We start from the raw sequence: 114,029 nt of genomic DNA, 5'->3' as shown, positions 1-114,029 counted from the left end.
AGATGGAAATATGTATTATCTTTCAAAGTTCGGTAAGCAGGATCATGCTAAGTTTGATTACAGCGATATAGAACAGGATCATTACTTTATGTTTGGCAAGGAAACAACGGGTCTTCCAAAAGATTTGATCGCGGCCAATATGGACCGCTGTCTGCGCATTCCAATGAATGAGCATGTCCGCTCGCTTAACTTGTCCAACACGGCAGCCATCCTTATATACGAGGCACTTCGCCAGCAAGGCTTCCCGGACCTGTATTAATACAAAAAAGCGCAGGTCGGCCATTCAGGACTGGCAGCTTATGACCGAGGAGCAGGCCGGCTGGAGCAAAAAGTGCAAGACGCTTTAAGTTAAATGATGGTTATAACCGCATATCTTTTTAAAAAAAGCTGTACCGAGAAAATCGGTACAGCTTTTTTTATTTCGCGCCCGGCTTGTCGTTGTAGCCCGCTGTGAAAATCGCTGATAAAAAAGCAATACATACGAAAAGAACACCTAATAATCTCATGGAAAGAAGCCCCTTTCTGCAGCGCAAACGCATACATTTTTCCCTATTATACCGGATGCAATATTGAATGTGAATGTTTCTTTTTCTCATAAATGGTTTCGCCGGCGCATAAAATCCGATAAATACGCCCATTAGAGTGCGGAGCGGAGGGAGCTAATTATGACGATACTCGATAAAATTCAATCAAGCCGTGCCGAAGAAGAAAAGCTGCGCTGGGAAGGAACATTCCGGGAGTATTTGGAGCTGCTTAGAGAAAAGCCGCATATTGCAATGCCTGCGCATGCACGTATATACAATATGATTCGCTCATTCGGTATGACAGATGGTAATTATGACTTTTTCAGCCGCGAGCTTTTTGGTCTTGAAGAACCGATCCAGCGTCTTGTAGAAGAGTATTTTCATCCGGCGGCAAAAAAGCTGGATGTACGCAAACGGATTTTGCTGCTGATGGGGCCAGTTGGCGGAGGGAAGTCCACAATTGTATCAATGCTTAAGCGGGGACTGGAGCAATACACCCGCACAGATGCCGGCGCCGTATATGCCATTAAAGGCTGCCAGATGGCAGAAGACCCGCTTCATCTAATTCCACGGGATCTTCGGGATGACTTTTATGAAGAGTATGGTATCCGCATCGAAGGATCACTGTCACCGCTAAATGCCTACCGGCTTGAGCATGAATTTGGAGGCCGCATTGAAGAAGTGCCGGTTGAGCGTATTTTCTTCTCAGAAGACCGACGCCGCGGCATTGGAACGTTCAGTCCATCCGATCCGAAATCACAGGACATTGCGGATTTAACCGGCAGCATCGATTTTTCAACGATCGCCGAGTTTGGATCGGAGTCTGATCCGCGTGCCTACCGGTTTGACGGAGAATTAAACATTGCAAACCGGGGATTAATGGAATTCCAGGAAATGCTGAAGTGCGATGAGAAGTTTCTATGGCACCTGCTCTCACTAACCCAAGAAGGTAATTTCAAAGCCGGCCGGTTTGCTTTAATCTCGGCAGATGAAATGATTATTGCCCATACCAATGAAACAGAGTACCGTTCTTTTATTGCAGATAAAAAGAATGAAGCCCTTCATTCCCGTATGATTGTTATGCCGGTGCCATACAATCTCAAGGTGACCGAAGAAGAAAAAATTTATGAAAAAATGATACACGAAAGTGAAGCGGCTTCCATTCACTTTGCACCGCATACGTTCCGTACTGCAGCCATGTTTACCATCTTAACGCGCTTAAAAGAATCGAGCCGGGCAAACGTTGATCTTGTGATGAAGATGAAGCTTTATGACGGAGCAGTGGTAGAAGGATTAACGCCGCTTGATGCTATAGAACTCCGAAAAGAACATTCAGATGAAGGAATGGATGGAATCGATCCGCGGTATGTGATGAACCGCATTTCTGCAGCTATTATTAAAAAAGGAACCAATTCGATCAATGCACTGGATGTGCTGCGTTCATTAAAAGACGGTCTGGATTCACATCCATCCATTACCAAGGAAATGCGCACGAAATACTTGCAGTTTATTTCCGAAGCGAGAAAGCAGTACGATGAAACGGCGAAAAAAGAAGTTCAAAAAGCTTTTGTTTACTCGTACGAAGAATCGGCCCGGGCATTAATGGACAACTATTTGGATAATGTGGAAGCATACTGCAACAAGGTGAAATTAAGCGATCCGCTCACAGGTGAGGAAGTCAGTCCGGACGAGCGTTTAATGCGGTCGATCGAAGAACAGATTGGCGTGTCGGAAAACGCTAAAAAAGCATTCCGCGAAGAAATGCTGATTCGAATTTCCGCTTATGCACGCAAAGGCAAAAAATTTGATTACCGGGAGCATGATCGGCTTCGAGAAGCGATTCAGAAAAAGCTGTTTTCCGATTTAAAAGACATTGTTAAAATTACCACTTCGTCTGTTACGCCGGATGAACAGCAGCTGAAAAAGATGAATGAAGTCACAGCACGCTTAATTGACGAATGCGGCTACAATTCTGTTTCAGCCAATGAATTGCTTCGCTACGTTGGAGGACTTTTAAACCGATAACCAAAAGAAAAACCCGGTTGCAGGCAGCCGGGTTATTGTTTTCCATCGGTTGATTCGTCAAATTGAATCGGATCAGGCTGTCGCTCATGCTGCTTCAGTTCTTCATTTGTCCGCTGGCGCTCCATTTGACGGCCAAGGATTTCCATGTCTTCAAAGCTTGTGACCATTGAATTCATAGGCTGTTCTTCACGCTTCTTTAAATTCATCATGAGTCACCTCGTTATTCTTTTATACTAGTTTACCCTTTTTGATTGGAATAAAACCTGGGGAGGAAATGAAATGGACACATCCTATCATTTATCGGAAGAAGACTGGTCACTCCACCGAAAAGGTTATGATGACCAGGAACGCCATCGCCAAAAAGTAAAAGAAGCGATCAAAAAAAATTTAGCCGATATGGTGACTGAAGAGCAAATTATTATGTCGGACGGCAAGCGGACAGTGAAATTGCCGATCCGTTCGCTTCAGGAGTATAAAATCCGTTATTCCGATGAAAAATCCAAGCATACCGGACAGGGAAAAGGAGAAGTTGGAGACGCCATCGCCCGGGCAGGCGGTGATGAAAAAAGTGCGGCCGGCCAGGGCAAAAAAGCAGGAAACCAGCGCGGGGAGGATTTTTATGAAGCAGAAGTCAGCATGGCTGAAATTGAAGATGCCCTGTTTTCTGAGCTGGCCTTGCCAAATCTCGCTGAAAAAGAAAAAGCGGAATCGGTTATTACGGACTGGACCATTAATGACATCCGTAAAACAGGTGTAACCGCACGAATTGATAAAAAGAAAACATTAATGGCAGCTTTTAAGCGGAACGCACTGGCGGGAGAGATGTCTTTTTTCCCTGTCCGCCCAGAAGACCGTCGTTTTCGTTCTTTTACCGAAGAGAAAAAGCCTCAGTCTAAAGCCGTAATTTTCGCGATGATGGATACGAGCGGAAGCATGGGGCCGTTTGAGAAATATATCGCCCGAAGCTTTTTTTTCTGGATGACCCGTTTTTTAAGAAAAAAATATACAACGGTTGATATTGTATTTATTGCACATCATACAGAAGCGCTCCAGATGGAAGAAAATGATTTCTTCACTAAAGGAGAAAGCGGCGGAACCATTTGTTCATCTGCGTACCGGCTGGTACTGGAGCTCATGGAAAAAAAATATTCGCCGGAACGGTATAACATTTATCCATTTCATTTTTCTGATGGCGATAACCTTGCTTCAGACAATCCCCAGTGTGTGGCATTACTCGAAAAAATACTGCCGCACTGCCGCCTGTTCGGCTATGGGGAAGTAAATCAGTACAACCGGACCACACCACTAATGTCTGCTTTTCGAAAAGTCGAAAACCCGCTATTTAAATCCTACGTCATTCGTAAAAGAGAAGACGTCTATCCGGCACTTTCCTACTTTTTTCAGCCGGATAAATAAAAAGGTTTTGTTTTTTTCTTCAGCGGGCAAACTCAGTAGGAGGACACCACGCATGAGGGGGAGAGCAAGAGATGACAAATTTAGCGGTAATTTATTACAGCATGACCGGTACAAATTTTCAATTGGCGAACTGGGCGAAAGAAGCGGGAGAAGAAGCAGGAGCGAATGTAAAAGTTCTTAAAATTCCAGAAACGGCACCCGCGTCGGCCATTGAAAAAAATGATGCCTGGAAGGCGCATGTAGAAGAAGCAAAGGATATTCCAGAGGTGACGCTGGATGATTTAGAATGGGCAGATGCCATTGTATTCAGCGTTCCAACAAGATACGGCAATGTACCGGGTCAATTCAAGCAATTTATCGATTCAACCGGCGGCCTGTGGGCAACCGGAAAACTGGCTAACAAAGTTGTCAGCGCTATGACCTCTGCTCAAAACGCACATGGCGGACAGGAACAGACGATTCTTCAGCTATACACGACTATGTACCATTGGGGCGCTATTATCGCTGCTCCCGGATACACGGATCCCGTCCTGTTTGAAGCAGGGGGAAATCCATATGGTACAAGTGTGTCAGTAGGGAGAGATGGCATGAAAGAAAACGTGGAAGCAGCGGTAAAGCATCAGGCGAAGCGGACAGTCTCGATTGCGAATGCTTTGTCTTCTTTATAAAAAATCCGCCCCGGTAACCGGGGCGGATTTTTTTAGTGCGGTAAAAATAAAAGCTGGTAGAGAAACAGTACGGCAAAAATATACACAAGAGGATGAATCTCTTTGTAGCGTCCACGGGCTATTTTCACAAGCGGATACGATACAAACCCGAGCGCAATGCCAGTCGCAATACTCGATGTCAGCGGCATCGTTAAAATAATAAGAAACGCAGGAAATGCTTCGTCAAGCTCATTCCAGTTGATTTTCGCTGCGTTCTGCATCATCAAACAGCCTACAATAATAAGCGACGGAGCTGTAATAGCAGATATGCCCGATACAGCAGAAACAAGCGGTCCAAAAAAAGCAGCTATAATAAACAGCACAGCTACTGTAACAGATGTTAGTCCTGTTCTCCCGCCAGCTGCAACACCAGTAGACGATTCAATATAAGCACTCGTCGGGCTTGTACCGGCCATCGCACCGATTGATGTAGCTACAGAATCGGCCAAAAGCGCTTGACGCGCCCGAGGCATTTTGTTTCCTTTCATCAAGCCGGCCTGCTGGGCAACGCCAACCATTGTGCCTGTTGTATCAAAAAGAGTCACAAGTAAAAACGAAAACACAACTGCATATAAGCCATGACTCACTACATCCCCAAGCGCTGTAATAGGATTGAGCGCTATAAGCCCGTCTGGCATAGATGGCATGCCGACAAAGCCATCTTTAAAAGAAAGCTGACCGGTAAAAAGGGCCACAAGTCCGGTAATAACCATACCGATAAACAGTGCACCATTAATGCCCCGTACCATTAAAATAATAGTGACTGCAAGACCGAACAGAGCCAAAAGAGCGGAGGGGCTTGTTAAGTCACCGAGTTTAACGAGGTTGCTGGGGTCTGCCGCGATAATACCGGTTAGACGAAGCCCAATAAAAGCAATAAACAAGCCAATGCCTGCAGAAATACCGTGCTTTAAATTTTCGGGTATCGCTTCGATCAACTTTTCGCGAAGTGGCGTTAAAGACAAAATCACAAAAAGAAGACCTGAAATAAAAACAGCTGCAAATGCTGTTTCATACGTAATGCCGCCATGCGACCCGACAACTGAGTAAGCGAAATACGCATTCATTCCCATACCAGGTGCGATCGCAATTGGGTAGTTGGCGAACAAGCCCATCCAAAGTGTTCCGACAACCGCTGCAATGATTGTCGCCGTAAACACCTGCTCAAATGGGACACCGGCATCTGACAAAATAATCGGGTTAACTACCACGATATAGACCATTGTCAGGAAGGTTGTTAAGCCGGCAAGCAGTTCCGTTTTAACGGTCGTGCCATGTTCATTCAATTTAAACATTTCTTCATTCCTCCACAAACAAGCATTAAAATCCATTGTTAATACTAGACGTTTTCTGCAGGAGGTGCAAGAGGCAATTCAAAAAGCCGCTTCTCGCAGAGAGCGGCTTTTTGAATTATTCTGCGTAGGTAATCAGCTGGCTGATCGGAAGACGGTCAGTAGGGCGGCCTTCCTGAAGGGCTTTACCAACTGTAATTAGCATCGTTGGCAGGTAACGTGCAGGCACGTTAAACGCTTCTGCCAGCCCGGAAGCATTGAAGCCGCCAATCGGGCATGTGTCATATCCTTTTGCCCGTGCAGCCAGCATAAACTGCATTGCAGCCAGCGATGAATTCAAAATGGCCCCGTCACGCGGGTACTCGGCGCGGTTGTAAGCTCCGTTAATTTGGCCGGCTAAAATTTCTTTTAGCTCAGGTGTCATTTCGCCGCTTTCAACCTGTGGATCAAAAACCGGATCCACGTTTAAATTGCCTTGCAAATCACCCATAATGCAAATAACAGCAGAGGCATCCACAATCTGCTGCTGATTGTAGGCGATTGGCAATAATTTTTTCTGCACGTCTTTTCCGTGAAAAACAAGGAAGTGCCATTGCTGTAAATTCCACGCAGATGGTGCCCGTCCTGCTACTTGAAGCAATTCTGTTAACTCTTCCTCTGATATACGTGCATTCGGATCGTATACCTTTACCGAACGGCGGCCAAGGGCTACTTCAAAAAAATCTGACATAAACAAAAATCCCCCTATATCGTCATTTTTCGCCATAAAAGCGAAAAAATGGTTCGTCTATTACTTTTCGTAAGTGATATTCGCTTTTCACTTTAATCAATATATGTTCATTCGTCAAGAAATCGGATTTTGTATAAAAAAAGCTGAACCAAAAATTGGTTCAGCTTAGAGAAAGATATTCAGTATATAGTAGCTGATGGCTGCGATAGTAGCAGTTATCGGCAGTGTGATGACCCAGGTGATTAGCATGCGCTGAGCAGTATCCCATTTAACTCCTTTGACACGGTGGGCAGTACCAACACCAAGAATAGAAGAAGAGATCACATGGGTTGTGCTGACCGGCAAATGAATCATTGTGGCGCCAAAAATGATCATTGCAGATGAGAGGTCGGCCGCTACACCGTTGACTGGACGGATTTTCATAATCTTTCCGCCAACGGTTTTAATAATTTTCCATCCGCCGACTGACGTGCCAAGCCCCATTGCCAGCGCACAGGAAACCTGTACCCATGTTTGAATGTCTGTTGACTGCTGGTAGTTACCAGCAATTAATGCCATTGTAATAATCCCCATCGCTTTCTGTGCATCATTCGTCCCGTGTGTATAAGCCTGCAGAGCAGCGGTCGCAATTTGAAACAGCCGGAAATTCCGGTTTGTTTTCGCCAAATTATTGTTTTTAAACACGACTTTAAAAATACTATACACGATAAAGCCGATCGCAAAAGCAAGCAGCGGTGAGATAATAAGCGCTTGAAGAATTTTGAAAAAGCCGCCGTAATTTAACGCCTGGAACCCGGCTGCTGCAATAGCCGCTCCAGCAATAGAGCCGATTAGGGCATGAGATGAGCTGCTCGGAATACCGTAGTACCAGGTAAGCAGGTTCCAAAAAATAGCGGCAATCAACGCGGCCATAATGACAACGAGCCCGTTTTCAAGCATAAATGGATCAACAATATCTTTTGTAATTGTTTTTGCTACGCCGGTGAATGTCATGGCGCCCAAAAAGTTCATAAAAGCGGCTAGTATAATAGCGCGCCGCGGCGTAAGGGCTTTTGTTGATACAGCTGTTGCAATCGAGTTAGCTGTATCATGGAATCCGTTAATAAAATCAAACCCAAGCGCTAAAATAACAATCAAAATAGTAATAAGAAATAATGTATCCAACGGTCAAGACCCCTTATGCGTTTTTCATAATAATGGTTTCAAGTGTATTCGCGACGTCTTGGCAATAGTCCGCAACTTCTTCAAGGTTTTCGTAAATTTCTTTCATCTTAATCAAGCGGATCGGATCTTTCTCGATTGTAAAAATATGTTTGATCGATTGGCGAAGAATTCCGTCACAAACCGTTTCGTATTCCTTGATTTTAATAGCATGGGTGCGGATCACCTGCAGTTTTTTAACAGTAAGCAGTTCAACAGCCGAGACAATTTCCTCTGCGCAAGAACGAAGCGCATCGACGAATTTCAGCATGTATTCGTCTGCATTAATGACAGAGTACATTTCAAACATAGCGGCAGTTGCTTCAAGCCCGTCCATCACATCATCCATGCTCATTGCCAACGCTAGAATGTCCTCACGTTCAATTGGTGTGATGAAAGTGTGGTTCAATTCTTTAATCACTTCATGCATAAGGTCATCGCCTTTTGTTTCGAAGCGTTTCATTTCATCTGAAAAGATTTTTAAATCTCCAGCATTTTTCAGCTTATATTCAGCGAAATAGTCTGCACCTTCTTTTAAATTTAACGCAATAGATTCAAGCAGCATTGAAAATTTATCTTTTTTCTGTTTAAACACGTTCACAACCTCCTGAAATAGTTAAAAATAATCTCAACTTTCCCATTTTACTCGAAATATGTCGTTAAAAAAAGCTTTTTTATTGAATCCGGCACAGGAGCCGATACGGTTACGCAATCATTTACAAATGGGTGAGGAATTGTTAATTTTGCCGCATGCAGCAGTGGATGGGGAGAAATCCCGCTTCCGCCGTACAATGCATCTCCAGAAATCGGATGGCCGATCGAGGACAAATGGACACGAATTTGGTGAGTGCGGCCTGTTTCGAGCCGGCACTTTAACAAGGAGCGGCCATCCTGCACGGCCACCCGTTCAAAATGAGTAACCGCTACCTGGCCGTTCGGAGAAATCCGCCGTCTTGTCGGATGATGGCGATCTTTTCCAATTGCTTTTTTTATCGTGCCGCTTTTTTTTGCCACAGGCCCGTCCACTACTGCATAGTATGTGCGAAAAATTTCTTTTTGCTCGAGCAGGCGGGAGAGCACAGCATAAGCCGCTTCATGTTTTGAAAACAAAACAGCTCCGCTTGTTCCTTCATCGAGGCGGTGGACATGCCGTACAGGAAGAGAGTCTCCTTTCACTGACATATGATAGCTTACACCGTTGAGCAGCGTATGGCGTTCACCGGGGTCATTTGGATGGGTCTTTATTCCGGCCGGTTTATCCGCAACCACCAAATGATCATCCTCGTATAAAATGGAAGGCGAGGGAGGCACAGGTTCAGCGCCGAATGAACCGGGTTTGAAAAAAGGAAAGGCTACCGAGCTGCCCTGCTCAAGTGGCTGCCGCCAATTTCCAGGCTGTCCATTCAAAAGAATAGAACGGTCCATTCGCCATAAATGAATCATTTTTTTCGGAAGCTGCCATTTTTCTGAAAGAATCGCTTCAATGGTTGAACCATCCAGCTCTGCATTTATATACATTACCCAGTGCTGATTTTGTCGAATTGTATGCATGAAGTTCATCCTTTTCTAATAAATAGTTATTTTCTCTCTGAGAATTGTATGGTATCCTGGTAGGAGACTGCAACTAAAGGTGGCTGCAAACCATGTCCATACTTATGTCTTCAACCATTGAACAAGAAGAGAAAATTAAAACATTGTGCTCTTATTTGTCGAAACAGGTATTTCCACGTTACATTCAGTCTGATCTTATTGAAAAGATCGAAGAAGAAAAACTTTTTTCACTGGATGATAAACAACTTGAACAAGTAGAATCGCTGCACGATGCTTCATGTGTAATCACAGCACTCAATACGATTATTTCCATCCTAGAAACCTCATCTCTTTCTACTCAATATGAAGCATTATTTACGGAAAGTATTCATACATTACAAAGTTATCAGATTTCTTTTCCATTTCCGCTGTCCTTTTTTATTGAACAGAAGCGGACGACTTTTCCAAAATAAAAAACGGCTTTCCCATTTAGGGAAGGCCGCTTTTTTTATTGGTTATTTTCTTTTGTCTGGTTTAAAAACGCAGTCCATTCCGCTTCCGGCTGGCTGCCGACAAGGCGGTCTTTTTCTACCCCGTTTTCAAAATAAACAAGTGTCGGTGTATATTCAATCCCATAGTCTGTCCAGCCTTGTTCAAATTCAAGCAGATTATACTGAAGTACTTCAACATTTTCATCATCCGCAATGGGCATTAAAACAGGCGTGGTTTCCTGGCAGTGTGGGCAGGTCGGGCTGTAAAAATAAACAACCGCATCTTCGCCGTCCTCTAATTTTTGTTCAAGGTCATCAGGCAGGATAATATTTTGGTAGTTCGGATCATCCAGCTGCTTGACCGTTTCAGTCTGAAGGTCATCCTTTCCATATGGATTTCCTTTCGATGCTTCTTCTTTTTGATATTGCGTTACAAAGGCAATCGCGCCAAAAACAGCAACGAGAACTACCGCAAAAATAATCACTTTCTTCAATGATTTACGCCCCTTTTCTTTTTATAATCATCAAGCTCGCCACGAAAATAATCGTAAATGCAGTCAGCGCGAGAAACGGGATGGTAACGAACCCTAACCAGTTGATATACATCCCTGTGCACGGCACCCGGCCGCAGGCAGGAGCAGCATCCGATAAAAAATCGATTTTTTGAATGCCATAATGGTAAAGGGAAATAAGACCGCCAATACCAGACATCGCGAGCGAATAAACAGCGGCTTTCGTGTCCCTTTTGGCGATTGCAATCCCAAGAATTAATACGAGAGGGTACATCAAAATACGCTGATACCAGCAAAGTTCACAAGGTTCATAGCCGGCAATTTCCGAGAAATAAAGACTGCCTAGCATGGCTGTAAATGAAGCAGCCCATGCGGTGAAAAGCAGGTTTTCTTTTTTTTGCATGAGATCCCCGCCCATCATGAAAATAATTGCTGAACATTAGCATTATAGTCTGAATAAAGAAGAAAAGTAAAATATTCTGAGTGTCTCGTCTCCTATATCCTGGTTGTTTTTGCTTGGAAATGAATGAGGTTTACCGTTAATAATTCTGTGAAATAAGAACAACAGATGGTATGATATAGGAAATCATAGTTTTGGAGGGAATGCCTGTGGCCTGGAAAGAAGAATATACAAGATGGAAAAACTATTCGGAACTTGATGCAGAAATGAGTGAACTGCTTCTTTCGATCGAAGAAGATGAAAAAAGTCTAGAAGATGCTTTTTATAAAAATCTTGAATTTGGTACGGGCGGCATGCGCGGCGAAATTGGCGCTGGCACGAACCGGATGAATGTATATACGATTCGAAAAGCGTCTGCAGGTTTGGCAGCTTACATAACAGAACAAGGAGAAGAAGCAAAAAAACGCGGTGTAGCGATTGCCTATGACTCTCGTCATAAATCACCGGAGTTTGCGCTTGAAAGTGCGAAAACACTTGCTTCAGCAGGTATTAAAACGTATCTTTTTGACGAGCTTCGCCCAACACCGGAATTGTCTTTTGCCGTACGTGAGCTGAATGCTTTTGCTGGTATCGTGATTACAGCAAGCCATAACCCGCCTGAGTACAACGGCTATAAAGTGTACGGGCCGGATGGTGCCCAGCTTGCTCCGGAAGCAGCTGATCGTGTCATCGATAAAGTGAATGCAGCAGGTAATGAACTCCAGATCGAGGTGAAAGGTGAGGAACTGTTAAAAGAACAGGGACTAATTCAGATGATCGGGAAAGAAATCGATCAGGCATATGTGGACAATCTTGTGACTATTTCAGAGTGGCCGGAAGCAGCACAAGAATCCGACGTCAATATTGTGTTTTCTCCTCTTCACGGTACTGGTAATAAGCCTGTACGCCAGGCACTTGAGGCGCTTGGCTATCAAAATGTGACTGTTGTAGCTGAACAGGAGCAGCCAGATGCCAATTTTTCAACCGTAAAATCTCCAAATCCCGAGGAAAAAGCAGCGTTTGAACTGGCTATCCGTGATGGACAAAAAGTGGATGCGGACATTTTGATTGCGACAGATCCGGATGCAGACCGTCTTGGTGTCGCTGTAAAAGACGGAAACGGCGGATATGTTTTGCTGACAGGAAATGAAACAGGCGCTGTGCTGGTGGATTATATTTTGGCTCGCAAAAAAGAAAAAGGCACACTGCCTGAAAACGGCCGCATTTTCAAAACCATTGTAACGTCTGAGCTGGGACGTGCAGCAGCAGCTCAATACGGTGTTTCATGCGAAGACGTGTTAACCGGCTTTAAATTTATCGGCGAAAAAATTGAGCAGTATAACGAATCAGGCGAATTTACATTCTTATTTGGTTATGAAGAAAGCTATGGATATTTAATTGGCGATTTTGCCCGTGATAAAGATGCCGTGCAGGCAGCGCTTCTGGCTGTTGAAGCATGCGCGTACTTCAAAAAGCAGGGGAAAACGCTGCATGAAGCATTGATGGATTTATATGAGCGTGTTGGCTACTTCAAGGAAGGCCTTCAGTCTTTGACGTTAAAAGGAAAAGACGGGGCAGAGCAAATTGCGGGGCTGCTGTCTTCTTTCCGCGCGCAGGCGCCTGAATCAATTGCAGGCATCCGGGTCGAAGCCGTAGAAGATTATCAGACAGGGGAACGTACGGCGATTGCTACGAATGAAAAACAGCCGATCGAGCTGCCATCTTCAAATGTATTAAAATATTTCCTTGAAGATGGAACGTGGGTGTGCGCTCGTCCATCGGGAACAGAACCAAAAGTGAAATTTTACTTTGGGGTAAAAGCCGATTCGTTCAAAGAAGTGACGGAAAAGCTTGCACTCGTTCAAGAAGATTTCATGGCGCGTGTAAATGAAATGTTAAAATAATGATCAAGAGCTGGCGGCTTCTTTAAGCTGCAGCATATAAAAAAGAGGCGGATGAAATCCGCCTCTTTTTTCATGTTTAATGGGCGTACGCATACACATAGATTCAGGGGGGATTCGGATGAAGCATGCTGATCTTCAATATGCAATCGAAGAAATTACAGATATTGCTGCTGGATTCGGGCTTGATTTCTATTCAATGCGTTATGAAATTTGCCCGGCAGATATTATTTACACTTTTGGTGCTTATGGAATGCCTGCCCGTTTTTCGCATTGGCGGTTTGGGAAGCGATTTTACAAAATGAAGCTCCACTATGAGATGGGGCTCAGCAAAATATACGAGCTGGTAATGAATACAGATCCGTGCCAGGCTTTTTTGCTCAATACAAACTCACTCGTTCAAAACAAGCTTATTGTTGCCCATGTTTTAGCCCACTCGGACTTTTTTAAAAACAATATTCACTTTGAAAAAACAAACAACCAAATGGAAAAATCAATGGCTTCTGCAGCAGAGCGGATCAGCCAGTTAACCGATGAACATGGAATTGAGCAGGTGGAAGCTTTTCTTGACGCCGTTTTATCCATTGAGGAGCATGTAGATCCCCTGGCACACATCGGCTCTCATCAAATCGACGAGCCACTCACTCACCGTTACGAATACGACGATCTTTGGGAAAAAGAATCGGCTCCCAAGCAAGTAGAGGAAACATTTTTTGAAAAAGACCTTCTTGCTTTTATCGCTGCGAACAGTTCGATTTTAACAGACTGGCAGCGTGAAATTGTCATGTTAATCCGGCAGGAGATGCTTTATTTCTGGCCGCAGATGGAAACAAAAATTATGAATGAAGGCTGGGCCTCTTACTGGCATATGAAGATTATGAGAGAGCTGTCCTTAACAGAATCTGAAGCCATTGAATATGCGCGTTTGAATGCGGATGTTGTGCAGCCGTCTAAAATGGGCATCAACCCTTATTATCTTGGGGTTAAATTGTATGAGTATATTGAAAAACAATATGGAAGCCGCGATATTTTATTTGATATCCGTGCCAGAGAATCCGATATTTCTTTTCTGCGTAACTACTTGACGAAAGAATTTGTGGAGCAGGAGGATCTGTATTTGTTTGAGAAAAAGGGAGCCCACTGGACGATCACTGATAAGGAGTGGACGTCGGTGCAGGATCAGCTCGTTTCCTCAAAAGTAAACGGAGGATTCCCTTCTCTTTACGTTACAGACGGAAAAGAAGACCTGCATATTTTACATGCGTATGAAGGAAAAGAGCTGGACGTTGGATATTTGGAGCAAACCATTCCAAATCTCTATACGTTATGGGGAAAACCCGTTCATTTAACAACCGTTGTTGATGGACGTACAACTATTTTTACTTACGGAAAAGACGGGTTAAAAAGGAAGTATGGCGGCATGTTTACCGGTTAATGCCTTCGGGAACACTGAAAAAAAAGCCGTTTCGGAAAGAAGGCAGCAAGATATGGGATTTATTTTTATTTTACTTTATTTGGTAATCGTGGTACTTGTCATCGAAATATCTGTAATCGCGTTTCACTTAACAGGACTTGAAAAAGAGGTGGCCCGGTATCAGGCGATTTCCATGCTGACAGGCACCGGATTTACAACAGATGAATCACAGCTTATTATTGACCATCCTATACGACGCCGAATCAGTATGTTTCTCATTCTGTTCGGTGCTTTTTCATTGGCCGTTATTATCTCAGCGATTACCAATATTTTAGCTAATGACCTGCGCTTAAAGGAATTGATGATCATTAGTTCCGTACTGCTGGCCATTTACATTCTCGGCAAAACACCACTGACTAAAAAGCTTCTTCAGCATCGATTTAAACATGAGATGAAAAAAAATTTGGATATTTCCGAACTCCCGGTGAAAGAAGCGCTTTTTCTTCAAGAAGATGACATTGTAGCAGATGTAGTGGTAGAAGAAGGCACCAAGCTTGATGGAAAAAAGGTGGAGGATGTCTTTGAGCATGGGCATGATGCCAATTTGTTATTCATTAAAAGAGGAGAAGTAAATGTACGCGAGGATTTAACGGAGGAAACGATTCAGGCAGGTGACAAGCTGTACTTATACGGAAATAAAAAGGTGATTGAGAAGCTTACAAAAGAAACCGAATCAGACAATCCGCATTAAGGGCGGATGTCTGATTCGGTTTCTGCTAGTTTCTCTAAAATACGCCGTTTTTTATAAAGCATGATGGCGGTATCGGACAATTCTTCAATCATCGAGCGGTTTGACAGCGCTCCGAAAACAATGCCGACTACGGGTACAAGGCGAAACACTTTCTTTAAGCTGTATTGCTCTCTGTAGGAAAGCACCACTTCCCGCCAGCCCTGCATTTGCGAAATCATTTCTTTGCTGCTCCCTCGATCGGCATAGTTTGCAATTTCTTTTAAAATAGCTCGTTTCCCGACGATATCGGAGGAAGAAAACTGCAGGCATTTAATAATGAAAATCCGTTCTTCCCGCTCATTAGGATCGTATCCATAAGCCACAGCGATTTCTTGAAGCATCTTTAGAGAGATCGCCAGCGTGGCAGGGATATCAACCGCCAGCGTAAAAACGCCTCCAATGCCTGTTGCAGCACCTTGAACGGTAGCGGCGCCCGCATGCGATTTTTGAATCGAAAAAGCAGTTTCGTCCATAACGGAAATCGGCAATTTTTTCACGTCTTCTATCGAATGAACAGGTATTTCGGCATTACGCTCCAGCTTTTTTAAGATGCTGTCCTGCCTCGTTAAATACTTGCCGCCGCTTTGAACATAATAGCCGAGTTCATCCAGCAGCGAGCCGATTTTTCGCTGAATAAAAGAAGGCGTCAGTTTATCAAGAATGGCAAAAGGAAGACGGGCGGCACGATCCCAAATCCATAATCCTTTTTGATCCTTTTCCCATTGCCCAATCTGCTGCAGCTGTTCGATCAGTGTTTGTTTTGTTTCCATATTCATAATCCCTGCCTCTCTAAATGAGTTATACGGACGTTAAATAAATTAGTTTCAAAAAAAAATGCCCTCGCTGGCCCAACCGCAAAGGCGTAAAGATTTAAATGAGTTGTTTTTTAAGCTCCTGTATTTTTACAGCAAGCTCATCGCATACTTCCTGATAAGCGGCCCATCGATCTGTTAAATGATCACAATGTATTGGATTGAATATATTCCACCGTAACACTTTCTGCTCGGATTCATTTAAAAGAGCAGGGAGGCTATCACGTTGAAAATCATAAATAGCAACCACGATGTCTGCCTCATTCACGAGCTGAGGCTTCAGCGAATGCGGTGTTTTACTCTCGATGTCAATGTTAACTTCTTTCATCGCCTTAACAGGAAGGGCGTCATAGTCTGCACGTGAGCAAGCAGCGCTGATTACATTCCAGGAGGGCTCATTTAATCTTGCCGCCCACCCTTCGGCCATCATGCTCAAATGATTAAACGGTGACAGAAATAAAATAGTTTTATTTTTCATACCGGTTGACCCCTTTGACGTGGTGGTTATATTCTTTTATACCCCGATTTTTATAATGATAAGCGCTCTTGTAAAATTTGTTGTACAAAGGGATTCTTAGGACTTGATTCTAAAGTTGTATAGAGTGAAGTAAAACAAAAATGACAAGGCATTAAAAGGTAAAAGGGTTTAGAATTTTGAAGGTAAAAGGGTTTAGAATTTTGTAGGAAGTGGTAAGTTATCTGTTAGAAAGAACATTATTTTTTTACATACTTACAGTGAAGAAAAAGCAAGAGTTTGTACAGCTGAAAAGGGGTGGATGCATGAAAAAAATGAATTTAACCACTAAGATTGTGGCAGCGCTTGTTCTCGGAGCGATTGTCGGTCTCCTGTTAAACTTGACTGCACCAAATGTATTTGAAGTACTAAATACGTATTTATTCGTACCGGTGGGGCAGATTTTCCTGAGCTTGATCAGCATGCTTGTTGTACCGCTTGTGTTCTTTTCCATTGTGCTTGGATCCGCCGGTCTTGGCGATCCTCAAAAGCTGGGACGCATCGGTGCAAAGACGATAGGTTATTTTTTAGTTACAACGTGTATCGCTATTATTATCGGTTTAATCCTTGCTGCTGTGATTCAGCCGGGCTCAGCCGGAGATTTTGATACAGCAGGCGCTGAGTTTTCAGCGGAAGAAGCACCGCCTGTCAGTGAAACGCTTATGAATATTATTCCGAAAAATCCTATCAATGCGATGGCGGAAGGAAATATGCTTCAACTAATTGTATTTGCTGTTTTTATCGGTTTTGCCCTGACTGCGCTTGGCGAAAAAACAAAAGGAATCCTCAATTTAGTGAACCAGGGAAATGAAATTATGATGTATTTGGTAGGACTCGTTATGCGCTTTGCACCATATGGAACCTTTGCTTTAATTGCCACAGCCATTGGTACACAAGGCTGGGATGCCATTCTGGCAATGGGCTCATACATGCTTGTTGTATTAGCGGCATTGTTTATCCACAGCGCCGTCACATACGGGGGCACCGTTGCTTTCCTGGCGAAGAAAAATCCTCTTTGGTTTTTTAAAAAGTTTGCTCCGGCAATGGGAGTCGCGTTCAGTACATCAAGCAGTAATGCAACGCTGCCTGTTTCCATGGAAGTAGCCCAAAGGGATTTAAAAGTGCCTGAGCCGATCAGTTCATTTGTACAGCCGCTCGGCGCCACCATTAATATGGACGGAACTGCTATTATGCAGGGCGTAGCAACGATATTTATTGCCCAGGCGTATGGAATTGATCTTACAATGGGAGAACTGGCGACTGTTGTCCTAACAGCTGTTTTGGCCAGTATTGGAACAGCCGGTGTACCCGGTGTCGGGCTTATTATGCTGGCGATGGTGCTTGGCAGTGTCGGACTGCCGGTTGAGGGAATTGGTTTAATTATCGGAATTGACCGCCTGCTTGATATGACACGGACGGCTGTTAATATCACAGGTGATGCAGCATGCGCTCTGTACGTCGGCGAAACAGAAAAAAACAGAAACCTTCAAGCGGGTGGACGCGCCTAGGAACGAGTAAAGAGGGAAATAGATACAAATCTGTTTCTCTTTTTTCGTTCAAAAGGCCGTTTATCCTTTATAATAAGCATATCAACAAAGAAAAGGGGCTAAACACATGAACCTTGGATTTGGCGAAGTTGCCATTATTTTGATTGTCGCCTTGTTGTTATTTGGACCGAAGAAATTGCCACAGCTTGGACGCGCCGCCGGCCAGACGCTTCATGAATTTAAGCGCGGTATGAAAAACGTTATGGACGACGACGATACAGATAAGCAAAAGAAAATAGAGTCAAAATAAGCAAGCAGTGCCGTGCGCACTGCTTGTTTTTTTATGGAGGCAGCCAGATAGCTGTTTTATGTACCAAAAAAAGGCATGGAACTTTTAAGCCTCTCATCCGTACTAGAAAGCAGGGCCTGTTTTATCATATTCGTTGCAATTTAGCGAAATGTGCTTAAAATGAGAAAAGGCTGCATGTATCACAAAGAAGGGAACCAAACAAAATGAAAGTAGTTATGAGAATGATCCAAACTCTCTGGCGAAAGTTTCACCTGACCCAAATTGCTATTTTGCTTGCTGCAATCTTTGTTTTGGCAGGCCTTGGCGCAGGTTTTTATTTTATGAAATCCGCCGACGTGGAAACATTAAAGCAGGGACTTTCACAGTCAACCATTATTTATGATAGAGACGGAGACAAAGCAAGTAAGCTCTCTGCAAACCGAACGAACAGTGTATCGATCGAAAAAATGCCGGAGCATCTTCAGGAAGCGATTGTGGCAGTGGAAGACAATCGTTTTTACGAACATGGCGGGTTTGACGTAAAAGGCATTTTCCGTGCTGCCTTTACCAACCTTATGGCAGGTTCAAGGGTACAGGGAGCCAGCACGCTGACGCAGCAGCTGACGAAAAATGCGCTTCTGTCGCCGGAAAAAACATACCGGCGGAAAATAGAAGAATTGTTTCTCGCCATTGAGATTGAAAAAGTATACAAAAAAGAAGAGATTTTAGAAATGTACTTGAATACAAGCTATTTCGGAAATGGAGCTTGGGGAGTGCAAAACGCAGCTAAAAGATATTTTGGAAAAGACGTTTCCGAGCTGACTCTTGCGGAGTCGTCTATGCTTGCCGGAATGGTAAAGGCGCCATCACGTTACAATCCGATCGACAGCATGGATAATGCAGTCGACCGCCGCCAGGTTGTTTTAAGTCAGATGGTGAAATACGGTTATCTTACCGAGAATGAAGCAGACGAAGCTGCCAATACGGAAGTAACGCTCAAGGATGCAAGCGGTGATCCGCTGAAAGGAAAGTACGCTCATTATGCCGATGCTGTCATCAATGAAGCGATCTCACGCTACGGTTTAACGCAGGACGATCTCCTGTCGCAAGGTTACGATATTTATACAGCGATGGACCAAAACGTACAGGCCGGGCTGGAAGACGTATATGAAAACAGTACAGTTTTCCCTCAAACAGTCAACGGAGAAGATACACAAAGCGCGGCTGTGTTAATGGATCCGAAAAGCGGCGGCGTTTTAGGTGTTGTCGGCCGGCGGGGCGAACACGTTTTCCGTGGCTTCAGCTTTGCTACTCAGATGAAAAAGTCACCAGGCTCCACCATCAAGCCGCTGGCTGTATATACGCCTGCTCTTGAAGAAGGCTATAAACCGACCGATATGCTGGTGGATGAAAAAATGTCTTTTGGAAAAGGTGAAGGTGCGTATTCTCCGTCTAACTACAGTGATACGTATGAAGGAGAAATGCCAATGTACCGGGCGATTGAAAAGTCAGCGAACGTGCCGGCCGTCTGGCTCTTAGACCAAATTGGCTTGTCAAAAGGCGTTAATTCCTTAGAGCGTTTTGGCCTTGAGGCAAAAGATCCAAAGCTGGGGTTAGCCCTTGGCGACATTACGCCTGGTGTGTCCCCCCTTCAAATGGCTGAAGCCTATTCAGCGTTTTCAAATGACGGTGTTCGAAAAGAAACATTTTTCATTCAAAAAATTATTGGCCCCGAAGGAGAAATCAAGCCAAAATGGGAGCCGAAGGAAGTGAAAGTAACGTCAAAAGAAGTAACAGACGAAATGACATCCATGCTTCTCGGGGTAGTAGAGAGGGGATCCGGCAAACGCGCCCAGGTAGATGGGGTAGATATTGCCGGGAAAACCGGTTCTACACAAGTGCCGATCGAAGGCATTGACGGAACTGAAGACCAATGGTTTGTCGGATACACACCAAATCTGGTAGGGGCTGTCTGGGTTGGCGTAGAAGAAGTAAGTAAAACAAATTACATGACAACCAACAGTTCGGACGGGGCTGTACCGCTATTTGGTGAAGTTGTGTCTAAGATTATTCCTTACATCGGGGAAACTTCGTTTGATGTAGACGCTATTGATGACAATGCAGAGGCCGAAGAGGAACATTGGTATGATGGAATCGTAGAAAAATGGAACGAATGGTTTTAAACGAAAGCCGGATGTTTATTCATCCCGCCTAAGACTGACGACTTTGTCGTCAGTCTTTTTTTATGAGCGTTTCTATTATTGAAAAGGGGCAGCCGCCTATGGGACCAGCAAGCCAGTTCAAGCCGATTTAGCCGCATAACGACGGATGCGAATCCAATACCTGCCTCGTGCAAAAGCGAGCACGTGCGCCCAAAACATTTCGCGCTTCTAGCATGCAAAGGCAAAAAGGTACTTTAACAAATCATTTTATTTTCTCCCGTTCTGATCTGAATGATTATTCGCCCGGATTTTTACATATACATAGCGGAAAGCGTTCACAAAAAAGAAACTTTAAAAATAATTTAGTCTTGTCAGAAAATTTGACAGAAAAGGTGTTGACCAAAGTCGAAAAGAGCGGTATTATTGTGACCACAATATAAACTTAATTTTCAGATTAAATAAATGATTTTTACAGATTTATTGGGCAATTTGAAAGGCAAGTCATCATGGGGGAGATACAATGCGCAGTGATATGATTAAAAAAGGGGTTGAACGTGCCCCGCACCGTAGCTTGTTGTATGCTGCTGGTGTAAAAACGGCGGATTTGCATAAGCCATTTATCGGCGTATGTAATTCCTATATAGATATTATTCCAGGACACGTTCACTTAAACAAATTTGCTGAAGTCGTAAAAAAGGAGATTCGTGAAGCTGGCGGCGTTCCTTTCGAGTTTAATACAATCGGCGTAGATGACGGCATCGCAATGGGCCATATTGGCATGCGTTATTCTCTTCCAAGCCGCGAACTGATTGCCGATTCAGCTGAAACAGTCATTAATGCACATTGGTTTGACGGAGTATTTTACATTCCAAACTGTGACAAAATTACACCAGGTATGCTTATGGCCGCTGTGCGGACAAACGTACCAGCTGTGTTTGTGTCAGGAGGACCGATGGAAGGCGGCGTTTCTTCCACAGGGAAACCATTAACGCTGACGTCTGTATTTGAAGGAGTCGGAGCTCACCTTTCCGGCAAAATGTCAGCGGAAGAGCTGCTCGATATCGAGTCGAATGCTTGTCCGACTTGCGGGTCTTGTTCAGGGATGTTTACCGCTAATTCCATGAACTCGTTGATGGAAATGCTCGGGCTTACACCGCCCGGAAACGCAACGATTGTGGCAACTAGTCCTGAACGCCACCGTTTAATTAAAGAAGCAGTCGGATACTTGATGAACGCAATTGAAAATGATTTAAAACCGCGTGACATCGTAACAGAACGGGCGATTGATGATGCTTTTGCTCTTGATATGGCGATGGGCGGTTCAACAAATACAGTTCTTCACACATTAGCCATTGCAAATGAAGCAGAAATTGAGTATGATTTAAATCGTATAAATGAAGTAGCCAATAGAATTCCATATTTGGCAAAAATAAGTCCAGCGTCAGATTACACAATGGATGATGTTAATAAAGCAGGCGGCATCAGCGCGATTATCCGTGAACTGTGCGAGCTTGAAAATGGCATTGACGGTGATCGCTTGACGATTACGGGCAAAACCGTTTATGAAAATGTTAAAGATGCCCATATTACGAATACAAACGTAATTCGGACGAAAGAAGATCCATACAGCCCAGTTGGCGGCCTTTCCATTCTATACGGAAATATTGCCCCGCTTGGCGGAGTTATTAAAGTAGGAGCCGTTGATCCATCTATTAAAACATTTGATGGAGAAGCGATCGTATTTGACTCGCAGGAAGAAGCTATTGAGAACATCAATAATGGAACCGTTAGAGAAGGCCACGTCGTCGTAATCCGGTATGAAGGGCCTAAAGGCGGACCGGGTATGCCGGAGATGCTGACTCCAACATCAGCGATCGCTGGCCGCGGACTTTCGACAAAAGTCGCGCTTATGACAGACGGCCGTTTCTCTGGTGCATCACGTGGTATTTCAATCGGACACGTCTCACCAGAAGCAGCTGAAGGCGGACCAATTGCTTTTATCCATAATGGCGACAAAATCAAAATTGACCTGACAAATCGTACGCTGAACGTTGACTTGTCAGAAGAAGAGCTGGCAGCACGCCGTGCGGATTTTGTACAGCCGGAGCCGAAAATTAAAAAAGGCTGGCTTGCTCGTTATTCTAAGCTTGTTACTTCTGCCAATACCGGCGGAATTATGAAAATTTAACATATGTATTGCATATAAATCGTTGACGAGGAAAAAGTGTTAGGAACTGCATTTCACAGAGAACCGGTTATAGCTGAGAGCCGGGAGTGCATCCTAATCGCGACATCCCCTCTGAGTGCTTTTCTGAACGTCATCCAGTAGGAAAAGCCGGGTGCTGAGCTACCCGTTACCAAAACGAGCCGATTATCGGTTCATAAGGCGGATTTTTGTAAGAAAATTCGTGAATCAGGGTGGTACCGTGAAAAGGAGAAGTCTTTTCACCCCTGCGTTGCTGTTTCGGCAGTCGCAGGCGTGAAAGGACTTTTCTTTTTGCTTTAAAACGGGTATTTGTACCTCTGTAAAGAAGAACCCTCTTGCCAATACGGACAATAAACCATTATTTGGAGGAGATCAAAATGAGTCAAAATGCAAAAGCACCGGAATTGAAATTTGAAAATGAACCAGTTAAAAGAACAGAGCCAATGAATGGTGCCGACCTATTTGTCGAAACATTGAAAAATGAAAACGTAGAAGTGATGTTTGGTTATCCAGGCGGTGCGGTTCTTCCATTATATGATGCACTTTATAAAAATCCAATCCGTCACATTCTTGCCCGGCATGAGCAGGCGGCTATCCATGCAGCAGAAGGATATGCCCGTGTTTCTGGCAAACCAGGTGTTGTGCTGGCCACATCTGGTCCTGGAGCAACAAACCTTGTAACGGGTATTGCGGATGCCATGATGGATTCTCTGCCGCTTGTGATCTTTACAGGACAGGTAGCCACTGGTGTCATCGGATCAGATGCATTCCAGGAAGCCGATGTAATCGGGATTACAATGCCAATTACAAAACACAACTATCAGGTTCGCTCAATGGAAGATCTTCCAAGAATCGTCCATGAAGCTTTCCATATTGCTACAACCGGCCGCCCGGGTCCTGTTTTAATCGATATTCCAAAGGACATTGCAACGACAATCGGGAATGCGGAATTTGTAGATGAATTGAATCTGCCGGGATACCAGCCGAACTTTAAACCGAACAGCTTGCAGGTGAAAAAGCTTCGTGGCGCGCTCGCTAAAGCGAAAAAGCCGGTTATTTTAGCAGGTGCAGGTGTTCTTTTTGCAAAAGCATCTGGAGAATTGCTTGAATTTGTCGAAAAAATGCAAATTCCGGTTGTAAACACACTGCTTGGCCTTGGCGGATTTCCAGCTGATCATCCACTGTTCCTTGGAATGGGTGGAATGCATGGAACATACGCGGCCAACACAGCTCTTTATGAAGCAGACCTGCTGATCAATATCGGCGCTCGCTTCGATGACCGCTTAACTGGAAATTTGGCTCATTTTGCTCCGAATGCAACGGTCGCGCATATTGATATCGACCCGGCAGAGATTGGTAAAAACGTGCCGACCCATATCCCAATCGTAGCGGATGCAAGAGAAGCATTGAAAAAAATTCTCAGCCTTGATCTAGAAGTGCCTCAGGCAGAAGAATGGCGCCAAAAGCTTCAAAAAGACAAGGAAGAAAATCCGCTTTGGAATACAGAAGGCGGGGAAGGCATCTCTCCTCAATCGTTAATGCGCATTATTCATAATGTAACGAATGGAGACGCAGTAGTCACAACAGATGTTGGTCAGCACCAGATGTGGACAGCGCAATACTACGGATTCAAAAAACCAGACCAATGGGTAACATCAGGCGGGCTTGGGACAATGGGCTTTGGTTTCCCATCTGCGATCGGCGCGCAAATTGCAAAGCCGGATAAAACAGTCGTGGCGGTAGCCGGTGACGCAGGCTTCCAAATGACTTTGCAGGAGCTTGGACTTGTTGCAGAATTGAAGCTGCCGGTTAAAATTGTCATTTATAATAACCAGGCGCTTGGTATGGTACGCCAGTGGCAGGAAACATTCTACGAAGAGCGGTATTCCCAATCATTGATTCCGGTTCAGCCGGACTTTGTTAAACTGGCCGATGCTTATGGCATTCGCGGCTATGTCGTTACAACAGAGGAAGAAGCAGAAAAAGTTATGCGTGAAACGCTGACAGATAACGAACCTGTATTGATCGATTGCCGTATTAAACCGAAAGAAATGGTTTATCCGATGATCGCACCAGGCAAAGGACTTCATGAAATGATCGGGGTGAAACCGCAATGAGAAGAATTGTAACTGCAACTGTGTTGAACCAAAGCGGTGTTTTAAACCGCATCGCCGGACTATTTACACGCCGCCAATTTAATATTGAAAGCATTACAGTAGGTGCGACTGAAACAGAAGGCGTCTCAAAAATGACGTTCGTTGTCCAAGTGGAAGACGACCGCATGGTAGAGCAAGTTGTCAAACAGCTGCATAAGCAAATTGACGTGTTAAAAGTCAGTGACATTACTGAACAGGCAATTGTTACACGCGAACTTGCTCTTATAAAAGTGATGACCACTCCGCAAACGCGGGCAGAAATCAACGTAATCATTGAGCCATTCCGGGCGACCATTATTGATGTTGCACGAGACAGTGTGACCATTCAAGTTGTCGGAAACTTCGAGAAAATCGAAGCGATGATTGAACTTCTTCGCCCTTACGGCATCAAAGAAGTGGCACGTACGGGACAGACAGCGATTAAACGCGGGTCCCAGCGGTTTGTGTCAGACTCAAAACAGGTTTCTATTTTAAATTAAAATAAAAAACAAAAAAACAATCTTGGAGGATGAAAAAAATGACAAAAGTTTATTACAATGGTGACATCAACGAAGCGGTACTTGCAAACAAAACAGTAGCTATCATCGGTTACGGTTCACAAGGGCATGCACACGCATTGAACCTTCGTGAAAGCGGCGTAAATGTTGTAGTAGGTCTTCGTCCAGGGAAATCATTTGATCAAGCAACAGCTGACGGCTTTGATGTAAAAACAGTTCGCGAAGCAAGTGCTGCAGCGGATATCATTATGATCCTTCTTCCAGATGAATATCAAACAGCAGTATACAAAGAAGAAATCGAACCAGTATTAGAAGAAGGCAACGCGCTTGCATTCGCTCACGGCTTCAACGTTCATTTTAACCAAATCACACCGCCTGCAAACGTAGACGTATTCCTTGCTGCACCAAAAGGTCCTGGCCATTTAGTTCGCCGTACGTATGAGCAAGGTGCTGGTGTACCGGCATTGTTCGCGATCTACCAAGACTACACAGGCCAAGCAAAAGACATTGCTCTTGCTTACGCTAAAGGTGTTGGGGCAGGCCGTGCAGGTATTTTGGAAACAACATTCCGTGAAGAAACAGAAACAGATTTGTTCGGTGAGCAAGCCGTTCTTTGCGGCGGTACAGCTGAGCTTGTAAAAGCGGGTTTTGAAACGCTTGTAGAAGCTGGATATCAGCCGGAAATTGCTTACTTCGAGTGCCTGCATGAATTGAAGTTGATCGTAGACCTTATGTACGAAGGCGGTCTTGAAGGCATGCGCTACTCAATCTCTGATACAGCTCAATGGGGTGACTACGTATCAGGACCACGCGTTATCACAGCCGAAACAAAAGCACGCATGAAAGACGTATTAACAGATATTCAAACAGGTAAGTTCGCTAAAGGCTGGCTGCAAGAAAACCAATTGAACCGTCCTGAGTTTACAGCCATTACTCGTCGTGAAAGCGAGCACCAGCTTGAAGTAGTCGGAAAAGAGCTTCGTGCCCTAATGCCATTCATCAAACAAAACCAAAAAGCGGAAAGCGTGAAAAACTAATCGCTTTTCAACTAATTTAAAGAAGTTATTTCAAGCAACGGAGGGATTTACGTGAAGAAGAAAATTGCCATTTTGCCGGGCGATGGAATCGGCCGGGAAATCGCATCAGGTGCCGCGTCTGCTCTTGAAGCAGTCGGTAAACGCTTTGGCCACGAATTTGAGATAGAATACGCTGATATTGGGGGTGCTGCAATTGATTCGCACGGGACGCCGCTGCCAGAATCAACGCTGGCACTTGCCAAAGAAAGTGACGCGATTTTGCTCGGTGCGGTAGGAGGTCCCAAATGGGACAGCCTGCCGTCGGCCCAACGCCCGGAGCGCGGCCTGCTTGCTATTCGGAAGGAGCTTGGCTTATTTGCCAACCTGCGTCCGATTCCGTCATTCCAAACGCTTGTGCAATCTTCTCCGCTAAAGCCTGAAATTGCCGGAAAGGTCAATATGCTCATCGTGCGTGAATTGACGGGCGGCCTGTACTTCGGGAAACCGAGCGAACGCCGCGGTGAAAACAATGAAGTCGTAGTGGATACTCTTCAATATACACGGGCGGAAATCGAGCGCATCGTTATTAAAGCATTTGAATTCGCAAAAGCACGTGATGGGCGGCTTACATCCGTTGATAAAGCCAACGTGCTGGAGTCGAGCCGGATGTGGCGTGAAATTGTCAACGAAAAAGCAGCAGACTATCCAGAGGTTACAGTTGACCATATGTACGTTGATGCGGCAGCTATGAAGCTGATTTCTAGCCCAGGCCAGTTTGACGTGATCGTAACTGAAAACTTATTCGGCGATATCTTAAGCGATGAAGCGTCTATGATTACAGGTTCACTTGGCATGCTGCCGTCGGCAAGTTTATCGGAAAGCGGCCTTGGGCTGTATGAGCCGGTTCACGGTTCAGCACCAGATATTGCCGGCCAGAACAAAGCCAATCCGCTGGCTATGATCCTGTCCACTGCTCTTATGCTGAAATATTCACTGGATATGCGCACTGAAGGTGAAGCCATTGAGCGGGCTGTACAATCTGTTTTAAATGACGGATACTGCACACCAGACTTGCAATTGGAAGGCAGCACAGTGGTAGGAACAGATAAAATGATTGAGCTTGTTACAAGCCGCATCGCTGAAGAAACGACAGCATCGGCCGGTGAAGTTGTATACATGTAAAGGAAACGCCACGTGGATTCAACCTTCTTCTGTAACATTTGCAGAAGAAGGCGGGGTCCTCGTTTTTTATCAAAATGCACATAAGAGGGGGGCTGTACAATGACGAAAAAAACGGTTATCGAAAAAATTTGGGAAAATCACGTTGTAAGCAGAGAAGAAGGGAAGCCGGATCTGCTCTACATCGATTTGCATCTTGTCCACGAAGTGACATCACCACAGGCATTTGAAGGATTACGTATGAACGGACGCCGTGTCAGACGGCCCGATTTAACATACGCCACAATGGATCACAACGTTCCAACAATCAATCGCCACATTGTCAATGACCCAATTTCCAAAACACAGATGGAAACATTAAAACAAAACTGCCGTGAGTTCGGCATTGAATTAGCCGATATTGATCACCCAGACCAGGGGATTGTGCACGTTATCGGACCACAGCTTGGTCTTACACAGCCGGGCAAAACAATCGTCTGCGGCGACAGCCACACATCAACGCATGGTGCGTTTGGTGCGCTTGCTTTCGGTATCGGAACAAGTGAAGTAGAACACGTACTTGCTACCCAGACGATTTGGCAAAAAAAGCCAAAAACATTGCAAATTAAAGTAAATGGGAAGCTTGGTTTTGGTGTTCAAGCGAAAGACATTATATTAGCGATTATTGCGAAATTTGGTGTAAATGCCGGTACAGGCTATGTAATGGAATTCACAGGAGAAGCTATCCGCTCTCTTTCTATGGAAGAGCGTATGACAATCTGCAACATGTCCATCGAAGCCGGAGCACGTGCAGGTCTTGTCAGCCCGGATGTGACGACCGTTGAATATTTACGCGGCCGCCGTTATGCACCGCAGGGTGAAGAGTTTGAAAAAGCCGCGAAAACTTGGCTTGCTCTTGCGTCTGATGAAGGTGCAGAATATGACAAAACGCTGGAAATCGACACTGCAGAAATTGAGCCGCAAATGACATGGGGAACGAATCCGTCAATGGGCAGCGGTATTTCAGGTGTTGTTCCGTCACCGGATAACTTTGAACGAGAAGCGGACAAAGAATCTGTACGACATGCGCTTGAGTATATGGGACTTGAATCGGGTACGAAATTAACTGAAATTCCGGTTGATTATGTATTTATTGGTTCCTGCACAAACTCTCGTTTAAGCGATTTGCGTGCTGCTGCAGAAGTGGCAAAAGGCCGCAAGGTACAGGATCATGTAACAGCTATTGTTGTTCCTGGTTCTCAAACGGTTAAACAGCAGGCGGAAGCAGAAGGACTGGATCAAATTTTTATCAATGCCGGATTTGAGTGGCGTGAGTCAGGCTGCTCAATGTGCCTTGCTATGAATGATGATATTGTGCCTCCGGGCAAACGCTGTGCTTCTACATCTAACCGTAATTTTGAAGGCCGTCAAGGCAGCGGCGCCCGCACGCATCTTGTCAGCCCTTCAATGGCGGCAGCTGCGGCGGTTATGGGCCGTTTTACAGATGTACGTGAACTAGCAGGCGTAAACCAATAAGAAGGAGGAGCCGTTATGGAACCGATCAATCAATTTACAGGAACAGTGTGCCCGATTAACCGGGCAAATATCGATACGGATCAAATTATTCCGAAACAGTTTTTAAAGCGCATCGAACGTCAAGGTTTTGGCCAATTTGTTTTTTACAACTGGCGTTTTGATGATGATGGCAACAAACGAGAGGATTTTATTTTAAATGACCCGCAATTTGCGGATTCCGAAATTCTAGTGGCCGGTGAAAACTTTGGATGCGGCTCTTCACGTGAGCATGCTCCGTGGGCTTTGCTTGATTATGGCTTCCGCGTTATTATTGCACCGAGCTACGCGGACATCTTCTACAACAATAGTGTTAAAAACGGAATTCTTGCCGTAAAGCTGACGGATGAGGAAGTAGAAACCCTGCTTCAAAAATCTTCTACACCGGGCTTTAAGCTTCATATTAACCTTGAAGAGCAATCAGTGAGTGATGACAGCGGCTTTAAAGCTCACTTTGACATCGATCCGTACTGGAAGAAAATGTTGTTGAATGGCTGGGATGAGATCTCGGTTACGTTAACAGCTGAAGACCGCATTCGCCAGTTTGAAGAAAGAGTATACGGTAAACAATACAGCTAAATAAAAAAAGACCTTTCTGCCAGAAAGGTCTTTTTTGGTTTATTAGAGCATAGATACAATCCATGATATGACAACGATAGCCCCAATGATCATTAAAATTGTTCTTAACATTCCGTTCACCCCACGCTTTATTTTGTTATACATAAGATTCCCTAAGGAGTGACAGCTTAAACGCAGAGAAGTAAAATGTTCAAGAATAAGAAGCGTTTGTTCGAATATTGGTTTAGGAAAATAAACTTCTTTTTTAAGATTTTGGGAATGATGGAGGAAAAAGCGGGAAAAGTGTAACGAGATACTACTTAAAGGAGGATACATAATGAACACTCGAATCGAACGGGATACGATTGGGGAAATTCAGGTACCCGCGGATAAATACTGGGGTGCACAAACACAGCGGAGCTTAGAAAACTTTCCAATTGGCACGGAAAAAATGCCAATAGAAATGATTTACGCCTTTGCTCACTTAAAAAAAGCGGCTGCCATCGTCAACGAAAGTCTTGGAAAGCTGTCCGAAGAAAAAATGAGTGCGATTTCGGCAGCTTGTGATGATATTCTGAACGGTGATATTGGTCCCGAGCATTTCCCGCTGGTCGTCTGGCAGACCGGAAGCGGCACGCAGTCGAATATGAACGTAAATGAGGTTGTAGCACGGCGCGCCTCTGAAATCGCAGGGAAAGAAGGATTTATTCACCCAAATGATGATGTAAACATGTCACAGAGTTCGAATGACACGTTTCCGACCGCCATGCATATTGCTTTGTATGATGAAACAGAAAAACGTTTAAAACCGGCTTTAAAGCAATTTAAAAAAACATTAAAGAAAAAAGAAAAAGCATTTATGGATATTATCAAAATCGGCCGTACCCATTTGCAGGATGCAACACCTTTATCCCTTGGCCAGGAAATATCCGGCTGGCGGCACATGATCGTCCGCAGTATCGATATGATTAAACTGGCCCAGCGGGAGCTGCTTCACCTGGCAATTGGCGGTACAGCGGTTGGTACCGGTATTAATGCCCATCCATCATTTGGTGAAAAAACAGCCGAACAGCTGGAAAAACAAACGGGCTATCCTTTTATTTCATCTCCTAATAAATTTCATGCACTGACAAGCCACGATGAAATTGTTTTTTTTCACGGTGCATTAAAAGCACTGGCAGCAGATGCAATGAAAATTGCCAATGATGTAAGATGGCTTGCCAGCGGGCCGAGAAGCGGTATTGGGGAGCTGACGATTCCAGCGAATGAGCCGGGAAGCTCGATCATGCCTGGAAAGGTAAACCCGACCCAGAGTGAAGCGCTGACGATGGCTGCTGTTCAGGTATTTGGCAATGATGCTGCGGTTGGATTTGCAGCGAGCCAGGGAAACTTTGAATTAAATGTGTTTAAGCCAGTTATTGTGTATAATACGCTGCAGTCGATTCGCCTTTTAGCTGACGGTATTGTCTCATTTGATGAACGGTGTGCAGTCGGTATTGAAGCAAATATGGAACGTATCCAATCTTTAATGGAGCAGTCGCTGATGCTTGTAACGGCTTTAAACCCGCATATCGGTTATGAAAAAGCGGCAAGTATTGCGAAAGCTGCTCATCAAAGGGGAACCACTTTAAAAGAAGCCGCTCTTGCATCCGGTTATGTAACCGAGGAGCAATATGAGCAGTGGATTGACCCGGCGAAAATGGTAAATCTGCCGAAAAAGAAATAAAAAACAATCCGCCTCAATATTTGAGGCGGATTGCTGGGTCATTACCCTATTACTTTTGGAAGCCGTTTAGTTGCTGTTCAGCCATGCGCACCAAACGTTTTGTGATTTCGCCACCAACTGAACCGTTAGCGCGTGATGTAGCGTCAGCACCTAGCTGTACACCAAATTCAGAAGCGATTTCGTACTTCATTTGGTCGATAGCTTGTTGTGCTCCTGGTGCAAGTAATTGGTTAGAACTGTTGTTGTTTGCCATAACTGTTCATCTCCCTTTTTTTAATTGGCCGGGTACTAACGGAGTTGCACCGCTACGATAAATCGTCCGGACTGCCGGATAAGACCCGCTGTTGATTGTAATCCTAGTATGGATTGAACTCTTTTCTTTATCCGGAATATTTGTAGGTAGTTGTTTCCACTAAAGGAAAATGCCTGTGGCAAGCGTTTTGGAAAGGGCTGTGCTATACTATGGATACAAAAAAACTGGCTTATAAAGTAAAAAGGGAGAGCAGAACGGGGAGATGGACGATGAAAACATACAATCGTGATGTGAAAAATCGGCTGAGCCGTATTGAAGGCCAAGTGCGCGGAGTTATGAAAATGGTGGAGGAAGACAAAGACTGCCGTGAAGTTGTCACGCAGCTTTCCGCCATTCGTTCCGCAGTCGACCGTTCAATCGGCTTAATTGTCGCGCAAAACCTGGAAGCATGTATTCGTAGTGCCCATGAAAACGGAGAAAAAGCCGATGATGCCATTCAAGCAGCAGTGAATATGATTGTAAAAAGCAGATGAAAAAACGATGCCGGCTCCCATTGGAACGGCATCGTTTTTTATAAAGAAAGGCGGGAAGGCGTTGGGCATATTGTGGCTGGTATTGTTTATGTGTGTGATTGGAGCGCTGATCGGCGGTATAACAAATGCTATAGCGATCCGTATGTTATTCCGGCCATATAAGGAATACTACATTGGCAAATGGCGCGTTCCCTTTACACCAGGGTTGATTCCAAAAAGAAAAGCAGAGCTTGCCAGGCAGATTGGAAAAGTGGTAGATGAATATCTGCTTACTCCAAGCAGTATTGAACAAAAGATGATAGGGCCTGAATTTCGGGAAGAGATAAGAGCGGTTGTACAGACAAAGGTGAAAAAGTGGCTTCGGTCGGAGACAACAATTGCTGAGATTTTTCAAAAAGCACACATTTCACAGCCAGAGAAAAAAATAGAAGCGCATCTTCAAAAACGGGTGGATGAAAAGTACGCAAATATAAAAGATTTTTACACAGATCAGCCTGTTAAAGAATCACTGCCGGCTGAGTGGCTGGGCCGGGCAGAAGCAAAAATACCCGACATTTCATCATACCTTTTAACAAAAGGAGCTGATTATTTTTCCAGTGATGAAGGGCGGCACCGGGTAAAACGGATGACAAACGATCTTTTGTCAGAATGGGGACGAATCGGCAGCATGATTCGGATGGTGGTAGGCAATACATCCCTTGAGGAAAAAATTCGTCTGGAGATTGTAAAGTTTTTTACAAGTCCGGGAGCAAAAGATTTGGTCGATACGATGCTGAAAAACGAATGGGAACGAATAATTGACTGGAAATGGTCACACGTACTTGAACATTTTTCAGATGAAAAAGCCCTTCAAAAAGCAAAAGTGTTTATCTTAAATCAGCTTAATATAGCAGAATTATTCGACCGGCCGGTATCTCTTTATTTGGCGCCATATGAAGACAAGCTCATATATGACTTTGTCCCAAAGCTTACGGAGGAAGGACTGGCAAAAGCAGCAAAGCGCGTTCCTTCTGTTATGCAAAAGTTGAAAATTGACGGCATTGTCCGCAGCCAGATTGAAGCATTTTCAACCGAACGGCTAGAAAGAATTGTTCTTGAAATTGCTCATCGTGAATTAAAAATGATTACATGGCTCGGAGCTCTGCTTGGCGGCTTAATCGGCATTTTGCAGGCTTTGATTATGTCAGTACTCCCTTTATAAAGAAAGCGTCTATTTATTCAAAATACTTCAAATTTTGGCTCCTTTTCGGTATGATAAAAGTGAAAAAGGGGAGGCGGCAAAATGAGATATGTACTTTGTTCCATTGAACACGAAACAGCTTATATTGATTTGAATCGTCCAAATGTGCTGAATGCCCTCAACGTGGATATGCTGAAAGAGCTGTGCAGCTGTTTAAAAGAAATCAGCCGGAATGATGAAGTGGATATAGTCATTTTATCGGGGACAGGCCCTGTATTTTCAGCAGGCGGAGACATAAAAGAAATGCTGTCGGCAGCGAATGAAATGCCATTTGAGACCGTTATGGAACTTATCTCAGACATCGCCCTTTATTTTTACACCATGCCGAAGCTGACGATCGCAGCGATTCACGGAGCAGCTGCCGGGCTTGCATTAAGCATTGCCTTGGCAGCGGATTTTGTTTTATGCGAAACGGATTCCAGGCTTGCTGTGAATTTTATTGAAATGGGCCTTATACCAGACGGAGGCGGACATTTTATGCTTGAGAACCGGCTCGGTGCTGCAAAAGCCAAGAAAATCATTTGGGATGGAAAAGTGATCAGCGGAGCGGAAGCAGTGGAGATCGGACTGGCAGACCGTTCTGTTACACCTGGCACTGTTGGGAAAGAAGTGGAATATTTAATTAAAGAATTACAGCAAAAGCCTATTCAAGCTATGATCAAAACAAAGAAAATTATGGCAGATATGAACAGGCCGGAGCTGTTAAAAACGTTAGAGCTTGAAAAGCAGGGGCAGTTGAAAATGCGGAGAAGCACCGACCATCAAGAAAGGATAGCGGCATTTTTAGAAAAAAGAAAGCCGGTATTTAACCGGCGGACAAAGGGCGCATTCATTAATTGAATGCGCTTTCTGCTTGCTCGGTATCAAAAAGCAGTAATCTCCCGTCCAAAGACGTACAACGATATGTTTTATCCTCACCGGCGAGCTTTTGAATCAGCTCAAAGCTGTGTGTTTTTGCTGCTTCGTCTGAATCTGCTTCAAAGGACTGATCGAGCAGCTTTTTTCCGTTTTTTTCGAAGACAGTCAGCTTATACATTGTTCAGTTTCAATCCCCCTTTATGTTGTTTCAATCATTGTATAAAATAAGGATGAAGCAAAAAAGAGGCAGGAACAAGAAAGAACATATGATCTGTGGTATAATAGAAAGAAACAATGCAGGGAATAAGGAGGACGGTGCAATGGGAAAAGGTATTACACAGTATGAAGCAGGAGAAAGTGTTGACTGCTTTCTGATGATCCGCTCAGCGGTAAAAAGCACAGCGGTTAATGGAAACCCGTATTTAACGCTTATGCTTCAAGATACAAGCGGAGAAATTGAAGCAAAGCTATGGGATGCAAAAGAAGAAACAATCAAAATGTATACGCCGCAGACGATCGTAAAAGTGGCGGGAGATATTCAAAATTACCGGGGCCGTATGCAGCTGAAGCTTCGGCAGATTCGTCCAGCTTCTCCACAGGACGGAATGGATGCGGGTGACTTCGTTGAAACAGCACCGCTCAGCCAGGAAGAAATGACGGAAACGATTACCCAGTTTATTTTTGAAATGAAAAATCCTCATATTCAGCGCATTACGCGCGCGCTGTTGAAAAAATACCATCAGCCGTTTTTAGAGTATCCGGCTGCAACAAAAAATCATCACGAATTTGTTTCCGGGCTTGCATACCATGTTGTATCAATGCTGCAGCTGGCAAAATCCATTGCCGATCTTTATCCATCGCTTGACCGCGACTTGCTGTATGCGGGTGTGATTTTACACGACCTTGGCAAGGTCATTGAGCTTTCAGGGCCGGTAGCAACAACGTACACAGCAGAAGGAAACTTAATCGGCCATATTTCCATTATGGTCAATGAAATCGGCCAAATGGCGAAAGAGCTTGGTATTGAAGGAGAAGAAGTAATGGTGCTTCAGCATATTGTGCTGTCTCATCACGGAAAAGCGGAATGGGGCAGTCCGAAGCCTCCAATGATCAAAGAAGCGGAAATGCTTCACTATATTGACAATCTTGACGCTAAAATGAATATGCTTGACCGTGCACTTGAACGGACGAAGCCGGGCGAGTTTACTGAACGGATTTTTCCGCTGGATAACCGAACTTTTTACAAGCCGCGCTTTTCGAAATAACAAAAAAGCACCCGTACGGGTGCTTTTTTGTTATTTTGCTTCTTCTGTCTGAGCAGCATCGCTGTTTGTTGTATCTTCCGTTGTAGCGGCATTGTCTTCTGTTGTGGTTCCTTCTTCAGTTGGAGCAGTTTCCTCTGTCGTTGCAGCGTCTTCTGTGTCAAAAGCGCCTTTAAAGTCTTCGTCTTTCACTTCTACATCAGCGTCTTTCATCACTTTATCCAGCTTTTCTTGAAGCGCTGCAGAGTCTACTTTAGATTTTTTCAGTTCTTCTGTCATTTGGCTCTTCATTTTTTCAAATGAAGCTTTTTCTTTTTGATCCGTAATTTTAATGATATGGTAGCCATAATCTGATTTAACCGGCTCACTCACTTGATTTACTTTCAAAGTGCTCAGTGCTTTTGTAAATTCCGGTACAAATTGCGCGCGGCCGGCATTGTCGATCCAGCCAAGGCTGCCGCCATTCTCGGCAGAGCCGGTATCCGTTGAATATTCTTTCGCAAGTTCCGCAAAGTCGCCGCCATCAGCCAATTTCTGCTTTACTTCTTTTGCTTTGGCTTCATCTTCTACAAGAATGTGGCTGACTTGAATTTCCGGCTGCCATGAATCGTAATATTCTTTAACTTCTTTATCCGTTACTTTTATATCGGCAAGCGCTGCTTTTTCACGAAGAAGCTCGAGCTTTAGGAATTCTTTAAAGCCATCTTCATCAAGTCCGTATTGAGCCAAGAACATTTCATACTGGTCGCCCAGCTGTTCTTTTGCCGTTTTTACTTCTTTATCAAGCTCTTCATCCGTCACTTCATATTTGTCGGAAAGAACTTTCTTCTGCATTAGTTCCTGCAAGGCCTGTTCCATTTGCGGGCCGTATTTTTCTTTCATTTCTGCGTAAAGCTCCATGTCCGTTACGTCGCCTGCTTTTGATGTAGCGATAACGTTTCCTTCACTGTTTCCACAGCCGGAAAGCGCCAGCACGCCTGCTGCAAGCGATAATGGCAATGCCCATTTCTTCATGAAAAAAACAACTCCCTAATGTTCATTTAATCTCTATTCCACAGACAACTATAACACAGTTGCCGGCTTGGGAAAAGAAAAGACCCGTCTTTTAAAAAAGAACAGGCCTATACATATAATATTTCAATGTAAGAAGAGCAAAGTAAAATAACCATTAAAATATTTACGGTCCGGAATATTTTTTCATGCCGCTCTTCCGGAATTTCCTTTTGAATACACAGTAAGTTTGTCATCCGATTTATATGATACAAAATAAAGACGGAGAAAAGAATAAATGTAATAATTAATGCCGCCATATGATGCCCCCTCTGTAAGCTCTGTACCTTTAACTATATCAAAAGGTCGAAAAAATTGAAAATAGAACCCGCTTATAATGCTTCTATGAATCCATTTATTTCGATACCAGTACTTCCATTAATGCCTAATCACTGCATGATCGGGGAAAGAAAAGAAGACGAAGCTTCTCAGAAAGAAATTCAAGCAGAACCTTGCTGGCATAGGCGGGCAGCGGTTTTTACACGGTCATATCAAAAACGATTCGCTTTAAGCGAAACAGCTTTAAAAAAGAACATGGTGTTAAGATTGGCCGGCCGGGAAGTCTGCGGCTGGCTGGCCCAATCAGGATAAAAAGCGGGGAACTGTTTGTTTGAACGGAGCCGGGGAAAAAGAACGAACCACTTTTCCCGCATAAAAAAGCATCCGGCCAGCAGTCTGCTTACTCGGACGCCTGTGAACGTTTAGCCCGCTTTAACTCTCCGTTCTCTTCATCGAAGTCCCGTTCGATATTGTGAATAGAGGTCTCAAAAATATTCATAAAATCATCCCCGTAAATATTTCTAATAATCGCCATTAGTTCGACCATATCGGGGAACTTTCCAAATAATTCGCGCAGCGGCGCAGTACCAGAAAAGACGAGGTTGGATTCAGGATCATACTGCTCCATTAAATCAAAAATTAATTTTTGGCCGGCAGGCGTAATTTCGATATATGTATTCCGTTTGTCATCTTCTTTTTTAGAAAACGTCAAAAGACCGCGTTCCTCTAGTTTTTTAGAGAAGTTAAACGCCGTAGATACATGCATAACACCGAAATTAGCCACATCGGAGATAGAAGCCCCTTGTAAATGATGAGCAATCCATAAAATATGGTGTTCGTTAATATTTAAATCATAAGGTTTAATCCAGCGCTGCCAGTCTTTTTCGACTGCTTTCCATAGCGCTTTTGAAAGCTGGGCCATCCGCTGGCTGAACATAAATGCTTCTTTCATTGTATAATGATGGGTTGATGCAGAATCGTTTGCTTTATGAATGTCGTCCACCTCAAATCTATTATTTCATTGCTTTATATTATGCCAATAAAATAAAAAAATAGAAAGAGGAAATTAACGAAAATTTTTGAATAAGCTGAAAAATAAAATAAACGAAAAGGGAATTCCCTTTTCGTTTATTTTATTTGCCTGAGCCCGGCGGCTGCGGCAGAGTTTCCTGCAGGTCTTCAACGGTATGTTGAATATTGGTAATTTCTTTTTGAAGTGTTTTAACATTTGGCTCAATGCTTTCTTTCCAAAGAGCCGCATTTGTTTTTAAACTATTTACTTTTTCAGGCATTTCCTGTTTCGCTGTTTGAACAAGACGCTTAACGGACTCTTTCACCTGGCCGGCATTATCCTTGATTTCCATCGAAGCCAGCTTGGCGGACACTTGCTTGTTTTTTAAGTTTTTTCGTGTTTCCTGTCCGCTTGCCGGCGCATTCAACAGCGCTGCCGCCGCACCGCCGGCAAGTCCAGCTGCAAATCCTGCAAATAGGGCTTTCTTATTCATGTTTTCCACCTCTTCAGTCATGTTATTCGTATCTGCTCATACATATATGAATTATCGTTCCCGAAAAAAGAATCGGACAAACATAGGTAAGCGGCTTTCTCTTAAAGGCGAGAATGGATCAAAGAAGCAATTTGTGCTAAATCGTACTGGCCATTATTTTCTTTAAATGAAGGATGGAAGCCGTCATCTGTTCCGTAACGCGGAATTAAGTGCATATGGTAATGAAAAACCGTCTGTCCGGCTGTTTCACCATTATTGTTTAATAAATTTAACCCTTGAGGAGAGAAGGCAGATTGAATGGCCTTCGCTACTTTCTGTACCGATTTGAAGAAAGGGCCGGCTGTTTCTGGATGAAGCTCGAAAAGGTTTTCATGATGGGCTTTCGGGATCACCAGTGTATGGCCTTTTGTTACCTGGCTGATATCGAGAAAAGCATAGACATTTTCGTCTTCATATACTTTTGCTGACGGAATGTTTCCTTTTATAATTTTACAAAATATGCAGTTGTCCATGATTCAGCACTCCTTTTATGTATTGGCTAAGAAAAGTGTAGCATACATTCCAGGTGCAGGGAACTATGTGTAAAAGGGATAATTTTGATATGATACGGGTAACGATTTGAGGAGAAAGGACGTTTTCGAATGTCATTATTATCTGTGGAAAATATTACCGGGGGATATACCCGGAAACCAGTACTGTACGACGTTTCATTTCAAGTCGGCAAGGGCGAGCTTGTCGGGCTGATCGGATTAAACGGAGCCGGTAAAAGTACAGCTATCAAGCATATTATCGGCCTAATGGAGCCGACGAAAGGAAGCGTTTCGATCAATGGGCGCACTCTTGAAGAAGACCCATCCGTGTACCGGCGCCAATTTTCATTTATACCGGAAACACCGGTGCTTTATGATGAGCTGACACTTGAGGAACATATGCGGTTAACAGCCGCTGCTTACGGCTTATCAGAAGCGGAGTATGAAAAACGCATTGGCCCGCTTTTAAAAGAATTTCGTCTCGATGCAAAGATGAAATGGTTTCCGGCTCACTTTTCAAAAGGAATGAAACAGAAAGTGATGATTATGGGCGCGTTTTTAACGGAACCGGCACTTTATATTATCGACGAGCCATTTGTAGGACTTGACCCGCTCGGTATCCGTTCGCTTCTCGATTTAATGGATAACATGAAACGAAGCGGTGCGGGCATTTTAATGTCCACCCACATCCTGGCGACGGCGGAAAAGTATTGTGACAGATTTGTGATTTTACATGAAGGGCATGTGCGTGCGAAAGGCACAATGGAAGAGCTGCGCCGTAATTTCAATATGCCGGACGCTGCACTGGATGATATTTATGTAGAATTGACGAAGGAAGCAGCACTATGAAGTTTTCAGCGAACGATTTGTTTAAAGAACGTGCTTCCGCATATTATGCGGAAATCCGCAAGTATACACGTTATATGTTTAATGATCATCTGGCTTTTGTGCTCGTTTTTGCGCTTGGGGCGGTTTTGTACTATTACAGCGGTTGGATACGCACCATTGATGAATCATTTCCGGCCCCTTTTATTATGGCAGCTGTGCTCGGTGCAGTGCTTGCCTGGAGCCCCGTTTATACCTATATAAAGCCGCCTGATACGGTGTACCTGCTTCCGCTTGAAAGTGAGTTAAAAGCTTATTTCCAAAAAGCGGTGTGGACGAGCTTTGCAGCACAAAGCTATGTACTCATTGCGCTGTTGGCTTTTGCTATGCCGATGTATGCAAAAACCGCGGGAACAGGATATGAAAACTTTTTTGTATTTTTAAGCGCTGTTTTGGCCGCGAAGATCTGGAATTTATTTTGTCGTTTTCGTGCGTTAAACACGCTGGCAGGCCAAACACGAACAATGGATATGGCAGTTCGTTTTCTGCTGAACGTCTCTTTTCTATCGGCTGTTTTTTTAACAGAGTATGTAGGGGCCGGTGCCGCTGTGCTGCTTGGACTGCTATGGCTGTTTTACATAAGACGGCTCGGAAACCGTCCTTTAAAATGGGAACTGCTAGCTGAGCTTGAAGGAAAAAGAATGGCGGCTTTTTACCGGCTGGCAAATATGTTTACGGATGTTCCGCATTTGCGTGGAACGGTAAAGCGCCGTGCCTGGCTGGATGGCCTGCTGCCGGGACCAGAAAAGGGCACGTACACGTATCTGCTTTTCCGGACCTTTGTGCGGTTGAATGAATATATTGGATTGTTTGTCCGGCTGACTGTGATCGCTGCATTGATTATCACCTTTAGCGGCCTGCTGCCGATTCAGCTCATTTCTGCGCTGCTCTTTTTGTACTTAACCGGATTTCAATTACTGCCTATTTGGGTCAAACACGGCTATCTGATCTGGCCGAAACTTTATCCAGAAGGGGAAGAAGGAAAGCAAAGGGCACTTCAGCTTTTGCTGATGCGTGTACTGCTGATTCAATCGGCTGTATTCGGCATTGCCGCTCTGTCAGGCGGATGGCTGGAAGCCACTATTGTTTTGTCGGCGTCTGTTACGTTTACGCTTTTCTTTGTTTGGATATACACACCAGGCCGGTTGAAAAAAATGAATCGCTTTTAAAAGAGGGTTTTGTATGGTGCTAGTTCATTGGTCATGCTACACTGTTGAAAAACATACAGGGGTGTAGAGGGTGCTTCGGATTAGTTTAGTTTGTTTCATTTTATTTTCGGTTTTATTGTTTGGATTTGATTCTGGCTGGGCATCAGGCATTGACCGTGCTATGCTCAATGCTTTTGATGGAAATTCTTTTTTCACCCATTTCAGCGTGCTTGGCTCTCAAGCTGTTTTAACAGGGGGGGCTATTCTGCTTATTGTATTTCTGTTTTGGAAGCGAAACATAGCAGGTATGACGGCCGTTTTGATTGGTGTAGGACTCGGAAATGTATTAAATAAAGCATTGAAAGAGTGGGTCGCCCGCGAGCGGCCGCCCTTTCCGCATGGAGAAGATGGGTTCAGCTTTGTCAGCGGCCATGCCATGATCGGTCTTATTTTTTATTTGTTTGTGGCCTACTTTCTTTGTTTATATGTGAAAAAAACCATGTCTTTTTATGCGGCTGCACTGCTGCTTGCGTTTTTAGCAGGCGCCAGCCGGGTAGCGGGTCATGCCCACTATGCGACGGATGTAGCAGCTGGCTGGCTGCTGGGCGGCGGCATTTTTCTGCTGATTGCTTTTTTCTTAAACAAGCGGCTTAATCGCCGCCTTCAGGCATAAAAACGGCAAGAAGCCAGGGGGTGTCCCCCCTGGCTGTTATTGTTCGTTTGGAATAGTAAAGGTTGTTACGTAAGATTCACCGGAAAAGATATTTGGCTTTTTATCAAGCCCGCCTTCGGTACCACGCTTTTTGTGTGCTTCATTAAATGCCTGGGAGGATTTCCAATTTTCAAACGACGCCGAATCTTCCCATTGTGTAAAAATAACGTACGTATCTGATTTAATGGGGCGCAGAACTCTAATTGAGAGAAATCCTGGCTGATTCTCAATCGCGCCTGCCCGGTTCTTAAAGCGGTGTTCAAATAAAGGGCGGCCTTCGTCCGTTACAGGGATATTGTTTAAAACAACATAACCGCGGTTTACCAGTTCTCCAGAAGCATCCACGACTTCATAGCGGCGCGGGGTTGAAAAAACCGTTTTACCGCTTGTTTCATGTACAAGGGCCGCACCCTGGGCACCGTCCATGAGTAAAATATTTTCTTTACTGTGCTTTTTCTGGATGGTTTTTAAAAAGTCATACGTTCCGGTTGTAATAAACACATTCATTTCCAATCACCTCACGTTCTAGTATATCTTTTTTTGTACCCTTCTTTCCAATTTCCACACATTATTTTGGCAAATTTGCGAACAGTACACCTCTTTAGTGAAAAGTACCATATTGTAAGCTATAATACATAATAGTAATTCTAATCTGTCATAGTTGAAAGGTGGCTCTCAATCCATATGAGGCATTTGAATGATACATTTTTAAAAGCGGCACGGGGAGAAAAAACAGACTATACACCTGTCTGGTTTATGCGACAGGCAGGACGTTCACAGCCGGAATACCGGAAGCTGAAGGAAAAATATTCGCTGTTTGAAATTACACACCATCCGGAAATTTGTGCGTATGTTACACGCCTGCCGGTTGAGCAGTACGATGTTGATGCAGCGATTCTTTATAAAGATATTATGTCCCCGCTTCCGTCTATTGGAGTAGATGTAGATATCAAATCCGGCATTGGCCCGGTGATATCCAATCCGATCCGCTCGCTGCAGGATGTGGAAAAACTTGGAGAGATCGACCCGGAAAGCGACGTGCCTTATGTGCTTGAGACCATCCGGCTGCTGACAGAAGAGCAGTTGAACGTCCCATTAATTGGTTTTGCCGGTGCGCCTTTTACGCTGGCCAGTTATATGATCGAAGGCGGGCCATCCAAAAACTACAATAAAACAAAAGCATTTATGTACGCGGAGCCAAAAGCATGGTTCGCGCTTATGGATAAACTGGCGGATATGACGATTACATATGTTCGTTCCCAAGTTAAAGCAGGCGCCAAAGCCATACAGATTTTTGATTCGTGGGTAGGTGCGCTAAACGTATCTGATTACCGGACGTTTATTAAACCGGTGATGGAACGGATTTTCAGCGAGCTTCGTTCAGAAGGAGTGCCGCTGATCATGTTTGGAGTAGGCGCGAGCCATTTAGCAAAAGAGTGGCATGACCTTCCGCTTGATGTAGTCGGACTCGACTGGCGCACCCAAATCGCCGAAGCAAGGGAAATGGGCTTGACCAAAACATTGCAGGGAAATCTGGACCCTGCCATTTTACTGGCTCCGTGGGAAGTCATTGAAGAGCGCACGAAGGCGATTTTAAATCAGGGGCTGGCATCACCGGGCCATATTTTCAATCTTGGGCACGGTGTATTCCCGGAAGTAAATCCGGATACATTAAAGCGTCTGACTGCATTTATTCATGAATATACAGCACGATAAACCATTTATTTTAAAGAATCTTTTTTTCATGTCATACTAGACAAAAGAAGCAATGAATCAAACGAGGTGGAAGCAGCATGACTAAAAAACAGATGGGCCTTCTTGTGATGGCGTATGGGACGCCTTATAAAGAAGAAGATATTGAACGATACTATACGCATATCAGGCACGGCCGCAAGCCGTCAGAGGAAGCGCTGGAAGATTTGCGAAGCCGCTATGAAGCCATTGGCGGTATTTCGCCGCTTGCTAAAATTACCGAAGAGCAGGCACAGAAGCTTACGGATTTCTTAAACAATATGCAGCAGGAAATCGAATTCAAGCTGTATATTGGTTTAAAGCACATCGAGCCTTTTATTGAGGATGCTGTACATCAAATGAAGCAGGACGGCATTGAGGAAGCTGTTTCTATCGTATTAGCGCCGCACTTCTCTACGTTTAGTGTGAAGTCATATAATAAGCGGGCGGCTGAAGAGTCAGCGAATATTAACGGACCTTCTATTACGTCAATTGAAAGCTGGTATCAGGAGCCTAAATTTATTCAATACTGGGCAGATCAGATTGAAGCAACGCTTCAAACGATGAGCGAGGAAGAAAGAAAGAACTTTATGTTGATTGTATCCGCGCACAGCCTGCCGGAAAAAATCATTGCAGCGGGTGATCCGTATCCACAGCAGCTGAAAGAAACAGCCGACTTAATTGCCGGCGCAGCGGGCGTTGAGCAGTATGCTGTTGGCTGGCAAAGTGCCGGCAATACGCCGGAGCCATGGATTGGCCCGGATGTTCAGGATTTAACGCGTGATTTGTATGAGCAAAATGGCTATAAAGCGTTTATGTACGTGCCGGCCGGATTTGTTGCTGATCATCTTGAAGTGCTGTACGATAATGACTATGAATGCCGGGTTGTCACAGACGAAATCGGTGCTGGATATTACCGTCCAGCCATGCCAAATGCCCATCCGGAATTTATTGAGGCGCTTGGTGCTGTAGTCATGAAGCACCTAAAGGAAGAAGGAAAATTATAATATCTATCCCGCCGTTCTTTGGCGGGATTTTTTGTTGACAAGCAAAGACGGGGAGCATAAAATAAGCATCAGAACTAATTGACTGAATCGTTATTTTGGTCAAAAAGAGGTGGAGAAGTGGCGTCGGAACGGAAAAAAGATATTATTGAAGCCGCAACAAAATCGTTTACAATGTTTGGCTACAAGGCCACCACAATGGATCAGGTGGCGAAACTGGCCAATGTCGGCAAAGGGACTATTTATACTTTTTTTAAAAATAAAGATGAACTATTTCAAGATATTTGGGTGACATTGATCGAAGAAATGAAAGAGGCAGCGGAAGCCGTCATTGACCCGGCACATTCCTTCCAGGAAAATGTTTATCTGGCGCTGTTTGAAATGCTTGTTTTCCGCACAAAGCATCAACTTGCGATCAAGCTGTTCCAGGAAGAAAAGGAAATGGGAACACCCGCAGCAGCCGAGGCATTAAAAAAAATGGAGGATGCCATTGTCGCTTATATTGCCGCTAAAGCGAAAGAAGCGATGGAGAAAAATGAAATTGAGCATACAGATCCTGAGATAGCGGCTTTTGTGATGCTGAAGCTTTATGTTACGCTCGTAGCAGACTGGGAGCGGCGCGGCCGCACGCTGTCAAAAGAAGAAATTGCCAAACTGTTTGAGCTGTTTATATTTAAAGGACTGTCCCGGTAAGGGGCTTTCTTTTTGAAATAAAATGACCAAATGAACGATTTGGTCAATAAGGAGGTAATCATATGTTTTGGAAAGAAATAAAAGAGATCAGCCAAAATCGAATGCTGCGCATTTCGATCATTGCCATTATGCTGATTCCGCTTTTGTATTCTGGTGTTTTTTTATGGGCATTTTGGGACCCATACGGACATTTGGATCAGCTGCCGGTTGCAGTTGTCAATAACGATAAGGGAGCGGATTACGAAGGAGAAAGCCTTCATATTGGTGATGGCCTCGAAAAAGAGCTCCAAAAAAGCAATGATTTTAATTTCCGCATCGTCACCAAAAAAGAAGCAATCGACGGTTTAAAACAGCAGGAATATTATATGATGATCGAAATACCTGAAAACTTCTCTCAAAACGCTACGACGTTAATGGATGCAAAACCGAAAAAGCTTGAATTAATTTATACGCCAAATGAAAGCTACAATTTTGTTTCCTCGCAAATTGGCCAGTCTGCGATGAAAGAAATTCGCGCATCTATTCAAAAGGACGTCACAAAAACGTACGCAAAGTCGATGTTTGACGCTGTTAAGAAAATGGGAGACGGTTATACAGAAGCTGGAAAAGGAGCCGAAAAGCTTGACGAAGGCGCACTGAACATAACAAAAGGGACGAGTGAATTGAAAAAAAATCTGGCCGATCTCGCGAATAATTCGGTTTCGTTTGCTTCGGGAGTAGACAAAGCAAGGGAAGGATCGAAGGAGGCCGCAAGCGGAGCGGCTTCTCTTTCCAGCGGTCTTAGTCAGCTTGCAGACGGACAGGCAAAGCTTGCAGACGGAGGACAGAATCTGCAGGCGGGCATCGATCAGCTTGCTGCCGGGTCGGCTTCTCTTAAGGACGGTCTTGCATCAGCAAATGACAGTATGCCGAAGCTGATAGACGGAACCGCTGCTGCAAAAAGCGGCGTAGACCAATTTCGTGAACAGGTTCCAGCCCTGGCAGATGGAGCGGCTTCTCTTGCTTCAGGCGCAGATGAATTAAATGCTGGCATGGAGCAATTTGAAGCAAATTTGAAAAGTCAAATCAGTGCAGCGCAAAAAGCCCAAATGGATGAGCTGCTGCCGGTGTTGTCACAGGTAATGACAGAAGAACAGATTACGGCTATGCAAACAAAAATGGCTGCGCAGCAGGAAAAGTTAAATGAAGGCATTTCAGCGGGGGTTGACGAGCTGCAAAGTGGAAGCGGCCAGATTGCATCAGGAGCAAGGGAGTTAAATAGAACCGTTTCACAAACGATGCCTGGCAAGCTGGATGAATTATCGGCAGGACTTGGAGAGATACAAAAAGGCCAGCAGCAGCTGCAGGCGGGTCTTGGGAACCTCCAGTCGGGAGCCGCTGCATTAAATGAAGGCACGAAAAAGCTTCAATCAGGCAGCGGGACACTCGTAACTGGATTAAACACGCTGACCGAAAAAACAGCCGAAGCGAAAGCAGGAGCCGATACACTGGCAAAAGGAGCGGGTGACCTCTCAGCTGGATTATCGGAGCTTGCCGGCGGGTCCCGTCAGTTATCTGAGGGAGCAGGGAAGCTGGCTGACGGTTCTGCGGAGCTCGCCAGAGGATCTGCTGATCTGGAACAAGGAACAAAAAAATTGGAGGCGGAATTGTCAAAAGCAGCGGGGGAAGCAGGAGATGTGAAAGCTGATGATGATACGTATAATATGATGGCAGAACCGGTGCAGGTAGAAAAAGAATCCTTACACAAAGTGCCAAACTACGGAACAGGCATGGCGCCTTATATGCTGTCACTCGGCTTGTTTGTTGGTGCAATTATGCTGACGATTATTTTCCCGCTCAAAGAAGCGCCGGAGCAGCCGAAAAGCGGACTTGCCTGGTTTCGTGGAAAGCTTGGTGTCTTTCTGCTTGTCGGTGCGTGTCAGGCTGCAGCTGCATCGATTTTTTTGCTTGAGGTGCTTCATCTGCAAGTGCAAAGCGTATCGCGCTTTTTCATACTAGCGTTTATCGCGAGCGCTGCTTTTATGACGCTTATTCAAATGCTGGCCACGATTCTAGGCAATCCAGGCCGTTTTGCAGCAGTGCTGATTTTGATCAGCCAGCTGACAGCGAGCGGCGGAACGTTCCCGCTTGAGCTTATTCCGAAAGCACTGCAGCACTTGACCAGCTTTTTGCCAATGGCTTATTCGATCAATGCATTTAGAGCCGTTATTTCAAGTGGTGATTACACATTTATGTGGCAGAATGCCGCTGTTTTAGTGGGGTTTGCCTTGTTTAATATACTGGTAACTGCTTTGTATTTCCGCGGCCAATACAAAAAGCAATATGGACGGCTTGAAGCAGCGTAAGACGGCTTCAGCCGTCTTTTTCAAATAATCTTCACACTTATTTCACACCCAATCCCTATAATGAAAGGAAAAGCAGGGAGGCGCATAAAAGTGAGGAGTATTATACTGGTCATGCTTTTGCTGCTTGCCGGCTGCGGCCGCGAAGCGTTTAAGCCGGTTCATGCAGATAAGTTTGCCGCTGTTTTAACCATTAAAGAGCCGGGCATAACCTTTATCGCACCCGATGGGACCATACTTGCTGAGTGGGCGTTTAACGAACCATACACAGGCAGTCTTCTGTTTGACGATAAAATGCTTTTGTACGGCACAGAACTTACTCATGCCACGCTTTACTCGGTTAAGACGGGCAAAGAGCTTGCGGAGTGGAAAGTGCCAAAAGGAGTGACAGGTGCGGCTTATGTGAAAGAAACAAATGAAGTAGCGCTTTCAGTAAAGGAAGACGGAGCGGTCCATTTTTTAAATAGCGAAGGCCGGGAAACAAAAAAAACACGAACGGGGCATTACCCGATGAACATGCTTGAATATGAAGGGAAATTGTATATTATTAATTACCGGGATACGGTACTATCAGAATTGGATGTACACACACACCGCATTACCCGGGAATTCGCCATCCCAACGTCTTCGACTGGATTAGCTGTAAATAAAGAAAAAAATGAGCTGTGGGTTGGCGGCCATGGGGTTGGGGCTCGTGCCGGTGAAACCATTCATGTCTATTCACTTGAAACCGGTTCATTGACTGGAACAGCAGATGCACCGGTCATGCCCATTGCTTTTGCTTCAAAAAGCGGGTTTATGTATGCCGCGAGCCATGGATCGAATAAGCTGTTTGCTTTTGATCCGGAAAGAAAATTGGCGGCACAAACGGACGCGCCGGCCAACCCATTCGCCATTGCCGTACTTGGAAAAACTATTTTTTCAGCCGGCTATGACAGCGGGACACTTTCTTTGTATGAAGAAAAAACACTCCAAAAACGCAAGACTATTGATATAGGTAAAGGACCATTTATGATTTTTGTTGAAGAAGGTGAATGAGATGACGCATTTATTAGTTGTAGATGATGAGCAGGATATGGTGGATTTGGTCACGATGTATCTGGAAAATGCCGGGTACACCGTTAGCTCAGCTTTAAGTGGAGAAGAAGCGGAAGAAAAATTAAAAGAGCTTAAGCCGGACCTTATACTGCTGGATATTATGATGCCGGGGCGCGATGGTTTTGCGGTGTGCGAAGCCATCCGTTCTTACAGCGATATCCCCATTATTTTTTTGAGCGCACGCGGAGAAGAGTGGGACAAGGTGCGCGCCTTTTCGCTTGGAGGAGATGACTATATTGTGAAGCCCTTTTCTCCTGGAGAAATGACTGCCCGTATTCAAGCAGTGCTTCGGCGATTCGGCTCTTCGACGGATAAACGGGAAACGATCCAGCACCAAACTCTTTTGATCGATATTCATTCCCGGGCGGTAAAGGTGGACGGTACAGCCGTCGGGCTGACAATGAAAGAATTTGACTTGATCGTTCTTCTTGCAAAAAACCGGGGGCGGATTTTTTCACGGGAAGAACTGCTTGAAACCGTCTGGGGAACAGAGTACAGGGGCGGCACCCGAACAGTAGATACACATATTAAAACATTGCGGATGAAATTGAAGCACGAAGGAGCCTCCATTGAAACCGTTTGGGGAATTGGCTATAAATTTGTGGACGGCACAATATGACATTTCGGAAAAAACTGTGGATGACGCTGTTTATTTTTGTTCTTCTTGCAGTTGGCTCTGCATTTAGTCTCTCTTATACGCTGTATGAAAAGCTGTATGTAGAAAGTGTGAAAGACGAACTGAAAGCCGCAGCAGAAAACCTGTCGGACGATTATGAGGGAGGAGAATTAAACGCTGCATTTATAGAGCGCATCGGCTGGTTCAGTGAAAAGTCACCATTTGAAGCTTTTGCCGTACATAATCCGAGGGAGCTTGCTGCCTGCATTCCATATGAAGCGGATTATGAAACACTGATCGGGCCGGAAGAAAGAGAAAAGCTGCTAGAAAATAAAATGATTGAAGAAACCGGTTATTCTGAGCGGTTTGACCGGCAGATTATTTCCGTTATTTATCCACTTTTGGATGACAAGCAGTTAAAAGGCATTCTTTATTTGTATATACCGCTCGAACGAATTGATGAACTTGTGTCGAGCCTGATCTTATTCTGGGCAGCGGGGGCTGCAATGCTGACGGCTGTTCTCCTGTATGGAGGCATGAGGTGGGCCCGCCATGTAGTCAAGCCGCTTGAGGAGATGAAAGGAGCGGCCGTCCGCTTATCAAAAGGGGATTATACGGCACGCGTACCGGCTGAGTCAAAGGATGAATTTGGCCAGCTTGCGCGTACATTTAATGAAATGGCTGAAGCGATTCAAAAAGAAAACGAACAGCGGAAAACATTTTTAGCAACTATTTCGCATGAGCTTCGTACTCCGCTTAGTTATATAAAAGGTTACAGTGAAGCGATGATGAATGGTATCGGCCGTCCGGAACAGCAGCTCGGTATTATTCAGCGCGAGGCCGCCCGTATGGAGCGCCTTGTAAACGATCTGCTCGAATTAATCCGGCTTGATTCGAATAAAATGAACATAGAAAAAACCTTTCTTCCGCTTGCCGACCTTGTTTACCGGACTGTTGACACGTTTCGGCTGAAGCATGACCGTTTTGCACTTGATTTAGATGAAGAAACAATAGTATATGGGGATGAAGACAGGCTGAGTCAGGTGATGACCAATATCATTGACAACGCAGTGCGGTATTCGCCAAAAAATAAGCCCATTTACATTACGCTCAGACAAGAAAAAGATCAAGTTAAATGGATTGTTCGTGATATTGGAGCCGGCATGCCTGAGGAAGAAATTCCAAAGGTCACAAACCAATTTTATCGTATCAATAAAGCGCGTACCCGTGAAGACGGCGGATCAGGTTTGGGTTTGTCGATTGTGAAGCAGATTGTTGAACGCCACGGCGGAGAGCTTGACATACAAAGCGAAGCAGGAGCAGGGACAACCGTTACGGTTACTCTGCCGGCGCTGATGGAAGAAGGAGAGGAAACATGAACAGGAAAGCAGTATGTATGGTAATGCTTGGATTGTTGCTGGCTGCCTGTACACCTGAAAAAAACGAGCCGCCTCCGCCTCCCGAGCCGGTTGAAGCTGTTCTTCATGTACCAGAAAAAGTGAATGCGGGCGAAGAAGTCACAGTTTCTACTACCATTACCGAAGACGGAGAACCAGTTGATAATCCCGATGAAGTAAAATATGAAATTTGGAAAGATGGCCATAAAGAAAACAGCGAAATGCTTGATGCAGTCTCCAAAGGAAATGGTATATATACTGTTTCCAAAACATTTAATGAAGAAGCTGTTTATTATGTACAGGTGCACGTTACAGCACGAGGATTGCACACAATGCCAAAATCGGCTTTTTCTGTCGGCAATGCTGTCACGCCGGCTCAGCCGGATAAAGAAGCGCAATAAAAAGTAAATGAAACCCCCTGCCGGTTGAGGCAGGGGGTTTTTATGACGCAGGCGACAGGGTTACAGATCCTTTGATGCGCAAGTTGAGCATGTGTTGCTGTAGCAGTCATGCTGTTCTTCGATATGAGAACCGCAGCTTGTGCATTGTTTTGGCGGAAGGTTTTTGAAAAATTCAACGATGTCTGTGATCATGTTTGTCTCTCCTTTGTTATATAACTGATTGATTTGTTAATAACAGTGTATTATAACAGAACCAAATCGTCAACCGTTTTCTGAAAATTTATTTTATTTTTTTGGAATAAGGGAATACAATAAGAAAAGAAGGGAGCATACATACATGAATGTAACTGTACTAGGCTGCTGGGGCGGCTTTCCGAAAGCGAATGAGGCCAGCAGCGGATATTTGGTTGAACATGACGGTTTCAAGCTGCTTGTAGACTGCGGCAGCGCTGTTTTATCGAAACTGCAAAATCATTTAAAGCCAGCAGATCTTAATGCTGTTATTCTGTCCCATTATCACGCAGATCATGTAGCGGATATTGGCGTATTGCAGCATGCGCTTTTAATTGATTCTTTTACAAGTAAAACGAGGGAGGAGCCTCTTGCTATTTACGGACATAATGAAGCAGACGGATTCCAAACCTTGACGTACAAAAACATAACGAAAGGCGTTGCTTATAATCCTGCGGATACACTTAAAGCCGGGCCTTTTTCGATTTCATTTTTCAAAACAAAACACCCGGCGCCCTGCTATGCCATCAAAATTACAGACGGAACAGATACGGTGGTGTATACAGCGGATACCGCCTTTCAAAGGGAGTTTGCATCTTTTGCACAAGGTGCAGATGTACTGCTTGCTGAAAGCAACTTATATAAAGGAATGGATGGCTCTTCGGCCGGGCACATGACAGCGCAGGAAGCCGGCATCCTTGCCAGGGAAGCACAAGTGAAAACATTAGTGCTGACTCATTTGCCTCACTTTGGAGAACTTGATCAGCTTGTCCAGGAAGCCGGCGAAGAATTTAGCGGCCCTATTATGCTCGCAAGAGAAAACTTGGAAATTGGTTTTTAAAATATAGAAAGCAGACTGATTCAAAACATTTGTCCTTCAAGGAACACTGCCGGATAGGAAGAGGTTAAAGGCATGGGAATTCACAGCGGGCAGGTAACATTGAAAGCGGGCATTTGCTGGCAGCCCAAAAGCCGCACTTGCGCGCACTTGCGGCTTTTTTGTTGCTTTATATATTGTTTTATATAATAGAGATAACAGATTTGTTATTTGTTTAACACGGGGGAGGATGAGACGGTGAATGTATCATGGGCACTTGAACGAATGGGGTCTACCCATGCGAATAAAAGAGCATATACATTTTTAAATACGTCTGCGACTTATCGGGAGCTGAACGATAATGCTACACGATTTGCGGCCGGACTGCAGTCACTTGGTTTTCAAAAGGGGGATCACATTGCTTTATTGCTGGGCAATTCACCGCAGTTTATCGTTTCGTTGTATGGGGCGCTGCGGGCGGGTCTCATTGTGGTTCCAATCAACCCGGCTTATACACGAAATGAAGTGCTTTATATCTTACAAAACAGTGATACAAAAGCAGTTGTGACGACGGACAAGCTGCTTCCCATTATGGAGAGTATGCATCAGGAACTTCCAGCTGTCAGCCAGTTTATTCTCTGTGCATCTGATCATCTCTTTACACATGAACCTGATAAGCCGGATCTTTCTATCTACCAAAAAATGAAAACGTTTTCCGAATTAGCTGAGTGTGAAAATCCTCTTTGCAGGCTTGATTCGTGCGAAGCAGACACAGCTGTGATCTTATATACATCTGGTACAACCGGCTATCCGAAAGGTGTCATGCTGACGCATAAAAATATGTATTCAAATGCGCGGGATATTGCAGAATACTTGTCTATGACGAATTCAGATATTGTCATCACCGCTCTGCCGATGTTTCATATTTTTTGCTTAACGGTCATGCTTAATACGCCTCTTATTTGCGGAGCTGAAATCATTATTCTGCCGTCATTCAGCCCGAAAGAAGTGTTTCAGGCAGCTAAAGAACACAAAGCGACTGTGTTTGCTGGTGTGCCGACTATGTATTCTTTTTTAATACAGCATTCAAAGGCACAACCGGCTGATTTTTCGTCTGTCCGCCTTTGTATCTCCGGCGGAGCGCCTATGCCTGTCTCTCTTTTGAAGCAGTTTGAGGAAACATTTTATGTGCGCGTTTCAGAAGGATACGGACTGTCAGAAGCAAGCCCGGTTACTTGTTTTAATCCGCTTGACCGTCCACGTAAAGCCGGTTCGATTGGCTGCTCTATTCCGAACGTTGAAAACAAAATCGTCAATGAACTCGGCGAAGAAATAGCACTTGGCCAAGTAGGTGAATTGATTGTGAAAGGGCCAAATGTGATGAAAGGATATTATAAAATGCCGGAAGAAACAGCGGCTGTTCTTCGGGACGGCTGGCTGTATACCGGGGATTTGGCCTGCCAGGACGATGAAGGCTATTTTTATATTGTAGACCGGAAGAAAGATCTGATATTAGTAGGCGGGTACAATGTATATCCGCGTGAAGTAGAAGAAGTCTTATATGAGCACCCCGGTATTAGAGAAGCCGCTGTGCTTGGTGTCCCGGATTCCGATTATGGAGAAGCGGTTCTCGCTTTTGTGGTTCAACATGGAGATTCCTTAACTGAAGAAGAGATCCGGACATATTGCAAAGAAAGACTTGTTTCATATAAGGTACCATCATCCGTAGAGTTTTTAAAAGAGCTGCCTAAAAACACGACTGGAAAAATTTTAAGAAGATCTCTTAAAAAACAAATTGAAAAACAGAGATAATCCACGCGCCAGCCTGCTGCCGGCGTATTTTTTTATTGTTGGACTCCATATAAAAGAGTATAATTTGTTGAAAAATGAGAAAATGGAGGGGACGAAGTGGAAACAACTGCGGCAGCGCAAAGCGAATTTAAAGATGGGCTCGCAGCCGGCATAGGCATTGCCATTGGGTACGTGCCGGCAGCTCTTACATATGGCCTGCTCGCTAAAAGTGCGGAATTAACATTGGCCGAGGCGATGTCATTGAGCATCTTTGTTTTTGCCGGAGCCGCTCAGTATATAGCTTTAAGCTTGATCACGATCGGCACAGGGATTTTTGAAATTGTGCTGACGACCTTTATTCTGAACATCCGCCACTTTCTAATGTCAACTGCTTTAAATGAAAAAGCGGATGAAGAGCCTCTCTGGAAAAAAGCCGCTTATGCTTTTGGCGTGACAGATGAAACATTTTCAGTGGCGGCAATGAAAAGCGGAACACTTCATTCCTCTTTTATGGCAGGTCTTGTGCTTATTTCTTATTCCAGCTGGGTGCTAGCCTCGGGAGTCGGCTATCTGGCAGGAAGTGCCATGCCGCCTGTTGTTCAGGAAAGTATGGGCATTGCCTTATATGCCATGTTTATTGGTCTTTTGGTGCCGTCGCTTAAAAAAAGCGCAAAAGCGGTCCTGCTGGCATCTACTGCAGCCGTATTAAACTGTATTTTTACGTACTCGGATACTCTTTCAAGCGGCTGGTCTATTATTGTGTCGACGCTTATTGCAGCGATCAGTATTGAAGCAGCTGACCAGGCAAAAAGAAAGGGGCGCAGAGAATGAGTACAACGATTGCGGCGATTGTGATAGGGATGACTCTCGTAACCTATATTCCGCGTATGCTGCCATTTGTTTTATTTAAAGGTAAAGAGCTGCCTTATTTTTGGCAGGGAATATTGCAGAATGTTCCGTATGCAACTCTAGGCGCCCTTATTTTTCCGGGAATTTTAACCTTTCATGAAAATACGGCCTTTGCTTTAATTGGAACAGCGGCAGCTTTTATTCTTGCGTTTACAGGCGCTAACATTATTGTTACGGTTCTTGGGTCAATTGGAATTTTAACGGTTTTATCCGTTTTTTCAATGTGAGAGGGGAAATGCGCGCTTAAAAGCACCCGTATCTAGAGAGATACGGGGCTTTTAGGTTAAGTATGGGATTTTGTCGTTTGGGGAAACCAGTGTGAAGGAAAGCGTCAAGATGCGCGATAGGTTTTCTCCAAACGGTTTAATTCATCAGATAGGGCAATAAAAGCGGAACGGTCGCCTTTATCAAGTGAAAGATCGATTTTTTCCATTAATGCGGCTTTTTCTTTTTTGTATAAAATATCGCTTAAAAAGCTGTCAATAAATTCGCTCATTACTGTTTTTTCTTTTTCACGGGGCATCGGGGACTTCATCATCTCAGCAAAGTAATTGTTGTTTTCCATTTTTAATCACCTCAGATACCTTTTTTTTATTATATGGGATTCCAAACAACTAATCAACAGAAAGTTTAAAATTTTTAGAAAATTATTTCTCGTGGCAAATGGGACAATTTTACTGCTAAATGATAGAATAAAGTCGTTCAAATAAATGAAAGAAACGGGTGAGTCGATCAAGTGAACAACCAGCCGAATGATGTAAACAGCGAATATATTATCAATGAACGTACTCTTTCCCTGGAACCGATTCGTTTTGGAGAATACACAAAAGTGTATGAAAAAAACAAAGAACCGGTTATGATAAAGAAAACGCCGCTGAAAATTATTCGGCAAAGCTGCATTCGCTACCTTTCAACCTATGACGGCCGGAGAGAAGCTTCTACCAGAGTCCTTGGCATCAATCGAAAAGTTCCGGTTAATGTGGATCATTTGAAAGGTACTTATCTATTCCCGACGATTTCTCATTTAAAACCTGAATGTATATGGATTACACTCTCCCATTTAAAATTCTTGGAAAAAATCGATAAAAAACAAACAAAAGTAACATTTACAGACGATCAAGCCATTATAGTGCCAGTCTCGCCTCTTGCTGTTCATAATCAGATTATGATGACAAAAGAACTTTATGAAAGGGGTAATGCCAGCTCACCTTCTATACAAACCGAAAAAGTCACTCGTGCTCAATATGTTGTCGGGGTAAAAGAAAATATCATTTCGTTTTTTTATACCGGAAACAGGGAATGAGCACAACAAGGATGGATAACGAAAGGGAACAAGTCAATGAATTTCTCAATAGATCATATTATGGAATGGATTCAGCGGTATGAGTCATTTGGGCCGCTGCCGGGCTTCCTGCTTCCGCTGCTTGAAGCATTCCTGCCCTTTTTGCCGCTTTTTGCTTTTGTTCTTGCAAATGTAAACGCGTTTGGGCTCTGGCTCGGCTTTTTAATTTCATGGGGAGGGGCCGTCACCGGGTCTTTCCTTGTTTTTTTGCTTGTAAGAAGATTGGGACAGCAGCGTATTTTGCGTTTCCTGCAGCGAAACAAGCAGGTTGCACAAATGATGAACTGGATGGACAGGCACGGCTTTGCGCCCATTTTTTTGATGCTGTGCTTCCCGTTTACGCCCTCTGCGATTGTTAATATCGTAGCGGGCCTGTCTCATATTAGTGTGGTTCAATATTTATTTGCCGTTATGGCGGGAAAAACCGTCATGATTTTTACGATCAGCTACGTCGGCCACGATCTTTTTGCTCTTATTCATCAGCCGGGAAGAACGGCTGTTATTATCGCAGCGATTGCTCTTTTATGGGCAGCAGGAAAACAATTGGAAAAGCGTCTGCAAAAATAAAAACGGCTAAGGGCCGTTTTTATTTTGTTCTTTTGACCGAACGTATGATCTTTGTTATACTGAAAGGAAGTAAAAGGAGGAATCCGGATGGCTTTACAATTTATTATCGGACGTTCCGGTTCGGGAAAAACAGAGCATATTATAAATGAAATAAAAGAACGTCTTATCCGGCAGCCAGACGGAAAGCCGCTTATTTATATTGTACCTGAGCAAATGTCATTCTTGTCAGAGTACCGCCTGGCGTCTGACCAGGAAGTCGGCGGCATTATCCGGGCGCAGGTATACAGCCTGACACGTCTTGCCTGGCGTGTTCTGCAGCAGGAAGGCGGCATGAGCAGGCAGCATATAACGCCAGCCGGACGCAACATCTTAATTCGAAAAATTATTGAAGAGAACCGCCAGGATCTAGCCGTTTTTGCAAAAGCAGCCGATAAAACAGGGTTTGTCAGCACGGTTGAACAGATGCTGACAGAATTTCGCCAGTATTTAATTGTGCCTGAAGAAATGGAAGAGCATCGCAAGCATGTACCGGCTGCTCTCGCAGACAAACTGAGTGACCTGCAAATGATTTATACATCATATGAGCGCGTGCTTGCCGGCAAATATATAGATTCCGAGGATTATTTGAGACTCCTTGCCCAAATGGCCGCTTCCTCGTCTTATGTGCGGGAAGCTGATATATATATAGATGGATTTCACAGCTTTACGCCGCAGGAATATGACGTAATAAGAGTATTAATGAAAACAGCCAATGAAGTCACGATTGCCCTGACAACTGACCGTCCGTTCCGGGATGAGGCGCCCGAGGACACGCATTTGTTCCGCCAGCCGGGACGTGCGTATCATGATTTGTATCGGATTGCGGCAGAAGAGGAAATCGATATAAAAAAAGATCTGATCCTGTATGGACATAAACGCCAGAAAGAGGCTGCTCTTATTCATCTTGAAATGCAGTTCGATAAACGTCCGGCACGAGCCCTGGCCCACAGCAGCGGCACCGCTCTCTGGCAGGCAGCAAGCAGACGGGCGGAGATTGAAGCAGCAGCACGTGAAATACGCCGCCTTTCCCGCACAGAAGGACTGCGTTACAAGCAAATGGCGCTCCTTGCACGAAATGGGGAAGACTACCGGTCTATTATCGAGACCGTCTTTGATGACTACAGCATCCCGTTTTTTATCGATCAAAAAAGACCGATGCTTAATCATCCGCTCGTTGAGCTGATTCGTTCTTCATTGGAAGTAATCGGCGGAAACTGGCGTTACGAAGCAGTTTTTCGTGCAGTTAAAACCGATTTGCTTTTTTCATTTGACCAGCCGCGCGAACAAGTCCGGCGCGGAATGGACCTGCTTGAAAACTATGTGCTGGCCCATGGAATTTATGGCGAGCGCTGGACGAACGGCGAACGCTGGACCTACCGCCGTTACATGGGACTTGAATTTACCGCTGTTGCCCAGACAGATGAGGAACGGGCATTTGAAGAACGTTTAAACGTAATGAAAGAAACGATTGCAGCGCCGCTTTTCCGGCTTGAAAAGCGGATGAAACGCGCCAAAAATGCGATGGAATGCTGCCGGGCTCTTTATCAGTATATTGAAGAGCTGGATATACCCCAGAAAATAGAGCAGCTCTCTATTGAAGCGGAGGAACGCGGTGAGCTGGCTGAAGCAGCACAGCACAACCAGGCATGGGATGCGGTGATCGGGATGCTCGATGAGTATGCAGAGGTAGCTGGCAGTGAAGAAATGGATGCCAAAAAGTTCGCTGCCGTGCTCGATGCCGGGCTTGAAGCACTTGAATTTTCGATTGTGCCGCCGGCAGCCGATCAAGTGATTGTAGCCAACCCGGATAAATCCAGACTCGCCGATATTCATACCGCTTTTATTGTCGGCATGAATGATGGCGTTTTTCCCGCCCGTCAGATGGAGGACGGCATTTTAGATGATGAAGAAAGAGAGGCGCTTCTTTCTTCCGGGATGCATGTGGCACCAGGCAGCAAAACGAAACTGCTTGATGAAGAACTCATTGCTTACCGGGCTTTTACTGTTCCATCACACCGCTTGTACGTTTCATGGCCTATTGCGGATGCGGAAGGAAAGTCCCTACAGCCGTCTCCTTATTTAAAAAGAATGCGGGAATGGTTTGAACAAATGGAGGAAACAGTCGTTGCCAACGATCCGGCTGATCTGCCGGCGGAGGAGCAGCTTGCATACATTTGCCATCCGGAGCCGACTTTGTCTTATTTAACCTCCCAGCTTCAAATGAAAAAGCGGGGATACCCGGTTTATCCGTTTTGGTGGGATGTATATAACCTGTATCTGGAAAGCAGCAGAAAAAAAGCAGGCTTCGTTCTTGATAGTCTCGCCTATGAAAATAAAACAACACCGTTGGAGGATCAAACAAGCCTTGATTTGTATGGAACGGATATGATTGCCAGCGTTTCGCGGATGGAGACGTTTCACTCATGCTCGTTCAGCCATTTTGCCAGCCATGGCTTAAAGCTGCGTGACCGCCGTGTGTACCGTCTTGAAGCGCCGGACATTGGCGACCTTTTCCATGGTGCACTCAAATGGATTGCAGAAGAAGTAGAAAAAAGAGGGATGAAATGGCCGGAGCTTACACCGGAGCAATGCCGGACGTTTGCAAAAACAGCTGTAGAGGAGCTCGCTCCGAAGCTTCAAAATCGTATTTTAATGAGTTCCCACCGGCATCTTTATATTCAGAATAAACTCGAGCAGATTATTGCCCGTGCTTCAACGGTTTTAAGTGAACAAGCAAAAATAAGCGGGTTTTCACCGCTTGGGATTGAGCTTGCATTTGGACCGCGTTCTGAACTGCCGCCGCTCGTTTTTGAATTAAAAAATGGGGCACGCATGTCGCTTGCCGGCCGTATTGACCGGGTTGACCGTGCGCATGGAGAGAACGATACGTATTTACGCGTTATCGATTATAAATCCGGCACGCGGGATGTGGATATGACCGAGATTTACTATGGCTTTGCGATGCAGATGCTGACGTACCTTGATATCGTCGTTACGCATTCACCACTTTTAACCGGCAAGAAAGCACGGCCGGGGGGCGTATTATATTTTCATGTCCACAATCCGTTTTTAAATACGAAAAAATTTATGACGATTGATGAAATTGAAAAAGAGATGATGAAAAGCTTTCGAATGAAAGGGCTGGTGCTGGAGGAAGATGAGGCCATTCATTTAATGGACAAGCAGCTTGAAACAGGAGACTCACTGATTATTCCGGCGGGCTTTAAAAAAGATGGTTCCTTGTCCGCACGCTCAAAAACAGCTGATGACAGCGAGTTCAGTGCGATGAGAGGGCATGTCCGCGGCCTGTACGAAAAAGCGGGCAATGCCATTGTATCCGGCCGCGTGGACATTACGCCATACCGTTATAATAAAAAAACGCCATGTACATTTTGTTCTTACCGGCAGGTATGCCAGTTTGACGATACACTGGATGAAAACAACTACCGGGTCATCCGGCCGAAAAAAAATGAAGAGGTTATTCAAATGATGAAGGAGGAGAGCGATGAACAGCTATAAAGTTCCCGAAAAACCGGACGGAGCCCGCTGGACGGACGATCAGTGGAAAGCGATTTATGCAGAAGGAAGCGACATTCTGGTCGCTGCGGCAGCCGGCTCTGGCAAAACCGCTGTTTTAGTAGAACGGATCATTCAAAAGATGATTCGTCAGGAAGCACCGGTGGATGTAGATGAGCTTTTAGTTGTCACGTTCACCAATGCAGCAGCAGCAGAAATGCGGCAGCGGATTGGCGAAGCACTGGAAAGAGAGATTGAAAGGGATCCTGCTTCAAGCCGGCTCCGCCGCCAGCTTCGATTATTAAACAAAGCATCTATTTCTACTCTCCATTCTTTTTGTTTGGAGGTTATTCGAAAGTATTACTATTTAATTGATATTGATCCAGGCTTTCGTATCGCTGACGATACAGAAGCCGTCCTGATTCGGGATGAAGTACTCGAGGATTTGCTTGAGGAAGAATATGCCCGCCCGGACAACAAGGCTTTTTTCGCATTGGTTGATACCTTTTCAGGAGACAGAAGCGATGTAGAGCTTCAGCAGTCCGTTATTCAATTATTTAATTTTGCGCGATCCCATCCAGATCCGGAACGCTGGCTGAGTGAACTCCCTTCTTTGTATGAACCGGCTGAAGCAATTGACGATCTTCCTTTTATAGGACCATTGAAGAAGGATATTCGGTTTCAGCTTCAAAGTGCCGAGGCGCTGCTTCAGGAAGGGCTTGAAATGACAAAGATGCCCGGCGGTCCGGTGCCGCGGGCAGAAAATTTCACCGCAGACCTCGCCATAGTAACCGCACTGCTCGAGTGTAAGACGTGGGAGGAATGGTACAGCGCATTTCAGTCGGTTAAATTTCCGACTTTAAAAACGTGTAAAGGTGATGACTACGATGAAGAGCTGAAGGAGCGGTCTAAAGGGGTTCGGGACAGGGCGAAAAAAATAGTAACCGAATTAAAAGACACCTTTTTTAGCCGGAAGCCTGAAAACTGGCTGAAGGATTTGGCGGAAATGCAGCCGATTGTAAAACGCTTGTCCGAGCTTGTTCTGACGTTTTCAGCCCGGTATGCCGAAGCGAAGCGGGAAAAAGGCCTGACAGATTTCAGCGATCTTGAGCACTATGCGCTGGCTATTTTAACGGAAGGCGGCCAGCCTTCTAAAGCAGCCCAGGCTTATCGGCGCCGTTTTAAAGAAGTGCTTGTAGATGAATACCAGGACGTAAACATGGTTCAGGAAACGATTGTCCGCCTTGTTTCCCATGATCAGGAACAGTCGGGCAATCTCTTTATGGTAGGCGATGTTAAACAGTCTATTTATCGTTTTCGCCTTGCAGAGCCAGGTCTTTTCCTGGGCAAGTACAATCGTTTTGATCCAGAAGGCGCAGATGCCGGCTTGAAAATCAGCTTATCTCGTAATTTCCGCAGCCGCAGGGAAGTGCTTGATGGAACAAACTATATTTTCGAGCAAATTATGGGAACAGAAGTGGGGGAAATTGAGTATGGAAAAGAAGAAGCGCTTGTTTTAGGGGCATCTTATCCGGAAGCAGATTATCCAATTGAAGTAGCCATTATTGACAGCGATGCTCCGGAAGAAACAGACGGGGACGAAATGGATCGTGAAGATGCAGAACAGTCTCAATTGGAGTCCCGCTTAATTGCTTCAAAAATCAAAGAGCTGATCGAAGCCGGACATCCGATTTGGGATCCGAAAACCAATTCCATGCGTCCGGTTCAATACCGGGATATCGTCATTTTAATGCGCTCTCTTACATGGGTTCCAGAAATGATCGAAGAATTTAAGCATGCCGGCATTCCCGTCTATGCCAATACATCTGGCGGCTATTTCCGGGCAACTGAGATTTCTGTAATGCTGTCGCTGCTCCATGTTATCGATAATCCATTTCAGGATATTCCGCTTGCAGCCGTGCTTCGTTCGCCAATTGTCCGCTGTACAGAAGATGAGATGGCTACGATCCGGCTTGCTTCGAAAAAAGGAAGCTACTTTGAAGCGCTGCTTGCTTTTATGGAAAACGGCCGGGGCGATGCGGCATTAATGGAGAAACTAGCTCCGTTTATGGAAAAACTTGAGAAGTGGCGTTCCATTGGGCGCAGTGGGGCTCTATCTGATTTAATCTGGATCTTGTACCGCGATACACAGTTTTATGCTTTTGCAGGCGGGATGCCGGGCGGAAAGCAGCGCCAGGCTAATTTGCGGGCTTTGTACGACCGGGCAAGACAGTACGAGGAAACATCATTCCGCGGCCTGTTTCGCTTTTTGCGCTTTATTGAGCGGATGCGTGAGAGGGGAGATGACTTGGGCACAGCACGTGCTTTATCTGAGCAGGAAGACGTCGTCCGCATTATGACGATTCATGCGAGTAAAGGGCTGGAGTTTCCTGTTGTATTTACAGCAGCGGCCGGCCGCCGTTTTAATATGATGGATTTAAACGGGCGTGTGCTGTTTGATAAGGATTATGGCATTGCTGTGAAATATATGAATCCCCAGAAACGAATTGCCTGGCCGTCGCTTGTGCAGCTTGCTTTTCAGCGCAAAAAGAAGCTGGAGCTTCTGGCGGAAGAAATGCGCGTCTTGTATGTGGCGATGACCCGGGCGAAAGAACGGCTGGTCGTCACAGCGTCCGTCAAAAAATTAGAGAAAAAAATGGAGGCATGGGCCCTGTCAGGAGAGCACCCGTCACGGCTGCTCGGGGACGCGGTCAGGGCTTCGGCTGGTTCTTACATTGACTGGATTGGCCCGGCGCTGATGCGGCACAGTGACGTGAAAGGCGGCCATCCGTTTTTTGCAGATCATCCATCCCGCTTTCAGCTTGGGGTTACAGCGGCTGAAGGCCTCATTGCTTCCCAGGCAGAAAGTGAAGAGCAGGAAGAGTCCTGGCTGGATTTATTGAAAGAACGAAAGCCGTCTCCAGAGCAGTCACCGGCAAAAGAAGAAATTAAAGAGCGGATGACATGGGAATACCGATTCCCTGAAGCCGTCCGGCTCCGTTCCAAACAATCCGTGTCTGACCTTAAAAGATCGAATGATATCTACAGTGAAGGAGCGTCCAATGAAGCAGCACGATCCTACCGCCGCCCTATTTTCCGCCGGCCCCGCTTTGTTCAGGAAAAGCAGCTGTCACCGGCAGAAATAGGGACAGCCGTTCATACCGTTATGCAGCACATCGATTTAAACCGCGCTCCATCTGAAGTGTCGGTAGAACGGCTTTTGGATGAATTGATCGGAAAAGAGCTGCTTACAATTGAGCAGGCAGAAGCAGTTGATGCGGGAGAGATTGTAGCGTTTTTTGCCACTGAGCCGGGCAGAATGCTTCTCGCTGCTGATCACGTTCAGCGGGAACTGCCTTTTAATATGGGTATGACTGCACGTGAAGCAGGTCTGGGTGAATCTGATGAAGTTGTTTTGATTCAGGGGGTTATTGACTGCTTGTTTGAATACAAAGGCCGCTTGTATTTACTCGACTATAAAACAGACCGGGTCACGGATCGTTTCGCTGGCGGCTTCGAGGAAGCGAAGCCGGTGCTGGCTAAGCGGTACAACGTACAAATCGGGCTTTATGCCAAGGCGGTCGAGCGAATCTGGAAGCGTCCAATTGACGGGAAATTTGTCTTTTTCTTAGATGGCGCCCATGTAGTGGAATATACGTAAATTGTTCCTTTTCTGTTATGATAAGCAAGTAATCATAAAAGGAAAGGGTGTGATTGGTTGCAGTCTGTAAAGCAGAATGAAACGGCGCGGATTGCGTCCATCGATATTTTGAGAGGTATCTCTCTTTTCGGTATTTTCCTTGTGAATATGCTGTCGTTTCATTCTCCTTATTTTTATTACAACCCATATGAATGGTGGGAAGCCTCTCAGGATAAACTGGCGTTTTCCTGGATTGACGTGCTTGTGCAGGCGAGTTTTTATCCGATTTTTGCGGCTATGTTTGGATTCGGCGCGGCTATGCAGCGTGAAAAAGCGCTCGAGAGAACGGGGACATTTGCCTGGACAGGCGTGCGGCGGTTTTCGTTTTTGCTTGTTTTAGGTATTGCTCACGCTATCTTTATTTGGCCGGGGGACATTTTATTTAATTACGCAGTATGCGGCTTTTTGCTTTTGTTTTTCCTGCGTTTTTCCGCAGGAACGCTTCTTCGAATGGGGCTTATTCTCCTGCTTGTACCAGCTGTTTTGTTCAGCGTGCTTCTTTTTGTATCTGCTCAATCCGACCCGTATAATGCCTTGTTTTGGACAGATATTACCTCTGTTTCCGATTCAATTGCAGCCTACGGAAGCGGTTCGTACGCAGAGGTAACGGAGCAGCGTATTCACGATTGGACGAACAATAACATTTTTGACGGCGCCTTTGGGTTTCAGACAATGACGGTTTTTCCATTTTTACTCATTGGCGCGGGTGTGTACAAGCAGCGCCTTATCCAAAAATGGGCTGCCCATCCGAAAAAAACACTTCGGATGTTTGCACTTTTTTTCGGGGCGGGGCTCCTGCTTAAAGGTATTCCGCATCTGCTCGGTCCAAGTCATATAGCGTATATGTATGTGCAGGATTCTCTTGGAGGACCGGTACTTGCGGCTTCTTATGCGATGCTCGTTGTGTATTTGTGTACCTTAACTCGTCCGTTCAAACTACTTTTGCCCTTTGCACAGGCCGGTAAAATGTCGCTGACCAACTATTTGATGCAGTCGGTGATCGGTTCGCTTTTGTTTTATGCATATGGTCTCGGTTTCTACGGACAGATTACGGTCACGACAGGCATTTTGCTTTGCGTCACTGTTTTTGCTCTGCAAGTAATAGTTTCCGGGCTGTGGCTGAGCCGGTTTCAGCGCGGACCGATGGAAGCCATCTGGCGGTTTGTTACTTACGAAAAAAGGGGATGAGAAAATGAAGTGGATGAGCTTTAAACATGAGGGAAAAGAAAAGTACGGTTTTTATTTGGCAGAAAAACAGGCAGTAGCTGCTGTTTCGGATATAGACGGTGCCCCAACCACGCTGGCGTCTGCCATTGAAGAAGGACAGTTTTTAGCATCTGTCTGCCATAATCCGGAATCCGTATCTTTCGTAGAAGAAGCATCTATTGAATGGCTGGCACCTATCCCACGCCCGCTTAAAAATGTCATGTGCGTGGGAAAAAACTATCGGGATCATGCCATTGAAATGGGTGGAGAAGCAAGTGTACCGGAGCATCCGATGATTTTTACAAAAGCATCGACCGCAGTCAGTGCACACGGAGCACCTATTCCTGCTTATGAGTCATTGACCGATTCATTGGATTATGAAGGAGAACTGGCTGTCATTATCGGCAGAAAAGGAAAAGAAATTTCTCGTGAAGAGGCATTTGACTATGTGTTTGGCTACACTGTGCTGAATGATATTACCGCACGCGATCTGCAAAGCCGCCATAAACAGTTTTTTATCGGTAAAAGCCTGGATGGCAGCTGCCCGATAGGACCCTGGATTGTGTCAAAAGATGAAATTGCCGATCCTCACAATTTAGCGATTCAAACAATGGTAAATGGGGAAATAAGACAGCAGTCCAATACTTCTCACTTTATTTTTCCTATTGATGAAGTGATTCATGTTCTTTCAAAAGGCATGACACTCGAGCCGGGCGATATTATCGCAACGGGAACACCGGCGGGAGTAGGATTTGCGATGGAGCCGAAAGGTACATTGCAAAAAGGAGATACGGTTGAAATTACAGTTGAGGGCATTGGAACGTTGTCGAATACCGTTCAAGAGTAGTATGGTAGAATAAGAAAGAAAAAGGAGGGGATCTTTTATGGACTTTTTAACACAATCCACACACGTACATATTACAACGTGGGTCATTGCGCTCGTACTATTTTTGATCGCAGTAAGAAAGCCATCAACTGGTGTACATATGGGGCTTCGCCTGTTTTATGTGCTAATTTTAATTACCGGCTTTGCGCTATTTACCACGTTCGACAGCTTGAATCCAGCCTTGTATGGCATTAAAATGCTTTTAGGCATAGTCACGATCGGATTAATGGAAATGACGCTCGTACGGAAGAAAAAAGGCAAAAAAAACGGCGGTGTTTTGGCCGGCGCGTTTATTGTGCTTGTTCTGACGGTTATTTTAGGTTTTGCCCTCCCGGGCATTGCTTAATAAAAGAGCCATGGAAAGAGCTGCGTGCAAAAAGCGCAGCTTTTTTTGTTATAATGACAAAAAGGAGGCGTCTTTGTGTTTCCCGTGATTTTATGGATTCTTATTTTTGTTTCGTTTTTCGTGTCAGTACAGATTGTTTCAGTTTATATGAAAAAAGCCGGAACGCAGGAAGCAAGTGAATTAGTGCCAATAGAAGAAAAAGAGGATTCATCCCTCCGATAACCGTCATTCCCGTAAAAGGGCGGCGGTTATTTTTTATAGGCATATCGAAAGCTGCGCCCTCGCTGACACTTGTGTATGGTTTTTGTTTAATATTTGTTTATACAAGGGAGAAGGCGGCGTTTATGCCAAAAAGAATCGCAGTTGTTGGAGCGGGGCCAGGCGGGCTTGCTTCAGCTGTGTATGTGGTTTCCCGTTTTAAGAAAAAAGAAATTTTCGCGTTTATTTCATAAATAGCGGATATGAAACCGTGTCGTTTTCTTGAACAATCCCTGCTTTCATTGACGTCATGTAGGAAAAAGCGTACTCTAAATGAGGATGGGACATTTTGGCGCAGGGGGAAACGAGCAGTGAGAAAACGATTTCTTTCACTTATCATTCCGCTTCTTCTTTTATCTGGAGGTATGGTTTCTGCCGAAGAAAAGAAGGAAGGCTGGCAGGATGAAACGATGTATTTTTTAATGACGGACCGGTTTATGAACGGGGATCGTTCAAATGATAAACAAACGAATAACGATGATGCATCTGCTTACCAGGGCGGTGACTTTAAAGGAATTCAAGATCAGCTTGATTATGTGAAAGAGCTGGGCATGACGTCAATCGTGATTTCACCTGTGTTTGAAAATGAAGCGGGTGCTTACCATGGCTACAGCATAACGGACTACACAAAGCTAAATCCGCAATTTGGCAATGAGCAGCAGTTAAAAGAACTCGTTGACAGTGCACATAAACAAAGTATTCGTGTTTTAGTGGATTTTCCGGCTGTACGTGTAAGCACAAAGCATGTATGGCTAAGTGAGGCCGGCAAAGAGAGCTGGTTTACAGACGTCTCTGTTTTGCAGAAGCCGGACTGGCTTGGTGAAATGGCTCTTTTAAACACAGAGAATCCAGATGTACAGGCGGCGCTCGTAGAAGCAGCTGTGAAGCTGGCCGGCCGAACCGGTATTGATGGATATTTTTTCAGCAATGCTTCCATAGCAAAGCCTGCTTTTTGGAACGCTTTTCATGAGGCTATGCCTAATTTGCACTTAATAGGAGAAATGGCGGAAACCACTATACAGGGGGCCGCCGCTTATGAAAAAGCCGGGCTTGATGCGGTGACTTCTTCCTGGATGCAGGAGCCGCTGCGCAAGCAGTTTGCGACAGTAGGCCGCTCTTCGAATGTGGTAGAAGAGCTCCTTCTCCAGGAAGAAAACGTACTGGAGCATCCTTTGGAAACGGTTCATTTAACGGACTCTGTCGTAACAGACCGGTTTACAAGGGATATGGCGGAAGAAAATATGTTTCCGGGCACACGCTGGCGGATGGCACTTACGTATTTGTACACATCTCCTGGAACTCCAGCAGTTTTTTATGGTTCGGAAATCGCGCAAAACGGAGAAACCGGCCCGGACGCGCACGGACTGATGAATTTCCGTACCGATCAGGAACTGGTGGATTATATCAAGCAGATCGCAGCCTTACGCCAGAAACTCCCGGCGCTCCGGCGTGGTTCCTATGAGCCGATTTTTAATCGGAACGGCATGACAGTGTTTAAGCGGCAATACGAGGATGAAACAGTTGTGGTGGCAATCAATAACACAGGCGAAACACAAAGCATCGCGATTCCAGCTTCTAAACTGGATGAGAATAAAGAACTGAGAGGATTGCTTGCTGGTGACATGTCGCGTGCGGCAGATGGGGAATTTACCATTATTCTTGACCGTGAGGAAGCGGAAATTTATGCACTGGCGGAAAAAACCGGCATAAATTATGCCTTTATTGCAGCTATGTCAGCGGTCTGGATTATCTTTGTTTTGTTTCTTTATTTGGTATGGAAGCGCGGCAAAAGGGCAGCTCAATCGTAAAAAAGGCTTCTCAGCAAATTTGCTGAGAAGCCTTTTTTATGCGAACGTTTTTAAAGATAAGCGCTCTTCCAGGAAAACCGCAATGCCGTCTTCTTCATTTGAAGCGGTAATGTCATTGGCGATCGATTTCAAGGCATCAATACCGTTGCTCATCGCTACACCTGTGCCGGCGTAATCAATCATCTCAAGATCATTATCTTCATCACCAAATGCAATAATCCGGTCCGGCGGGATGCCGATCCAGTCTGATACACGCTTCAAGCCGACTGCTTTGCTTAAGCCGCTTTTGACAATTTCAATCACATGCCACGGAGCGGCCCAGCGGCGGTGGTCAATCACTTCTGCGTGCACATCGCTTAAATGGCGGCGGATAGCCGGTACCTGCTCTTCTGTTGCATGAATCAGCATGCTTGTTGGATGATCGGTCAGCTTTTGGCGCAAGTCACCTGTTGTGACTACAGGATTGCCCATGTTAAAAACATCAATAAGCTTTTCATCATGATAATGAAAGTAAACGTTATCGAGCACTTCCGCGATAATATTGTAAAAGTCAAAATCATGGCATGCTTCAACGATATCAATGGCGGTTTTTAACTCCATCGGCTCGTGAAAGAAGCCCCACTTTTGATTGCCGGGATGATGAACGAAGGCGCCGTTAAAATTGACAATCGGTGTTGTTAATCCAAGCTCCGCATAGTAAGGAGCGCTTGAGCGGAACGGGCGGCCAGTGGCAATCATTACTTCATGCCCGTGCTCCATCGCTTTTTGAAGGGTGCGTTTTGTGCGGGGAGAAATGGTTTTTTGGTCCGTTAATAACGTACCATCGAGGTCTAACACGATTAAATGCTTTTCCATATAGGCGAGTCACTCCTTTGTCGTTTCTGCTTTCAGTGTAGAGGGTTGCAGGGCCGTTTGCAAAGAAACAGGCTTTTTACTCATCATTCGAAGAAATGTCTGTTATGATAAAGCTATACGCATACATTGAAAGGAGTGTTTTACATGGATCAGGATTTAAAAGAAAATATTATGGGTGCGCTTGAACAGGTTGTTGACCCGGAGCTGGGCATTGATATTGTGAATCTCGGGCTTGTGTACGATGTGGATATGGATGAATCTGGAAAAACAACGGTTACGATGACGTTAACATCGATGGGATGCCCGCTTGCCGGTGTGATCGTTGATCAGGTAAAAGCAGCGCTTTCTGATATTCCAGAAGTGACGGACGTTGAAACAAATATCGTCTGGACGCCAGTTTGGTCACGTGATATGATGTCACGCTACGCGAAAATCGCTTTAGGCATTCAGTAAAAAAGAAGGTTCCATTATGGAGCCTTCTGAGACTGACGACTTTGTCGTCAGTCTTTTTTTATGAAAAATTTCACTGCCGAAATCGGGCAGCGGGCTTTTAGGGAAACATCGCTTCTTAAAAAGAGCTGATAGGAGAAGCCGTGCGCCCGCCGCCTTATCAGCTCTTGTTTGAACCTTCCGACTCCTTGCATGAAAAAGAAATAAAGAGGTTCTTTGGAAAGTGATTTTTCTTCTCCACAATCTGAAAAGATTCTGTTATGGAACCTTCTTTTTTAACCGATTTGGCAAATATCAATCGGGCAATTTTCACAGTTGATTTCACATTTTAAATAATCAAGATCACAAAGTGTAATCTGGTTTCGCTTCATTTTAATGACGCCTTCTTTTTTCAGCTGCGCAGGCGGTTAGCAACTTCCCGGGATGTTCCGCATAAATTAGCCATTTCCTGATGGATCAAGGGTACATCAAGAAAAAAGCCGTCTTCTGTTTGCCAAACGTATTGCCCATCCGGATGAGAGTAGAATAAACGCCGTCTTTTTTCCCGTTCAGTACGAGATCACACAGCTTGGACTGAGTCCGCAAATGCTCAGTTTGTGTGTAACGGAGCCGGTAAACCATCAATTCCGTCTTTGAGGACAAAAGTTTTTCTGAAAAACGGCGTGGAACCGCCCGGGCTTCCCCATATTCCGGTGTTTTTGCATTCATCATATAAACAGCTTCTTCTTCAAACAGGGTTATTTCGATAAGTCAGCTCACGCCCATCCGGTACAATCCTGCCCACTTGTACTTTTCCAGAGCGAAGCCAGAAAATATCATCCGCAGGCTCACCCTCCTGGAAAAGATAGGCTCTTTTTGAAAAGAACGTACTTTCCGCTCTTCTGTAAATAACTGCTCCAGTGCTTGTGCAAGAGCAGGTTCAAACGCCGCGGAATTCACCTCTTTTTCTACTATTTTAACGAGAAAAACAGGATGTTACAGCGTTTCAACCTGATTCTGCATTCTTTGAGAGAGTAACTTTTATTTAAAAAGAAAGCCAGAAAAAGGGTAAACTTGAATGGAGATTGTTTGCCTGGCAGTAAATACGCTTCTTCCATGCCGTTTTCTTTGCGTAAAAGGGGAGGATATTTTAAAATAAAACAAAAGGTCAAAAAAGGTCAAGGGGGTTTTGAAGCATATGAACATGGAACAAATGACGTATACAATGCAGGAAGCACTGGCAGCTGCCCAGCAGAGCGCGGTTGAGCGAAACCATTCAGAAGTGGATACCGTACATATGCTGACAGCGCTGCTTTCAAAAGAAGATGGCCTGTTCAGCCGCATTTTTGAACGCGCCGGCCTATCAAAAGCCGCCTTTCTTAGGTTTGTCCAAAAGGAAATTGGGCTAAAGCCCGCTGTGTCAGGAAATGTGCAATACGGTGCTTACTTGTCAGGTGGGCTGAATACATGGTTTCAACGAGCGGCTGAGATGCAAAAAAAGTGGGAAGATGCATACTTATCGGTTGAACATATGGCTGCTGCGATCTTTTCAGCCGGTACGAAAACAGCCGATTTTATGAAGAAGGAAAATGTGCCAGAGAACGCCGTTTTGGAGGCTATTTATGAAATAAGGGGGAATGAAAAAGTGACGACACAAAATCCGGAATCAGGTTACGAAGCACTAGCAAAATACGGACGGGATCTGGTTGAAGAAGTCCGGGCAGGAAAAATCGATCCGGTGATCGGACGGGATGAGGAAATTCGCCATGTGATCCGTATTTTATCGCGGAAAACAAAAAACAACCCCGTATTGATCGGTGAGCCGGGCACAGGAAAAACAGCGATTGTTGAAGGGCTTGCCTGGCGGATCGTCCGTAAAGACGTACCAGATGGCTTAAAAGACAAAACTATTTTCTCACTCGATATGAGCTCACTCATTGCCGGCGCGAAATTTCGCGGGGAATTTGAAGAGCGGCTGAAAGCGGTCTTGAATGAAGTGAAAAAAAGCGAGGGACGCATTCTCCTGTTTATTGACGAAATTCATACCATTGTCGGTGCAGGTAAAACTGAAGGGTCGATGGATGCCGGCAATATGTTGAAGCCGATGCTTGCGCGGGGAGAGCTGCACTGTATCGGTGCCACTACATTGGATGAACACCGCCAATATATTGAAAAAGACCCGGCTTTAGAGCGCCGGTTTCAGCCCGTGCTCGTCTCTGAACCAACCATTGAAGATGCGATTTCCATCCTGCGCGGCTTAAAAGAGCGGTTTGAAATTCATCATGGTGTAAATATTCATGACCGGGCGCTTGTAGCCGCGGCAACATTATCAAATCGCTATATTACGGACCGTTTTTTGCCTGACAAAGCGATTGACCTGGTGGATGAAGCCTGCGCGATGATTCGGACCGAAATTGATTCTATGCCTTCTGAACTTGACGCCGTGATGCGCCGGGTTATGCAGCTTGAAATTGAAGAAGCGGCCCTTCAAAAAGAAAAAGACCGTGAAAGCGCAGCGCGCCTTGAGCAGATTCAAAGGGAACTGGCCGACTTAAAAGAGCAGGCTGATGCGATGAAGGCCCAGTGGATGAGTGAAAAAGAAGCGATTATGAGCGTCAAAGACAAGCGGGAGGAGCTGGACCGGCTTCGCCGCGAACTTGAGGATGCGGAAAGCAGATATGATTTAAACCGGGCAGCCGAACTGCGCCACGGTCGAATTCCGGCAGTGGAAAAAGAGCTGGCTGCCCTTGAATCGGCGGCTTCGTCTGAAAAAGATGACCGTCTGCTGCGAGAAGAAGTAACAGAAGAAGAAATTGCTTCTATCGTCGCCCGGTGGACCGGCATTCCGGTAACAAAGCTTGTTGAAGGGGAGCGTGAGAAACTGCTTCGCCTTGAAGACATTCTGCACGAGCGGGTAATTGGCCAGGATGAAGCCGTGTCTCTTGTGAGCGATGCTGTTCTGCGGGCACGGGCAGGTATTAAAGATCCGAATCGGCCGATTGGCTCGTTTCTGTTTCTTGGTCCGACCGGTGTTGGAAAAACAGAACTTGCTAAAACGCTCGCCGATGTTTTATTCGACAGCGAGGACCAGATGATCCGCCTTGATATGTCTGAATACATGGAGAAGCATTCGGTGTCGAGACTTGTCGGCGCTCCTCCGGGATATGTTGGCTATGAAGAGGGCGGACAGCTTACCGAAGCGATCCGGCGCCGTCCATATTCTGTCGTGCTGCTTGATGAAGTGGAAAAAGCGCACCCGGATGTGTTTAATATTTTGCTGCAGATGCTTGATGACGGCCGCATTACAGATTCTCAAGGCCGCATGATTGACTGCAAAAATACAGTGGTCATCATGACTTCAAATATTGGTTCATCCTTCCTGCTTGAAGCGGGTGGAGAAGGAGAGGTTCCAGAAGAAGCAAAAAACAATGTAATGGCGCAGCTGCGCGGCCATTTCCGCCCGGAGTTTTTAAACCGGGTAGATGACATTGTTCTTTTCAAACCGCTTACACGTGAAAACTTAAAAGGGATCGCCGGCAAAGTGCTTGAAGGGTTGGCGGAACGCCTGCTTGAGCGCGGTGTTACGCTCCGGATAACAGAAGCGGCAAAAGAGAAAATTGCAGAGGAAGGGTATGATCCTGTTTTCGGTGCGCGGCCGCTTAAGCGGTTTGTTCAGCGTAATATCGAGACGCAGGCAGCCCGGGCGATTATTGCTGGAACGTTTTTGCCAGGAGCTGAAGCCGTTGTTGATGTAGTGAATGGCGAACTTGTTGTGAAATAAGATGAAGTGCTCCCTTGCCTGAAGCGATAGGGGCCAAGGATGGCTGGAATATCTTTTTTCGGCTTTCGTGAACAAGAGTATGTCCGGTGCATGCTGGGTTACGGCTATAAAAAAGGGCTTGTCTTATAAGCCGGTTTTCCAGCTTATAAGACGCCCTTTCTTTATGTTAAAAACATGAACATAGCCGCATTTCTACATTTTACATGCAGCGGATTTTTTTATTCTTCGAGCAAGGCTTCTTTTTTACCCAGATCGTAAGCTTCCTGCATGACTTTCATAAACAAGCCAAAAAACGGCTCTGCCATTGCAGGTGAAAACTCAATGCCGGCTTCCTGCATTTTCTGCTGGGCTTCAGGCAGGTATTTCATTGCGATTTGCATAAATTCCATATTTTTTTCCATTATAGGTTCTCCTTTTTGGCTTCAGCCAGTTCTTTCCTTCATTTTATTCAATCTGCGCAAATCGTCAAGAAAAAGAAACACTTTTTGCGCCCACGAGCCGATAAATATGCTACTATTATGAACAGAGTACATAAAAAGAAGCAAAGGAGGCTGCCCTATGCAGTATATCATGATGTTCGTCTGGACGTTCTTGTTATCTGAAATGGTCGTGTATGTAGTTTCTTCAATGAACGGAGCGCCATTTCACTTTGAAACAGGTGTTTTCGTAGCTGTTGTCCTGACCATTCTGCTTGTGATCGTGATCAAATTGATTCCGGACGAGCCAGTTGAAAAGCATTAAAATGAAAGCGGGTTCCCACTAGGCGGAATTCGCTTTTTTCTATTTAGGCGTTTTAGACGTTGCATTTAAGGGTGTTTTTCAGTAAAATTAGTACCAAGTCATAATAATTGCTATCACAATATGTGGTTGAAAGAAGGTGCGTTTTTTGAACGCTGGAATATGGGGAATGGGACGTTACATTCCGGATCAAGTGATTACAAACTTCGATCTTGAAAAAAGAATGGAGACTTCTGACGAATGGATTCGTACCCGCACAGGCATCGAGGAACGCCGCATTGCGGGAGATGAAGTCGGCACCGTCCATATGGCAGCAAAAGCAGCTCAAAAAGCCATTGAACATGCAGGCATTCATCCAGAAGAAATAGATTTGATTATTACAGCAACGGTTACACCGGACCACAGCTTTCCATCTGTTTCGTGTGAAATTCAGCACGAAATTGGGGCAGTCAATGCGGCTGCTATGGATATTAGTGCTGCGTGTGCCGGGTTTATGTATGGTATCATTACGGGAAAACAGTTTATCGAAACAGGTGCATACAAACATGTACTCGTGATTGGCGCAGAAAAGCTGTCGAATTTGATTGACTGGGAAGACCGGAATACCGCTGTGCTGTTTGGAGACGGGGCAGGAGCTGCTGTTCTTGGACCGGTATCAGAAGGGCGTGGAATTTTATCTTTTGAGCTTGGAGCTGACGGACGCGGCGGCAAGCACTTGTATGAAGATAAATATGTTAAAATGAATGGCCGTGAAGTGTTTAAATTTGCCGTTCGCCAAATGGGAGAATCCTCTATAAGTGTAATTGAAAAAGCGGGTCTTCAAAAAGAAGATGTTGATTTTCTTATGCCGCATCAAGCCAATATCCGTATCATGGAATCGGCACGGGAGCGCCTTGGATTGCCTCCAGAAAAAATGTCTGTAACCGTGAACCAGTTTGGCAATACATCATCTGCATCCATTCCGCTCACAATGGTAGAAGAGCTTGAAAACGGGCGGGTAAAAGATGACGATGTGATTGTCATGGTCGGTTTCGGGGGAGGATTAACGTGGGGCGCCATCGCAATGAGATGGGGACGTTAACAGCAATTTAATAAAGAGGTGAAAAATGTGGAAAAACGAAGAGTAGTGATTACCGGTCTAGGCATTGTTTCACCGGTTGGAAATACAGTAGAAGAAGCTTGGAGTAGTATTACAGCAGGGAAAAGCGGCATTAAGCCGATGACCCGCCTGAATGCAGATGACTATCCTGCTAAAGTGGCGGCTGAAATCCGTGATTTTGAGCCGGAGCAGTTCATAGAAAAAAAAGAAGCACGTAAAATGGACCGCTTTACACAATTTGCCGTTGCGGCGGCTAAAATGGCGGTAGCAGATGCGAAGCTCGAAATTACAGAAGAAAACGCGCCGCGCATCGGTGTCTGGGTCGGTTCGGGCATCGGCGGCATGGAAACGTTTGAAACACAGTATAAAACATTTTTAGAACGCGGCTACCGCCGGGTCAGCCCGTTTTTCGTCCCAATGATGATCCCGGATATGGCCGCGGGTCAAGTCTCGATTTACCTGGGAGCGAAAGGGGTAAACTCGTGTACCGTAACAGCTTGTGCAACAGGAACAAATTCCATTGGGGATGCTTTTAAAGTTATTCAGCGCGGCGATGCCGATGCGATGATTTCAGGCGGAACAGAAGCGCCGATTACGCAAATGTCGGTTGCAGGATTTTGTGCGAACACAGCGCTGTCCACAAATCCAGATCCGGCTACAGCAAGCCGGCCGTTTGACGCTGAACGCGACGGATTTGTAATCGGTGAAGGGGCAGGTATTGTTGTCCTCGAGGAATTAGAACATGCAAAAGCCCGCGGCGCTCACATTTATGCTGAGATTGTCGGTTATGGTTCAACCGGCGATGCTCACCATATTACAGCACCGGCACCGGAAGGAGAAGGCGGTTCCCGTGCCATGAAAATGGCGCTTGATGATGCAGGTCTTGCCCCATCTGATATCGACTATATCAATGCACATGGAACAAGTACGCCGTACAACGATAAGTTTGAAACAGCGGCGATTAAAACCGTTTTTGGCGATCATGCCAGACAATTGGCCGTTTCTTCAACAAAATCAATGACGGGCCACCTGCTTGGTGCGGCTGGCGGTGTTGAAGCCATTTTTACTGCGCTTGCTATTCAGGAAAACACACTTCCGCCAACGATCAATCTGCAAAATCCGGATCCGGAATGTGACCTTGATTATGTGCCGAACGAAGCACGTAAAAGTGAAGTTCGCGCAGCGATGAGCAACTCGCTTGGATTCGGCGGACATAACGCGACAATTGTGCTCAAACAATACAACGATTAAAAAAACAGGCTCCGGCCTGTTTTTTTTTGCTTATTTTTGCATATACATGAAGGACAAGCAGCGGAGGCGTGATAGAATGAAACTCGTTCTTTTTTTAACCGGCTTTGGCCTGGCCGTAGCAGGCGGGATTAGTTTTATTATGTATTTGAATTTACTTGCTGCAGGCATGACATGGCCTGAATACATTTCCTTTACGATTCGCCGGCCGGAATGCTATTTATTTTTCGTCGGCTGGCTGCTCATGTTTTTCGGTTTTATTGAATAAAGTAACAAAAACGTGTCGATAATGAACCCATAAAACGGTAATCAAGGAGGAATTTGATGCTGTACCTTCATGATGTGTGGGTGAACTGGTTCGAGGGAGAAGAAAATGGATGCAATGTATGCCCGTATCACGAATGGCGTAAAGACGACGGGATGATGCTGCTTGATCAAGTACCGGTTTTAATTTTACGTAAAAATGCAATGGATTTCTTTGAAAAAACTCTTTGTGAATTGCCGGAAGAGCTGCTGCAGAAAGTAGAAAGCAAAGCGTTTATCCGTAAAGGAAGCAAGCGTGAAATGATGGAGTACTGCTTTATTGTTTCAGATGGAGACCGGACAATGGCTGTTGATACAAATGGATACCGGGTGCCAATTAAAAAAAGCCGCATTATGCCTCAGCACGAGTTAATTGTCCGGGAAATGGCCGACTGCCATCCGGCAGAACCGTTTTATTTCCCGGATATGGCTGAAAAAACATACAGCCTTTCAGAGCCGGCACCGGAATGGATGATTGGGTTAACAAGAAAAGAGCGGCAGCTAAAAACACTTTTGTTAATGGCTGTTGATCAGCTTATTGAATCCGACCATGAGCCGGCGCTGAAGTACTGGCTCACAGAGTGGAAGCCGGCAAAATATGAAATTATCCGGCAGATGGATTGGACATCCGCTGTGAAAATGTTTAGTGAATCAGTTGTAATCGGCTGGACTTCTGCGCATGAACAGCTGTGTGCCCAGATGATTAAAGGGCGCCCGTTCTTTGAAAAAATGTATGAGCAGGAAATGAAAGTCGTAACAAGCAAATAAAAAACGTTCCGGTATAAACCGGAACGTTTTTTTATTTGTGCTTGCGGCCGAGGCCCATCGCATTTTCCATTTTTTTTAGCATTTTACCGGCTCTAAAGCGGGCTTTTTCAGCGCCTTCGTCTAGGATCTGGTCTAGCTCATCAGACTCGATTAATGCATGGTAGCGTTCTTGAATCGGTGCTAAATGCTTGATGACAACATCGGCTGCTGCCTGTTTAAAGTCCCCATAGCCTTTTCCGCTAAACTGCTGTTCAAGATCCGCAACCGAAATTCCTTCAAGTGCTGAGTAAATAGACAGAAGGTTTGAGATGCCAGGCTTGTTTTCTTTGTCGTACTTTACTACGCCTTCCGAATCGGTTACCGCACTTTTGATTTTTTTCTCGATTTGCTTCGGTTCATCCAAAAGCGTTATAAATGCTTTTTGGTTTGGATCGGATTTACTCATTTTTTTCGTCGGTTCCTGCAGAGACATGACCCGTGCGCCTTCTTTTGGAATACGCACTTCAGGGATCGTGAAAATATCATTGTATTTTCGATTAAACCGCTCCGCCAAATCGCGTGTCAGCTCAAGGTGCTGCTTTTGGTCTTCTCCAACTGGCACCAGGTCGGTGCCGTAAAGCAGGATATCCGCTGCCATGAGAGGAGGATATGTAAGCAGTCCAGCTGATACCGCTTCTTTACCTGCAGATTTGTCTTTAAATTGTGTCATTCGCTCCAGCTCTCCGATGTAAGAGACACACTGAAGCATCCAGCCCGCTTGTGCATGAGCAGGCACTTCTGATTGGATAAATAGGGTTGCTTTAGAAGGATCAAGGCCTATTGCCACGTAAAGCGCTGCCAGGCTGCGGATATTTTTGCGCAGCGCGAGGCGGTCCTGCTGAACGGTAATGGCATGCTGGTCTACAATACAAAAAAAGCAGTCATAGTCTTCCTGTAATTCGACAAACTGCCGCATAGCACCGATATAATTACCCAATGTAACAGATCCGCTTGGCTGAATGCCGGAAAAAATTGTTTTCATCATTAGTCCACTTCACTTCGTTTCATCTTGATATGTGTTCCATTATAAATAAAACAAACTGAATATTCAAGATGACAGGAAATAAGAAGAAAGCAGGATCAGCAAGACAGTACCCTATTCAAAGGAAGGAAGCGGCTCAATGTACGGAAATTTGCAGGGGCGTCAATATGGCCGGCAAGACAAGGTGGAGAAGCATAGTTTGGCTTTTGGCTGATTTGTTTAATGCGCTGGAAAAGAGTTGAGTAAATTTCAAAAAAGCTACGAAGCGGCCTGATAAGCGGCCGCTTTCTTAAATTATAGGTTTAAGCGTTTAAAAACGGTCTATATTATATAAGAAGCACTTATTATGGGTAAGCAAAGGAGACACGCATGAACTGGTATGAAAAGTTGAATCAGTATTTTCCAATTGAAGAAATGAAGGCAAAAGAACAAATTGATGTACTGCTCGCTGAACGCGGCGATGTTTACCATAAAGATGAAGGTCCGAACCACGTACTCATTTATGTAGAGTTTGACGGGTTTGTTTTTGTCGACTATCTTTTTGTGTCCAAACAAGCAAGGGGACAGGGACTAGGCAAAAAACTGATTAATGGATTAAAGTCGAAAAACAAACCGGTCATTCTTGAAGTTGAACCGGTTCAATACGAGGACACAGATACGGAAAAAAGGCTTCGCTTCTATGCCCGCGAAGGATTTGAACATGCTTCTAAAATCGGCTACCGCCGGCGTTCGCTTGCGACCGGACGGGAAACGGTGATGGAAATTCTTTATTGGAGCCCAAGCGGGGCAGATGAGGAAGATATTTACGAAGCGATGGTTCGGACATATCGTGATATCCATAAGTACAAAGACAAGGAAATTTACGGAGCTCCTTTCGCACCGGTAAGCGAAACCCTTTCCTTTATAGATAAAGAAGAGCGTGAAAATATTCTTGAGCCGTTTGAATCCTCACAAAAAGTTTAAAAAGGTGCAGCTTTGACGTTTAGTTGACACATTCACCGGGTACAATGTATTTGTAAGTAAAAGATAATTGTTCATACAACTGAAAACGATATTCAATTGGCTGTCATTTCATGGTATAATACATATGTAGCCGGTTGTTGAGGAGTTTCACTTATCTATGAAATCTCCATGAACGTTCGATTCCTCAAATTGACAGGTATTATATATTTTATTTAAGGAGTGTGAATGAGGAATGGTTACACTATACACATCACCAAGCTGCACCTCATGCCGAAAAGCAAAAGCGTGGTTAGAGGAACACGAAATTCCTTACGTGGAACGCAATATTTTCTCAGAGCCGTTAAGCATTGACGAGATTAAAGAAATTTTGCGTATGACGGAGGACGGAACGGATGAAATCATTTCAACACGTTCGAAAATTTTCCAAAAATTGAATGTTGATCTTGAAACGCTTCCACTTCAAGATTTGTTTGAATTGATCCGCCAAAACCCAGGATTGCTTCGTCGTCCGATTATTATGGATGAAAAGCGCCTGCAAGTTGGTTATAACGAAGATGAAATTCGTCGTTTCTTACCGCGGAAAGTTCGTACTTTCCAGCTGCTTGAAGCACAACGTATGGTTAACTAATTGACAAAGAAAAATTCCTGCCCGGTATGCAGGAATTTTTTATTTTTTTTAACCGTTTTAGCTTGAAGAACGCAGAAAATTCAGTTAGAATGTGCAGACACCCTAAGTCTTTCTGTTTTCATTTACGCCTTGTTTATCATACAATATAAAGAAGGGATGGGGATATGTTTCCGCACCCCTGTGAACCCTCTAAATGGAAGGGAGAGACCGCATAATGGAAATTGAACGCATTAATGATAACACGGTGAAGTTTTTCATATCATATGTTGATATAGAAGAACGGGGCTTTGACCGCGAGGAAATCTGGTACAACCGGGAACGCAGCGAAGAACTGTTCTGGGATATGATGGAGGAAGTCCACGATGAAGAAGATTTTACAGTGGATGGGCCTCTTTGGATTCAAGTGCATGCACTTGATAAAGGTTTGGAAATTTTGGTTACCCAGGCAAATCTGACAAAAGACGGACAGCGTCTGGAACTGCCATTTACAAGCGACAAAATGGATGTAAATGGGCAGATTGAAGACTTGCTTGATGAACATTTTGACCGTTCAGAAGAAGACGATGCGCCGCTTGATTTTGTTCTTGCATTCCGTGATTTTGAAGACGTTATCGCGCTTAGCAATCGCGGCGGTCTCGATTACTTGACCACTTCCTTGTATGCGCACGAAAATCGTTATTATCTGTTTGTTGAGTTCGCGGACGATCGTTTCCAGGAAGAAGAAATTGACGATGCGCTCAGCATTCTGCTTGAATATACGCATGAATCCCGCATGACGATCCATACACTTCAGGAATACGGAAAATGCATCATGCCTGAAAATGTATTCGAAACCGTTCGTCAATACTTTTCATAACCAGCGTCCTCTTGACGTGTCAAGAGGATGCTTTTTTTTGTGAAAAAAGGAAGTGCCCTTCCGCTTGTCGAATCGTATAAAGTGAAAGGAGAGGATATCTGTATGCTTTCGGCAGTGAACCGACAAGGAAAGCCGGTCGTATTGGCCGGGGCAGAAGCCAAGTCACTAGCTCTTCGTTTAAAAAATACTCCGCATTACTGCCCGCAATGTGGCAGTCCTGTCTTGATTAAAGCAGGGAATGTTAACATTCCACATTTTGCCCACATTTCCCACACTTTATGCCAATCATTTTCAGAACACGAATCTCCCAGGCATTTAGCCGGAAAAGCAGACTTATTTCAATGGATTACCCAAACAGCAGAAGCAGAATTGGAAGCATGTCTGCCAGGCGGAGGCCAGCGCCCGGACATTTTAACAGGAAATATAGCGGTTGAGTTTCAGTGTTCTTCGATTTCCGCTGCTTTATTTAAGGAGCGGACAGAGAAGTACACAGCGCGTGGAATGATTCCGTTTTGGATATATGGCGGCAAGCCGGTTGAGCGGAAAGGGAGCTATGTAAAGCTGACGCCTTTTCAGCGGCTGTTTTTGCGTTTTCATCCTCATCTGGGCTTTTATTTTTTGTCGTATGACCCTGAACGAAAAGGATTTACGATATATAAAAACATCACCCCGCTTACGGTAACACTTTGTACAGCACACCAGCGCTTTATTCCTATTCAAGACATGACGTTTCCCCCGTCTGCTTCAGGCAGCGATAGAGATGTATCTGACCTGAATACCTTTTTTGATTACAGAAGGAAATGGATTGATCAGACCTGCCAGTTTGACCGGGGGCACCGACATCCTTTTCTTCAAGCGGTTTATGCATCCGGCCGTAATCCTTATTTGCTGCCGGAACACATTGGGCTTCCTGTCCGCAGCAGCATAGCGATTCGGAACCATCCGATTGAATGGCAGTTTTATCTTTTGCTGGAGCTGGAGAAGCGTCCGGCTGAAGAAATTATTCGACGCCGAATCGAGCTTGGACATGTAAAAGAGCAGCCGCTGCCGCTTGCCGGCGGAAAAACACCGGAGATGGCCGCTGTAGAATATGCCGCGCTGTTGGATGTAATCGGAAATCCGCTTTCTCTGGACAGTCCTTCGCTCGGTGTGAAGCTGGAAAAAGAAAAAGCCTTTACAGAAGCATTCGGGAAGGCTATTTTAGACAAGCTGATTTTTTGAGGTGAAAAACAAAGGATTATATAATAAGGAAGGAGAATGGTTATATACATAAAAGGAGGTTTTTGAAGATGGCAGAAAATGCGGTAAAACAGCTTCCGGCACGTTCTGAGGTGCCGGAGGAGCTGAAATGGCGTCTTGAAGATATTTTTGTAACGGATGAAGAGTGGGAGAAGGAATTTAAAGCGCTTCAGACACTTGCAGGAGAAGCCTCTTCTTATAGAGGAACCCTTGATGAAAGTGCAGAGCAGATGTATGCCTTTTTCTCCTGGCAGGATATTCTGCTTGAGCGGATGGGCCGTCTATATACGTATGCGCATATGCGCTACGATGAAGATACTCAAAACGCCCATTACCAGGGCATGAATGACCGGGCTAAAATGCTGTATACGCAAATTGCAGGAGCGCTTTCGTTTGCCGATCCTGAAATTTTGTCGATTGACGAAGAAAAAGTAAACGGGTTTGTCGCATCCCATGAGCCGCTCCAATTGTACAAAAAAGTGCTGGATGACTTAAACAAGCAGCGTCCGCATGTTCTGTCTGCAACAGAAGAGAATTTACTGGCGCAGGCATCAGATGTATTAGGCTCATCGAGTGCAACATTTGGAATGCTGAATAATGCTGACCTGGAATTTCCGGTTATCCAGGATGAAAACGGGGAAAGTGTACAGATTACACATGGCAACTACGTGCGGTTTCTTGAGTCATCGGACCGACGTGTTCGAGAGGAAGCTTTTAAAGCCGTGTATGCCACCTATGGAAAATTTAAAAATACATTTGCTTCAACGCTATCCGGCCAGGTGAAACGGGATAATTTCTCTGCGAGTGTACGCCATTACAACAGCGCGCGAGAGGCAGCACTGTCACGTAATCATATCCCTGAAGAGGTATACGACAATTTAGTGGCTACCATTAATAAAAATCTGCCGCTGCTTCACCGTTATGTGGCGCTACGCAAGCGGGTACTTGGTCTTAATGAACTGCATATGTACGATTTGTATACGCCGCTTGTAGCAGAAGGCAAGTTTGATGTAACATATGACGAAGCGAAAGATCTTCTTCAAAAAGGTTTACAGCCGCTCGGAAAAGAATACATCGAGATTTTAACGACAGGGTTAGAAAGCCGCTGGGTCGATGTAGTGGAGAATAAAGGAAAAAGAAGCGGGGCTTACTCCTCCGGTGCTTATGGCACAAATCCTTACGTTCTAATGAACTGGCAGGATAATGTAAACAATTTGTTTACACTTGCTCATGAATTTGGGCACAGCATTCACAGCTATTATACACGTGCGAGCCAGCCGTATATTTATGGGGACTACTCTATTTTCGTGGCAGAAGTGGCTTCTACGTGCAACGAATCCATTTTAAATGATTATTTGCTGAAAGCAACAGACGATGAGAAAAAACGCATTTACTTGCTGAATCATTTTCTTGAAACATTCCGCGGCACGATTTTTCGCCAGACGATGTTTGCAGAATTTGAACACCTGATTCATGAAAAAGCCCAAAAGGGAGAAGCACTGACAGCAGACGGCTTAAGTGAAGCTTATTACGCACTGAATAAAAAATATTTCGGTGATGATATGGTTATTGATGAAGAAATTGCACTTGAATGGGCACGCATTCCGCATTTCTATTATAACTATTATGTATATCAGTATGCCACGGGCTTAAGTGCAGCGATTGCGCTATCCTCACAAATTTTAAAAGATGGCGAGCCAGCGGCCCAGCGCTACATTAATGAGTTCTTAAAAGCAGGAAGCTCTGCGGATCCAATTGAAGTATTAAAGCGTGCAGGCGTTGATATGACGGAAGCGGGTCCTATTGAAGCAGCCTGCCGTGTGTTTGAGGAAACACTGGACGAAATGGAGAAATTACTGGGTTAATTTGTAAGTTATCGCTGTCAAATCCATTATTATGTCGATTTTGTGAATTGGAGGGTCATTCCTTGCAAAAAACGTGCCACACATGGTACGATGGGGTCGTGAAGTTGATCACAAACAAACATATACCCCTTTGTTTGACCGTGAAAAATTTCTCCCATCCCCTTTGTTCGTAAGAAAGAGCCCCGCCGAAGCGGGGCTCTTTCTATTTGGATGCAATAAAAAAACACCAGCATGCGATGCTGGTGTTTTTACTGAATATATTCCCAAAAAGTGCCGTGCTTCGTATGGATCCTGCGGACTTTTCGCTGCAGAAGCAGTTTTTTCATTTCGCATTCTGTCTGGCTGTCGGTCCAATCATAAACGCCTCTTATTTCACTTGTAGCCGCAATGCGAAAGTATTGCATAAATTCTTCAAGTGAAGGCGGATCAAGCGGTTCTGGTATTTCTTCTAGAATTTCCTGCAGAATTTGTACGTAAATATCATAGGAATAAAGACCGGCAATTTTAATACCTTCATCTTCAATGCGTTCATTAAAAAATACGATCGTCGGCGCTTCGTCCACATCCATTTCACATGTGACCGCTAAATCACTTTGAAAGGCTTTTGTGGCACCAGCTGAATAAATATCATTTAGAAACTCGCTTTTGTCGAGTCCTGCCTCTTCAGCACAGCGGGTTAACACAGCTATATCTGCGACATTCTCTTTATCTAAAAATAATTGCTCCTGAATTCTCCGGAGGAACTTGCTGCCGGCCCGTTTTCCTTGCAGCTCAGCTGCTTTGATAGCAATAGATGCAAGAAAAGGAGATTCGATGGTCTCTTCCTCCCAGACGGATTCCTCGCAGGCAAGCCCGCTTTGCTCCACTGCAAGAAGAGGCTTAGCTGTATTCAAAGCAGTCAGCTTGCCGGTTAATACTTGCTTCAACTTGAAATAATGGCCGTATTCTACTTGCAGCTTCCGAATAAGGGGGTCGAGCGCCCAGCAATCCGGGCACAAAGGATCAATAAATACATAGAGTTCGAGCGGCTTTTGCCGGGCAGAGCAAATACGTTCAGGCAGTTGCATCGAATTCACAAAGCATCACCCTTATCATCCGGCTGGTTCACCATATGAAACGCCGTTTGTTTAAGTCGTTCAAAAAAGAAAACACGCAATTCACCGGTTAAATGCACATCATCCATTGCCGCATTCATGCACTCCAGCCAGGCTTCTGCGCGTGCTGGCGTAATAGGGAAAGGCAAATGGCGTGCCCGGAGCATCGGGTGCCCGTGTTCATCTGTATAAAGGCTTGGTCCACCTAGAAATTGAGTTAGAAATTGTTTCTGCTTTCGGGCAGTTTCGGTTAAATCATCGGGAAAAATCGGCGCAAGATCCGGATGCTGCGAAACGCGGCTGTAAAAAACGTCCACCAGTTCTGAAAGCTGTTTCCCGCCAATGATGTCGTATGGAACATTGGATTGCTCGGCCATAAACGTTACTCCTTTTTCCTCGTAATGTATCTTCATTTTAACAAGGCTTTCGACATAAAACAAATGATAGGATTGAGGGCATATCTCCAAAACATCCCTTTTCTTTAAAAAAAAACGGCTCTACGCATTGTAGTAGCCGGTGATCTTTTTTACATAGTTTTGTGTTTCATTGAATGGCGGGATGCCGCCATACTTCTTTACGTTGCCCGGCCCTGCATTATATGCAGCGAGCGCAAGGGAAATGTCTCCATTAAACATATCGAGCATTTGGCGTAAATACTTCGTTCCGCCAAATACGTTTTGTTCTGGGTCCATTGAATCGTTAACACCGAGGTAGCTTGCAGTGCCCGGCATTAATTGCATAAGACCTGAAGCCCCCGCGTAGCTGACGGCCTTCGGGTTAAAATTGGATTCCTGTTTAATCACAGATTGGATCAATTTTTTCGGAACATTGTACTTCTCGGCAGCCCGGGTAATAATATCATCAAAATCTGTTTTAGGTGCGGCTGCAATGTCGGCGCCGGCTTTTGTGAAGAGGGCTGGCGCAGATGCTGCAGAGGAAGCGGCACTTGCAGAGGCGGAGGTCCCGGCTTGAATAATTTCAAGACCCTGCGCAAGCGCCTGCTGTAAAATAGAGCCAAACACATTGCCTGTCCCAGCGGCAGAAGAAAATGGAGAAGTGGTTCCTGTTCCAGCGGCTTTAGCGACAGTCGTGTTGATCATCGTGTTGAAAAAGTTAGTATCCACGTTGTTAGTTTCCCCCATGTTGTGTAAGTGCGTGATAGAAACGGCGGATTTTATTTTCTGCCGGTGTGTAGTCGATGTCATATTTCTTCAAAAGCTGATAAAAAACATCTTCTCCAGAAGCATCCTTTGCTTCATATTCAATCTCGTAATCTTCCTGCCCGAGATACGTGCTATGGTCAAACACGAGCAGGCCGCCTTCGTAAGCGATCTCTGCCCGTATTGTTGAAAGCGTGCCAAAGTGAGCGAAATTGGCCGCGCCAGCGCGGCCAGCCGCCCGGCTGATGACTTTATTGTCAGGAAGGGTGCCGGCTAAGGCGTCCTTCACTTCAAGTTGTGATAATGAAACCGTTGATTCTAAAAGACCTGTATCTGCTGGTTCTTTCAGCGTCATTTCCGCTCGTCCGCCCTTTTCACGGATGCGAAGCGCGGCGCCGGCTTCTTTAAGCAAAAAATCTGATGTATCAAAATAGTGGTTGGACTGCTGTTGAAAAGGTCCTGGATCAAAAGCGGCGACAAGCTGATCAAACTGTGTTTTTGTAACCACACATTTAAATTCAATTTCAATTTCTTCCTTCATCGTGTCCGCCTCATTTTCCATAATGTTCTTCTTTTATTGTATCCTGTTCGAACCGTGTTTGAAAGAGTAAAATGTGGTAAAATGTTTACGAAGTTTTGAATGAACGGTTGTTGTAAAGGAGAAGTGAAGAATGAGAACGAAATGGCATTTTACAAAAACAGAATGGGCAGGCGAAACGCTTCGTCTTTTATCAGAGGAAGAGGTGCAGGTCACACACTTAAAGCCGGTCTCCCAGGTGATTACCGATTCAGACGCCGCGGCTTTTGTGTATCTGGCGGAAGCAGAGCCGGGCTATGTTTATCTATATGTACACGAGAGTACGTGGGAAGAAGTAAAGAGAGCGATTGACGGCGGGCACCCGGTTGAAGCAGCCGGAGAGGACGGTACATTTCTGCTTGCCTCGTTTCATGAGGAAATGAGCGATCTGCTTGTCAACATTGAAGGAAACAGCAACTACGGCGAAGAAATGGTAGAGAAAGTGGAACGTGTTTTTTTCGCCGAACAGCGCTAATGGAGGACACCGTGCATGGACAACTGGGATGAGTTTTTAGTACCGTACAAGCAGGCGGTAGAGGAATTAAAAGTGAAGCTGCGCGGCATTCGCAAGCAGTTTACACTGGAAGACGACCGTTCACCCATCGAATTTGTGACAGGACGGGTAAAGCCGGTTCCAAGCATCTTAGATAAGATGGAAACGAAACGAATTCCAATGGAACGCATCCAGCAGGATATGCAGGACATTGCCGGGCTGCGCATGATGTGCCAGTTTGTGGATGACATTAAAATCGTTGTGGAGATTTTGCGCAAGCGAAAAGATTTTAAAGTCGTTGAAGAAAAAGATTATATTTCCCATAAAAAACCAAGCGGCTACAGATCCTATCATGTAGTGATTGAATATCCGGTACAGACCATTCACGGGGAAAGAAAGCTGCTTGCTGAAATTCAAATCAGAACGCTTGCCATGAATTTCTGGGCGACCATTGAGCATTCGCTGAATTATAAATACAATGGCGATTTTCCGGAAGAAATTCAAACAAGGCTGCAGCGTGCGGCAGAGGCCGCTTTCCGGCTGGACGAGGAAATGTCCTTGATTCGGGAAGAGATCCAGGAAGCGCAGCTGTTTTTCACAAAGAAAAAAGAATGACTACTAAACGGCAGGGGTGAGGCAGCATGAAATTTGCGATTACATCAAAAGGGGACGCCAAGTCCAATGCATTAATGCATAAAATCCGCAATTACTTGACGGATTTTAAATTAACATACGATGAAAGCGAGCCGGATATCGTCATTTCGGTTGGAGGAGATGGAACGCTTCTTTACGCATTTCACCGGTATAATGGACGTCTTGATAAAACGGCATTTGTCGGGGTGCATACCGGACATCTTGGTTTTTATGCGGACTGGACACCGGATGAAATTGAGAAGCTGGTAATCGCCATTGCGCGGACGCCATATCAGATCATTGAATATCCACTTCTTGAAGCGATTATCCGCTATCAGGATGGGGGTAAAGAAACACGCTATTTGGCCTTGAATGAATCAACCGTTAAAAGTGTGGATGGAACACTCGTAATGGACGTGGAAATTCGCGGCGAGCAGTTTGAGCGTTTTCGCGGCGATGGCTTGTGCGTATCAACGCCATCTGGCAGCACAGCCTACAATAAAGCGCTTGGCGGAGCTATTTTGCACCCGTCAATCCGTGCCCTGCAGCTGGCGGAAATGGCATCGATCAACAACCGTGTGTTCCGGACTGTTGGCTCACCGCTGATTTTGCCTGCTCACCATACGTGTATTTTAAAGCCGGTTAACCGGCCGGATTTTTTAGTGACCATCGATCACTTAACAATTTTGCATAAAGATGTAAAATCTATTCAATACCGTGTTGCCACAGAAAAAATCCGTTTTGCCCGCTTCCGGCCGTTCCCATTTTGGAAAAGGGTGCATGATTCCTTTGTCAGCAGTTAATGGAAAGCCGTTTGAATTGTGCTGGACTGCGGATGAGGATGGACTGCTGCTCCGAACCTTTTTAGCGCAAAAGGCGATCTCCAAGCGTGCTTTAACGGATATTAAATTTACCGGCGGGCTGATTGAAGTAAATGGCTGCGAAGTAACTGTCCGCCATGTGTTATCTGCAGGAGATGCCGTACGGATAGTGTTTCCGCCCGAATTACCATCCGGCGGACTCGAGGCGGAGCCGGTCGATCTTCCGGTTTTGTTCGAGGATGAAGCGCTGATCGCTGTCGCCAAGCCGGCGGGCATGAACACGATTCCGTCCCGCGAGCATCCATCCGGCTCGCTTGCATCCGGCCTGCTCTGGCTGTATAGGGAGCAGGGGCTGCAGGCGACGGCACACATCGTTACCCGGCTGGACCGCGACACATCAGGAATTGTCCTTGCGGCGAAAAACCGATACGTGCATCATTTAATGTCTGAGATGCAAAAGCAAAAAAAGGTGTTCCGTCAGTATAAAGCACTTGCAGAAGGCGTTTTTGAGCAGGCAACCGGTTTTGTAGAAGCACCGATTGGCCGCCGGGACGACAGCATTATTGAACGAATGGTGCGTGAGGACGGCCAATATGCCCGTACGGTTTACAAAGTGATCCGGCAGTACGATGATTTTGCTTATGTGGCTGTTAAGCCGGAAACCGGGCGGACACACCAGATTCGTGTTCATCTTGCCCACCTTGGTCATCCGCTTGCAGGTGATGATTTATATGGAGGCAGCAGGAGCCGCATAAACAGGCAGGCACTTCACTGCGGCTCGCTGTCGTTTCACCATCCTGTAACAGGCGCGCCTATCGATCTTACAATGCCCATGCCAATGGATATGAAAAATATGGTTATATAAAAAAACCGGATTCCACTATGGAACCCGGTTTTTTTATGAAACATCGCTGAATGAACGGAATTTTTCTCGAACGAGCGGCTGTTGGGAATCCACCGATAGGATTTCACGCTCCGGCCATCGCAGTGCGGTCAGCTTGCCGCCAAATACACAGCCGGTGTCGATATTGATGGTGTTGCCGATCGCGCGCGGCGCGCTGACAGGCGTGTGGCCGTACACAACATATGCATCTCCTGTGTACTTTTTTGCCCAGTCGCGGCGGACAGGGGAGCCGTCCGGATGTTTTTCCCCTGTAATGTCTCCATAAAGCACAAACGTTTTTACACGCGCATCAAATCGGCCAATATAGTCGGCACGTATCCCGGCGTGAGCAATCACAAGCCGCCGGTCTTCAAGCACGTGATAGAGCGGTGACTCTTCATACATAGAAAGGAACCGTTTTCTAAGCAGGCGGTATTCATTGGCAGGCATGGAATCAAGCTCTGCCACTGTTGTTTCCAGTCCGTGTGTTTCCTGAACATTGTTGCCAAGAAAATACCGGTACAGCTTATTGCAGTGGTTGCCTGGCACAAAAAGGGCATTTTGCTCTTCAAACAGCCGGCAGACAACGTCCATTACCCGGACCGAATCCGGGCCGCGGTCGGTTAAGTCGCCGACAAAAGCCAGCGTCCGCCCATCAGGATGAATAGGGATACCTTCGTCCCATTTGTATCCAAGCGTATGCGTCAGCATATGAAACTCATCGAAACAGCCGTGTATGTCTCCGATAATATCCAGCTTCATTCAATCGCTCCCCATTCATTTTTGTCTACTGCACTAGTATAATCCGTTTGGAGAAAATTTAAAAGCCGGGCAAAAGCTGGCATGATATTCGTTGATTTTTTTGGTAATCATGATAAGATTAACACTAGGTACTAATAACTTGTATAAATGGAGGAACGGATTTATGCTATTTTCACTTGAAGGAAAAACGTTTGTCGTAATGGGTGTTGCCAACAAGCGCAGCATTGCATGGGGAATTGCCCGCTCTCTGGACGCAGCAGGAGCACGTCTTGTTTTTACTTATGCAGGCGATCGTTTAGAAAAAAACGTTCGTGACCTGGCGGCAACACTTGAAAATCAAAAGGATCCGTTCATTTTACCATGTGATGTAACAGATGATTTCGCGATTGAGGAATGCTTCCGTTCCATCAAAGAAAAAGAAGGTGTCATCCACGGTCTTGCTCATTGTATCGCGTTTGCTAACAAAGAAGACCTAGACGGCGATTTTGTCGATACATCCCGTGATGGCTTTATGCTTGCCCACAACATCAGTGCTTACTCGCTGACAGCGGTAGCAAAATATGCGAAGCCTCTTATGACAGAAGGCGGCAGCATTGTGACACTGACGTATCTCGGCGGTGAGCGCGTAATTACAAACTACAATGTGATGGGCGTGGCAAAAGCGTCCCTTGATGCAAGCGTGCGTTATTTGGCTGCTGATCTTGGCAAAGACGGCATTCGTGTGAACTCGATTTCTGCAGGGCCAATTCGTACACTGGCTGCAAAAGGCATTAGTGATTTTAATGAGATGCTGACTCAAATTGAAGAACGGGCACCGCTTCGCCGGACAACAACACAGGAAGAAGTAGGCGATACAGCTGTTTTCTTGTTCAGTGATATGTCTCGTGGCATCACCGGTGAGAACATTCATGTGGATTCCGGCTACCACATTACAGGCAATTAATTTTAAAAACCGTCCATATTGGGCGGTTTTTCTGCATATACTGGACAAAAAAGCGGAGGTGTGTGCATATGAAAAAAACACCTGGTCCCTTGCTTTATATTGGTCAGCCTCATTTGACACCTATTCAGCCCGTAATGCAGAAAATTGCTAAAGCAGAATCAGAGGGAGAAATTATCGAAGAGGTGAAACAAGAGGCTGAGGAAAAGCAATTGACGCCGCCGGTCCAAAAAAAAGAAGAAAAGTCAGGCGACGGCCGCTTAAAACCATTTCGGGAAATGAGCATAACAGAAAAAGTCGTTTACCTTGCTGAGCGGCGCATTCCGGTTCCGTGCCGTTTTGAGTGGGGCGGTCCTACGGTTCGGGGTGTTATTCAATCGTTTGATGAAACGTACGTATGGATACTTGATGAAGAAAGCCATGCACCGGTGCAGGTTCCCATTGCTGACATTGTGTATATCCGTCTCGCTGGAACATAAAAAAAGCCGCCCCGTTAGTGGAGGCGGTAGATTTTAACGGCAGATATCAAGATCAACGTCTTTGATGCACTGAACCGCAATAAACTCATTTAGATCGACCGTTACACAGCTTCGTGTCTTGTCAAAATTTTCGACTTTGCACACCTGCTTTAAGCTGATGCCTTCGTCGCATGCAAGGTTAACCGGCTCATGATCATCATCAAGCGGCATAAGTACCCGCAGGCGCGCACAGCAGCTGTCAAATACATCTTCTACACGGAAGAAGATGGATACACAGCCGGCGTCACAATCATCAGCTTCATCTGGACTAAAGAAAGCAAAAAATGGCTTTCCTTTTTTTGTTGTCAGTGTAAACACACGTGTGTCTGCATTGCGGCGGCGCGGTCCATCCAGGTCGCCCAGCGGCTCAGCGAAGCAGTCTTTGCAATCACGGCACTCTTCATCTTCTCGTGCGTCTTGAATATCACGGATCGCGCGGACAACTTCGCATACACAGCTCTCAAACTTGTCATCATCGCGATGCTTGTGGCATCCCATTGTGCATTCCTCCTTTAATATCGGTACATTATTACAGTATGAATTTCATTCAAAAAGGCATGGACAAATGCCGCATTGAATGGAATTTTTTTTTTGGTTTCGCACATACTGATCGAAAACGGAGGTGCGGGTATGAAAAAAACAGCGTGCATTTTTTTAGTTCTTTTGCTGGCAGGGTGCGGACCCGAGCACGACGGGACGGCGATGATTGAAAAAGCAGATCCCGATGCTGTTCAGCTGGACGGTCATGACGATCAGCTGGCAGCGGAAATAAAAAAGGAAGCAGATTCTTTTGATGAGATTTACGATACAGCCGTTGTAAAAGGCACGAAGCAGCTGCTTGTAGCTTACAAAGTGCGCCATCTGGAGCGGTTTCGAATGAAGCAAATCGAAAAAAACCTGGCTGAACGTATGAAAAAAACGGCAGAAAAAGAAAAAGTAGAAATTGTTGTGTCAAGCGATTATAAGATTTTTCTTGAAGCAGTTCGTTTAAAAGAAGATATGGAAGCGGGACATTTTACAGAAAAAGAAGCGGATAAACGCCTGGCGGAAATTATTAAATTGAAAAAAGAAATGGCGTAGAGAAAGGAAGAAGAAGATGATCGCAATGTTTTTTTGGGCATTTGTCGTCGGCGGGCTTATTTGTGTCATTGGTCAGCTTATGATGGACCTTGGAAAGTTGACACCAGGTCATACGTTGTCGATTCTCGTTTCAGTCGGAGCACTGCTTGCAGGCTTTGATCTTTATGAACCGCTTGTAGGTTTTGCCGGCGCCGGTGCAACAATGCCGATTACAAGCTTTGGCAACTCACTTGTAGAAGGTGCGATGCAGGAAGCGAAGCTCCATGGGGTAGTCGGCGTGCTGACCGGCATGTTTGAAGTGACAAGCTCAGGTATTTCTGCTGCGATCGTGTTTGGATTTATCGGTGCCCTCTTTTTTAAACCAAAAGGGTGAACAGGGCCCATCCCTTTTTGCACTCCTCTCATATGATAAGGAGAGAACAGTGAAAGGGGGAGAAATATATGGCAATGTATGGATGCGGCGGTTACGGTGGCGGTTACGGCGGCTCAAGCACATTTGTATTGATTGTTGTTTTGTTCATTTTGCTCATCATCGTCGGTGCGAGTTTTTATTGATGCATTAGAAGGAGGAGCGGACAATGAACGATAAATTTTTTGGCAATATTGAAAAAAAGACCGGCGTGCGTATGAGCGATATATTTGCACTCGTCGACTCTCTTCAATATGCTGATTTCAAAGATGAACGGACAATCCGTGCGGTTGTCGCGCAAACAGCCGCGCTTGCCGGGAAAAAAGTGCCGAAGCAGGTCGAAGATGAAATCGTCCGCACGATCTTAAAAGACGGCAAAAAGCTCGATATGAATACGATCACAAAGATGATCAAATGAGCCTAGAAGGAGAGCAGCAAAAACGCTGCTCTTTTTCCTATTTATACAGGCCAAATGATCTGTTTCTCAATTAAAGCGTTTACGTAAGGAATAAATGAGGAAAAAGCGAATATATATGGAGATTAATGAATATTTTATCGAAAGGAGCGAATAACATGGGCTACATTCTTCCAATCCCACAATTCCAATACAATGATTACAGAGAACGGGTTTTAAACGAAGCAGCCGTTGGGTATGCACCGATTGATCCGACTTCAAAAGTAACGTTTGAAAAAGTGCTGCAAGAGCGCACAGAGCCGCAGGTCCAGTTAAGCACGGAAGAAATAAGAAGAAAACGGCAAAGTGAGCATGAAGCATTTCGTGTACATATGGCGCAGATCAGTGGAAGAGGCATTGAAATTGACCGTCTTGCATAATGAAGCAGCGTTTACATAAGCGCACAAAAAAGCGTATTCCCCTCATCGAGAATACGCTTTTTTGTGGTCACAGCGGTTTTGTCATCGTTTTATGCAAAATGCCTGCATCCAAAAACTCGCCAGATACGACTGTATAGCCGCGCTTTTCATAAAAGGGAATAGCGTGAAGCTGTGCGTCAAGCTTAAGCATTGTCAGGCCGGCTACCGATTGAGCATGCTGCTCAATCGCCTCCATAATCAGATTGCCGGCGCCGCGCCCTCTTGCTTCTTTGAGCACACAAATCCGTTCCACTTTTCCAAATTCTCCGACAGTACGAAACCGTCCGGCGCCGCACGGCTTTTGCTCTTCGTCATACAAAATAAAATGAACAGCTTCATCTTCCAACTCATCAATTTCAAGTGCAGGCGGAACATTTTGTTCTCCTACGAAAACGGTTGTGCGTACAGAATACGCATCTTCCCGCTGATCAAGATCTGTTGTTTTTACAACGTTCACGTTTTATGCATCCTTCCCAAGTAAAAATGTTTCATAAACTGTCCATGAGCCATTCTCAAGCTGATACAGTAAATGAAAACGGTCTGCTTTTTCCGTTAAATCAATTGATTCCATCTGCAGGGCTCCATAAACATCGGAATGTTCATCATTGGACAGCTTCTGGCCGATTGTAATGTGGGGAACAAATCCGTACGGCTCCTCACCCGGAAATTCCTCCGTATGGAGCATTTCATATAAAGAAGTGAGTGTATCGTTCGGATCCACTTTAAAATAAATCACGTTATTTACCGGTTCGAACGATTTAACTTTGCTGACGTGATACGAAAACGGCTGATGAAGCGAAGCAACACGGCGCAGCTGCTCTGCAATCTTGCTTATATCCTGTTCATCTGCGTCAAATGGGCTTTTTAACGTAATATGAGGCGCCACGAGCGCATAATGCGGATCGTACCGTTTCCGGTAACCGTTTACTTTATCCTGCAAAGATTTTGATGGAAAAATGACAACACCGTATTTCATGTTCATTCACTCCTTTAAAATAACCTTTTCTCTATTAGTATACCAAACGTTTTCAAAAATGCAGAATGGGAGGCAGGCCTCATTCGAACATTTTTAAAAGCGCCCGTTTCATGTCTTTTTGCCAGTAAGTCCATGTGTGATTGCCGGCAAACTCCTCATAAAAATAGTCGTTTCTTTTGCTGGATAGGAGCGAAGAAAGCGCCCGGTTCGGCGTCAGAAAGTCCGCCCGTTCGCCGTTTGTCATCAGCACATCCGTTTCTTCAGTGCCGATCACATGATAAAGAGAAGGAAGAGTCTCTGCCGACTCGGCTAAATTCATTACGGTGCTGTCCACAAAAGGCGAATGCATCAGGACGCGCCCGAATAAATCTGGATGTTTTAACGCTGCCATAAAGGAAACGGTACCAGCAAGGGAATCGCCCGCGAGCGCACGGCCAAAACGGTTGCCATGCCCCGGAAATTGCCCGTCCAGATAAGGCACAAGTTCATTGGCGAGAAAGCGTATGTATGCGGATTGCTGCACGCCGTCCGGATGATATTTTTCGCGCCGGTCATGCTTGTTAAGATAGGGAATGCCGACCATAATCAACGGTTCTATCTCTTCCGCTTCGAGCAGTTCATCGGCCAGGCGCGGGAGCCGTCCAAGCTGAAAGTAGTCTTTGCCGTCCTGGCAGATTAAAAAGGTATACGAAAACATCGGTGAAAAGTCTGCCGGCACGTATACCAAAAAAGAAACGTCTTCTCCTAATTCGGCTGAATGAATAAAGTGATCCTGAATGGTTCCGCGTTTCATGTCAAAACCTCCTGTAAAAAATGCAGTCAGCTTATTGTACCATGACCAAGAGGGAATAAATGTTCTTTTGCAAGCAGAGGCAGCAGTGAGTATGGTATGATGAACAAAATAATGGAAACAGAGAAGGTGACAATGTGGTGAAAATCGGGACGCTCCGGCGTGCGCCGGAAATCGTGGCAGTTTTTGCAAGGCATGGCTTTGCTGGGTACATAAAAGATCTTGGGCTGGCGGAAAAAATTCCGTTCACACGCTGGGCCGCCAAAGAACAAAATGTAAAAGGCGAAGAACTGCGGCGGGCGCTTGAAGACCTGGGTCCGACCTTTATGAAGCTTGGGCAGTTTTTATCCACGCGAACCGATCTGCTGCCTCCATCCTGGACAGAGCCGCTTGCCAAGCTGCAAAACAGTGCACCGGCAATGCCGTTTGATGATATTCGAAAGATTGTGGAGTTAGAAACGGGACAGCCGATTGCAGACTGGCTATTGTATATAGAAGAAATGCCGCTCGGTGCCGCGTCAATTGGACAGGTGCACCGCGCTGCTTTAAAGGATGGAACAGAGGTTGCGATCAAAATTCGCCGGCCGGGCATCGAGCCGGTAATTCGAAACGACATTTCGATTTTGCGCCAGTTGGCCAGCCTCGCTGAGCGAAACTCCGAGCTTGCGCGGCAGATCAGCTTAAAAGCGATTATTGATGATTTCGCGGCGGCCCTTGGCCGGGAAATGAACTACCGGCTCGAAGCCGCCGAGGCGGCGGGAATGCGGGAATCGATGAAAGATAAGCGTATTTATGTACCGCGTATTTTCTCGGAATGGACGACCGAGCGAATGCTGGTGATGGAATTTGCGAACGGAAAATCACTGCGGGGCAATGTGATCAAAGAAATGGATGTCGAGCGGCGGCAGGAGCTTGCGCGGGCTTTGTCGGAAACTGTGCTGCGCCAGGTATTTATCGATGGCGTGTTTCATGCCGATCCGCACCCGGGCAACCTGCTGCTTCTGGATGACGGCCGTCTTGGGCTGATTGATTTCGGTAACACCGGCCGGTTGTCAGAGGATATGAGGCATCTGTTATCAGACTGCTTGTTTGCCCTCGCTGACCGCGATGCCGCAGCGCTGTCGATGCTTGTGCTCGAACTCGGTGCGCGAAAGCCGATCGAACGGCGCCAGCTTCAGCGTGACATCAGCCGCTGGATGGCGGGATACATGGACGTTGAGCTTGCGGAGGTCCAAATGGGCGCTATGCTGCAGGAGCTCTTTGCTGTTGCCGGCCGCCATCACATTTCCATTCCAAAAGATTTTGTTCAAGTGGGACAGGCTTTTCTGAAAGTGGAACAAACCGTCATTGCTCTTGATCCGGGCTCAAGCTTATCCGGCATGGTGCGCGATATGGCGAAGGAGGTGCTGTTTGGACGTATTCATCCAAAGGAAGTGATACGCGAATCCCGTTCATTTTTGCGCTTGTTTAAAATGGCCGCCAACAAGCTGCCGAGTATTTTAAATGAAACGCTGAATGAATGGGAAGGCGGCCAGCCGAAGCTGAAAATGCATGTAACCGCCGATAACAATCTGATGAGGCGCCTTGAACGGATGGCGTCACTCATCGTCCTCAGTGTGATTATGCTCGCTTTCAGTATTATTATGGCCGGCATTTTCGTCTCCATGGGGAACCAGTCACCGATTTCCGGGACGAATACGTATATTATCGCGCTTATTACAGCGTTTTTAATGACGGTTCTCTTTATGACTGTGCTGTATCTTATGTGGCGGAAGATTAAATAATAGAAGAAAGCAGGCCCTTGCCGTTTGGCGGAAAAGGGCCTGCTTTGGTAATCAAGGCCTGGTTGGAGCTGCCAACCTCATACTGCAAGCATAAAAGAGGAGCAATATGAACTTACATCCATAAAGATACATAAACTTGTTGACATCGAAGACTTTATTGAATAGAATATAAATTGTCAGTAAACGATTCCTTAGCTCAGCTGGGAGAGCGCTACCTTGACAGGGTAGAGGTCGCTGGTTCGAACCCAGTAGGAATCATCAATGTTCAAAGCCGTAAATTCTTGATACTCAAGGGTTTGCGGTTTTTTTATTTTATTTAGCGTTAATAAATTTAAATCCAGCAGGCAACGTGGCGACCAATTTGGCGACCGTTTGGTGAAAATAACTATCTTTATTTCCGTTAAGGGTCATCCGAATAAAGTTTTGTTCAGTTTTTCCGCTGCTTCCTTTTGCATGTTAGGCAGCACGTGAGAGTAGGTATCTAGTGTTACACTAACTTTACTGTGGCCTAAACGTTCCGCTACAATCTTAGGGTTTATACCTTCTAGTAAAAGTGAGGTAGCGTGAGTATGTCTTAGATCGTGAAACCGTATTTCCGGTACTTTCGCTTTTTTGCTTAAAGCCTTGAAAGTTCGAAGGAGGTTTCTTGGACTTAAAACAGTTCCGTAACACGTACATATCACTAAATCATAGTCTGTGTAGTCAGTTCCCGCTTTTAATTTTTCTCTCATTATTTTCGCTTTATGCTTTTTTAAAGAAGCGACTGTTTGAGTCAATAGAGTAATCGAACGAATGCTTGAAGCAGTTTTTGCCCCCTCAATGAAATCTTTCCCATCATGGCTTAACGTTTGCCTAAGATGGATCGTTCCTCTATCTAAGTCTACATCCTTCCATCGTAAACCCAACAGTTCACCTTGTCTCATTCCTGTCGTAACAGCCAAGTGAAAAGCGATGTAATATCTACTTTCTTTTGCAAACTTAAGGAACAGTTTCACTTCTTCTGTATCCCACACCTGGATCTTATTCTTTTTAATATGAGGCAGTTCCACATTAGATACGACATTCTTAGGAATTAACTCTAAGTTCATAGCCCTTTGAATCGAGTTGTTCAAGATGTTATAGATCTTTTTAACTGTTGCACTAGAAAGTCCTTTATCGATGAGTGAATTAATAAACTTCTGGACTATTATAGTCGTCAGTTTAGATAAAGGATATTCCCCTAAAGAAGGGACAATATGATAACGAATATAAGATTCGTAGCTTTTAGCGGTTTGTGTACCGATCTGTTTCCGCTTTGTTTGAAACCAGTCGGCCAAGTATTCCTGAAAAGGTGTATTAGATGGTTCTAAATATGTTTCACTAGCAAGTTCGTTTAATAACACTGCTAATGCCTTTTCCGCTTCTCGCTTGGTTTTAAATCCTCGTTTTTTCTTCCGTGTTCGTTTACCTGTAATAGGATCAACCTTAATTGTCACTTCGTATAACCAGTTGTTACCGTCTTTTCTTACAGAACCTTTCATAGCAAACATCCTCTCGTGATGCCCTCTAAAGCCATGAATGTACCCTGTCTGCTTAATAAAGGTATTTGATTTATTATTTCTTGTCAACGCCCTATGAAAACTGATTAAAGTTAATAATAAAAGAAGCGTATAGATTGCCGCCAATATATCTGAAAAGCTTTGTCTGAAAAACTCCCCTTTTTCGTTTGTGTTATGTGACAAAGAGAATTTAATCTCGAATATATATATGAATACGTTAGGTGATCCACCTACAGTATTACTCGATATATGTCACCAAACTAAACAAATGAAGGTGGAAGTATGAACAAGCTAATCTTTAAACGTGCTGAAGAAATAGATAGATCACAAATATTAAAGGCAGACTCTTATCAAGAATTAGTGAGTAAAATGGAATCACGCCTTAAAAGAAAATATTCTAGTTCAAAAATAAAATGGGTGCGGCAAGTTCAAATGGTATTTAGTGATTGGGACAAGGATACTGATGAAGTCTACTCGGAACTTCAAAAGTTATTAAAATTCACCATAGAAGCGAAGGCAAAATACTATGAAAAGAAGTATAAAAGCGTCCGGTTGTCTTATCATGATTTTGAAGCAGAATTATGGAAGATAACCTTTGCAGCTATTCAATATTACGAAGAAAGTGGCGACATTGATACAGAATTTATGTTGGTAGAAACTTTAGAGATGTTTTGGAAAACACGTATGATCGACTTTATTAAGAGTTGCTTATATACAGAAAAACATTCTCCTTGGTATAAAGCGGCTACTTTAGACGAGAAATCTATTGAACGCTTGCCGGACAACTCTCCAAGTATGGAACAGCAATACATCTACAAAGAGACTATTGAAGAAATGTTTAATGCGGAAGAGTTGACGGAAAAAGAACGAGAACTACTGGCCCTTATTTATGACAATCCTAGTGGCAGCCTTCGAGAATGGGGTTCAGAATTAGGGGTACCGCATCCGCAAACTGTTCGAAGGTTATTTGATTCTCTAAAAAACAAACTGGTTAAGTATAATATTTTTTGAAAATTAGGCTATGTTAGACGTTACTGTTGATTTTCTTGTTCAACTAACGGTGCAGAATAGTTGAATAAGAAGTGTTCGAACAAGGCAGGAAACGTTACACTCTAAGTAAGTGATTTTCTTTAGAGTAGGGATGAATATGTATAGAAAACTAAGTAATATTGATTTTAAATATTTTATTGGTCAGAAGGTTACAGAAGTGAATACAGAAGAGAACTTGCCCTTAGGAATGGCTTTTGAAACGGCTGGTTTAATCATCGAATGTCCCTGGAGGTTACAGGTTGCTAATGAAATTGTGATTGGATATTCAGACTGTCACCAATCACCTGAAAGATACTCGCATAAAGATGTTGAAAAGATTCTAATGGGAAATAGAATAATGAATATCCTTCATTTTGAAGAAATAGCTGATTTAATTGTGGAATTTGAAGGCAGCATTTATCTTGAGTTGTTCCACGACAGTAATTATTTTGAGGGATGGCAGTTACAAGGAGACAACGGATTTTATTTAGTTTCTTTACCAGGAGGTTCTTTCACGGATTAGTTGAATATCCTTCTTTGTTCAACTATCGGGGGCTTTTGTTTGATATCTCGGCTGTCATTTCGGCAGCCTTTTCTTATTCAGCTAACGGGCAAGTTTAGTTGAAGTAAAATATGCTAAAATTAAAACAAATTATTCTTGAACGGTGGATTAAAAAATGCTGAATTTGTCGGAGAAGTTGGCTGCATGTCAACTTGGATTGGGAATAGGATATTTTAAACTGCCTAAAGTAGTTGAATGGGTTGATTTAACGATATTACAATTGGAACCCTCTGGAATTCCTTATCAATTGTACGAAGTTTCGTTATCGAGTAATAAAAAAATAGATGACGTTATCAGGCTTTTAAATGAAACAACAAGAGGAAATCACATAGATATTGCATCGAAAGTTATATTAGGTCTCCTGTACAAATCATTTGCGGAAAAAGAACTCGAAATTGATCAAGTGATTACTTCGATTTATAGATTAGCTTGGGAACGAAATATTGAAGATGATATATTTTCAAAAATAAATGAATTAGACGCTGAATATGAAATGGCTGTGGATGGATATGGAGATATGCGAAGGGTGAAAAAAGAAATATATGAATTTTTAGGGAGATATGAAATGTATGGTGATTTAATGTAATGCTTGTTGAACTAACGGGGGCGTTGTTTGAAGTGGAATTTACAAAAATCAACACCTCGTTGGTTCTTACGAGTTTTTGGTGAAGAAGCAGATGATTATCTAGAAATAGAAGTATTCGTTCGACTGTATGTGTTATTAACAACCTTGTATTTAGCAGTTTATACCCATACTCTGAATTGCCGAATAGTTTTTGCCCATCACCAGCTTTACGTAAGAACCCTATCGTTTAACAAAGCCGAAAATTAAATTCTGGTAACAGGTTTATAGCGAAAATTATGCAATCAATGTCACGTGTATTGTGTCTTTTTTGTAAAGAAACTGAGTAATAGAGGCGTTTGAAGTGAAAAGTAGTGTCATGTTATGACAAGTACGGCTTCAAGTAATCACACAGCATTTACGAATACACTTCTATAGCAATAAGAAATTAACGGTCCTTTTTAGGGCCGTTTTTTCAATTTAAGGGGCTAGTATACGGGAGAAAAAGTGTATTCCTAAAGGCCACATACATACCCACATATCATGGCAACAAGGGGCGAGGCACTCAATAAACAGCCGCAGGCTACACATAGTAACACTACACAGTACAGCAGCCATGCACACACGGTCCCAAACATTGGGGCCCAAGCACAGCACCACGCAAGCACAGGGCCAAGCCAGGGCAAGGCACACACCACGGTGAAGCAGCAGGACAACACCCAAGTACAGGCAAAGCGAAGGAAAAGCAAGTGCACAGCAACACCGCGAAGTATGCCGCACTAAGCCCACACTGCACCCACACAGGCACTCCAAAAGGTACGATCCTCACAGGGAGGGGGTACCACGGGGGACCACCCCACCTAGATCCCACAAAAGCGGTCTAAATAATTTTTAAAATACTTTTTTAATTTAGAACTAATTTGACGTATCAAAAACTGTACTTTCCGCATCTGATTTTTAGGAGACCTCCGTTATTAGCTTGTAAGGAAGAATAATAACTTTCAGGAGGAACCATTTGTCGTAAAAAAAAATTTATTTTTTGTATCTGATTTTTGGACGAACCCCGTTATAAGAGTGTAAGGAAGAACACTAACTTCAGGGAGAAAAAGTTTGACGTATAAAAAAATTATTTTCTGCGTCTGATTTTTGGAAGATTCCCGTTATAAGAGTGTAAGGAAAAACATTAACCCTAGGAGGAAAACGAAAATGACAAAGTATGAAATTATTGAAAATCCTAAATTACGTGAGGAATTAGCTTCTAGAATTGAAGTGTTAGACAAAATTGGCAACCTGCTTATACTGCCAGGCAAGGAGTACGCAACTGCACAACAAATTGCCAATTTTTACGAAGTTCCGCTAAGCCATTTAAATGTTATTTACTTTCAATTCTATCAAGAACTATTAACTGATGGATTAATAAATTTGAAATCTCAGGAAGTTAAAAAAATGAAAGCCGAACTACAGCATGTAGTAGCCCTTGAAGAGATCGGTTTAGGAAAATCTGTATCTAATGTAAACCTTTATTCAAAACGTGCTATTCTCCGCTTTGGTATGTTACTTCGTGATTCAGGAGTAGCCAAGGAAGTACGGACACAACTCATGAAAATTGAAGAAAAAGCGTCTGATGTTATTAAAGCTGCTGATATTACAGAAGAAGTGAAAATTCAGATGGCAATAGGCAAGGCAGCCAGCATACAGCGAAGTAAGCCGGAAAAAGAACAGCCAGTCTACACATGTGCCCCGCTAGAAATCACAGACCCTAAAAAGGGAACACCGCGTGGGCGGAAGGGTGATCCGACCCGTAAAAGTCCTCTCGAAAAACTTTTTACAATTTTTTATCGTCTGCCGGTGTCTGAATTCATTTTTCCTTTCGTTAGTAATACAAGAAAAGACAAAAGGAGAAATGAAAAATGAATCACTTACAATTTTTTAATTATGGTATGCAGGAAGTACGTACAATTTTGAAAGGCGATGACGTTTGGTTTGTCGCTAAAGACGTGTGTAATATTTTGGAGTTAACCAATCCCACTATAGTTCTGCAAAAATTAGATGATGACGAACGGGCTAAGTTTAACTTAGGGCGACAAGGTGAAGTAAACGTTGTAAATGAATATGGACTTTATTCTCTTGTTATGGCTTCACGAAAATCTGAAGCTAAAAAATTTAAACGTTGGATTTTACATGAAGTTATTCCATCCATTCGTAAGCATGGTGCATATATGGCTGATGACGTTCTGGAACAAGCAATTAATAATCCTGGTTATGTTCATGGTCTTCTAACCAGCCTAGAAAATGAAAAACAAAAGCGTAGTGAAGTCGAAACTCAAAATAAGATGTTGCGGCAACGCATTGAAGAATATGAACCTAAAGCGGATTATTTTGATAAGGTTCTTTTCAGTGAAAATACCTTGACAATTACTCAAATAGCTAAAGATTATAAGCTGTCAGCCGTGGCTTTGAACAAAATTTTATTTAATGAAAAGGTTCAGTATAAGGTAAATGGGCAATGGGTTTTATATAAAGAATACCAAAGTGCGGGGTATGCTAAAGCGGAAACTATACCAAGAGGAAAGACTGGGTATACAGTTACACATTTAAAATGGACACAAAAAGGAAGGAAGTTTATTGACGAAGTCCTAAGAAAAGTAAAATATAACTAGTGATAAATTTTAAACAAAACAATTTAAGATACTTCGAAAGAATACTGCAAATTTAGGACATTACATCGTCCCTTTTATTTGAAAATTTATTAGGGGTTTGCAGTCAAAATAAAAATTATTGAATTTTTTAGTTGTAATTGGGGAAAAATATAAAGAATATTAGGATATAAATATTTACTGTTCGATCTGTTTTGGTTATATTTACATTATACAAATGTGAATGAGGGAATAGATTGAACTTTATCCATTGTACTAATACAAAAGCTGCAAAAAAAATATTACGTACTAAGAGAATTAACGAATCATATTTTGACTATGAAGAGTGTTTAGACTACTGGCTGGTTAGATTAGCACGTAATACAAGCAATTTGCCGGGTAAATATTATTATATAGATCCAGATTGGGAGACAGCCCTCTACGTTTACTGGCTAGGAAAAGGTGTCTATTGCTTCTCTGAAGATAATTCAGAAATGGCTTCTCGGTATGCCAAGTTGCATAGGCATGATACGATAATTAACATTGCGTATGATTCAGATTACTCTTATTTCAATTTAACGGAAAGACTGGATGAAGTAACTGCTTTACTTAAGAATGAAGTACTTAAACATTTCGAGGAAAAGAAAAATTCTGATGCTAAGCTGCTTGAAGCTGCTACAGCCATGGTGGAATTACTGCTTTTAACAATTGAAGACGAGTTTTATGAAGATCCTTATGCTGCAGCAATTTTAATCGGATTGTTTCTTGATTTTAAAGACGAAGAATATGATGTTGTAAGTAATCAATTTTTGAAAAAAAATCTGGATTATTATTATGATGAATATCATAGTATAAGAAATACGAGTAAAATTAAAGACATATCCCATCATGGTGAACTAAGTAATTTAGCCAGATCTTAAAATAATGTTTGCTAAAATCCTTCAAGGGAGATGTTGAATATGGTTAACCAAAAGAAAATTGAGAAGTTTGCAGATAAATTCGAAAAAATTATCTATCCAATGATTCAAGGAGAAGATAATGAGGGAGTCAACAGACTTAAAGCGGCAATTGATGAAAAAAGAAAACGTATAGAGATGAGAAAATTAGAACGACTAAAGCAGACACTTACTAACCAAGTTGTTAATAAAGTGAATCAAGAAATTATTTATAATTTACATGATGGAGATTTAGTACAATTGGACACTAAGTATCTTTTTATGGGTTCAATTACGGTGTCGTCTGCATTGGCCAAAGAATTTGGGTTTAATGCTTATCCAACTAATGATACCAAGCAGAAATATGATTGTTTCACTTCTGTCAAACAGCAAAGTGAATCACCAGAAGAACTACTTCTTCAAATTGTGTAATTTTATCTATTAAACTGAGAGGTAACATTTATGGGGGAACCTATTTTTAATTTCACTGGTTATACAATAAACAAATTAGAGTACTCGAAAGAACCAATTGAAGGTTTTGAACAAAAGGAAAATGATTCAGATTTTGGGTTTACAATTGAACAAGGAATTACTGAAGATCTTAAAGAAGCAAAATTGACAATGAGTGTTCAATTAGAAAGTAAAGAAAAAGACGCTTTTTTGTTTCTAGAAATTGATGGCTTCTTTGATCTAAACGAATCTATGCGTATAAATGAGAAGAATGAAAAAAGAGATGTATCAGAAATCCAACAATTATTAGTAGTTAACGGAATAGGTATAGTTTATCCTTATTTAAGAACCATTGTATCTATGATATCATCATTAGATTCGCATCAGAGTATTATATTGCCAACTCTAGATTTAAGATCTATAGGAACTAAAAATTAATAATATTGAAGAAGGAAAAGGGTCTTTCATTCCACTGACTTCAAAAGATAAGAAAAACATGCGAGAAACTAGCTAGAGAAATAATTGAAGATGTAACAAAAGATTTCATTATATAAAAATTTTTATTAAAACAAATTTTACTGTTTAGTGTTCTGAAATATCTCATTCAATTAAGCATAGCTTTAGAGGGCTAATTGTTGGCGACACGGTGGCGACGAAATGGTGACGTTTAAAAACTTTTTTCATTCTCTATAGTATCCAGTCCTATAAAAGAAAGGTTTTTATACCGTTATACAAGCATTTCGCTACCTTGACAGGGTAGAGGTCGCTGGTTCGAACCCAGTAGGAATCATATCAAGATTTGAAGCTTACAGTTGCACAGTGGTCAGCTTGTAAGCCGAAAAAACCTCTCTGGAGGACTCTGTACGGGTCTTAACAGGGAGGTTTTTTGTTGTTAATTGAAAGGCGCACAAGTAGAAGGGACGAAGGCTGAGCCTGCAAGGTCAGCTTTTTTTGTTTAGTTAAGCCGTTCTTTTACGTATCTTGCTATAATAACAAGAAAAGAATCATTAAAAAGGAATGACAGTATTTGCGAGAATTTTATTCAATGCTAGCTATTTCAGGAGTTGGCTCTATCGCCATAGTGGCCTCTTTTATTTATTCATATAAATGGAACAAGGAAGAGGACGCTTCTTACAAAATTCCTTTCAGAAATAAATTAGTGTATGCTTTTTTAATTTTTGCATTTGGATTCATCTTTATTTTGTCTTTAATGGATTTGCCCAATGTTTTAACGAATAAGACCGAGCATTATGAAGGAAAATGCGAAGTTTGGGTCTACGGGGGCGGAAGAACAGCAGAAAGTATGGAAGTTTCCGTTGATGAAAGGATGATTTCATTTTCTACCCAGGGTTACTCAAAAGTAAAAGACGGACTTTATTATTGTGAAGTAGACTATTATCCAATAACGGAGCAGGGAACAGCATTGAAACTTTATGAGTCTAAAGGTAAGAACCTAGTAGACCTGGACTAAAAGAATCATTTAACAGCATACAATGTTTTTTAAATAAATAGAGGGGTACTGTAATTTAAAAATAAATAAAATAGAAGTGTGTAAATGTCCTGCTTTTGGTCTCTGTTCCCAAGTTTATTCGTTTTCAAAGAAACGTAAAAAATGCTATAATCATAGTGTAAGAGAAAGAATAAATTAAAAGGCGTTCGCCTTCAAAGAAAGGGCTGTCTCAAGCGTAACAACTAATTTTATGTTGTCATAAGAAAGATAGGTAAGAGGCAGGATCTACTACAAAATACCATGCTTATGAGCATGAAGGAGATAGAACATTGAAAAAATTTATTACGGCTATACTTGCAGCAGCAATCGCGTTTTCACCGGTTGGAAGTGCAGTTTTTCATGATCAGTCAACAACCGTAGAAGCAAGAGGAAGCAAGGGCGGATTCAAGAGCACAAACGGCAGCGTGAACAGCCCTTCTACTTCAACGTTTCAAAATAAAAAAGCCAATTCAGCGGTATCTAATAAATCGACTTTTTCCACGAAGAAAAAGAACAGCTTTTTCTCAAGCCGATTAATGAAAGGACTTATGCTTGGCGGATTGGCAGGCTTAATATTTGGCAGTCTGCTTAGCGGCATGGGAATGCTTGGGTCTATATTAGGACTACTCGTTAATGTACTCGCGGTTGTCGCGTTAATTGCAATTATCCGCAAGGTCTTCTTTAGAAGAAGAGCAAACCGTTACTATTCATAAAAGAAAGACCCTTCTGACAACAGAAGGGTCTTTCTTTTTTTAGGAAAAACAGTCTATTTATTTACAACATCACTTCGGCCAAACGGGCATAAGACTGTACTTTATCCTCAAAGCTGTGCACGTTGGCAATGACCATAAATTCTTCTGTTTGATACGCGTCGCTCAGGGCAAGAAGCTCGTCCCTTACTTTTTGCGGGGTGCCGACAATCATCCGTTTTCGGTTTTCTTTTACTTTTTCTTTGTCTGCCTGTGTAAAGATTTTTCGTTTGGCTTCTTCAATGGTTGGAATTCTTGTGTCGCCTCCTTTTTCAACCGCTAAAAGCCAGGCATCCTGGCTGAGGGCGATTTCATCTGCTCTTTCCTGGGAAGGCGCGCATACAACAAAAATACAGACATTTACCTTCGGGTGCTTCAGCAGGGCGGACGGCTGAAAATCGCTTCGATATTGCTTCATGGCTCTTTGGCCGTTATAAGGATTAATAAAATGGCCGTATGTAAAAGCGGCTCCGTTTTCGGCAGCGGTCCGTGCACCGCGATGGGTAATGCCCAGCATCCACATCTCGGGAATCCCGATCGTCTTCGGATAGGCTTTTATCGTTTTATCTCCATCCGTTAAGTAACGCTGCAGGTCTCTTACTTGTCTCGGGAATTCATTTAAGCTCCTCCGCACACCGTCTGTGAGAGCCAGACGGGTATCGGCAGAACCGCCGGGGGAGCGGCCGATGCCCAAATCAATCCGGTTTGGAAACAGCGCTTCTAACACTTTAAAATTCTCTGCAATCTTATAAGGGCTGTATTGAGGGAGAAGCACGCCGCCTGATCCGACGCGGATTGATTTTGTTTGTGAGGCAATATGCGAAATGAGTATTTCTGGTGCGGATCCCGCCATTCCGTTTGTATTATGATGTTCTGCTGTCCAAAAGCGGGTATAGCCCATGGCTTCTGCCGACTGCGCCAGCTTCACGGTTTTCTTTAATGCATCCGCTCCCGTTTCGCCGGCCGCAATAACAGACTGGTCCAATACACTCAGCTTCATTTTATCCCAACCTTTCTAACCGCAAAGCTTTTAGCTTGTTTGATCAAAAGATAGATTATTGAGAGAGAGATGTAAAGAAAAGAGCTTAAAGAAGAGATTATTTAGGAAAAGAAAGGTAAAATGAAAGTGATCTATATTTTATGGTTTAGTTTACCAAATAATTTTGTGTAAACGGTGTCAAGTTAAACCAAGGGGGATGACGATGAAACCAGAAAAGCACATGCAGACACACGAGGAGTTGAATGGACCTGTAAAAAAGACGTCGGTGATCGGGCCGGGGCTGATCGTGGCGGCTACCGGAGTAGGTGCGGGTGATTTAGTGGCAGCACTGATGGCGGGTGCTAATTATGGCCTGGTGTTTCTTTGGGCTATTTTGATCGGTTCTGTTTTGAAGTTTGCCTTAAATGAAGGGGTAGGCCGCTGGCACTTAACAAGTGGAAACACCATATTAGAAGGCTGGCACATGATGGGAAAATGGGCTACTGGCTATTTTGGTGTGTATTCCGTTATTTGGGGGTTTGTATATGGAGCTGCCGGTACAGCATCCTGTGCCCTCGCAATGGCCGCACTGTTTCCTCAGCTTTCTTTAACACAATGGGCCGTTATTCATGGATTAGCCGGTTTTGGCTTGGTTTGGTGGGGGAAATATAAGACATTTGAAAAGGTAATGAACTGGCTGGTTGGCATTATGTTTATTACGGTAGTAGGATCTGCTGTTTTGGTTGTACCTCAACTTAGTGACATTGTAGATACAGCTGTTCCCACACTCCCAGAAGGATCATTAGTATATGCGCTCGGATTAATTGGCGGGGTAGGCGGTTCCCTCACAATGGCTTCTTATGGGTACTGGCTCCAGGAAAACAAATGGCAGGGGCCTTCCTTTATTCGTGCAGTCCGCTATGATTCTGCTGTTGCGTATATTGTAACAGCTCTGTTTACGATTGCTCTTCTCCTATTGGGCGCGGGATTACTGTATGGGACAAATATCAATATTAATGGCGAAAAAGGGCTGGTCGACTTTGCTTCTATTCTAGGAAATGAACTGCATCCTGCTGTACGCTATTTATTCCTTATCGGCTTCTGGTCTGCTTCCTTCACCTCCGTTCTTGGAGTGTGGAATGGGGTTCCATATTTGTTTGCTGATTTTATCCGGACCATTCGCCATCAACATATCAGCAAGGAGGATTTGAGTAAAACAAAGGCGTATCGTTTTTACGTGCTGTGGTTAACCTTTCCGCCGATGCTGCTTCATTTTATCGGAAAGCCGGTTTTTTTAATTATTGCTTACGGGGCGCTGGGATCGATTTTTATGCCGTTTATGGCGGTTACACTGCTTTATTTACTCAACAAGAAAACATACGTAGGGACAATTGACCGTTATCAGCGCTGGTCTAATCTTGCGCTGGGCATTAGTATTTTATTATTTATTGTGCTGACAGTGAATGAACTGAAAAATATCTTTTTCAAATAAAACAAAAAAGCAAGTCTTCTTTTGGAAGAAGGCTCGCTTTTTTGTTTTAGTTCCCATCTGTAATTTCTTTTAAAATTTCGTAAGACCGTTTTTGCTTGTCCGGATCGTAAATATAAGAGACGGCCATAATTTCGTCTACATTGTACATATCCTGGAAGCTCGTCAGCTGGTCGCGGACAGACTGCTTGCTTCCCATCAGTGTAACGCTGGACATGGAAGACGCCATTTGTTTTTCCGGTTCGCTCCACAGTTCATCCATATTTTCTACAGGAGGGCTGAGCGGCACGCTGGAGCCGCGTACAACGTTTAAGAAAAATTGCTGCATCGTTGTAGACTCGAACTTGGCTTCTTCATCGCTTTCTGCTGCGATTACGTTCAAGCAGACCATCATATAAGGAGCGTCCAAATAATCGGATGGCTTAAACCGGTTGCGGTAAATTGCAATAGCTTCTGCCAGGTACCTTGGTGCGAAATGAGCGGCAAAAACATACGGCAGGCCAAGCTCCGCTGCTAAATAAGCGGAATCGGTGGAAGAGCCGAGAATATAAATCGGGATATTGGTGCCGGCGCCCGGGTAGGCTTTTACATCGCCTTGCAGCACGGCCGGGCCAAAGTATGTCAGCAGGCTGTTTACATCTTCCGGGAATGTATAAACCGTATCATGCTGTGATCGTCTTAAAGCGCTGGCTGTTTTCATATCCGTGCCCGGTGCACGTCCGAGGCCTAAATCGAGACGATCGGGATAAATAGTCGCCATCGTGCCGAATTGTTCAGCGACAACGAGAGGTGAATGGTTCGGCAGCATAATACCGCCAGAGCCGACACGAATATGCTTTGTGTGCTCAAGAGTATGCTTAATTAAAATGGATGTAGCGGAACTCACAAGAGTAGGTGTATTGTGATGTTCTGCAATCCAGTAGCGGCTGTAGCCCATTTTTTCTGCCGCCTGCGCTAAATCAATCATAGAATCAATCGCTTCTTTTGGCTTTTGTCCTTTGCGGATAGGGGCCAAGTTTAAAACCGATACAGGTATTTGTATATTTGACATTTCATTTTGTCCTTTCTGGATGAAGTTTCTTTTCTATCGTAACAGTCCAAACACCCAAAACAAACTGAAATGCTTAGGGACCCTAAAGGTCTGTTTTCCTATAAAGAAGATAGGTATTTATTGCCAGTAAGCTGAACCATCCCAGCGGTAAGCCTGGAGCAGATCTGTATTGATTTCAACTCCAATTCCTATCCCGTCTGGAATTGATACGGAGCCGCCGGATGGCGTAACAGGCACGAGCTCGGAAAACGGATTTTCCATTACGTCCCACTCAACCGGTTCAATACTGTCCGCGTTCATTTTTGTCCAGGGGGCCAGGCTCGCCTGAGCAAAAAGCGTATACAGCCGTGAAAGTGCACCATCGTAACTGTGAGGAGATACTCTGACCCCGAAATGCCGGGCAAGCTGCAAGGCGTTACGGAAATCGTCTATACCCGTTCCGTGCAGAATATCCGGCTGGATGATATCAAACGCATTTTCGTTTAAAATCGGCAAAAATTGTTTAGCGCTTTTTATGTTTTCACCGCCTGCAATCGGCACAGAAAGGCTGGCACGCAATAACTTGTACTCAGTTAGATTGTTCAGTGGCATGGGTTCCTCCAGCCATAAAAGATTAGTCCAATTTGATAGGTAAGGTCCCCACTTGCGGGCCGCTGCCATATCGTAACTCTGGTTGGCATCCAGAATAAGCGGGATTCGTTCTTCAGTCATTTTTTGCAGAGAGTGAATATGTGTAAGGTCGTCTTGAAACGTTCTGCCGCCAATTTTTACTTTTACTGCCGTAAACTCTTTTTGAATCGCTCCTTCTACCAGCCGCAGAGAGTGGCCGATCCAATCATCACGGTCCGAATAAGATTGAAAGGAAGCGTACACAGGTATGCGGTCCCGCCATTTTCCTCCCCACAAATCACAAACCGAGAGACGGGCAGACTTTGCGACAATTTCCGTTAAAGCCATACTGACTGCAGCGGCCGCCCGCTTATGCCATTTTTGAATGACGGACACTAACGGCAGGCGATCAGCGGCAGATTTTCCGATTAAGTATGGGATAATTCTTTCCGTAAATCCGACATGCAGAGCAGGCAGCCAGTCGATGCATTCTCCCCAGCCGTCAAGACCGGATTTGGTAGTAATGCGGATAAGGTAACACGATCTATATTTCTTAGGGCCATTCGCATCTCCGTAAGGGGCGGCAAGACGGTGAAGCAGGGGAAACGTTTCAATTTTTTCGATTTGCATAGCGGACCCACCTTAAAAAGTTTATGATCACGTTTATACGACGGTTCTATTCTGTACATTCGTTTTCAATTTATGCGCAGCAGGCGGGCGGAAAGGCGGAAGACGGGGAGAAAGCTGAATAAGTTTTGTGCTGATCGAAGAGGGAATAAGCAAAACAAAGCCGTTTTTTACTTTTAGCGGCAAACTGTAAAACAAGTTAGGTGATAAGACGAATGGCGGATTTTTTAAAGCATTTTTCAGATCTCCAGCTCGCATGGTTTATTGGATTGTTTGCGGCAGTCATTTTAGTGAACGTGGTATTAAAAGGGTTTTTTAATGCCATGTCTGCTAAAAAAATAGGCATGAAAAAAGGGGTCTTCACTTCCATTTCCTCTCTGTTAAACTGGGTGACCTTTTACTGTTTGATCCTCCTGTTTTTGCTTTATTTTTCCAAAAACGGCTGGCTGTTTTACCCGCTGTATTCCAATGGCGGTGTGGATGTCTCTCTTTTTTTAATCATTATGGCGGTTATGATTGTGTCGCTGGCTGACCGGCTTTTAAAGCTTGTGATGAGGTATGTGCTGACGCCCGTTTATGATTATTACCGGGTCGACAGGGGGCTCGGCTACACCTTCAATCAAATCATTTATTATACGGTTATGATTGTGGCACTGGCGGTCAGCTTTACGAGTGTCGGCATTGATTTAACTGCTCTTGGGGCTTTGCTCGGTGTGCTTGGCATTGGGATCGGTTTTGGCATGCGGAATGTGGCGGGTAACTTTGTTTCTGGCATCATTATTTTATTTGAGCGGCCGATTGAGGTAGGCGAAGTTATTCAAATTGACAAAAAAATCGGCCAGGTAGAAAAAATCCGCCTGCGATCCACAATTGTCCGGACAGCGAAAGAAGGCGTTTTGATTGTGCCGAACCAGTACTTTATTGAACAGGTTATTAAAAACCGGACCGGGGCGGAAACGATGGCCCAGGTGTCGGTCAGTGTGGAATACGGAGAGGACACAGAAAAAGTAGAAGCTCTTTTGCAGGAAGCAGCCGTAAAGATAGCGGAGAGAATGGATGGAATTTTATCTGTGCCTGCTCCGGATATTCGGTTTGTGGATTTGCGCAGCCGGTCGATGGATTTTCTGGTGGAGATTCCAGTTATAAGTTTTGAAATCAAGGAGCGGGTGGAAAGCCATCTCCGTCACTCTATTGTCCGGCTTTTTAGAGAAAATGATATTACGCTCGCTTCCCCTATAATTGATCCGGCGCTTCTTGAATAAGGATGCTGTTTTTCCGGCGGGTACAGCCGGGAGTCTTTTTCTGTTTTTTTCGTTGATTAGTTTTCTGGATGACGGGTAATAAGAAAAAGACTGAACAAAGAGAGGAGAAACGGATAATGGCAATGAGAATTATTGGTGGTGTCTTTCATGAGCATGAAGCGGTGATTAAAGTCATTGAAGAATTAAAGCTGAAAGGATACAGCATTGATGACATTTCCGTTTTTGCAAAAAGCAGCAAGGACGTACGCGATATTGAACATGAAACAAATGCAGATATTATTACAGACAGCAGTGAACGTCTGGAACATGCAGAAAGAGGGGCAGGCATCGGTGCTCTTTCCGGCGGTCTTCTCGGCGGATCACTCGGTGCGATTCTTGGAGCAGGCTTAATTGCGATTC

At 44.4% G+C, this 114,029-nt stretch carries 123 protein-coding genes and 1 tRNA gene (2 of these 124 only partly in view); 86 read left to right on the top strand and 38 right to left on the bottom strand.

Annotated elements, in window-relative coordinates; translation table 11 throughout:
- Together trmL and L2D08_RS04075 are read left to right on the top strand one after the other, a co-directional pair.
- Window positions 1-259, top strand: the 3' portion of a protein-coding gene (gene trmL, locus L2D08_RS04080; RefSeq protein WP_242232446.1) for a tRNA (uridine(34)/cytosine(34)/5-carboxymethylaminomethyluridine(34)-2'-O)-methyltransferase TrmL. Its footprint begins 215 nt before the window's first position; 259 of the gene's 474 nt are visible here — the last part of the coding sequence; its start codon lies off the left edge, out of view; the stop codon is at window positions 257-259.
- Between the two features lie 406 nt (window positions 260-665).
- Window positions 666-2,549 (top strand): PrkA family serine protein kinase, encoded by a 1,884-nt coding sequence (locus L2D08_RS04075; RefSeq protein WP_242232445.1) that lies wholly within the window; start codon window positions 666-668, stop codon window positions 2,547-2,549.
- Window positions 2,550-2,581: 32 nt separating this feature from the next.
- Here L2D08_RS04075 and L2D08_RS04070 read toward each other — a convergent pair whose 3' ends face one another.
- Complete coding sequence (locus L2D08_RS04070; RefSeq protein ID WP_242232444.1) at window positions 2,582-2,758, bottom strand: hypothetical protein; 177 nt, start codon at window positions 2,756-2,758, stop codon at window positions 2,582-2,584.
- Between the two features lie 70 nt (window positions 2,759-2,828).
- Between L2D08_RS04070 and yhbH the strand changes: the two genes are divergently transcribed.
- Window positions 2,829-3,965: a sporulation protein YhbH gene (gene yhbH, locus L2D08_RS04065; RefSeq protein WP_242232443.1), complete on the top strand. Its 1,137-nt coding sequence runs from the start codon at window positions 2,829-2,831 to the stop codon at window positions 3,963-3,965.
- Between the two features lie 71 nt (window positions 3,966-4,036).
- On the top strand, window positions 4,037-4,633 hold the full coding sequence (gene wrbA, locus L2D08_RS04060) for an NAD(P)H:quinone oxidoreductase (RefSeq protein ID WP_242232442.1): 597 nt from the start codon (window positions 4,037-4,039) through the stop codon (window positions 4,631-4,633).
- 32 nt (window positions 4,634-4,665) lie between these two features.
- On the opposite strand, the gene L2D08_RS04055 is transcribed toward wrbA, so the two are convergent.
- The 5 genes from L2D08_RS04055 to L2D08_RS04035 all read right to left on the bottom strand — a co-directional run bounded on the left by L2D08_RS04055 (window position 4,666) and on the right by L2D08_RS04035 (window position 9,445).
- Window positions 4,666-5,967 (bottom strand): NCS2 family permease, encoded by a 1,302-nt coding sequence (locus L2D08_RS04055; protein WP_242232441.1) that lies wholly within the window; start codon window positions 5,965-5,967, stop codon window positions 4,666-4,668.
- 115 nt (window positions 5,968-6,082) lie between these two features.
- The gene (locus L2D08_RS04050; RefSeq protein WP_242232440.1) at window positions 6,083-6,694 is read right to left on the bottom strand and encodes a nitroreductase family protein; all 612 of its coding nucleotides are present in this window, start codon (window positions 6,692-6,694) and stop codon (window positions 6,083-6,085) included.
- Between the two features lie 165 nt (window positions 6,695-6,859).
- The gene (locus tag L2D08_RS04045; protein WP_242232439.1) at window positions 6,860-7,858 is read right to left on the bottom strand and encodes an inorganic phosphate transporter; all 999 of its coding nucleotides are present in this window, start codon (window positions 7,856-7,858) and stop codon (window positions 6,860-6,862) included.
- A gap of 13 nt (window positions 7,859-7,871) precedes the next feature.
- A complete protein-coding gene (locus tag L2D08_RS04040) occupies window positions 7,872-8,459 on the bottom strand; it encodes a DUF47 domain-containing protein (RefSeq protein ID WP_242232470.1) in 588 nt (195 codons plus the stop codon).
- Between the two features lie 77 nt (window positions 8,460-8,536).
- Entirely contained in the window at window positions 8,537-9,445 is a 909-nt protein-coding gene (locus L2D08_RS04035) for an RluA family pseudouridine synthase (protein ID WP_242232438.1), read from the bottom strand.
- Window positions 9,446-9,537: 92 nt separating this feature from the next.
- Here L2D08_RS04035 and L2D08_RS04030 point away from each other — a divergent pair, with 92 nt between their 5' ends.
- Window positions 9,538-9,897 (top strand): DUF5365 family protein, encoded by a 360-nt coding sequence (locus L2D08_RS04030; protein ID WP_242232437.1) that lies wholly within the window; start codon window positions 9,538-9,540, stop codon window positions 9,895-9,897.
- Between the two features lie 35 nt (window positions 9,898-9,932).
- On the opposite strand, the gene L2D08_RS04025 is transcribed toward L2D08_RS04030, so the two are convergent.
- Together L2D08_RS04025 and L2D08_RS04020 are read right to left on the bottom strand one after the other, a co-directional pair.
- Window positions 9,933-10,409, bottom strand: coding sequence for a thioredoxin family protein (locus tag L2D08_RS04025; RefSeq protein WP_242232436.1), 477 nt, complete (start codon window positions 10,407-10,409; stop codon window positions 9,933-9,935).
- A 4-nt stretch (window positions 10,410-10,413) separates the two neighbouring features.
- On the bottom strand, window positions 10,414-10,830 hold the full coding sequence (locus tag L2D08_RS04020; RefSeq protein ID WP_242232435.1) for a disulfide formation protein C: 417 nt from the start codon (window positions 10,828-10,830) through the stop codon (window positions 10,414-10,416).
- Between the two features lie 206 nt (window positions 10,831-11,036).
- Between L2D08_RS04020 and L2D08_RS04015 the strand changes: the two genes are divergently transcribed.
- From L2D08_RS04015 to L2D08_RS04005, 3 genes are all read left to right on the top strand, one after another.
- A complete protein-coding gene (locus L2D08_RS04015; RefSeq protein ID WP_242232434.1) occupies window positions 11,037-12,770 on the top strand; it encodes a phospho-sugar mutase in 1,734 nt (577 codons plus the stop codon).
- A 118-nt stretch (window positions 12,771-12,888) separates the two neighbouring features.
- A complete protein-coding gene (locus L2D08_RS04010) occupies window positions 12,889-14,202 on the top strand; it encodes a SpoVR family protein (RefSeq protein WP_242232433.1) in 1,314 nt (437 codons plus the stop codon).
- A 52-nt stretch (window positions 14,203-14,254) separates the two neighbouring features.
- The gene (locus L2D08_RS04005) at window positions 14,255-14,932 is read left to right on the top strand and encodes a TrkA C-terminal domain-containing protein (protein WP_242232432.1); all 678 of its coding nucleotides are present in this window, start codon (window positions 14,255-14,257) and stop codon (window positions 14,930-14,932) included.
- Here the strand turns inward: L2D08_RS04005 and L2D08_RS04000 are convergent.
- On the bottom strand, window positions 14,929-15,747 hold the full coding sequence (locus L2D08_RS04000) for an EcsC family protein (RefSeq protein WP_242232431.1): 819 nt from the start codon (window positions 15,745-15,747) through the stop codon (window positions 14,929-14,931). The two genes, L2D08_RS04005 and L2D08_RS04000, sit on opposite strands and share 4 nt — an antisense overlap.
- A 94-nt stretch (window positions 15,748-15,841) precedes the next feature.
- Complete coding sequence (locus tag L2D08_RS03995) at window positions 15,842-16,261, bottom strand: arsenate reductase/protein-tyrosine-phosphatase family protein (RefSeq protein WP_242232430.1); 420 nt, start codon at window positions 16,259-16,261, stop codon at window positions 15,842-15,844.
- A gap of 311 nt (window positions 16,262-16,572) precedes the next feature.
- On the opposite strand from L2D08_RS03995, the gene L2D08_RS03990 reads away from it, so the two are divergent.
- The 11 genes from L2D08_RS03990 (at window position 16,573) to fumC (ending at window position 31,124) form a co-directional block, all read left to right on the top strand.
- Entirely contained in the window at window positions 16,573-17,805 is a 1,233-nt protein-coding gene (locus tag L2D08_RS03990; protein WP_242232469.1) for a dicarboxylate/amino acid:cation symporter, read from the top strand.
- A 106-nt stretch (window positions 17,806-17,911) separates the two neighbouring features.
- Window positions 17,912-18,094, top strand: coding sequence for a twin-arginine translocase TatA/TatE family subunit (locus L2D08_RS03985; RefSeq protein ID WP_242232429.1), 183 nt, complete (start codon window positions 17,912-17,914; stop codon window positions 18,092-18,094).
- Between the two features lie 203 nt (window positions 18,095-18,297).
- Entirely contained in the window at window positions 18,298-20,256 is a 1,959-nt protein-coding gene (locus L2D08_RS03980; protein WP_242232428.1) for a transglycosylase domain-containing protein, read from the top strand.
- 499 nt (window positions 20,257-20,755) lie between these two features.
- Complete coding sequence (gene ilvD / locus L2D08_RS03975; protein WP_242232427.1) at window positions 20,756-22,423, top strand: dihydroxy-acid dehydratase; 1,668 nt, start codon at window positions 20,756-20,758, stop codon at window positions 22,421-22,423.
- A 395-nt stretch (window positions 22,424-22,818) separates the two neighbouring features.
- Window positions 22,819-24,558, top strand: coding sequence for an acetolactate synthase large subunit (gene ilvB / locus L2D08_RS03970; protein ID WP_255821801.1), 1,740 nt, complete (start codon window positions 22,819-22,821; stop codon window positions 24,556-24,558).
- On the top strand, window positions 24,555-25,076 hold the full coding sequence (gene ilvN / locus L2D08_RS03965; RefSeq protein WP_242232426.1) for an acetolactate synthase small subunit: 522 nt from the start codon (window positions 24,555-24,557) through the stop codon (window positions 25,074-25,076). The genes ilvB and ilvN overlap by 4 nt, the downstream gene beginning before the upstream one ends.
- A 38-nt stretch (window positions 25,077-25,114) precedes the next feature.
- Window positions 25,115-26,131 (top strand): ketol-acid reductoisomerase, encoded by a 1,017-nt coding sequence (gene ilvC / locus L2D08_RS03960; protein ID WP_242232425.1) that lies wholly within the window; start codon window positions 25,115-25,117, stop codon window positions 26,129-26,131.
- A 51-nt stretch (window positions 26,132-26,182) separates the two neighbouring features.
- Window positions 26,183-27,292: a 3-isopropylmalate dehydrogenase gene (gene leuB / locus L2D08_RS03955; RefSeq protein ID WP_242232424.1), complete on the top strand. Its 1,110-nt coding sequence runs from the start codon at window positions 26,183-26,185 to the stop codon at window positions 27,290-27,292.
- 99 nt (window positions 27,293-27,391) lie between these two features.
- Window positions 27,392-28,804, top strand: coding sequence for a 3-isopropylmalate dehydratase large subunit (leuC, locus tag L2D08_RS03950; protein WP_242232423.1), 1,413 nt, complete (start codon window positions 27,392-27,394; stop codon window positions 28,802-28,804).
- Between the two features lie 15 nt (window positions 28,805-28,819).
- Window positions 28,820-29,419 (top strand): 3-isopropylmalate dehydratase small subunit, encoded by a 600-nt coding sequence (gene leuD, locus L2D08_RS03945; RefSeq protein ID WP_242232422.1) that lies wholly within the window; start codon window positions 28,820-28,822, stop codon window positions 29,417-29,419.
- Between the two features lie 316 nt (window positions 29,420-29,735).
- A complete protein-coding gene (gene fumC / locus L2D08_RS03940; protein ID WP_242232421.1) occupies window positions 29,736-31,124 on the top strand; it encodes a class II fumarate hydratase in 1,389 nt (462 codons plus the stop codon).
- A 49-nt stretch (window positions 31,125-31,173) separates the two neighbouring features.
- Here the strand turns inward: fumC and L2D08_RS03935 are convergent, their stop codons facing one another.
- On the bottom strand, window positions 31,174-31,377 hold the full coding sequence (locus tag L2D08_RS03935; RefSeq protein WP_242232420.1) for an alpha/beta-type small acid-soluble spore protein: 204 nt from the start codon (window positions 31,375-31,377) through the stop codon (window positions 31,174-31,176).
- 269 nt (window positions 31,378-31,646) lie between these two features.
- Between L2D08_RS03935 and L2D08_RS03930 the strand changes: the two genes are divergently transcribed.
- The 3 genes from L2D08_RS03930 (at window position 31,647) to L2D08_RS03920 (ending at window position 33,990) form a co-directional block, all read left to right on the top strand.
- Complete coding sequence (locus L2D08_RS03930; RefSeq protein WP_242232419.1) at window positions 31,647-31,910, top strand: metal-sensitive transcriptional regulator; 264 nt, start codon at window positions 31,647-31,649, stop codon at window positions 31,908-31,910.
- Between the two features lie 61 nt (window positions 31,911-31,971).
- Window positions 31,972-33,111: a DUF445 family protein gene (locus tag L2D08_RS03925; protein WP_242232418.1), complete on the top strand. Its 1,140-nt coding sequence runs from the start codon at window positions 31,972-31,974 to the stop codon at window positions 33,109-33,111.
- An 81-nt stretch (window positions 33,112-33,192) separates the two neighbouring features.
- A complete protein-coding gene (locus tag L2D08_RS03920) occupies window positions 33,193-33,990 on the top strand; it encodes an enoyl-CoA hydratase (RefSeq protein ID WP_242232417.1) in 798 nt (265 codons plus the stop codon).
- Here the strand turns inward: L2D08_RS03920 and L2D08_RS03915 are convergent.
- Window positions 33,983-34,186, bottom strand: a complete 204-nt coding sequence (locus tag L2D08_RS03915; protein ID WP_242232416.1) for a YhzD family protein — start codon at window positions 34,184-34,186, stop codon at window positions 33,983-33,985. The two genes, L2D08_RS03920 and L2D08_RS03915, sit on opposite strands and share 8 nt — an antisense overlap.
- 142 nt (window positions 34,187-34,328) lie before the next feature.
- Between L2D08_RS03915 and yhaM the strand changes: the two genes are divergently transcribed.
- Entirely contained in the window at window positions 34,329-35,273 is a 945-nt protein-coding gene (gene yhaM / locus L2D08_RS03910; protein WP_242232415.1) for a 3'-5' exoribonuclease YhaM, read from the top strand.
- A 30-nt stretch (window positions 35,274-35,303) separates the two neighbouring features.
- On the opposite strand, the gene L2D08_RS03905 is transcribed toward yhaM, so the two are convergent.
- Both L2D08_RS03905 and L2D08_RS03900 read right to left on the bottom strand, forming a co-directional pair.
- A complete protein-coding gene (locus L2D08_RS03905; RefSeq protein ID WP_242232414.1) occupies window positions 35,304-36,284 on the bottom strand; it encodes a peptidylprolyl isomerase in 981 nt (326 codons plus the stop codon).
- A gap of 107 nt (window positions 36,285-36,391) precedes the next feature.
- Window positions 36,392-36,580, bottom strand: coding sequence for a hypothetical protein (locus L2D08_RS03900; protein ID WP_242232413.1), 189 nt, complete (start codon window positions 36,578-36,580; stop codon window positions 36,392-36,394).
- Between the two features lie 55 nt (window positions 36,581-36,635).
- Here L2D08_RS03900 and L2D08_RS03895 point away from each other — a divergent pair, with 55 nt between their 5' ends.
- Window positions 36,636-36,911, top strand: a complete 276-nt coding sequence (locus L2D08_RS03895) for a hypothetical protein (RefSeq protein WP_242232412.1) — start codon at window positions 36,636-36,638, stop codon at window positions 36,909-36,911.
- 88 nt (window positions 36,912-36,999) lie between these two features.
- On the opposite strand, the gene L2D08_RS03890 is transcribed toward L2D08_RS03895, so the two are convergent.
- From L2D08_RS03890 to L2D08_RS03880, 3 genes are all read right to left on the bottom strand, one after another.
- A complete protein-coding gene (locus L2D08_RS03890) occupies window positions 37,000-37,593 on the bottom strand; it encodes an HTH-type transcriptional regulator Hpr (protein WP_375337562.1) in 594 nt (197 codons plus the stop codon).
- Window positions 37,594-37,732: 139 nt separating this feature from the next.
- The gene (locus L2D08_RS03885; RefSeq protein WP_242232411.1) at window positions 37,733-38,104 is read right to left on the bottom strand and encodes a YtxH domain-containing protein; all 372 of its coding nucleotides are present in this window, start codon (window positions 38,102-38,104) and stop codon (window positions 37,733-37,735) included.
- Window positions 38,105-38,205: 101 nt separating this feature from the next.
- Window positions 38,206-38,616, bottom strand: a complete 411-nt coding sequence (locus L2D08_RS03880) for an HIT family protein (protein ID WP_242232410.1) — start codon at window positions 38,614-38,616, stop codon at window positions 38,206-38,208.
- A 129-nt stretch (window positions 38,617-38,745) separates the two neighbouring features.
- On the opposite strand from L2D08_RS03880, the gene L2D08_RS03875 reads away from it, so the two are divergent.
- The 3 genes from L2D08_RS03875 (at window position 38,746) to L2D08_RS24235 (ending at window position 41,340) form a co-directional block, all read left to right on the top strand.
- Window positions 38,746-39,483: an ABC transporter ATP-binding protein gene (locus L2D08_RS03875; RefSeq protein WP_242232409.1), complete on the top strand. Its 738-nt coding sequence runs from the start codon at window positions 38,746-38,748 to the stop codon at window positions 39,481-39,483.
- A complete protein-coding gene (locus L2D08_RS03870) occupies window positions 39,480-40,688 on the top strand; it encodes an ABC transporter permease (RefSeq protein ID WP_242232408.1) in 1,209 nt (402 codons plus the stop codon). Before L2D08_RS03875 ends, L2D08_RS03870 begins: the two co-directional genes overlap by 4 nt.
- A 70-nt stretch (window positions 40,689-40,758) precedes the next feature.
- Window positions 40,759-41,340, top strand: coding sequence for a phosphatase PAP2 family protein (locus tag L2D08_RS24235; protein ID WP_242232407.1), 582 nt, complete (start codon window positions 40,759-40,761; stop codon window positions 41,338-41,340).
- A gap of 36 nt (window positions 41,341-41,376) precedes the next feature.
- Here the strand turns inward: L2D08_RS24235 and L2D08_RS03860 are convergent, their stop codons facing one another.
- Window positions 41,377-41,886 carry an antibiotic biosynthesis monooxygenase family protein gene (locus L2D08_RS03860; protein ID WP_242232406.1) on the bottom strand — a complete coding sequence of 170 codons (510 nt, stop codon included), beginning with the start codon at window positions 41,884-41,886 and terminating at the stop codon, window positions 41,377-41,379.
- A 177-nt stretch (window positions 41,887-42,063) separates the two neighbouring features.
- Here L2D08_RS03860 and hemE point away from each other — a divergent pair, with 177 nt between their 5' ends.
- The 8 genes from hemE to L2D08_RS03820 all read left to right on the top strand — a co-directional run bounded on the left by hemE (window position 42,064) and on the right by L2D08_RS03820 (window position 50,661).
- A complete protein-coding gene (hemE, locus tag L2D08_RS03855) occupies window positions 42,064-43,095 on the top strand; it encodes a uroporphyrinogen decarboxylase (protein WP_242232405.1) in 1,032 nt (343 codons plus the stop codon).
- A 77-nt stretch (window positions 43,096-43,172) separates the two neighbouring features.
- Window positions 43,173-44,117: a ferrochelatase gene (gene hemH, locus L2D08_RS03850; RefSeq protein WP_242232404.1), complete on the top strand. Its 945-nt coding sequence runs from the start codon at window positions 43,173-43,175 to the stop codon at window positions 44,115-44,117.
- A gap of 117 nt (window positions 44,118-44,234) precedes the next feature.
- The gene (locus L2D08_RS03845; RefSeq protein WP_242232403.1) at window positions 44,235-44,807 is read left to right on the top strand and encodes a TetR/AcrR family transcriptional regulator; all 573 of its coding nucleotides are present in this window, start codon (window positions 44,235-44,237) and stop codon (window positions 44,805-44,807) included.
- Window positions 44,808-44,869: 62 nt separating this feature from the next.
- The gene (locus tag L2D08_RS03840; RefSeq protein WP_242232402.1) at window positions 44,870-47,152 is read left to right on the top strand and encodes a YhgE/Pip domain-containing protein; all 2,283 of its coding nucleotides are present in this window, start codon (window positions 44,870-44,872) and stop codon (window positions 47,150-47,152) included.
- Window positions 47,153-47,242: 90 nt separating this feature from the next.
- The gene (locus L2D08_RS03835; protein WP_242232401.1) at window positions 47,243-48,187 is read left to right on the top strand and encodes a lactonase family protein; all 945 of its coding nucleotides are present in this window, start codon (window positions 47,243-47,245) and stop codon (window positions 48,185-48,187) included.
- A gap of 1 nt (window position 48,188) precedes the next feature.
- Window positions 48,189-48,866: a response regulator transcription factor gene (locus L2D08_RS03830; protein WP_242232400.1), complete on the top strand. Its 678-nt coding sequence runs from the start codon at window positions 48,189-48,191 to the stop codon at window positions 48,864-48,866.
- Window positions 48,863-50,242 (top strand): sensor histidine kinase, encoded by a 1,380-nt coding sequence (locus tag L2D08_RS03825; protein ID WP_242232399.1) that lies wholly within the window; start codon window positions 48,863-48,865, stop codon window positions 50,240-50,242. Before L2D08_RS03830 ends, L2D08_RS03825 begins: the two co-directional genes overlap by 4 nt.
- Window positions 50,239-50,661 (top strand): FixH family protein, encoded by a 423-nt coding sequence (locus L2D08_RS03820; RefSeq protein WP_242232398.1) that lies wholly within the window; start codon window positions 50,239-50,241, stop codon window positions 50,659-50,661. Before L2D08_RS03825 ends, L2D08_RS03820 begins: the two co-directional genes overlap by 4 nt.
- A gap of 60 nt (window positions 50,662-50,721) precedes the next feature.
- Here L2D08_RS03820 and yhfH read toward each other — a convergent pair whose 3' ends face one another.
- Window positions 50,722-50,853 carry a protein YhfH gene (yhfH, locus tag L2D08_RS03815; protein ID WP_242232397.1) on the bottom strand — a complete coding sequence of 44 codons (132 nt, stop codon included), beginning with the start codon at window positions 50,851-50,853 and terminating at the stop codon, window positions 50,722-50,724.
- A 145-nt stretch (window positions 50,854-50,998) separates the two neighbouring features.
- Here yhfH and L2D08_RS03810 point away from each other — a divergent pair, with 145 nt between their 5' ends.
- The 4 genes from L2D08_RS03810 to L2D08_RS03795 all read left to right on the top strand — a co-directional run bounded on the left by L2D08_RS03810 (window position 50,999) and on the right by L2D08_RS03795 (window position 54,636).
- The gene (locus tag L2D08_RS03810; RefSeq protein WP_242232396.1) at window positions 50,999-51,733 is read left to right on the top strand and encodes an MBL fold metallo-hydrolase; all 735 of its coding nucleotides are present in this window, start codon (window positions 50,999-51,001) and stop codon (window positions 51,731-51,733) included.
- Window positions 51,734-51,967: 234 nt separating this feature from the next.
- Window positions 51,968-53,521 carry a fatty acid--CoA ligase family protein gene (locus L2D08_RS03805; RefSeq protein ID WP_242232395.1) on the top strand — a complete coding sequence of 518 codons (1,554 nt, stop codon included), beginning with the start codon at window positions 51,968-51,970 and terminating at the stop codon, window positions 53,519-53,521.
- Window positions 53,522-53,617: 96 nt separating this feature from the next.
- On the top strand, window positions 53,618-54,331 hold the full coding sequence (locus tag L2D08_RS03800; RefSeq protein ID WP_242232394.1) for an AzlC family ABC transporter permease: 714 nt from the start codon (window positions 53,618-53,620) through the stop codon (window positions 54,329-54,331).
- Window positions 54,328-54,636, top strand: a complete 309-nt coding sequence (locus L2D08_RS03795) for an AzlD domain-containing protein (RefSeq protein ID WP_242232393.1) — start codon at window positions 54,328-54,330, stop codon at window positions 54,634-54,636. Before L2D08_RS03800 ends, L2D08_RS03795 begins: the two co-directional genes overlap by 4 nt.
- A gap of 104 nt (window positions 54,637-54,740) precedes the next feature.
- Here the strand turns inward: L2D08_RS03795 and L2D08_RS03790 are convergent, their stop codons facing one another.
- Entirely contained in the window at window positions 54,741-54,974 is a 234-nt protein-coding gene (locus L2D08_RS03790; protein ID WP_242232392.1) for an IDEAL domain-containing protein, read from the bottom strand.
- Window positions 54,975-55,145: 171 nt separating this feature from the next.
- On the opposite strand from L2D08_RS03790, the gene L2D08_RS03785 reads away from it, so the two are divergent.
- The 9 genes from L2D08_RS03785 (at window position 55,146) to L2D08_RS03745 (ending at window position 68,077) form a co-directional block, all read left to right on the top strand.
- Window positions 55,146-55,712, top strand: a complete 567-nt coding sequence (locus L2D08_RS03785; protein ID WP_242232391.1) for a competence protein ComK — start codon at window positions 55,146-55,148, stop codon at window positions 55,710-55,712.
- 36 nt (window positions 55,713-55,748) lie between these two features.
- A complete protein-coding gene (locus L2D08_RS03780; protein ID WP_242232390.1) occupies window positions 55,749-56,318 on the top strand; it encodes a TVP38/TMEM64 family protein in 570 nt (189 codons plus the stop codon).
- Between the two features lie 87 nt (window positions 56,319-56,405).
- Window positions 56,406-59,876, top strand: a complete 3,471-nt coding sequence (gene addB / locus L2D08_RS03775) for a helicase-exonuclease AddAB subunit AddB (RefSeq protein WP_242232389.1) — start codon at window positions 56,406-56,408, stop codon at window positions 59,874-59,876.
- Window positions 59,863-63,534, top strand: coding sequence for a helicase-exonuclease AddAB subunit AddA (addA, locus tag L2D08_RS03770; RefSeq protein WP_242232388.1), 3,672 nt, complete (start codon window positions 59,863-59,865; stop codon window positions 63,532-63,534). Before addB ends, addA begins: the two co-directional genes overlap by 14 nt.
- A 57-nt stretch (window positions 63,535-63,591) precedes the next feature.
- Window positions 63,592-64,761, top strand: a complete 1,170-nt coding sequence (locus tag L2D08_RS03765; RefSeq protein WP_242232387.1) for a DUF418 domain-containing protein — start codon at window positions 63,592-63,594, stop codon at window positions 64,759-64,761.
- 4 nt (window positions 64,762-64,765) lie between these two features.
- Window positions 64,766-65,626: a fumarylacetoacetate hydrolase family protein gene (locus L2D08_RS03760; RefSeq protein ID WP_242232386.1), complete on the top strand. Its 861-nt coding sequence runs from the start codon at window positions 64,766-64,768 to the stop codon at window positions 65,624-65,626.
- Between the two features lie 37 nt (window positions 65,627-65,663).
- A complete protein-coding gene (locus L2D08_RS03755) occupies window positions 65,664-66,011 on the top strand; it encodes a YisL family protein (protein ID WP_242232385.1) in 348 nt (115 codons plus the stop codon).
- A gap of 75 nt (window positions 66,012-66,086) precedes the next feature.
- Window positions 66,087-66,233 carry a hypothetical protein gene (locus tag L2D08_RS03750; protein WP_242232384.1) on the top strand — a complete coding sequence of 49 codons (147 nt, stop codon included), beginning with the start codon at window positions 66,087-66,089 and terminating at the stop codon, window positions 66,231-66,233.
- A 347-nt stretch (window positions 66,234-66,580) separates the two neighbouring features.
- Window positions 66,581-68,077: an alpha-amylase family glycosyl hydrolase gene (locus tag L2D08_RS03745; RefSeq protein ID WP_242232383.1), complete on the top strand. Its 1,497-nt coding sequence runs from the start codon at window positions 66,581-66,583 to the stop codon at window positions 68,075-68,077.
- 36 nt (window positions 68,078-68,113) lie between these two features.
- Here the strand turns inward: L2D08_RS03745 and L2D08_RS03740 are convergent, their stop codons facing one another.
- Window positions 68,114-68,932, bottom strand: a complete 819-nt coding sequence (locus L2D08_RS03740) for a Cof-type HAD-IIB family hydrolase (protein WP_242232382.1) — start codon at window positions 68,930-68,932, stop codon at window positions 68,114-68,116.
- Between the two features lie 144 nt (window positions 68,933-69,076).
- Here L2D08_RS03740 and L2D08_RS03735 point away from each other — a divergent pair, with 144 nt between their 5' ends.
- On the top strand, window positions 69,077-69,385 hold the full coding sequence (locus tag L2D08_RS03735) for a metal-sulfur cluster assembly factor (RefSeq protein ID WP_242232381.1): 309 nt from the start codon (window positions 69,077-69,079) through the stop codon (window positions 69,383-69,385).
- Between the two features lie 453 nt (window positions 69,386-69,838).
- On the opposite strand, the gene L2D08_RS03730 is transcribed toward L2D08_RS03735, so the two are convergent.
- Together L2D08_RS03730 and L2D08_RS24440 are read right to left on the bottom strand one after the other, a co-directional pair.
- The gene (locus L2D08_RS03730) at window positions 69,839-70,093 is read right to left on the bottom strand and encodes a hypothetical protein (protein WP_242232380.1); all 255 of its coding nucleotides are present in this window, start codon (window positions 70,091-70,093) and stop codon (window positions 69,839-69,841) included.
- A gap of 16 nt (window positions 70,094-70,109) precedes the next feature.
- Window positions 70,110-70,196: a hypothetical protein gene (locus L2D08_RS24440; protein ID WP_375337561.1), complete on the bottom strand. Its 87-nt coding sequence runs from the start codon at window positions 70,194-70,196 to the stop codon at window positions 70,110-70,112.
- 363 nt (window positions 70,197-70,559) lie between these two features.
- On the opposite strand from L2D08_RS24440, the gene clpB reads away from it, so the two are divergent.
- Window positions 70,560-73,142, top strand: coding sequence for an ATP-dependent chaperone ClpB (gene clpB, locus L2D08_RS03725; RefSeq protein ID WP_242232379.1), 2,583 nt, complete (start codon window positions 70,560-70,562; stop codon window positions 73,140-73,142).
- Between the two features lie 218 nt (window positions 73,143-73,360).
- Here clpB and L2D08_RS03720 read toward each other — a convergent pair whose 3' ends face one another.
- Entirely contained in the window at window positions 73,361-73,543 is a 183-nt protein-coding gene (locus L2D08_RS03720) for a ComZ family protein (protein ID WP_242232378.1), read from the bottom strand.
- A gap of 157 nt (window positions 73,544-73,700) precedes the next feature.
- On the opposite strand from L2D08_RS03720, the gene L2D08_RS03715 reads away from it, so the two are divergent.
- The 5 genes from L2D08_RS03715 (at window position 73,701) to L2D08_RS03695 (ending at window position 77,298) form a co-directional block, all read left to right on the top strand.
- A complete protein-coding gene (locus tag L2D08_RS03715; protein ID WP_242232377.1) occupies window positions 73,701-73,883 on the top strand; it encodes a YjzD family protein in 183 nt (60 codons plus the stop codon).
- A gap of 145 nt (window positions 73,884-74,028) precedes the next feature.
- A complete protein-coding gene (locus L2D08_RS03710; protein WP_242232376.1) occupies window positions 74,029-74,961 on the top strand; it encodes a beta-ketoacyl-ACP synthase III in 933 nt (310 codons plus the stop codon).
- Between the two features lie 27 nt (window positions 74,962-74,988).
- Window positions 74,989-76,230 carry a beta-ketoacyl-ACP synthase II gene (fabF, locus tag L2D08_RS03705; RefSeq protein ID WP_242232375.1) on the top strand — a complete coding sequence of 414 codons (1,242 nt, stop codon included), beginning with the start codon at window positions 74,989-74,991 and terminating at the stop codon, window positions 76,228-76,230.
- A 76-nt stretch (window positions 76,231-76,306) separates the two neighbouring features.
- Window positions 76,307-76,495, top strand: a complete 189-nt coding sequence (locus tag L2D08_RS03700) for a YuzI family membrane protein (RefSeq protein WP_242232374.1) — start codon at window positions 76,307-76,309, stop codon at window positions 76,493-76,495.
- Between the two features lie 56 nt (window positions 76,496-76,551).
- Complete coding sequence (locus L2D08_RS03695; RefSeq protein ID WP_242232373.1) at window positions 76,552-77,298, top strand: DUF3603 family protein; 747 nt, start codon at window positions 76,552-76,554, stop codon at window positions 77,296-77,298.
- Between the two features lie 31 nt (window positions 77,299-77,329).
- Here L2D08_RS03695 and trpS read toward each other — a convergent pair whose 3' ends face one another.
- Window positions 77,330-78,322, bottom strand: coding sequence for a tryptophan--tRNA ligase (gene trpS / locus L2D08_RS03690; protein WP_242232372.1), 993 nt, complete (start codon window positions 78,320-78,322; stop codon window positions 77,330-77,332).
- Window positions 78,323-78,688: 366 nt separating this feature from the next.
- Here trpS and L2D08_RS03685 point away from each other — a divergent pair, with 366 nt between their 5' ends.
- The 5 genes from L2D08_RS03685 (at window position 78,689) to pepF (ending at window position 83,870) form a co-directional block, all read left to right on the top strand.
- Window positions 78,689-79,282: a GNAT family N-acetyltransferase gene (locus tag L2D08_RS03685; RefSeq protein WP_242232371.1), complete on the top strand. Its 594-nt coding sequence runs from the start codon at window positions 78,689-78,691 to the stop codon at window positions 79,280-79,282.
- Window positions 79,283-79,514: 232 nt separating this feature from the next.
- Complete coding sequence (gene spxA, locus L2D08_RS03680; protein WP_045850634.1) at window positions 79,515-79,910, top strand: transcriptional regulator SpxA; 396 nt, start codon at window positions 79,515-79,517, stop codon at window positions 79,908-79,910.
- A 214-nt stretch (window positions 79,911-80,124) separates the two neighbouring features.
- On the top strand, window positions 80,125-80,766 hold the full coding sequence (mecA, locus tag L2D08_RS03675) for an adaptor protein MecA (protein WP_242232370.1): 642 nt from the start codon (window positions 80,125-80,127) through the stop codon (window positions 80,764-80,766).
- A gap of 39 nt (window positions 80,767-80,805) precedes the next feature.
- Window positions 80,806-81,987, top strand: a complete 1,182-nt coding sequence (locus tag L2D08_RS03670) for a competence protein CoiA (RefSeq protein WP_242232369.1) — start codon at window positions 80,806-80,808, stop codon at window positions 81,985-81,987.
- A gap of 68 nt (window positions 81,988-82,055) precedes the next feature.
- Window positions 82,056-83,870 carry an oligoendopeptidase F gene (gene pepF, locus L2D08_RS03665; protein WP_242232368.1) on the top strand — a complete coding sequence of 605 codons (1,815 nt, stop codon included), beginning with the start codon at window positions 82,056-82,058 and terminating at the stop codon, window positions 83,868-83,870.
- Between the two features lie 248 nt (window positions 83,871-84,118).
- On the opposite strand, the gene L2D08_RS03660 is transcribed toward pepF, so the two are convergent.
- The 4 genes from L2D08_RS03660 to L2D08_RS03645 all read right to left on the bottom strand — a co-directional run bounded on the left by L2D08_RS03660 (window position 84,119) and on the right by L2D08_RS03645 (window position 86,665).
- A complete protein-coding gene (locus L2D08_RS03660) occupies window positions 84,119-84,937 on the bottom strand; it encodes a ClpXP adapter SpxH family protein (RefSeq protein WP_242232466.1) in 819 nt (272 codons plus the stop codon).
- Window positions 84,938-84,942: 5 nt separating this feature from the next.
- Complete coding sequence (locus L2D08_RS03655) at window positions 84,943-85,341, bottom strand: globin domain-containing protein (RefSeq protein WP_242232367.1); 399 nt, start codon at window positions 85,339-85,341, stop codon at window positions 84,943-84,945.
- Window positions 85,342-85,461: 120 nt separating this feature from the next.
- The gene (locus L2D08_RS24170) at window positions 85,462-86,088 is read right to left on the bottom strand and encodes a lytic transglycosylase domain-containing protein (RefSeq protein WP_309241326.1); all 627 of its coding nucleotides are present in this window, start codon (window positions 86,086-86,088) and stop codon (window positions 85,462-85,464) included.
- A 4-nt stretch (window positions 86,089-86,092) separates the two neighbouring features.
- Window positions 86,093-86,665 carry a CYTH domain-containing protein gene (locus tag L2D08_RS03645; protein WP_242232366.1) on the bottom strand — a complete coding sequence of 191 codons (573 nt, stop codon included), beginning with the start codon at window positions 86,663-86,665 and terminating at the stop codon, window positions 86,093-86,095.
- Window positions 86,666-86,795: 130 nt separating this feature from the next.
- On the opposite strand from L2D08_RS03645, the gene L2D08_RS03640 reads away from it, so the two are divergent.
- From L2D08_RS03640 to L2D08_RS03625, 4 genes are read left to right on the top strand one after another with little or no spacing between them, the layout of a single operon-like run.
- Window positions 86,796-87,176: a UPF0738 family protein gene (locus L2D08_RS03640; protein ID WP_242232365.1), complete on the top strand. Its 381-nt coding sequence runs from the start codon at window positions 86,796-86,798 to the stop codon at window positions 87,174-87,176.
- A 15-nt stretch (window positions 87,177-87,191) separates the two neighbouring features.
- Window positions 87,192-87,809, top strand: coding sequence for a GTP diphosphokinase (yjbM, locus tag L2D08_RS03635; protein WP_242232364.1), 618 nt, complete (start codon window positions 87,192-87,194; stop codon window positions 87,807-87,809).
- A 26-nt stretch (window positions 87,810-87,835) separates the two neighbouring features.
- Window positions 87,836-88,630: an NAD kinase gene (locus L2D08_RS03630; protein WP_242232363.1), complete on the top strand. Its 795-nt coding sequence runs from the start codon at window positions 87,836-87,838 to the stop codon at window positions 88,628-88,630.
- Window positions 88,608-89,513 (top strand): RluA family pseudouridine synthase, encoded by a 906-nt coding sequence (locus L2D08_RS03625; RefSeq protein ID WP_242232362.1) that lies wholly within the window; start codon window positions 88,608-88,610, stop codon window positions 89,511-89,513. The genes L2D08_RS03630 and L2D08_RS03625 overlap by 23 nt, the downstream gene beginning before the upstream one ends.
- Window positions 89,514-89,546: 33 nt before the next feature.
- On the opposite strand, the gene prpE is transcribed toward L2D08_RS03625, so the two are convergent.
- Window positions 89,547-90,293 carry a bis(5'-nucleosyl)-tetraphosphatase PrpE gene (gene prpE, locus L2D08_RS03620; protein WP_242232361.1) on the bottom strand — a complete coding sequence of 249 codons (747 nt, stop codon included), beginning with the start codon at window positions 90,291-90,293 and terminating at the stop codon, window positions 89,547-89,549.
- Window positions 90,294-90,456: 163 nt separating this feature from the next.
- Here prpE and fabI point away from each other — a divergent pair, with 163 nt between their 5' ends.
- A complete protein-coding gene (fabI, locus tag L2D08_RS03615) occupies window positions 90,457-91,236 on the top strand; it encodes an enoyl-ACP reductase FabI (RefSeq protein ID WP_242232360.1) in 780 nt (259 codons plus the stop codon).
- Window positions 91,237-91,304: 68 nt separating this feature from the next.
- Complete coding sequence (locus L2D08_RS03610) at window positions 91,305-91,712, top strand: CotO family spore coat protein (protein ID WP_242232359.1); 408 nt, start codon at window positions 91,305-91,307, stop codon at window positions 91,710-91,712.
- A gap of 33 nt (window positions 91,713-91,745) precedes the next feature.
- Here L2D08_RS03610 and L2D08_RS03605 read toward each other — a convergent pair whose 3' ends face one another.
- On the bottom strand, window positions 91,746-92,249 hold the full coding sequence (locus L2D08_RS03605; RefSeq protein WP_242232358.1) for a CotY/CotZ family spore coat protein: 504 nt from the start codon (window positions 92,247-92,249) through the stop codon (window positions 91,746-91,748).
- A 132-nt stretch (window positions 92,250-92,381) separates the two neighbouring features.
- Between L2D08_RS03605 and L2D08_RS03600 the strand changes: the two genes are divergently transcribed.
- The 5 genes from L2D08_RS03600 to L2D08_RS03580 all read left to right on the top strand — a co-directional run bounded on the left by L2D08_RS03600 (window position 92,382) and on the right by L2D08_RS03580 (window position 94,074).
- Window positions 92,382-92,831, top strand: a complete 450-nt coding sequence (locus L2D08_RS03600; protein ID WP_242232357.1) for a sporulation protein — start codon at window positions 92,382-92,384, stop codon at window positions 92,829-92,831.
- Window positions 92,832-92,847: 16 nt separating this feature from the next.
- Window positions 92,848-93,204 (top strand): stage V sporulation protein AE, encoded by a 357-nt coding sequence (spoVAE, locus tag L2D08_RS03595; RefSeq protein WP_242232356.1) that lies wholly within the window; start codon window positions 92,848-92,850, stop codon window positions 93,202-93,204.
- 68 nt (window positions 93,205-93,272) lie between these two features.
- A complete protein-coding gene (locus tag L2D08_RS03590) occupies window positions 93,273-93,386 on the top strand; it encodes a YjcZ family sporulation protein (RefSeq protein ID WP_285879211.1) in 114 nt (37 codons plus the stop codon).
- Between the two features lie 23 nt (window positions 93,387-93,409).
- Entirely contained in the window at window positions 93,410-93,658 is a 249-nt protein-coding gene (locus L2D08_RS03585) for a stage VI sporulation protein F (RefSeq protein WP_242232355.1), read from the top strand.
- A 155-nt stretch (window positions 93,659-93,813) separates the two neighbouring features.
- On the top strand, window positions 93,814-94,074 hold the full coding sequence (locus L2D08_RS03580; RefSeq protein WP_242232354.1) for a hypothetical protein: 261 nt from the start codon (window positions 93,814-93,816) through the stop codon (window positions 94,072-94,074).
- A gap of 67 nt (window positions 94,075-94,141) precedes the next feature.
- On the opposite strand, the gene L2D08_RS03575 is transcribed toward L2D08_RS03580, so the two are convergent.
- The 3 genes from L2D08_RS03575 to L2D08_RS03565 form a co-directional block, all read right to left on the bottom strand.
- Complete coding sequence (locus L2D08_RS03575; RefSeq protein ID WP_242232353.1) at window positions 94,142-94,570, bottom strand: GNAT family N-acetyltransferase; 429 nt, start codon at window positions 94,568-94,570, stop codon at window positions 94,142-94,144.
- A 3-nt stretch (window positions 94,571-94,573) separates the two neighbouring features.
- Entirely contained in the window at window positions 94,574-95,089 is a 516-nt protein-coding gene (locus tag L2D08_RS03570; protein ID WP_242232352.1) for a YjcG family protein, read from the bottom strand.
- Between the two features lie 79 nt (window positions 95,090-95,168).
- Window positions 95,169-95,882 (bottom strand): alpha/beta hydrolase, encoded by a 714-nt coding sequence (locus L2D08_RS03565; RefSeq protein WP_242232351.1) that lies wholly within the window; start codon window positions 95,880-95,882, stop codon window positions 95,169-95,171.
- A gap of 134 nt (window positions 95,883-96,016) precedes the next feature.
- Here L2D08_RS03565 and L2D08_RS03560 point away from each other — a divergent pair, with 134 nt between their 5' ends.
- Window positions 96,017-97,663 (top strand): ABC1 kinase family protein, encoded by a 1,647-nt coding sequence (locus tag L2D08_RS03560; protein ID WP_242232350.1) that lies wholly within the window; start codon window positions 96,017-96,019, stop codon window positions 97,661-97,663.
- 185 nt (window positions 97,664-97,848) lie between these two features.
- Window positions 97,849-97,921, top strand: a tRNA-Val gene (locus tag L2D08_RS03555).
- A 149-nt stretch (window positions 97,922-98,070) separates the two neighbouring features.
- Here the strand turns inward: L2D08_RS03555 and L2D08_RS03550 are convergent.
- On the bottom strand, window positions 98,071-99,183 hold the full coding sequence (locus L2D08_RS03550) for a site-specific integrase (protein ID WP_242232349.1): 1,113 nt from the start codon (window positions 99,181-99,183) through the stop codon (window positions 98,071-98,073).
- Between the two features lie 300 nt (window positions 99,184-99,483).
- Between L2D08_RS03550 and L2D08_RS03545 the strand changes: the two genes are divergently transcribed.
- The 10 genes from L2D08_RS03545 (at window position 99,484) to L2D08_RS03500 (ending at window position 107,577) form a co-directional block, all read left to right on the top strand.
- Window positions 99,484-100,212: a sigma-70 RNA polymerase sigma factor region 4 domain-containing protein gene (locus L2D08_RS03545; RefSeq protein WP_242232348.1), complete on the top strand. Its 729-nt coding sequence runs from the start codon at window positions 99,484-99,486 to the stop codon at window positions 100,210-100,212.
- A 130-nt stretch (window positions 100,213-100,342) separates the two neighbouring features.
- The gene (locus L2D08_RS03540; protein WP_309241325.1) at window positions 100,343-100,753 is read left to right on the top strand and encodes a DUF6188 family protein; all 411 of its coding nucleotides are present in this window, start codon (window positions 100,343-100,345) and stop codon (window positions 100,751-100,753) included.
- A 154-nt stretch (window positions 100,754-100,907) separates the two neighbouring features.
- Window positions 100,908-101,378, top strand: a complete 471-nt coding sequence (locus L2D08_RS03535; RefSeq protein ID WP_242232346.1) for a hypothetical protein — start codon at window positions 100,908-100,910, stop codon at window positions 101,376-101,378.
- A gap of 1,182 nt (window positions 101,379-102,560) precedes the next feature.
- Window positions 102,561-103,268 carry a hypothetical protein gene (locus L2D08_RS03530; RefSeq protein ID WP_242232345.1) on the top strand — a complete coding sequence of 236 codons (708 nt, stop codon included), beginning with the start codon at window positions 102,561-102,563 and terminating at the stop codon, window positions 103,266-103,268.
- Window positions 103,265-104,014: a phage antirepressor gene (locus L2D08_RS03525; RefSeq protein WP_242232344.1), complete on the top strand. Its 750-nt coding sequence runs from the start codon at window positions 103,265-103,267 to the stop codon at window positions 104,012-104,014. Before L2D08_RS03530 ends, L2D08_RS03525 begins: the two co-directional genes overlap by 4 nt.
- A gap of 233 nt (window positions 104,015-104,247) precedes the next feature.
- Window positions 104,248-104,910 carry a hypothetical protein gene (locus L2D08_RS03520; RefSeq protein WP_242232343.1) on the top strand — a complete coding sequence of 221 codons (663 nt, stop codon included), beginning with the start codon at window positions 104,248-104,250 and terminating at the stop codon, window positions 104,908-104,910.
- Between the two features lie 39 nt (window positions 104,911-104,949).
- A complete protein-coding gene (locus tag L2D08_RS03515) occupies window positions 104,950-105,357 on the top strand; it encodes a hypothetical protein (protein WP_242232342.1) in 408 nt (135 codons plus the stop codon).
- Between the two features lie 30 nt (window positions 105,358-105,387).
- Window positions 105,388-105,813: a protein-export chaperone SecB gene (locus L2D08_RS03510; protein WP_242232341.1), complete on the top strand. Its 426-nt coding sequence runs from the start codon at window positions 105,388-105,390 to the stop codon at window positions 105,811-105,813.
- Window positions 105,814-106,420: 607 nt separating this feature from the next.
- Entirely contained in the window at window positions 106,421-106,846 is a 426-nt protein-coding gene (locus L2D08_RS03505) for a hypothetical protein (RefSeq protein ID WP_242232340.1), read from the top strand.
- 308 nt (window positions 106,847-107,154) lie between these two features.
- Window positions 107,155-107,577, top strand: coding sequence for a hypothetical protein (locus L2D08_RS03500; RefSeq protein WP_242232339.1), 423 nt, complete (start codon window positions 107,155-107,157; stop codon window positions 107,575-107,577).
- A gap of 61 nt (window positions 107,578-107,638) precedes the next feature.
- Here the strand turns inward: L2D08_RS03500 and L2D08_RS03495 are convergent, their stop codons facing one another.
- Entirely contained in the window at window positions 107,639-108,613 is a 975-nt protein-coding gene (locus tag L2D08_RS03495; protein WP_242232338.1) for an LLM class flavin-dependent oxidoreductase, read from the bottom strand.
- Window positions 108,614-108,815: 202 nt separating this feature from the next.
- Here L2D08_RS03495 and L2D08_RS03490 point away from each other — a divergent pair, with 202 nt between their 5' ends.
- Entirely contained in the window at window positions 108,816-110,084 is a 1,269-nt protein-coding gene (locus L2D08_RS03490) for an Nramp family divalent metal transporter (RefSeq protein ID WP_242232337.1), read from the top strand.
- Window positions 110,085-110,130: 46 nt separating this feature from the next.
- Here L2D08_RS03490 and L2D08_RS03485 read toward each other — a convergent pair whose 3' ends face one another.
- Window positions 110,131-111,132 carry an LLM class flavin-dependent oxidoreductase gene (locus L2D08_RS03485; RefSeq protein WP_242232336.1) on the bottom strand — a complete coding sequence of 334 codons (1,002 nt, stop codon included), beginning with the start codon at window positions 111,130-111,132 and terminating at the stop codon, window positions 110,131-110,133.
- Window positions 111,133-111,249: 117 nt separating this feature from the next.
- Window positions 111,250-112,371, bottom strand: coding sequence for a mandelate racemase/muconate lactonizing enzyme family protein (locus L2D08_RS03480; RefSeq protein WP_242232335.1), 1,122 nt, complete (start codon window positions 112,369-112,371; stop codon window positions 111,250-111,252).
- Between the two features lie 212 nt (window positions 112,372-112,583).
- On the opposite strand from L2D08_RS03480, the gene L2D08_RS03475 reads away from it, so the two are divergent.
- Both L2D08_RS03475 and L2D08_RS03470 read left to right on the top strand, forming a co-directional pair.
- Window positions 112,584-113,630, top strand: coding sequence for a mechanosensitive ion channel family protein (locus tag L2D08_RS03475; protein WP_242232334.1), 1,047 nt, complete (start codon window positions 112,584-112,586; stop codon window positions 113,628-113,630).
- Between the two features lie 116 nt (window positions 113,631-113,746).
- Window positions 113,747-114,029 carry the 5' portion of a general stress protein gene (locus L2D08_RS03470; RefSeq protein WP_242232333.1) on the top strand. The gene runs 269 nt beyond the window's last position, so the window shows 283 of its 552 coding nt (coding positions 1-283); it begins with the start codon at window positions 113,747-113,749; its stop codon lies beyond the right edge, outside the window.

Origin of the sequence: Domibacillus sp. PGB-M46 (assembly GCF_022668875.1) — a bacterium.
Taxonomy (GTDB): domain Bacteria; phylum Bacillota; class Bacilli; order Bacillales; family Domibacillaceae; genus Domibacillus.
Note: the sequence above shows the minus strand (reverse complement) of the source record. Positions and strands in the feature narration are given on the sequence as shown.

Bases quoted from the DNA above. Each gene is read 5' to 3' on its own strand.
- L2D08_RS04075 (WP_242232445.1), top strand. From the start codon at position 666: ATGACGATACTCGATAAAATTCAATCAAGCCGTGCCGAAGAAGAAAAG.
- L2D08_RS04070 (WP_242232444.1), bottom strand. From the start codon at position 2,758: ATGATGAATTTAAAGAAGCGTGAAGAACAGCCTATGAATTCAATGGTC.
- yhbH (WP_242232443.1), top strand. From the start codon at position 2,829: ATGGACACATCCTATCATTTATCGGAAGAAGACTGGTCACTCCACCGA.
- wrbA (WP_242232442.1), top strand. From the start codon at position 4,037: ATGACAAATTTAGCGGTAATTTATTACAGCATGACCGGTACAAATTTT.
- L2D08_RS04055 (WP_242232441.1), bottom strand. From the start codon at position 5,967: ATGTTTAAATTGAATGAACATGGCACGACCGTTAAAACGGAACTGCTT.
- L2D08_RS04050 (WP_242232440.1), bottom strand. From the start codon at position 6,694: ATGTCAGATTTTTTTGAAGTAGCCCTTGGCCGCCGTTCGGTAAAGGTA.
- L2D08_RS04040 (WP_242232470.1), bottom strand. From the start codon at position 8,459: ATGCTGCTTGAATCTATTGCGTTAAATTTAAAAGAAGGTGCAGACTAT.
- L2D08_RS04035 (WP_242232438.1), bottom strand. From the start codon at position 9,445: ATGCATACAATTCGACAAAATCAGCACTGGGTAATGTATATAAATGCA.
- L2D08_RS04030 (WP_242232437.1), top strand. From the start codon at position 9,538: ATGTCCATACTTATGTCTTCAACCATTGAACAAGAAGAGAAAATTAAA.
- L2D08_RS04020 (WP_242232435.1), bottom strand. From the start codon at position 10,830: ATGCAAAAAAAAGAAAACCTGCTTTTCACCGCATGGGCTGCTTCATTT.
- L2D08_RS04010 (WP_242232433.1), top strand. From the start codon at position 12,889: ATGAAGCATGCTGATCTTCAATATGCAATCGAAGAAATTACAGATATT.
- L2D08_RS04005 (WP_242232432.1), top strand. From the start codon at position 14,255: ATGGGATTTATTTTTATTTTACTTTATTTGGTAATCGTGGTACTTGTC.
- L2D08_RS04000 (WP_242232431.1), bottom strand. From the start codon at position 15,747: ATGAATATGGAAACAAAACAAACACTGATCGAACAGCTGCAGCAGATT.
- L2D08_RS03995 (WP_242232430.1), bottom strand. From the start codon at position 16,261: ATGAAAAATAAAACTATTTTATTTCTGTCACCGTTTAATCATTTGAGC.
- L2D08_RS03990 (WP_242232469.1), top strand. From the start codon at position 16,573: ATGAATTTAACCACTAAGATTGTGGCAGCGCTTGTTCTCGGAGCGATT.
- L2D08_RS03985 (WP_242232429.1), top strand. From the start codon at position 17,912: ATGAACCTTGGATTTGGCGAAGTTGCCATTATTTTGATTGTCGCCTTG.
- L2D08_RS03980 (WP_242232428.1), top strand. From the start codon at position 18,298: ATGAAAGTAGTTATGAGAATGATCCAAACTCTCTGGCGAAAGTTTCAC.
- ilvD (WP_242232427.1), top strand. From the start codon at position 20,756: ATGCGCAGTGATATGATTAAAAAAGGGGTTGAACGTGCCCCGCACCGT.
- ilvB (WP_255821801.1), top strand. From the start codon at position 22,819: ATGAGTCAAAATGCAAAAGCACCGGAATTGAAATTTGAAAATGAACCA.
- ilvN (WP_242232426.1), top strand. From the start codon at position 24,555: ATGAGAAGAATTGTAACTGCAACTGTGTTGAACCAAAGCGGTGTTTTA.
- ilvC (WP_242232425.1), top strand. From the start codon at position 25,115: ATGACAAAAGTTTATTACAATGGTGACATCAACGAAGCGGTACTTGCA.
- leuC (WP_242232423.1), top strand. From the start codon at position 27,392: ATGACGAAAAAAACGGTTATCGAAAAAATTTGGGAAAATCACGTTGTA.
- leuD (WP_242232422.1), top strand. From the start codon at position 28,820: ATGGAACCGATCAATCAATTTACAGGAACAGTGTGCCCGATTAACCGG.
- fumC (WP_242232421.1), top strand. From the start codon at position 29,736: ATGAACACTCGAATCGAACGGGATACGATTGGGGAAATTCAGGTACCC.
- L2D08_RS03935 (WP_242232420.1), bottom strand. From the start codon at position 31,377: ATGGCAAACAACAACAGTTCTAACCAATTACTTGCACCAGGAGCACAA.
- L2D08_RS03930 (WP_242232419.1), top strand. From the start codon at position 31,647: ATGAAAACATACAATCGTGATGTGAAAAATCGGCTGAGCCGTATTGAA.
- L2D08_RS03920 (WP_242232417.1), top strand. From the start codon at position 33,193: ATGAGATATGTACTTTGTTCCATTGAACACGAAACAGCTTATATTGAT.
- L2D08_RS03915 (WP_242232416.1), bottom strand. From the start codon at position 34,186: ATGTATAAGCTGACTGTCTTCGAAAAAAACGGAAAAAAGCTGCTCGAT.
- yhaM (WP_242232415.1), top strand. From the start codon at position 34,329: ATGGGAAAAGGTATTACACAGTATGAAGCAGGAGAAAGTGTTGACTGC.
- L2D08_RS03905 (WP_242232414.1), bottom strand. From the start codon at position 36,284: ATGAAGAAATGGGCATTGCCATTATCGCTTGCAGCAGGCGTGCTGGCG.
- L2D08_RS03900 (WP_242232413.1), bottom strand. From the start codon at position 36,580: ATGGCGGCATTAATTATTACATTTATTCTTTTCTCCGTCTTTATTTTG.
- L2D08_RS03885 (WP_242232411.1), bottom strand. From the start codon at position 38,104: ATGAATAAGAAAGCCCTATTTGCAGGATTTGCAGCTGGACTTGCCGGC.
- L2D08_RS03880 (WP_242232410.1), bottom strand. From the start codon at position 38,616: ATGGACAACTGCATATTTTGTAAAATTATAAAAGGAAACATTCCGTCA.
- L2D08_RS03875 (WP_242232409.1), top strand. From the start codon at position 38,746: ATGTCATTATTATCTGTGGAAAATATTACCGGGGGATATACCCGGAAA.
- L2D08_RS03870 (WP_242232408.1), top strand. From the start codon at position 39,480: ATGAAGTTTTCAGCGAACGATTTGTTTAAAGAACGTGCTTCCGCATAT.
- L2D08_RS03860 (WP_242232406.1), bottom strand. From the start codon at position 41,886: ATGAATGTGTTTATTACAACCGGAACGTATGACTTTTTAAAAACCATC.
- hemE (WP_242232405.1), top strand. From the start codon at position 42,064: ATGAGGCATTTGAATGATACATTTTTAAAAGCGGCACGGGGAGAAAAA.
- hemH (WP_242232404.1), top strand. From the start codon at position 43,173: ATGACTAAAAAACAGATGGGCCTTCTTGTGATGGCGTATGGGACGCCT.
- L2D08_RS03840 (WP_242232402.1), top strand. From the start codon at position 44,870: ATGTTTTGGAAAGAAATAAAAGAGATCAGCCAAAATCGAATGCTGCGC.
- L2D08_RS03830 (WP_242232400.1), top strand. From the start codon at position 48,189: ATGACGCATTTATTAGTTGTAGATGATGAGCAGGATATGGTGGATTTG.
- L2D08_RS03825 (WP_242232399.1), top strand. From the start codon at position 48,863: ATGACATTTCGGAAAAAACTGTGGATGACGCTGTTTATTTTTGTTCTT.
- L2D08_RS03820 (WP_242232398.1), top strand. From the start codon at position 50,239: ATGAACAGGAAAGCAGTATGTATGGTAATGCTTGGATTGTTGCTGGCT.
- yhfH (WP_242232397.1), bottom strand. From the start codon at position 50,853: ATGATCACAGACATCGTTGAATTTTTCAAAAACCTTCCGCCAAAACAA.
- L2D08_RS03810 (WP_242232396.1), top strand. From the start codon at position 50,999: ATGAATGTAACTGTACTAGGCTGCTGGGGCGGCTTTCCGAAAGCGAAT.
- L2D08_RS03795 (WP_242232393.1), top strand. From the start codon at position 54,328: ATGAGTACAACGATTGCGGCGATTGTGATAGGGATGACTCTCGTAACC.
- L2D08_RS03790 (WP_242232392.1), bottom strand. From the start codon at position 54,974: ATGGAAAACAACAATTACTTTGCTGAGATGATGAAGTCCCCGATGCCC.
- L2D08_RS03780 (WP_242232390.1), top strand. From the start codon at position 55,749: ATGAATTTCTCAATAGATCATATTATGGAATGGATTCAGCGGTATGAG.
- addB (WP_242232389.1), top strand. From the start codon at position 56,406: ATGGCTTTACAATTTATTATCGGACGTTCCGGTTCGGGAAAAACAGAG.
- addA (WP_242232388.1), top strand. From the start codon at position 59,863: ATGAACAGCTATAAAGTTCCCGAAAAACCGGACGGAGCCCGCTGGACG.
- L2D08_RS03760 (WP_242232386.1), top strand. From the start codon at position 64,766: ATGAAGTGGATGAGCTTTAAACATGAGGGAAAAGAAAAGTACGGTTTT.
- L2D08_RS03755 (WP_242232385.1), top strand. From the start codon at position 65,664: ATGGACTTTTTAACACAATCCACACACGTACATATTACAACGTGGGTC.
- L2D08_RS03740 (WP_242232382.1), bottom strand. From the start codon at position 68,932: ATGGAAAAGCATTTAATCGTGTTAGACCTCGATGGTACGTTATTAACG.
- L2D08_RS03735 (WP_242232381.1), top strand. From the start codon at position 69,077: ATGGATCAGGATTTAAAAGAAAATATTATGGGTGCGCTTGAACAGGTT.
- L2D08_RS03730 (WP_242232380.1), bottom strand. From the start codon at position 70,093: ATGATGAATGCAAAAACACCGGAATATGGGGAAGCCCGGGCGGTTCCA.
- clpB (WP_242232379.1), top strand. From the start codon at position 70,560: ATGAACATGGAACAAATGACGTATACAATGCAGGAAGCACTGGCAGCT.
- L2D08_RS03720 (WP_242232378.1), bottom strand. From the start codon at position 73,543: ATGGAAAAAAATATGGAATTTATGCAAATCGCAATGAAATACCTGCCT.
- L2D08_RS03715 (WP_242232377.1), top strand. From the start codon at position 73,701: ATGCAGTATATCATGATGTTCGTCTGGACGTTCTTGTTATCTGAAATG.
- L2D08_RS03700 (WP_242232374.1), top strand. From the start codon at position 76,307: ATGAAACTCGTTCTTTTTTTAACCGGCTTTGGCCTGGCCGTAGCAGGC.
- L2D08_RS03695 (WP_242232373.1), top strand. From the start codon at position 76,552: ATGCTGTACCTTCATGATGTGTGGGTGAACTGGTTCGAGGGAGAAGAA.
- trpS (WP_242232372.1), bottom strand. From the start codon at position 78,322: ATGATGAAAACAATTTTTTCCGGCATTCAGCCAAGCGGATCTGTTACA.
- L2D08_RS03685 (WP_242232371.1), top strand. From the start codon at position 78,689: ATGAACTGGTATGAAAAGTTGAATCAGTATTTTCCAATTGAAGAAATG.
- spxA (WP_045850634.1), top strand. From the start codon at position 79,515: ATGGTTACACTATACACATCACCAAGCTGCACCTCATGCCGAAAAGCA.
- mecA (WP_242232370.1), top strand. From the start codon at position 80,125: ATGGAAATTGAACGCATTAATGATAACACGGTGAAGTTTTTCATATCA.
- pepF (WP_242232368.1), top strand. From the start codon at position 82,056: ATGGCAGAAAATGCGGTAAAACAGCTTCCGGCACGTTCTGAGGTGCCG.
- L2D08_RS03660 (WP_242232466.1), bottom strand. From the start codon at position 84,937: ATGCAACTGCCTGAACGTATTTGCTCTGCCCGGCAAAAGCCGCTCGAA.
- L2D08_RS03655 (WP_242232367.1), bottom strand. From the start codon at position 85,341: ATGGCCGAGCAATCCAATGTTCCATACGACATCATTGGCGGGAAACAG.
- L2D08_RS03645 (WP_242232366.1), bottom strand. From the start codon at position 86,665: ATGAAGGAAGAAATTGAAATTGAATTTAAATGTGTGGTTACAAAAACA.
- L2D08_RS03640 (WP_242232365.1), top strand. From the start codon at position 86,796: ATGAGAACGAAATGGCATTTTACAAAAACAGAATGGGCAGGCGAAACG.
- yjbM (WP_242232364.1), top strand. From the start codon at position 87,192: ATGGACAACTGGGATGAGTTTTTAGTACCGTACAAGCAGGCGGTAGAG.
- L2D08_RS03630 (WP_242232363.1), top strand. From the start codon at position 87,836: ATGAAATTTGCGATTACATCAAAAGGGGACGCCAAGTCCAATGCATTA.
- L2D08_RS03625 (WP_242232362.1), top strand. From the start codon at position 88,608: ATGATTCCTTTGTCAGCAGTTAATGGAAAGCCGTTTGAATTGTGCTGG.
- prpE (WP_242232361.1), bottom strand. From the start codon at position 90,293: ATGAAGCTGGATATTATCGGAGACATACACGGCTGTTTCGATGAGTTT.
- fabI (WP_242232360.1), top strand. From the start codon at position 90,457: ATGCTATTTTCACTTGAAGGAAAAACGTTTGTCGTAATGGGTGTTGCC.
- L2D08_RS03610 (WP_242232359.1), top strand. From the start codon at position 91,305: ATGAAAAAAACACCTGGTCCCTTGCTTTATATTGGTCAGCCTCATTTG.
- L2D08_RS03605 (WP_242232358.1), bottom strand. From the start codon at position 92,249: ATGGGATGCCACAAGCATCGCGATGATGACAAGTTTGAGAGCTGTGTA.
- L2D08_RS03600 (WP_242232357.1), top strand. From the start codon at position 92,382: ATGAAAAAAACAGCGTGCATTTTTTTAGTTCTTTTGCTGGCAGGGTGC.
- spoVAE (WP_242232356.1), top strand. From the start codon at position 92,848: ATGATCGCAATGTTTTTTTGGGCATTTGTCGTCGGCGGGCTTATTTGT.
- L2D08_RS03590 (WP_285879211.1), top strand. From the start codon at position 93,273: ATGGCAATGTATGGATGCGGCGGTTACGGTGGCGGTTACGGCGGCTCA.
- L2D08_RS03585 (WP_242232355.1), top strand. From the start codon at position 93,410: ATGAACGATAAATTTTTTGGCAATATTGAAAAAAAGACCGGCGTGCGT.
- L2D08_RS03580 (WP_242232354.1), top strand. From the start codon at position 93,814: ATGGGCTACATTCTTCCAATCCCACAATTCCAATACAATGATTACAGA.
- L2D08_RS03570 (WP_242232352.1), bottom strand. From the start codon at position 95,089: ATGAAATACGGTGTTGTCATTTTTCCATCAAAATCTTTGCAGGATAAA.
- L2D08_RS03565 (WP_242232351.1), bottom strand. From the start codon at position 95,882: ATGAAACGCGGAACCATTCAGGATCACTTTATTCATTCAGCCGAATTA.
- L2D08_RS03550 (WP_242232349.1), bottom strand. From the start codon at position 99,183: ATGAAAGGTTCTGTAAGAAAAGACGGTAACAACTGGTTATACGAAGTG.
- L2D08_RS03545 (WP_242232348.1), top strand. From the start codon at position 99,484: ATGAACAAGCTAATCTTTAAACGTGCTGAAGAAATAGATAGATCACAA.
- L2D08_RS03540 (WP_309241325.1), top strand. From the start codon at position 100,343: ATGAATATGTATAGAAAACTAAGTAATATTGATTTTAAATATTTTATT.
- L2D08_RS03535 (WP_242232346.1), top strand. From the start codon at position 100,908: ATGCTGAATTTGTCGGAGAAGTTGGCTGCATGTCAACTTGGATTGGGA.
- L2D08_RS03530 (WP_242232345.1), top strand. From the start codon at position 102,561: ATGACAAAGTATGAAATTATTGAAAATCCTAAATTACGTGAGGAATTA.
- L2D08_RS03525 (WP_242232344.1), top strand. From the start codon at position 103,265: ATGAATCACTTACAATTTTTTAATTATGGTATGCAGGAAGTACGTACA.
- L2D08_RS03515 (WP_242232342.1), top strand. From the start codon at position 104,950: ATGGTTAACCAAAAGAAAATTGAGAAGTTTGCAGATAAATTCGAAAAA.
- L2D08_RS03510 (WP_242232341.1), top strand. From the start codon at position 105,388: ATGGGGGAACCTATTTTTAATTTCACTGGTTATACAATAAACAAATTA.
- L2D08_RS03505 (WP_242232340.1), top strand. From the start codon at position 106,421: ATGCTAGCTATTTCAGGAGTTGGCTCTATCGCCATAGTGGCCTCTTTT.
- L2D08_RS03495 (WP_242232338.1), bottom strand. From the start codon at position 108,613: ATGAAGCTGAGTGTATTGGACCAGTCTGTTATTGCGGCCGGCGAAACG.
- L2D08_RS03490 (WP_242232337.1), top strand. From the start codon at position 108,816: ATGAAACCAGAAAAGCACATGCAGACACACGAGGAGTTGAATGGACCT.
- L2D08_RS03485 (WP_242232336.1), bottom strand. From the start codon at position 111,132: ATGTCAAATATACAAATACCTGTATCGGTTTTAAACTTGGCCCCTATC.
- L2D08_RS03480 (WP_242232335.1), bottom strand. From the start codon at position 112,371: ATGCAAATCGAAAAAATTGAAACGTTTCCCCTGCTTCACCGTCTTGCC.
- L2D08_RS03475 (WP_242232334.1), top strand. From the start codon at position 112,584: ATGGCGGATTTTTTAAAGCATTTTTCAGATCTCCAGCTCGCATGGTTT.